Below are 114,292 nucleotides of genomic sequence, written 5' to 3'. Positions count from 1 at the left end.
AGCGTAGCCTGCTAATTTGCTGCATGGCCTATGAGGGTGCTGGCGATAGCCTGACAAACCTAACCATCAAAAAAATTCCCCGTGTGGTGCTTGATCGTTGCGAGTGGGGTAAAGACGATTACTCCTTAAAAATCGCAGAATTGCCTATGCATGACGAAGAGTCTGAAGCAGTCGAAATCACGAGCGCCAGACCTAATAAAAATAAAGCGTCGGCAGCACAGGCCAACCTGTTCGACGGTACTGAGGGAAACTGAGATGACTGAAATAAACAAGGATCGTGTAGTTGCCCAAATTAGTCAGCGTCTTTCGTTACGCAACCCTCAGACAGAAGCGCTGCGGCGCCTCGATACAATCGTAGGGCTGATTGATCCGAAAAAGGGTACTGATGTAGAGGCCGCTCGGGAGCAGGTGCGCCAGGTATTCAGTGAGATTACTGATGCGGATTTTGCAGACTTCGAGCGTGACTTCCCATCGGTTTGTTTTTCCGTTGCCACCGGCGTCGGCAAAACTCGATTAATGGGCGCGTTCATTAGCTATTTGCACATGATCGGCAAGAGTCGGAACTTCTTCGTTCTTGCGCCAAACCTGACGATCTATGAAAAACTGTTGTTCGATTTTGATCCGCGTAGTCCTAAATATGTGTTCAAAGGAATTGAGGCTTTTGCTCATACTCCGCCTTTGATTGTTAATGCGGAAAACTATGAGGAGGGTCGAGGTGTGCGCGGTAACGACCTTTTTGGTCGTGAAAGCGTAATCATCAATATCTTCAATATTTCAAAGATAAATTCCGAAGTACGAGGTGGGGCAGCGCCGCGTATTAAACGTCTACAAGAGTACATCGGCGACAGCTATTTCTCGTACCTGTCTGAACTTGAGGACTTGGTGCTGCTGATGGATGAAGCGCACCGTTATCGCGGTAGCGCCGGATTCAAAGCCATTGCCGAATTGCAGCCCATTATGGGCCTTGAGGTCACTGCGACGCCAAAAACCACTGGCAGCAAGCCTCAGCCGTTTAGGAACGTGGTGTACCGTTACGATTTGCCGGATGCGATGGAAGACGGTTATGTGAAGGAGCCTGCCATTGGTACTCGGGCGAACTTTAATCCGAAATCAGTCGATGCCGATGCGCTGGAACGCATCATGCTTGAGGATGGAGTTAACTACCACGAGCATGTCAAGGTAGCGCTGGAAACCTACGCCAAGAACTACGATAAGCCGATCGTGCGGCCGTTTATGCTGGTGGTGACCAAGGACACCACGCATGCCTCCGAGGTAAAACAGTTTGTAGAGTCAGGCGAGTTTTTCGGCGGCCGCTACAAAGGCCGTGTGATCGAGATTCACTCAAAGACTTCTGGGGAGGAGAGTGATGAGAATGCGCAGCGCTTGCTGAATATCGAAAAAAGCGGCGATACCGATATTGTTATTCATGTTAATAAGCTCAAAGAAGGTTGGGACGTTACTAACCTGTTCACTATTGTTCCATTGCGTGCATCAGCTTCCGATATTCTGACCGAGCAAACCTTAGGGCGCGGTCTGCGATTGCCGTATGGCAAACGCACGGGGGTGGCTGAAGTCGATCAGCTCACCGTGATTGCCCACGACCGCTTCAATGAATTGATTGAACTGGCCAAAACGGAAAACGGCGTTACCAAGAAGCTCAAGCAAGTGTTTATTGGTGAGGATGGAGATGTCACTGCAACGAAACCGGAGGTCGTCACTACACCTAATGTGGTGCAGCATCTGGTGCAATCCATGATGCCGAAAGAAGAGGGTGGTGAAAAAAGCACTACCTACAAAATTCCGGAACCCTCGAATTCTGTTGGTATTGCAGAAGCACCAGCGTCTTTCGTTTTGCAAACGGCGCAAGAAGTGGAAGTGGCCGAGAAGACCCTTCAGATCGTTGTTCAGCAGACTGCTAAACAAGTAGCAAGCCTTGCGGACCTGAATAAGCCGGAAGTGCAAGCAGCTATTGTGCAGGCCATTCAAACTGAGCAAAGACCGCAAGCTGAGATCTTTCCGGTTGGAACACCGAAAATTGAAGAAATCGTGAAGACAATTTGCAGTCAGTTTGTTGAGCGGATTATTGCTATTCCGGCATTGACCATCACACCGACCCAAAATGTGTCTTTTGGCTTTAGATCGTTCGAGCTGGATCTCAAGCAATGGAACCATCAACCGCTCTCTCGCGAGTTGTTGATTCAGGTCTTGCGCACAGAGAAAACTCAGTCCATTGCCGGTGATGCCCATGATGAGCAACAAGAGCGCTTAGAAAACTATATCGTTGCCAAGCTCATGGACTTTCCAGAGATTGATTACGACTCGCACGCTGAAGTGCTTTACGAGTTGGCTGGTCAAGTGGTGGTTCACTATCAGGCCAAGTACGATAAACCCGAAGAGCTGCGTAGTGTGCTTCAGGGTCACTCTCGGCAAATGGCAGAGGCGATCTTTGCTGATATGAAGAAAAATATGTGGCGCGGAAAAACTAATTATCGCGTTACTGTGAGTGCAGCTTTCCAGGATCTACGTCCGCAGACCTTCGAAAATGCAGGCAGCCAATATTCATTGGACTTTCGCCAAGCACCGCCAAAGCTAAATGAGATTAAGCGTTATATTTTTAGTGGTTTCAGTAAGTCCTGCTATCCATTGGCCAAGTTTGATTCGGACACGGAACGTAAGCTGAGCGAGATCTTAGAAAAAGAAAGTGGCGTTAAGCTTTGGATGAAGCCTGGCCCCAACCAATTCAAACTCTACGACTCAGATGGTTCACCTTACCAACCGGACTTTGTGGTTGAAATGCAAGACCGCATTTTGATTATTGAAACAAAGCGCGCGGATGAAATAAATGATGCGGCGGTATTGCGCAAAGCAGAAACCGCAGCGCTTTGGGCGCATATCGCGACTGAGTTTCATGCGAAGAAAACGGGTGGTAAACCGTGGTCTTATTTGTTAGTGCCGCATACGGACGTGGTCTCAAACTCCACGTTGGCAGGACTTTCCGCAAAATACACACGCCAAGCAGATACTGAGCTTTTAACTCGCTATGAGCTATCTAACGAGCTGGGTGTAGCTCTGCAGGCATAGGTAGATCACGGAAAAGGGTAGCTTCGGCTACCCTTTTTGTTGGTCATAAATGAGCTGTATTGCGTACTTTTGGGCAGATCCAGAAGGCCATAGCCACGACCAGAATCAGTGGTGGAAAGCGCACCATCAGAATCACCAGCAGCAACATTGCCAGGCAATCAGCGAGGATGCCGGCAAATACGAATTCAGCGGCGAAGGTGCGTAGCAGTAGCTTCATCTCTATCTCCTTACAGGTAGCGCTGTTCCGCCAGTGATGTACAACCTTCGCGGCCCACGATTATGTGATCCAGCGTCCGTACCCCAACTAGGTTCAGCGCAGGCAATCGAGCCCAATTCGCTCGATTGGAGGAAAGCCCGGAAGTAGGGCGTCCATTTTCAGATCTGCAGGAGCTGCGTGAGTTCACGCATCGAGTTTGGTGACTCAGGTTACGTCTCGCTCTACCGATATGAGCGCGCAGACGATACTGCGTATGTCTTGGCCTTTCGCCACCAAAAAGAAGCTGGCTACTGAAGCTGAAGCTGAGGCTGAGCTGCAGCTACTGCAGCTACTGCAGCTTCGCTGAGGATCGACTCCAGCTTCTCGCCCAGCAACCGCCATGCCTCGGTCTTTTCCTTGGCGTAATCGTGGTGTAGATAATGCCGACGTACCTTGGAGCCACCCAGCAGGTGGTTCTGGCAGCGGTCGATGATCTCCAGTGTGACGCCGAGCTCCTGCATCATGGTCGCGCCTGTGCGTCGCAGGTCGTGCGGTGTCCATTCACCCTTGGTGCCCTTGCTCAGCACCAGCGAGTCGTCGTGATGGCGGCCCGCCAGAGGCTTGCTGCGGTTCTTGAAGCGACACTGTCGGTCTCCGATCAGTTTGCTGACCGTCTTGGTATCGACGTGGCTATCGCCATCTTTGCTAGGGAAGCAGAACGGTGTATGGCTGGTTTCTTTGTGCAGCCGCTTGAACTGCTCAAGGGCAAAGGCTGAAAGAAATACGTGGTGATCCTGACGCTTACCCTTATGGCCTTTGGTCGCTTCGGCTGGAATGAACCAGGTGCCTTTATCCAGATCCACATGCCGCCATTCAGATTTGAGTAGCTCGCCGATTCGGCAAAGCGTGCTCAGGCAGATCCACGCTGCGCACTGAACACGCAGGTTGACCGGGCGAATACCTGAGTATTTTTGGCCGGCGGGCAAGGCCTCGTAGTCACGCTCAAGGCGCTCGAAGATATCGCGCAGCTCGCGAATCTCATCTGGCGGAAGCAGCCGGTCGCGCTGTTCTTCATAGTCGTGGTCGAGCAGCTTGCTCACGTCGATCAGGTCGGCAGGATTGCCGTCAGCCATTAGGCTGCGCCATGGCTTGCGTTTCTCGCCCCAGCGCAGCATTTGGCCGATGTCCTTGCTGCGAATCACGACGGTACGGTTCAATCCACGCGCTTTGACCGAGCGTAGGACGGTGAGCAGATCTTTCTCTGTCAGGCTGCGCAGCGGCTTCCTGCCAATGAGGGGGAGCACGTCCTTTTTGAAGCTTCGAATCAATTCGGCATTGCCATCCTGGCGGGAGACGCCATCGCGTATCCATTCGTCAAACAGGTCAGCCACTGTTTTGTTTTCGGCGGCTTCACGCTCTGCTTCAGCAATAGTGGTGGCAATCGCAGCTTGAGCCTCGATCCGGGCTGCTTTGGCGGCAAGGGTAGGGTGCAAGCCTTTCGTGACGAGTGCCCGCGCTTCGTCGCGCTCAGATCGGATTTGCGCCAAGCTTTTCTTCGGCCAGCTGCCCAGCCTCTTTCGAGTTCTGGAGCCATCTAGTTTGAATTCATAGCTGAACTGAACCGTGACTCCGCGCACTCCAGCTCGCACCTCGGCCACCAGCCCTCCATCCTCTCGGAAGACCTTTCCATGATCTTCAGCTGTGAAAGCCTCCAGTTGCTTGATCGTCAGCTTGGCCACTCTCTACCCCTAGTAAAATTCTTTGCCTCTGAATTTTGTGCCACTTTTGTGCCACCGAAACGCTTGGCTGGTGGTGGACGATAGTGGACGCTATGGGAAGGTAAAATAGCCTGTAAGCCTCTTAATTACTAGGCTTCCTGTTGTTCGTGGATGTCTATGATGATCTATGTAAATCCACAAAATAAGAGTATGGGGTGCAAGGGGTAGAGTGTTCGAATCACTCCGTCCCGACCATATTCTTCAACGACTTAGGCCAGTTCGGAAACGACTGGCCTTTTTCGTTTCAGGGACTTTTGCGGGACTCTTCATCCTGCCTTCCTCCTCAGTATTGTCAGCACCGGCCCACGGGAGTCCGTCGCCGATATCTTGTTGGCTTCATCGATCAGTTTTCCCAGCTCTGCTGCCGAGTAGTGACTGGTGATGCTGCCGTTCTTGTGCCCTAGTAGAGCCTTCCGGTCCTCTTCCGTTACCCCGGCTGCCCGAAGCCGGCGGCCGAAGGTGTGCTTCAGGTCATGGACACGGATCGAAGCGAATCCGGCTGCCCATGGTGAGCATGTGTCAGCACGAACCATCGTGATGCAGCAGAAAACTCAGCGGCCTGTGCAGTTTGAGATTACCGAGCAAACAAGGGCTGCTCTCGAAATCTGGATACATCAAGCCCAGCTTCACAGTGAGGACTGCCTTTTTCCGAGCCGGCTGCATACCTCAGACCACCTCTCCACCCGGCAATACGCACGAATCGTCAAAGCTTGGGTGAAATCCATTGGCCTTGATCCAGCGATGTATGGCACCCACACCATGAGACGCACAAAGGCATCGCTGATCTATCGCAGGACAAAGAATCTGAGGGCAGTCCAACTCCTGCTTGGCCATACGAAGCTTGAGAGTACCGTTCGATACCTAGGAGTTGAGGTCGACGACGCCTTGGAAATGGCGGAACAGACAGAGGTTTGACCATGCATAGCGACGGTCGAAGTGAGGCCGTCGCTAACCGGCCGTTGGCTGCTATTCGAATCACCTCACCAGGCGGTCACGCAGCTCAGCTAGTTGTTCAAAACCCATCGTTCAGTTCACAGCGTCATGGTTGATTCGTGTCGCAAGGTTATCCCATACAGTCTTTTAGAACAGCCTAATCAGGCGTCGGCACGATCAAGGCAAGTGATCGCGGCTGCCGGGCTTACCAAACACCTAGAGGCGTCTTTCTTGGACTCATCGGCTAGTGTGGCTCAAATGCTACAAAAAACGGTCTATCGAGAAATTTTGTAGCCTCAGGGACACATATTCACGTGACAGCCTATTGCTAGCCCTGTGGCTCAAGGGCTACATTCTCCCGCATACTTCCTATTTTTGATGCCCAAGAGCTACAAATGTCCTCTCTATACGATGTCGCCGAAATGCTGAAGCAAGCGCGGAGTGACGCGAATCTAAGCCAAGAAGCATTGGCCAGCCGCGCAGGCGTATCGCGCTCCACAGTCGCCCGCATGGAGACACTGGCCAAGGGCGATATGAGCGTCTCGGCGCTTGTTCGCCTTCTGGAAGCAGCAGGCTTTGACTTGAAGCTGGTAAAAGCCGGCCATGAACGGACGGTTGAGGACATTCTCAACGAGCAACGCTCTGGAAGAGGTTAACCATGATTCTCGACGTCCATGTCCGCTCAAGGCTTGTGGCCAAGCTCTACCGGGAGCGAGACGAGTACGTCCTGAAATATCTCCCAGGAACAGCCCTGGAAGACTTTGTCAGCCTGGCAATGCCCGTTCGCGAAGAGCCATGGCGCTGGCCCCGCGATCTGTTTCCATTTTTCCGGCAGAACCTTCCCGAGGGGTATTTGCTGAACGTCATCCGTGAGGAGTTCGGCCCGCTGCTCGACGGTACCGATCTATCGTTGCTGGGCCTGGTAGGCGGCACCGGCATCGGCAGAGTCTCGGTTACACCTGAGGGCATTCAGCCTGGCATCGAGATGGCGCCGTTAGAGATAAGCCACCTGCTCAAGGCGGAAAACACTACCGAACGATTCGCCGCACTGGTGCGACAGTACGCTCGGGTAGCGGTATCGGGTGTCGTACCAAAATTCATTGCCACAGATGCAGCCCAGCATCGGGAGCCACTAGGAAAGCCGACCCTGCGCACTGGGTTTCACATCATCAAAGGCTCCGATGACACCACCCCATTTCTTGGGTTCAACGAGTTCTACACCATGCGTGTGCTGGAGCGGCTGAATGTCGTACCCGTCGCAGCATGCCGCATGTCTGAGGACGGCAAGATTCTGGTGGTGGATCGCTTCGACGTGGACGAACAAGGCATCCCTCGCTGCGGAGTCGAAGACGCCTGTGGGCTACTGGGCTTGCCGCCACATGAAAAATACGCCCCCACCACTGAGCGCGTTTGGAACGCCACCCGGGCTTACATCCCCGCAGATTGCCTCAATGCACAGCGAGAACACTTGGGCTGGCAGTTGCTGACCAACTACGTGGTGCGCAATGCCGACTGCCACTCGAAAAACATCGCCCTGTTTTACACCTCTCGTGCTGATGTGACCTTTACCCCGGTCTATGACCTGGTGACCACCCAAGCCTATTCACGTTTCGCCGACAACCCGCCTGGGCTATCCATTGGTGGCAGGCAAACCTGGACGCCTGGCCGCTCGCTGGAGTCGTTTTTCAAAGCCGTCCTCAGCATCCCACCACGCCAGTACGCGTCCATGGTCGAGCGGCTTTGCGAGTCTGCAGTAGAGGTTGGAAAAGAGGTCATCGAAGCCTCGAAAAACGAACCCGCCTGGCGCGATGTTGCCAAAAACATGGTGCATGCCTGGAATGTCGGCATGGAGACCTTGCGCAGCCCCAAAGCAGCCCCGCATTTTCGCGGTTTGGATGCTGCTATCGCAGAAGCCGGCTTCTCTGGACCGCGCAAACCCGAACGTAGCCGTGAGCTGATTGGCCGCTCTGAATTGCTTGCCAAAAGGTGATGCCGTGTCCTCCGTTGACGTGGGAGGGGCACCGTGCGACAGCCGGCGCGCTCGATCATGTCGGGTTAGGTCTGGGCGAATGCGAAAGTAAGAGCGGCGTGGATTGATACCCGCAAGGTCTCGGCGCCGACCGAGCACGCCCACCTATGCGTGTGCCCGTCCGCGATACACAAACACACAGAGCTCCGTGCGTGCAGCACTACGGATTGGCGGATCTACGGCTTTCTGCAAAACCGGAAAACCGCATCGGCGGATTTCCGTAAATCCGTAAAAGCGTAAATCCGCTTCCCCACACATCCGTAAATCCGTAGAAGCGGATCGGCGGATTTGTGCAAAGACGTAAGTCCGTAACGGTCTGAATCAGCAGCCCCACAGGGCGACTGCGTCAGGCGGGTCGTCTGGTGTCGGCACCCGTGCATTAGTTTCCCGGGGGGGCGCGGGTGTCCGAATCGACAGGGGCGCAAAAAACAAGGGCGCCGGGCTAGTCCTGGTGCCCCCAGCCTGCGTTATCTGTTCCAGAACACATGCACCTGCACGAAGCCCGTCTCGAGGGTGAGCAGGTCGCCGCCGATCTCCATAGGTGGCCGGCATCCAGTGGTGATCTGGATCTACTCGGCCAGGCGAAATGCCGAGGCCATTCTTTCCTGTTCTTTCGCGCTGATGCCCAGCTTTTTGGCCGCAGGCCGCCAGAGCAGTCGAACCTTCGCGCGAAAGTCTCCGATGATTTCCAGAGCTTCCTGCTGCTTGAGCCGGAAGTAGCCGGCAACAGAAATAGCCAAGTCCAGGTCGAGAGCGTTGTCGGACTCCGAGACGTTCAGCTTCAGCCCGTCGGAGTAGGGCACCGGATTCATATCGTAGGCGGCGGAGAGCTGCCATCCCTTGCCTGGGACGAGGATAAAACCATGGTTGCGCAAGTGGTCATCGGTATTGCTGACTAGCATGTTGAAAACGATGCGCTTCCACAGCTCCTGAAGATCAGCTTCTGGCGTGGCTCCGTGCCGTATCAGCACTTCGGCGATTTCCAGGTAGCTGGCGCCGGTTGAGTGGTCATCGCCATCCACATGCTCCGTCATGGTCATGGCAGAGGCGAAGTGTAATCTCTTGCCCGTGGCGGTGCGGTCGAAGCGCTTGACCATGAAGCAGTGATGGTTGCTGGCATATTTCCCTGCGGTGGCTTCCGCCACGCGCAAGCCGCAGGCGTTGGCCAGGATATTGACCACCATTTCCCAGGCGCCGACATCGTGTTCGTCGTTGTTGCTGGGGAACTTGGCGATCCACAAGCTGTTGTCCGGATCTACCACGCTGGCTTTGGGCCGGGCGCCACCCAGTGAGCCGCCCGGGGCTATCAGCATCTTCAACCAGTCTCGGCCGTCACTCATGTCCTCGCCCTGTTCGAAGCGCCTGGAGGCCTCTTCAAGCTCGCGCATACTGGTCATGGGCGGTGCCGCCATGTCGTGGTGGTCATCCAGGAACGGGCCATTCACATCCGTCTTGAAGCGTATGGCTCCTACGCGGAAGTTATCGTGGACACCCAGCAGATGGTCAGACTCGAATAGCTTCGAGCCCTCTGCGGCAGCTCCAGCTCGTACATCCCGTTCATGTCTACGCCGCATCAGCAAACGTCCCCAGCGGTCAGGCGAGGCGTCGGCGAAGATGCCGAAGGTGGCGGCGCTCTGGGCGGGGAACTGGCGCCCTGCGAAGGGCTGGAGCCGCGGATCAAGCAGTGCTTGTTGCGCCAGGCCAGCCAATGCCGAGTCGGCGAATTCGAATTCGAACCGCTCGGTACCGCGTGTGCGCTGGCAATGCAGGGTACCCAGGCTCTGCGGGCCATTGAGCCCCACCCAATCGGCGAAGACCAGGATCCGGCTAGCCATTGAGTTCCTCCATCAACTGAGCTGCCAGGTCGGCGCCGGTAACGACTTTTTTCCGGGCTGATTTGGCATGGGAGGGGGCTTGCTTAACGGTCTTGAGACGTTTCGTCGCAGGACGCTGGGGCTCACCGACTGCCGACTTGATCAGCTCTCCCGCAGCCGGTTTTGAGGCGCTTCGTTGAGAAGTGGGCTGGCGTGGCGGGGCCGGCTTGTTCTTGCTGGCAGTCGTCCTCGACGGTGACAGGGCTGCATCCTGCAGGTGGCGACCAAGTTCATCATGCAAAGCTATCTGAGCAATGTCTTTTTCCAGCCCCAGGACCTGCAGCACGGCCATGTAGGCACCAAGGGTCACGCCGGCGCTGCCTTGCTCAAGAGACCTGAGGGTCGGCAGAGACATGCCGGCCCGCTCGGCCATCTGCTTGGCAGTGATCTTGCGACGCTTGCGCGCAAGTACCAGGCGCTCGCCAAGCTCTGCGAGCAGTCGATCAGATCCGGGCAGCAGTGGGGCGGTGCGCTTTGCCATTGGGAAAATATTCTTTCAGAAAAAGTATGATGATGAAGGAATAATAGCACCTGCCCTCTCATTTTTCTCTAGGATAGTGTTTTAGGTAGAGCTATTACTTAATTTTTCAGAAAAAAATGAAGCAATATTTTCACTCTCATGAGGGGTGGGAGGTCCCGGAGCATACCGCCAGGGGCACTCATGAATGCTGCTTAGCGCCACGGCTGCTTCAGATCGAATCTTCCCGTATGCACAACGTGTCGCCGTTTTTGGATTCTGCCGACATGTTTTGTTTTCGTGTCGCTGGTGACGACATGTGGGGAAAAGGATTTACTCAAAAATCGCCGAAACCGCTCGTATCAAAATCTAGAGTTTACGGTCAGCGGCAACACAGATGGACCTCATAACGCTCGCCGTCATGGGTCGCACCATAGCCCCAATTGGCGCGAAGCGTTCCATATTGCAGTCCATACCCTTCAATGCGTGTGCTCCGGCCATTTACCATCTGAGGCAATTGAATCTCGCGAGCTGCACATGAAAAAGCGCTTACCTCCATTGAACTGGCTCCGCGCGTTTGAAGCGTCTGCCCGCCACCTTAACTTCACCCATGCAGCCCAGGAGCTGAACCTCACGCAAGCTGCGATCAGCCAGCAGCTCAAGGCTTTGGAGTCGCAGCTGGGCACAGCCCTGTTTAAGCGTTTGCCGCGCGGTCTGGAGCTCACGGAAGCAGGAATGTCTTACTTTCCCGTCGTACGTGAGTCGGTGGAACGTTTGGCAGCGGCTACCGATGAAATTTTTGGCCAGGGGCATCGACGTGTATTGGTCCTGCGAACCAGCCTGGTTTTTTTCACGCATTGGCTGGCGATGCGATTGCCGCGCTTTCGTGCTCGGCATCCTCACATCAACATCCGAATCGACAGCAATATCTGGGTGGATGACTCCGCTTCGGATTCGGATCTGGAGATTCGCTACGGGCAAGGGCGCTGGCCGGGTATGAAATCCGAGCGACTCACCTGGGATACCTTGCAACCGGTGTGTTCTCCCAGTCTCCCAACTGCCGAAAGGCCCTTGAGTCGCCCGCTGGATCTGGCCCACCACGAACTATTGCATGTGCTGGGTTACGAAGAAGGTTGGGGCTACTGGCTCAAGAAGAACCGAGCGGACAGCGTTGACTCATCCCAGGGATTGCAATTCGACACGCTGATTTCCGCGCTTGAGGTGGCGGAGTTGGGCCAAGGCGTGGCCTTGGCTCGCTCATCACTCGTGCACCATCTGCTGCAAAGTGGCCGCCTCATTGCTCCATTGGCCAGCACCGTCGCCACACAGGAGGCCTTCTATCTCGTGTACACCCAGCACAGCGTTATCAATCCTGATGTTGCTGCATTTGCCGAATGGTTGACCAGTGAGGCATTAGCCTTCCGCGCAGAAGCCGACTCCGCGAATTCTTGATACCGCCTGCAATAAGCTCTGCTCGACATCCATAAGAAAAATGGCCCCTTAGGGCCATTTTTTATTGCTTTTCCCTGGCAGACGTTTTCCCGAAAGTAGCCCCCAGATCGCAAGCCGATGGCCCTGCTAGTCAGGTCAGGTGACCGGTTAATGCAAGAAATCGACAACAACAATAAACCGTGGTCGGTCTGCCTGGCCGACTCGGCGCTAGATAGGGTTACCTCATGGGAAACGCTAAGCAACTGCCCCTGCAGGGCGTCAACGTTATCGACTTCGGCCAGTACATCGCCGGTCCCGCGGTAGCGATGATCCTCGCCGATCTCGGTGCCACCGTCATTCACATCGATCCCCCAACGGGCCCGCTTTGGGACAGTCCGGCCAACGCCACACTCAACCGCAACAAGCTGTGCATGCGCTTGGATCTGAAGAGTGCCGATGGACTGCGCCAGGCACGCGAACTGGTAGCGAAGGCGGATGTTGTGATCGAAAACTTCCGCCCGGGTGTGATGGCAGGCCTAGGCCTGAATTTCTCTGAGCTGCGGCGTAGCCGCCCGGAACTGATCACACTTTCCATCCCCGGTTTCGCCAGCAACGATGAGTTGCGTCGTGAGTGGCGCGCCACCGAGGCAGTAATCGCGTCAGCCTCTGGCGTGTTCACCGACATGGGCCAGAATCGGGTGCTGATGGGGATCAACCCAAGCTTCTCTCCGCTGCCGTTGGCCTCCGCCTACGGCACCATGCTCGCAGTGTCGGCCGTGGTATTGGCTCTGCAGGCGCGCGAAAAAAGTGGCGTAGGTGATGAGATTGAAGTGCCGCTTTCCTCGGCGGTGATGGAAGGGCTTTCGTACAACTCCATCAAGATCGACGGCTATCCGCTGCGATACAAGACCTTGCGCGAGAAGGAGAGCGAGCGGCGCAGGGCGGAGAACCTGCCGATGAACCTCAGCTATGAGGAGCTGCAGGAGTACCTGGATCCCTTCTATCGCACCTACGAATGCGCCGATGGCCGCAAGTTCTATGCGGTCTGTCCTTCGCACCGAGACCATGCCAAGCGCTGCCTGCAGGCAATGGGGCTGTACGAGGAAATGCTCGCCGCTGGCCTGCCCAAGGTGGACAACCCGTACCTGCCGATCGATCAGTGGGAAGGCGATGCTTCCCTAGGTGTCTACCCGCTGCCCGCAGATTGGGCCGCGCGTATCTCCGCACGGATGAAGGAAGTGTTCCTCACGAAGACTGCTGCCGAGTGGGAAGTGATCTTCGGCGAGGGGCGATTCCCTGGGGCTCCACACCGTTCCACTCAGGAATGGCTACACGACGAGCACTCCAACACTGCTGGTCTGGTAGTCGAGGTGACGGACCGCGAGTACGGGCTAATGAAACAACCAGGGCCGGTGGCATGGTTGGAAGGCTGTGCAGAACCGATGCTCAAGCCGGTTTCCCGGCGTGACGTTACTTTCGATGAGGCGCTGGCAACGCTGCAGGAACGTCCGACCCCGACCCTGCCGGCACCGAAATTGGACGGTCAGAGTGGTTGGCTGGACGGTGTGAAGATCCTCGACCTTACCAACGTCATCGCCGGTCCGCACTCCACCTCGTTCCTCGGCCGCTTCGGCGCAGATGTCATCAAGCTTGATCCGGCAGTGCCCAACTACGATCCGTGGAACACAGTCGTCTTCGGCCTGTCCTCCGCACGCGGCAAGGAAAGCATCCTGGTCGACCTCAACACCGTTGCCGGTCGCGAGGTGTTCAACCGCCTGGTTCGCGAAGTGGACGTAATTGTGATGAACGCCCCGGATCGTCAGTTGGCCCCGCTGGGCCTGGACGAGGCCAGCCTGCAGGCGGTCAATCCTGGTGTGATCTTCTGCCAGCTCGATTGCTTCGGTGGCCCGCGCCGTGGACCGCGTACCGACTACCTGGGCTACGACGATCTGATCCAGGCCACCACCGGCATCATGCTGCGATTTGGCGGCGGCATGCAGACCCCAGAAGAACACGCCCACGTCGGTACCATCGATGTGATGTGCGGCTTCGCTGCAGCCCTGGGTGTGGCCACTGCGCTGTATCGTAAGCATCGCTCCGGCGAAGCCCACCGTGCGCGCACCTCTCTGGCGGCACTGGGTAACCTGGTCCAGATACCGTTCTGCTACGACTACGCAGGTCGCGGCCCCTTCGATGAACCTTCTGGTCGTGACGCCGTAGGTTACAGCGAGCTGTCGCGCTTCTACCGCACGGCAGACGGCTGGATCTACCTGGATGCTGACGAGAGTGACCTGGACAAGTTCGGTGCTATTGCCGAACTGGCAGGAGTGGCTTCGGCGACCGATCGTGAGGCCTTCCTTGGCCAAGCCATCGGCCGCATGTCCAGTGCAACGCTGCAAGAGCGTCTGCAAGCGGCCAACATCGCTGCTGCGGTGCCGGACAACATTGACAATCTGCGTCAACGTTATAGCCGCGCAGCCGATGGTCAGCCGGGCACGAGCATCGGCAGCTACGCCTTCAGCGTGTATGGCGATCATCCCAGCGGTCATCGGATTACGCAGCTCGACCCTTACGCGATTCGCCCGCGCGTCTCGCGCATTCGCGCCCTTCCGCCGGCAGAGAAGTTTGGTGCCTCTACCCGCAGGGTTCTTGAACGACTGGGTTACAGCGCTGAGCAGATTCGCACGCTGCTGGATATCGGAGCGATCAGCGAAAGCTGGAGTGACGAGTACCTGCCTACCTAACCGGTAGGACCACCCAGTACGCGGTTCAGGCCTATTCCTCGTATCGGGTCTGAACCGCCCCAGGATGCCCTCACCCTCTCTAAGAACGAGCGTCGAAGCCCGCTCGCGGGCTCGCTCATGCCGCGAAAAGAGATTTCATCATGACTTACTCAAGCATTCTCCCCCGCGTTCTGCAGACCGGAGCCGGGGCCAGCCTGCAGATCCCGCAGATCCTCGCCAGCCTGGGATGCATGCGCCCGCTGATCATTACCGACCGCATGATGGTTGAACTGGGCTACGCCGGGCGCATTCAAAATGCCCTCGCCGATACCGGTCTGTATGCAGACGTCTTCTCCGATACCGTACCTGAACCCACGGTTGCCTCAATCCAGGCAGGTGTCGAAACCGCTCGGAGTGGTGGCTACGACAGCATCATCGCACTGGGCGGCGGTAGCCCGATTGATAGCGCCAAGGCCATCGGCATCCTCGCCAAGCACGGTGGCGAAATGCGCGACTACAAGTTCCCGCGCAACGTCACCGAGGCCGGTCTGCCGATCATCGCCATTCCAACCACTGCCGGCACCGGTTCGGAAGTGACTCGCTTCACCATCATCACCGACGAGAAAAGCGACGAGAAGATGCTCTGCGTCGGGGCAGGCTTCATGCCCGTGGCCGCACTGGTGGACTTCGAGCTGACCCTGAGCTTGCCTCCGAGGGTCACTGCCGATACCGGAATCGATGCGCTGACCCATGCCATCGAGGCCTATGTCAGCAAGAAGGCGAACCTGTTCAGCGATGCACAGGCGCTGGCCGCAATGCGTCTGATCGGACCGAACCTGCGTCGGGTCTATGCAAAGGGTGATGATCGCGCGGCACGTGAAGCGGTGATGCTGGGTTCGACCCTGGCGGGTTTGGCGTTCTCGGCCGCCTCGGTCGCTTTGGTGCATGGAATGAGCCGCCCGATCGGCGCGTTCTTCCATGTGCCGCATGGCCTTTCGAACGCCATGCTGCTGCCTGCTGTTACTGCGTTCTCCATCCCCTCGGCCCGGGATCGCTACGCCGACTGTGCGCGAGCGATGGGGGTAGCTACCGCCTCAGACAGCGACAACATCGCTGTTGAGAAGCTCCTCACTGAACTGGAGGCGATCAACGCTGAGTTGAACGTGCCAACACCGGCGCAGTTCGGTATCGATCGTAATCAGTTCTTTGAGCTCATGCCGACCATGGCTCGTCAGGCGCTGGCCTCCGGCTCGCCTGGCAATAACCCGCGCGTACCAAGCGAGGCCGAGATGGTCGAGCTGTACCGCAGCCTCTGGTAAGTCCTTTCGCCCTTTTCGAACCTGTCTGAACATACGAGGAATCCGCTCATGAACACTGTAGGCCACCTGATCAACGGCCAGATCACAACTGCCGCCAAGCGCACCCAGGATGTCTTCAACCCGGCTACTGGTGAAGTTTCCCGCCAGGTCGCACTGGCCACCGCCCAGACCGTGGATTGTGCGATTGCCGCGGCTGAAGCAGCCTTCCCGGCCTGGCGCGATACGCCGCCGATCAAACGTGCCCGAGTGATGTTCCGCTTCAAGGAACTGTTGGAGAAGAACGCCGACACCATCTGCCAGATGATTGGTGAGGAGCACGGCAAGATCTCCCATGACGCCGCCGGTGAGCTGCAGCGCGGCATCGAGAACGTCGAATACGCCTGTGGCATCGCCGAGCTTCTCAAGGGGGAACACAGCAAGAACGTTGGACCGAACATTGACTCCTGGAGCGAGTTCCAGCCGTTGGGCGTGGTGGCCGGCATCACCCCGTTCAACTTCCCGGTGATGGTGCCGCTGTGGATGTTCCCGATGGCGATTGCCAGCGGCAACTGCTTCATCCTCAAGCCTTCCGAGCGCGATCCGAGCTCCACCCTGTTCATTGCCCAGCTGCTGCAAGAAGCGGGTCTGCCCAATGGTGTGCTGAACGTGGTGAACGGTGACAAGGAAGCGGTGGACATCCTCCTGCGCGACCCTCGCGTTCAGGCGGTGAGTTTTGTCGGTTCGACTCCGGTGGCCGAGTACATCTATTCCACCGCGACTGCCCATGGCAAACGTTGCCAAGCGCTGGGTGGTGCCAAGAACCACGCCATCGTGATGCCCGACGCAGACATGGACAACGCTGTTAACCAACTGCTCGGGGCAGCCTTCGGCTCTTCCGGCGAGCGCTGCATGGCCTTGTCGGTCGCCGTGGCGGTGGGTGATGCAGCTGCGGATGCGCTGGTCGAGAAAATGCAGGCGGCCATGCAGAACCTGAAAGTCGGCGCCTACACCGACAGCAAGAATGATTTCGGTCCTGTTATCACCCGCCAGCATCAGCAGAAGGTGATTGGCTACATCGACAGTGCGGAAGAGCAGGGCGCCACTGTTGTGGTCGACGGTCGTCAGCCCTGTGTCGAAGGCTACGAGAACGGTTTCTTCGTGGGCGGCACTCTGATCGATCGGGTGACGCCGGAAATGGTCAGCTACAAGGAAGAGATCTTTGGCCCCGTGCTGCAGGTTGTTCGCGTCAACAGCATGCAAGAAGCCATGGCGCTGATCGACAACCACGAGTACGGCAACGGCACCTGCATCTTCACCCGCGACGGTGAAGCCGCTCGGTACTTCTCCGACAACATCAAGGTCGGCATGGTCGGTATCAACGTCCCGCTGCCGGTGCCGGTGGCCTACCACAGCTTCGGTGGCTGGAAGCGTTCGTTGTTCGGCGACCTGCACGCCTATGGCCCGGATGCAGTTCGTTTCTATACCCGCCGCAAGACCGTGACCCAGCGTTGGCCGTCGTCCGGTGTGCGTGAAGGCGTCGAGTTCTCCATGCCGACGATGAAGTAGCTACTGGATGTCCCACCGGGTGTTGGCAACGCCTGGTGGGGATCTGGCCATGTTTCGTTGGAGCGCTGCAATCACCGACGCTTAACGAGCTCCGCCGCATAAGGGTGACACCGACTTGATCAAGGCGCCCCGGGCAACCGAAGACGACTCAAGTCGAACACAACAATAAATCCCGCAATCGAGAGACGACTATGAACAACAATCACAAGAATATTTCGCTCCGCTGCCCCTGCTATCTCCTCCGCTCTGCGCGACCCCACGTCAGCTTTCCGGCCGATCTGCGGAACTAATCCGGTTTCTGGCCTTGCACTGCTGTGAAAGGCAATGAGCTATTGAGGAGACTTGCGAAATGAACAAAGTCCACACGGGCACTGCGCTTGATGGGCGCGTATTCTGGCCCTCATTGATTGTCATTCTGGGCATCACCATTCCCTTGGTTGCTTTCCCCGAGTCGGGTGAAGCGATCATCAACCAGATGTTTGCGTTTTCCACCGGGAAGTTCGGTTGGCTGTACCTGGTTTCCGGGCTGGCAGTGGTTGCGTTTTTGCTTTGGCTCGCTTTCGGCCGTTACGGAAACATCCGCTTAGGCCGGGATACGGATGTACCCGAGTTTTCCTATTTCAGTTGGGTCGCGATGATTTTCTGCGGTGGTATCGGTATTGCCATCGTCAACTGGGCCTGGGTTGAGCCGATCTACTACTTCAACGCACCGCCACTGAATGTCGCAGCGCACAGCCGAGAGGCTGCCGAGTGGGCACTGACCTACGGACAGTTCCATTGGGGCGTCACGCCTTGGGCGTTCTACTGTTTGCCCGCCTTGCCCATCGCCTATTCCATGTATGTGCGCCGACAGCCCGGTGTACGTCTATCGGTTGCTGCACGTGGGGTACTTGGAGACAAGGCCAACGGCTGGATGGGCATCCTGCTCGATACGATCGTGGTTTTCGGGATTGTCGGGGGCGTGGGAACTTCGCTCGGTCTTGCCGTACCGCTGGTCTCGACCCTGGCCAGCGATGTCTTTGGGATCAAGCCGTCGTTTGCCTTCGATATGGCGATTCTCTCCCTCTGGACACTGATGTTCGGTATGAGCGTCTGGTTCGGTCTCAGCAAGGGAATCAAGATCCTCAGCGACATAAACGTCTATCTGGCACTTCTGCTGTTGGCGTTTGTAGCCATCATCGGCCCCACCCTGATGATTATTAATGGATGGGCAAACAGCCTGGGATTGATGTTCAACAACTTCATTCACATGAGCTTGTGGACCGACCCGATCGCGAAGGGCTCCTTCCCCCAGGATTGGACGGTTTTCTACTGGGCCTGGTGGATTGCCTACGCGCCGATGATGGGTTTGTTCGTGGCTCGTATTTCACGGGGCCGCACCATCAAGGAGTTGATTCTTGCCGAGTTGGTCTGGGGCAGTCTCGGCTGCTGGGTCTTCTTCGCCGTATGGGGCGGATATTCGCTGAATCTCCAGTTGTCTGGTGCGCTGGACGTGAGCGCGATCCTTAGTCAGCAGGGTATTCCGGCAGCCGTTCTCGCCATCCTCAAGACCATTCCGTTCTCCGGTCCAATAATTGCCGCGTTCGTGCTGTTGTGCTTCGTGTTCCTGGCTACCACGCTGGATTCTGCCGCATACGTCCTGGCGTCGGTCACTTCGCGTGAACTGAACGGTTATGACGAGCCGCAACGCTGGCTACGTATTGTCTGGGCATTGCTTCTGGCGGTGATCGGTATCGGTCTGATCAAGGTCGGGGGGCTCAAGGCGGTGCAGACGTCGACAATCGTCGTGGCACTTCCACTGATACCGGTCCTCGGCGTGCTGGCCTGGTCCCTGGTTCGCATGATCAGGACAGACTTCGGCGATCAACTCGAACAGCGCGAAGTGGTTCTGGCCGCGTCGCAGGTCGCGGTTCCTGGGCATAGGGAAGAGACGATCAGGCCGGACATTTTGAGTCCGGTGGCGGCCACTATGGGCAAATGAGCGACAACAAGCTGCCAGTGAGGTGGCACGAGTTTGCTCGGTCGTCTGGTTGGTGGTGCTTTTCGTTCGTCTCGTCCAGATACAGCACCGTGGGACGCCTGATGTGCGGCTGAGATTTAGCTTGCGTGCCTCTGGCTGATTGCAGGGTGCGTGCAGCACCTGATCAGCCTTCAGGGTGGTGCGCGCGGGTGTCCGAATGGACAGGGGCGCAAAAAAGCAAGGGCACCGGGTCAATCCCGGTGCCCTCAGCCTGAGCTACCTGTTCCAGAACACATGTACCTGACCGACGATATAGTGAAGCGAGGTCAGGCGCACTTGCGCGAAAAAGGAATCGCAATTGATAAAATTGTAGGGCTGCAAAACTTGTCACGTGCGGATGCCCGTGCGGTTGAGCAAACGCTGATTGACTTTCATGGTCTTGGAAAAGATGGCGGCACACTCATCAACAAAATCAATTCCATCTCCAAGATTAAGAACCCGACCAAATACGAGCAGGGGCTGATTCGCGGCGCTGAGCTGTTGAAGAGAGCCGGGTATGAAGGATTTTAAATGGCAAAAAAGTGAAACTGGGTGATGTTCTGCAAGTTCTGACTTCGCAGGGGGTTGCATATGCGCAAGTCACGCACAAGCATCCTGAGTTTGGCTATTTGATCCGGGTGTTTTCCGGGTTTTACGACACGGAGCCAGCAGATTATTCAGCTGTAGTAAGTAGTCCTGTTCAGTTCTCTGCTTTCTTTGTGGTTCAGAGCGCAGTTAATCAAGGGCTGCTATCCGTGGTTGCAAACGTTCCTGTTCCTGAAAGCTTGCAAGCATTTCCCACGTTCCGCTCTAGGAACGGTGGTCCCGGTGGCTCTATCTGGCTGTGGAATGGCGATGAGGCAGTCCGGCTTGAGCGAGATCTCAGTTTGGAGGAGCAGAGGTGCTCTACTAGGGGAATCATCAGTGCACCTCTACTCGTTGAACGAATTGAAAACAACTACAGAGCGGAGACACATGAGGTTTGGTGAGAGCCTGCTCTGTTGACGCCAACACCGGCCTCGCGCCGGTGTTGTTTTATTCGCGGCCAGCGGCGGGCAGTTGCCGCCCGCCCACGATCCGGTCCCTGAATTCGTTCACAATGGTCTCGATGCCGAGTTCGCCGTTGAGTTGCCGGATCACCTCGGCATAAGGTCCCACCCTTTCAGACGCCGACTGGTGGTGGTTTGGCTATTGCCTGGGGTGAGTTCGGTCTTGCTCTAGGGCATACCCGGCCTGTCGGGACAGTGTCCGTAGGAGTGGAGCATAAATACGAGAAACCCGCTCGCTGTTCGCGCGGTCCTCGATGCGCAAAGCATCGCGCTCGTCTAGGTGGGTATGTTCGTGCTGCCACTTCTCAATCAGCATCTGATCAGGTTCAGACTGCTGCCGCTCTACATGGATCAGTTGCGCATAGTGACTGATCATCAAGTCCAAACACCACTCGGCTAGGTCGAAGGCCTTCCAGTTGTCTGCAGCCATTCCGTTTCTCTTGTGATAGATGACACAGCGATAGGATCGTACCCCAAGCAAGAGGCTCGCGTAGCTGTATAGCTGACGCTGGAAAACCCGTCGCACGCTCCCGGCACACTGATCATCACCGGTGCAATTGGGTGTTCAAGTCCCATGCAATTGAGTGGTCAAGTGGAATGCAATCAGGTGGTCAAGTGAATGCAATTGCGCAGTTTCTATCTCGTCTCGCCCATTGAGTATGCGGAGTCGAGCAAAATCACGGCATTCCGGACTTGGTTGATAAGGACGATCCAGCAATCGCATCTGGAGAAGCCGGAGTTTGCCAAGGCAAGCTAGCCAGAAGCGGGTGGCAGCGGGACTTACATCACCTCTGCCGGCCTGAGTGCGCCCGACGACCGCCACAGTTTCGAGTGCTGCATTTCCGAGCAGTATTGGGCTCTTCGACGTTGTCTGGTCTGTCCACTCAGCCTTGGACAGACCGCTGGCGCCCAATCGGATGGGAATATATTCATTCCATGTTTGTTTAAGCCGGGACTTGAAAGCTTCCAAATCGCTTACATATTCCCCGTCGTCAGGAGCCGGAACTTGAGGTTTCGCGTCTCCTGTTTGAAATCATGTCTGTCAGCCGGAAGGAGGTTTGTCATGTACGAGTCCCTTCTCAATCTGTCGAGCGACCCAATTGCCGAGTTCGAGAGGCTGCAGCGCGAATTGCAACAAGTCCTGGGCACAAGACTGGGGCGTCCAGGCAGCATTCGCGCGCTGGCCAGTGGCGCTTTCCCGGCGATCAATGTGGGCAGCACGCCTTCCAGCATGGAGGTCTACGCCTTCGTTCCCGGCGTCGATCCGAGCGACCTCGATCTGCAGATTCACCGAGGCTTGTTATCGATTTCCGGCGAGCGCCGGCCGGCGCGCAGCACGGAGGAAGGCAACTGCTCCGTATATGCCAACGAGCGTTATTCCGGACGCTTCAAGCGCACCGTGAGCCTCAATGATGAGGTCGATACCGACAAGGTCGAAGCTCGCTATTGCGATGGCGTTCTCCGCATCTCGCTGCCTCGGCGGGAGGCTGCGCAACCCAAGCGCATAACCATTCAGTAACAGCATCGGTTTGAAGGAGGAATCACCATGAACGACAAGCAAGCGGTCGTGCGCGGCGAGACTGAATCCCAAACACTGCTGCCGCGTGTCGATGTCTTCGAAGATGACAACGGAATCCAATTGTTCGCGGACCTTCCGGGTGTGCCCAAGGAGCGTCTCATGGTCAATGTGGAAGGTGACTCGCTTGTGCTGGAAGGAGAGATCATGCCGCTGATGTCCGAACAGCTGGAGGCCGTCTATGCCGAAGTCCAGCTATCGCGGTTCCGGCGAGCCTTCACCTTGAGCTCCGAGCTGGATACGTCACAGATCGATGCTCAGCTGCGGGACGGTGTGCTGGATTTGCGCATTCCCAAGCACGCGCACGCCCAGCCGCGGAAGATCGTCGTGAGAAGCGAGTAGGCCCCTGAGCCTGAGGAGGTCGACCCCATGGACAAACTAGTTGAACTCAAGCATGGCCTGGAGGAAACCTGGCATTCGCTGGGCGAGGGCTGGCGCCAGCTTCGCGATCGTGCGAGCGAGGCACTGACGCGCTTCACACCCGTCAACCGGAGCAGGAGCTCGTCGGAGGAGCCCTCGTTGCCACCGGCACTCGCCTCGAACTGGGGATTGCTGGCCGGCGATCTCTACGAGAATGGCGAACAGATCGTCATTCGCCTCGAGGTGCCAGGAATGGTGAAGGACGATCTGGATCTGGAGGTGCACGGAGATGCTCTGATTATCCGCGGTGAGAAGCGCATCGAGCAGGAACAGGGTAATGGGCGCTACCGTGTCCGGCAGTGCACCTTCGGTAGTTTCCGGCGCAGCTTCCAGCTTCCCGCACCGGTCATTGCCGAGAAGGCCAGAGCCAGATGCAGTAACGGCGTGCTGCGAGTCGAGCTGCCCAAGGAAGAGCGCGTGCGTGGCCGACGCATCGAGGTTCGCTCGGGCTGACCCAGTGCGCCTGGTATTCACCCCGTCAGTCGCAAACAAGGGAAATTGCCTCCTCGCCCAGGCAGCCCGTCCGCGACAAGCTCGCGGGCGGGCTGTTCTTCAAGCGAGGAAGTAGAAGGCGGCAGAATTCACCACTCCGGATTACAGCAATGTGATGAGGCAGTAGCCCGCGACAGTGGGGTGACTTCACTGAGGCGAGGATTGCCCTCGCTCAACGTGTGCTTCAACGCGGCCGTAACCTGTCGTCGAGTGAAGTGTCGACTCACTTTAGTCGTCACCTCTCCGCTCGCATTTCACCTCTTCCTTGTACTCGTCTCGCTTGGCCTCAATCTTGACCTGGCACGGGCCATCCCGGAACTCGCGTTTCCACTCGCCGTGCTTCCAGGTCCTTCCCCTGCCATCCGGACATTTGATTTCCTTCTTGTACTGGTTGCCATCGGAGACTTCCTTGACCCGGCAGGGACCATCCCGGTACTCATCTTCCCAATCTTCATCGCCATCCCAACGATGATCCGCGATGACGCTCCCGGACCCGCCGATTGCCGCGATCAGCATCAACGTCCCAATGAGTGAACCTGCCTTCATGCCATAACCTCGGCTGACATTGTCTTTGAACACCCACCACCCGTTTCATTTCAGCGGGGCTGGCCAGGTGCAGACTCAGACAACGAAGTCGCGCTTTTGCTCTCTCGCCTCCTGAAACCATCTGAGGGGTTGCAAGTCCGGGGTTTTGGTGCGCCATAAAATTGACTTTATCTTTTGGGTGGCGATAAAGCCCGTATAGGCAATTGATTTATTGCTGAATATTGCCTTATGGCACTTTGCTGGACGGACGGTCGGTTATGCGCCGGAAAAGCTGCTTGTACTGAAGGATGAGACATCATTCGCTCAACAAGAAGCGATCATGGCGTGCTGAGATTCGGCGCAGGGGAGAGGACATTCGACAAACCGTGGCTAGGGCGGTGTGAGAGGGCATGCGTTGAGAATGGGGTGATGGAACAACCAGATGCGAACCGGCAAACGGAGCAACAAGGGGAGTTTTTCGGAACGACAGATCAAAAGCGACACCAATCGGCGAACGTTTCTCCAGCTCTCGGCGGCTGTCCTGGCGGCTCCGTGGCTCCCGGCGAGCCGGTCCGGCCATGCCGTCGAATGGGTCACCACGCCGCAGCCGATCTTTCCACCCAGTCCGGTGACCCGGCCATGGATGGAAGAGCTTCCATCGGTCATCGTTCCGGTCGCACACACCGAAGCATTCGATCCCGCGCCGACCATTGACCCCAATACCGAGGCGGGGGAGGCGGGACGTGATGCACACCAGCGCTATGAAGAATTGACCGCTGTGCTGGGAGCCCCGGAGTTGTACGAGCTGCGCGTGGTGCAGAATACGGAATGGATCACCCACCCTGATTTGCCTGAGCAAAAAGTCTGGGCGTACCGGGGAAGCAATCCTGATGCGACCGTTCCGGCGACCATTTTCGCTACATACGGGCATCCGGTGCTCTGCCGTATCTATAACGACCTGCCACAGAATCACGTCGGCTTCGGCACGCCGGAGATTTCTACGCACCTGCACAATGCTCACACACCCTCGGAGAGCGATGGCTTCCCTGGGGATTACTACAGCGGCAAAAAGGCGGGGCCGACGCTGAACAGGTCAGGCCCTGGGCAGGGAAGAGGGCAGTTCAAGGATCACTTCTACCCCAACATCTACGCCGGGTACGATGAGCTGCAAAATGGCATCGGCGACTATCGGGAGGCACTGGGGACGCTCTTCTATCACGACCATACCCTGGATTACACCGCCCCCAACGTCTATCGCGGGCTGATCGGCTTCTACCTGCTGTTCGACCACATCGACTCAGGTGACGAGCGCGATCCACGCCCCAGTGCGCTGAGACTGCCCAGCCATCCCTACGACTACCCGCTTGCATTTGGTGATCGGCGCTTCACGCCGATGCCCGACGGGCAGCTGTTCTACGACCAGCTCCACGCGGAAGGTGTGCTGGGTGACAAGGTCGTGATCAATGGCAAGATCGAGCCGGTTTTGCGGGTCGCGGCTCGCAAGTACCGGCTGCGCCTGTTGAATAGCGGTCCGAGCCGATTCTATGACCTCTACCTGGTGAACTCGCGCAATGTCGTGCAGCGGTTTACCTACATAGCCAACGACGGCAACCTGCTCCCCGAAGCTCTGTTCAACTTCACTCATGTCAGGCTGGGGGTGGCCGAGCGGGCCGACATCGTCGTCGACTTCTCCAGGTACCCGATCGGCACTGAACTGTACCTGACCAATCGGCTGCGCCAGGACAGCACGCGTAAACCCAAGGACTCCAAAGCGCCGGGCACGCGTGTGATGAAGTTCATTGTTGACCGCCATCCGCCTGAGCAGGACCTGAGCCAGGTGCCCAGGTTCTTGCGTCCATTGCCGGATCTCCCGTCAGCCGAAGAACTGAAGAAGCTGCCCGTGCGGCGCTGGGAGTTCGATCGGCGCAACGGGCTGTGGCAGGTCAACCGGCAACTGGTGGACGCCAATCGGCCAAGGGCGCGGGTCCGCCAAGGGAGTGCGGAAATCTGGGAGTTCGCCAGCACGGGAGGCGGGTGGTCTCACCCGATTCACTCGCACTTCGAGGAAGGAATCATGCTCAAGAAGCTGGTCGATGGCGTCGAGGTGCCGATTCCATTGCATGAGCGAGGTCGAAAGGATGCCTTCGTGCTCGACCAGACCATGACCATGGTCGTGCTGTTTCGTTTCCGGGACTTCAAGGGCAAGTACGTTATGCATTGCCATAACGTGATCCATGAAGATCACGCCATGATGGTCCGCTGGGACCTTGAAGACGACCAGGACGACGAAGAACTCGATGCCTAGGAGTGCCTGCTGATGAACACGAGAAGAAATCTGCTGGTAGGAGCCGGCCTGCTGGGTGTGGCTGGAGTAGGGATTGCGCTCGGGCTGGGTGCTTCCGGTGGCGGGCGGACGGATCGCCCCAATCTTACCGCCAGCCGACTGCCCAACGTGCTGCTCACCAACCAGTACGGCAGGTCGGTGCGCTTCTACGATGACCTGATTCGTGGAAAGGTCGTGGCGATCAACATGATGTACACCTCCTGCGCCGGCATCTGCCCAACCGCTACCGCCAACCTGCTACAGGTGCAGCGGCTCCTGGGGGCTCGGCTGGGGCGACAGGTTCACCTGTACTCCATCACCTTGGCGCCCGAACTGGACACCCCGCACACCCTCAGGGAGTATGCCAAGCGGCACGGCGTGGGGCCCGGCTGGTGGTTCCTGACGGGGGCACCCGCGGACATTGAACAGGTGCGAGTCAGTCTTGGCTTTTACGATCCTGAGCCTGAAGTGGATCGGGACAAGAATTCGCACTCCGGCATGCTGCGAATCGGCAATGACCGTGTTGAGCGCTGGACCATGGCCCCGGCGCTGGGCTCACCCGAGCAGATCCTGGGCACCATCGATCATGTGGATGAGGCATGAAACAGGTGGAGGCGAACCTTGCGTGCAAGTACCAGGCGTGAGAGCCGCCATGAGCAAGCCATGGCCATGCTGAGGCGCGTGAGCAACGCGCCTTGGCCTGCGTAATGGTCTTGGACCTCGGTCAGGTTCGCGGCCTTGCAGGCAACGGCGCAGACCAGGCATAGACAGGGTAATGGCGCGTGTCGGCGAGGCGAACGGCAGTTCGAATCGGCAGTGGTTGAGAGACGTCTGTCGGGCGTCGCCCTCCTGCCATTTCCCGGTATCGGTCACATTCGTGGTAATGCCGGCGGGTACGAGCGGGGGCCGATCGAATACCGCAATCGTGACTGATGTACATGGGCTGGTCGGCATTCACCCGCCAAGCCATGTCGTCGAGTTCGTCAATCGATCTATTGATCACCGCGCCGGATGACCTGTCTGGCGACCTCACCTGGCGCCCGCAAACGCTCCGTCTCCTGCCGCGCTGAATAGCGAAATAAGTTGTACATATAGTGTTTTTGTACAACTATTTCGGCATGTCGCCATTTCAAGCAGGGGAGTCGCATGGTGGCACTTGGCTGGTTGCTCAAGCGCGGGGCGCGCAAGGTCAGTTCCCTGTCCTTGGTGCTCTCGCTGAGCACGGCAGCGGCGCTGGCGGACTGGCGCGAAGATCTGCCCGGTGCACGTGCTGTCGGCACTGGCCAGTTCAAATGGTTCGGCTTTTCAATCTACGAAGCGAGACTCTGGAGCCCAAACGCCAGGCCAACGCTGGACAACCCCTTCGCCCTGGAACTGACCTACCGGCGTGAGATCAAGCGTGGCGATCTGGTGGAGGTCAGCCTGGAGGAAATGCGCAGGTTAGGTGGTGAAGGGCTCCCCCGGGATCGCTTGGCGCGTTGGGCCCACGAAATGCACGAAGCCTTTGTCGATGTGGTCCCCGGCCAGAGCATCACGGGGCTGTACATGCCGGGCCAGGGGTGTCGCTTCTATGTGAATGGGCGATTGAGCCGGGAGGTGGCAGATCCGGACTTCGCCCGGGCCTTTTTTGCAATCTGGCTAGACCCGCGCACGCGCAATCCCGAACTGCGACGCCAGCTGCTGGGTCTTGAGGTCGCAGCCGAATGAGTCGCTTGCCCGATGCATGGCGAAGGCACTACCGACTGAGCATGGAACCGGGCCGCGTGACCTTGTTCGTCTGTCAACCGGCAGGAGGGCCGGGCGGATGAGAGAAACGCTGAGCCTTCATTCGATGGATCACGGATACCGCTCCCTGGTGATCGGAGCGAGTGGGGCATTGGGTAGCGCCTTCTGCGAGCTGCTGCGCGAGGACCCGCGCTGCGCCGCCGTGCGGGAGCTGGGGCGTGGAAGTTCGCCCGCGCTTGATCTGGAAGACCCCTCGAGTATCGCCCTGGCTGCCGCCGCGCTTACAGCGGAAGGGCCCTATCAGTTGATCCTTCACTCAGCCGGCCTGCTGCATCGTTCGGGCGTGCAGCCGGAAAAGTCCCTGGCCGCCCTTGAGGCGCAGACCTTGCAGGCCGTGTTCCAGGTCAATGCGCTCGGGCCTGCGCTGGTACTGCGGCATTTCCTGCCATTGCTGCACGCCCGGGGAAAGATGGCCATGCTTTCTGCGAAGGTGGGGAGCATCGGCGACAACCGCCTGGGTGGCTGGTACGCCTACCGTGCGTCAAAGGCAGCATTGAACATGCTGGTGAAGACCGCCGCCATCGAGTTGGGCCGCAGCCGGCCCCAGGCATGTCTGTTCAGCCTGCATCCGGGGACGGTTGTTTCCCGGCTGTCCGAGCCGTTTCGAGGCGCGGCGCTGGCGCGCCCTGCGCATCAGGCGGCAGTGGATCTGCTGAGCCTTGTCGACCGCCTTGGGCCCGCCGAGAGCGGCGGATTCTATGCCTACGACGGCGAGCGTCTGCCCTGGTAACGGTGGAGCACGCATGAATCTGAAAGCGCTGGAGGGTGCCGCCGGCCACCGGTTGCAGCCTGACCCCGCAGCAGGAGGCGGGGCCCGGCCTGCTCGCCGGATCGGCCTCGTGCTGGGTGACCAGCTGTCATTCGACCTGAGCCTGTTCGACACCCTGGATCCTCGGCAGGACGCAGTGCTGATGGCCGAGGTAGAAGCCGAGGCGCGTTATGTTTCTCACCATCCGCAGAAGATCGCGTTGATCTTCAGCGCCATGCGGCACTTCGCCGACGCGCTGCGCCAGCGTGGCTGGCGGGTGATCTACGTACGCCTGGACGACGCCGGCAATAGCGGCAGCCTGCCCGGCGAACTGCATCGCTGGATGGCGATTCTGGAGGCCAGGGAGGCGCACATCACCGAATGCGGTGAGTGGCGCCTGGAACAGGCGCTCAAGGATTGCGGCGTGTCGCTGACCTGGCACCCCGACCGCCGCTTCCTGTGCTCACGGGAGGCGTTCGCGCGCTGGGCGGGGGACCGTGAACATTTGCGGATGGAGCACTTCTACCGCGGGATGCGCAAGCGTACCGGACTCCTGCTGGAAGCGGACGGCAGCCCGCTGGGAGGGACCTGGAATCTTGATGCGGACAATCGCAAGACGCTGCCGCGTGGCCTGCGTGGCCCATTCCCGCCGCGTTTCGAATCCGATGCCATTACCCGGGAGGTGCTGGCGCTGGTGCGGAGCAGATTCAGCGACCACTATGGTCGCCTGGAAACCTTCGACTACCCGGTGACCCATGCTGATGCGCAGCTCCTGTGGCAACACTTCCTCGACTTCTCCCTGGCTGCCTTTGGCGATTACCAGGACGCCATGGCCAGTGGAGAGCCTTTTCTTTTCCATGCGAGGATCAGCGCTGCGCTGAACATCGGCTTGCTCGATGTGCGCCAACTGTGTGCGGATGTGGAGGCAGCCTATCGCCGAAAGCAGGTGCCGCTGAATGCCGCGGAGGGGTTCATCCGCCAACTGATCGGCTGGCGCGAGTACGTGCGTGGCATCTACTGGCTGCGAATGCCGGAATATGCCGAACTCAACGCATTCGGCAATCAACGCCGATTGCCGGAGTTCTACTGGACGGGCGCCACGGATATGCGCTGCATGGCCCAGGCGATCGGCCAGACCCTCGAGCTGGGTTACGCCCATCACATACAGCGGCTCATGGTGACCGGCAACTTCGCGCTGCTCGCCGGCATCGCCCCCAAGGCCATCTGCGAGTGGTACCTGGCGGTCTACCTGGATGCCTTCGACTGGGTAGAGCTGCCGAACACCCTGGGCATGGTCATGCATGCCGATGGAGGCTACCTGGGCTCCAAACCCTATTGCGCCAGCGGTCGCTACATCCAGCGCATGTCCAACTACTGCGCGCAATGCCGCTACCGGGTAGGGGAGGCCACGGGGCCGCTGGCCTGCCCGTTCAATGCGCTGTACTGGCACTTCCTCATGCGCCACTGCGAACGCTTGGGGGAGAACCCGCGTATGGCCCTGGTCTACCGCAACCTGCGGAACATGGATGAGGCGCACCGCCAGGCTCTCTGGTTGCGCGGAGAGGAGCTGTTGGCGCGGCTGGATGCGGGAGACGCCCTGTGAGGAGAACTGAGCTGCCGAGCAAACTGTGTCCGGTCTGCGGGCGGCCATTCCTCTGGCGGCGACGCTGGAAGCGCTGCTGGGGTGACGTTCGCTACTGCTCGGAGCGCTGCCGTCGTTCAGCGCGTACCCGCCAGGCGAAAGGCCAGGGGCATCCAGAGCGCCCATAGCGGTGCCAGCACCAGGGCCGTGCCAGCGACGCCCATCGGCAGCGACACCTCGGCCAATGGCGCGCCTGCGCAGTAGGCCAGTGGACCGCCGATCCCCCCGAGCAGCATGGCCCGCCAGGCTGGCCGCGCCGCCCAGGCGAGGCTGTGGCGCAGGCCGCAGGCAAATACCAGCCAGAGCAGTACAAGCCAGATCGGGAGGGGGGCCTGGCCGAAGTCGAATACACCGGACGCGCCAAGCGCGCTGTCCATGGCACAGCCAACCACCGCCACCCGCCACAATGCACCGGTCTCCGCCCGGGGGAGGGGGCAGAGGGCCAGATGCGCGATCAGCCCGGTGGCGACCGCGAGCAGCAACCAGGTTGACTGGGAGCCGAGCACGCAACCCCACCAGCCCAGTTGCAGCCACAGCGCGTTGCCTAGCAGCCAGGCCCGCCCCATGGCCTGGCCTACAGCCGCTCCGCCAGGGGGACGCCTCGATAGGCCGGGCCAGCCCAGAGCAATTGGGCAACGCCAATGGCGCGCTCTTCGAAGCCGCCTTCGCAGTAGCAGAGGTAGAACTCCCAGAGGCGCTGGAAGGCCTCGTCGTAGCCGAGCTCCAGCAGTGCCTGGCGCGATTGCCGCAGGTTGTCATGCCAGAGTCTCAGGGTACGTGCGTAGTGCGCGCCGAAGTCTTCCATGTGCAACAGGTTGAGCTGTGTCTCGGCGCTGGCCGTCTGCAGCAGACTGGTCAGCGAGGGCAGGGCGCCGCCAGGGAAGATGTAGCGCTGGATGAAGTCGACCGAACGGCGGGCCAGCTCGTAGCGCTGGTCACGGATGGTGATGGCTTGCAGCAGCATCAGCCCGTCTTCCTTGAGCAGCCCGGCACAACGACGGAAATACTCTGGGAGGTAGCGATGGCCGACCGCTTCGATCATCTCGATGGACACCAGCTTGTCATAGCGCCCTTCGAGATCCCGGTAGTCCTTGCGCAACACACGTATGCGCTGCTGCATGCCCTGAGCTTCGACACGCCGAACGGTGTGCTCGTACTGCTCTTGCGACAGGGTGGTGGTGGTCACCTGGCAACCATGATGGCTGGCCGCATAAAGTGCCAGGCTGCCCCAGCCGGTCCCGATCTCCAGCAAGTGGTCGCCCGGGCGCAGGTCGAGCTTGCGGCAGATGCGTGCGAGCTTGTTCAACTGAGCCTCTTCCAGGCTCTGCTCATGGCTTTCGAACATGGCCGCGGAGTACATCATGGTGGGATCGAGCAAGCGTTCGAACAGGGAGTTGCCCAGATCGTAGTGCGCCATGATGTTGCGGCGTGCACCTCTTCGGCTGTTGCGATTGAGCCAGTGCATCAGGCGCAGCATCGGACGCCCCAGTCGCACCAGGCCGCCTTCCATGGCGTCCAGCACCGCAAGGTTGGCGACGAACAGGCGGGTTACTGCTGCCAGGTCGGGGCTGCGCCAGTAACCCAGGATGTAAGCCTCGCCGGCGCCGATCGAGCCATTGCTGGCAACCAGGCCCCAGGCCGCCTCATCCAGGATCTCGACCTGGGCTTGCAGCGAGCTGGCTGGATCGCCGAAGCCCAGTTGTTCACCGCGAAGCTGTATCCGCAGGTGACCATGGCACAGACGACGCAACTGGGCGAGCACGACCTGCCTGAAAAGGCCGCCTGCGAACGGGACCAGGTTGCCGGCTTTGCTAGCGCTCAGAGTCGGATCGGACATGCGTTGAATCCTCGGTAGCGGGTTGGCCGACGCTCAGGTGGCGCTCGCTGGACTGATGAGCGTGCAAGGGAGTGCCTTTGAGCAGCAGCAGCAGGGCCTGCCAGTAGATGGCGGTCAGGGTACGCAGCGACATCCACGGGAACGCCAGCACGTAGCGGCGCAGACCTGCGGCGTCGAGTGCCTGGCGCTGCAAGCTGAGGCAGGCCTCGAACAGTTTTTCGCCATCGCGCCAGTTCTCCATGTGCACGCGAAGGTCCGGCCCCGTGACCCGGAAACGCATGCGGTAATCCATGTCTCGCGGCAGGAAGGGCGAGACGTGGAAGGCCTTCGCCACCCCGAGCGCCTGAGGCTCTCCGGGGTGAACGGGCAGCACGTAATGGTGGCGTTCGCGCCAGGGCGTATTGCTTACCTCGCAGACGATCGCCGCCAGGCGGCCGATATCGTCGTGGCAGAAGTAGAAACTCACCGGATTGAACGACAGGCCCCAGTTACGTGGCTGCGTCAGTAAATGGATGGGGCCCCGGGGAGCATCGCCCAGGGCGTCGCGCAGCAATGCCCGCACGGCCTCGGACAGGGGAACGCCAGTGCGAGTCCAGGCCGGCAGGTAGTCGCGCTCGCGCCAGCATAGCGGCGCCAGGCGCTGCGGGCGCAGAAGGCGAGATATGCTCAATACCCGCTCTTGCTCCGCAAGGTCCAGGTAAAGCATGCCAATGGGGTATCGGAAACTGTGCGGGAAGGGCGCAAAGCGCCGATGGCTGATCCAACCACGGTAGAGGCCGCTGTTCACAGCTTTTCACCGAAATGAGCGGCGACCTTCAGCGCGCTGACCACGCCATCCTCGTGGAAGCCATTGCCCCAGTAAGCGCCGCAGAAATAGCTGTGCTGGTGACCTTGCAGGCTTTGCTGGCAGGCTTGAGCGGCGATCGCGGCCTGGGTGTACTGGGGGTGCGCATACTCGAAACGAGCCAGCACCCGTGACGGGTCGACCGCAGCGCCCTGGTTGAGGCTCACACAGTAGGTCACCGGAGCGTCCAGGCCTTGCAGGATATTCATGTTGTAGGTCAGCGTCGCCGGCGAGTCAGGTGGGCCACCAAGTCGATAGTTCCAGCTGGCCCAGGCTTTGCGCCGCCGAGGCAGCAGACGCTCGTCGGTGTGCAGGAGCACCTCGTTGCTGGCGTACGTCAGGGCACCAAGTACCTTGCGCTCAGGCTGGCTCGGGGTCTCCAGTAGCGACAGGGTCTGATCGCTGTGGCAGGCGAACACCACCTTGTCGAAGCGCTCCCATCCCGTGGCACTGAGCACCCGCACACCGTCGGCGTCCCGGCAGACTCGCTGCACCGGACAACCCACTCGCAGGCCCGCGCGAAAACCGGCACACAGCGGCTCGATATAGCTGCGTGATCCGCCTTCGATCACCCTCCATTGCGGGCGGTCGCCAATGGAAAGCAAACCGTGGTTATGGAAGAAGCGCACAAAGAACTGCAGCGGGAAATCCAGCATCTGCGTCCGTGACATCGACCAGATGGCCGAGCCCATCGGAATGATGTAGTGCTCGATGAAACGCCGCCCGTAGCCACGCATGCGCAGGTACTCGCCAAGCGGGGTCTCTGGGGCGATGCGCCTTTCGTGGAAACAGCCAGGAGCCTGGTGGTTGAAGCGCAGGATGTCGTACAGCATCCCCCAGAAACCCGGTGAAATCAGATTGCGGCGTTGCACGAAGAGGCTGGACAGATCGCGTCCGTTGTACTCGATGCCACCGGCAGGGTCATGCACCGAAAAACTCATCTCGGTAGGCCGAGAGGCCACCCCCAGCTGCTCCAACAGACGAATGAAGTTCGGGTATGTCCAGTCGTTGAACACGATGAATCCGGTGTCCACCGCGTAGCTGCGGCCCTGGCATTGGACATCGACCGTGTGGGTGTGGCCGCCGATCCAGTCGCTGGCCTCGAACACCGTCACGTGATTGCGGCGCGCCAGCAAGTGCGCACAGGTAAGTCCAGATATACCGCTGCCGATGATTGCGATGCGCACGTTTCAGTCCATTCGTGGTGGTCGTGCCAGACGTCGCCCCAGGGCCAGGCGCCAGCGCGCCGGAAGGCCACCGAGCAGCCGGATGGCAAGAATGAAGGGGAGGGGAAAGGTGATCTCGAGGGGCCGTTTGCGCAGGCGATCGGCGATGCGTCTGGCTGCACGCTGCGCTGACCAGCACATGGGCATGGGAAAGTCGTTGCGTCGGGTGAGCGGGGTGTCGACGAAGCCGGGGCTGACCAGGGTCACGTCGATACCTTCTGCGGCAAGGTCGATGCGCAGGGACTCGACCAGGTAGCGCAGCGCCGCCTTGGATGCGCCATAGGCACCGGCGCGCGGTAGCGCCAACCAGGTTACCGCGCTGCAAACGACTACGAGGTGCGGGCGCTCGCCGCAACGAAGCAGAGGCAACGCCTCCTGCACGCAGTGGCTGGTGCCGAACAGGTTGGTGCGAACCACGCGCTCCACCTGTTCAGCGTCGAAGTGCCCAGGCTCCAGATACTCGCAGGTGCCGGCATTGAGGATCACCATGTCGAGGCCGCCCCAGGAGTCCTTGATGCGCCGGCCTATCTCCATCACCTGCTGCCGCTCGTTGATATCGCCAGTGACGAGCAGGACCTGGTTGGGAAAGCGCGTCGCCAGCGCCTGCAGGGGCATGATCTGGCGGGCACTCAAGGCCAGTCGGTGGCCTTCTTCCAGCAGGATTTCCGCCAGGGCCGCGCCGATGCCGCTGCTGCCGCCCGTCAGCCAGACGCGACTCATGCGAGCCTCCGCTTGAGCCAGGCAATCAGCCGCCCCAGCAATGGCAAATGTTCATAGAGCAGTGCCCCGGCGTCGAAGTAGTCCTGGTGCAGGTAAACCCGCTCCTGCCATAGCAGGTAGCTGCAGCCTTCCAGCCGGATGACTTCACCTCCGCCCAAGCGTGGGTGACGAAAGCGCAGGGTCCAGCGAAGGTAGCCTCGACCGGGGCCGACTTCGTCGAATCCGTGGAATTCGTAATGCAGGTCCTCGACGCTGGCGTACATCTGCCCGAAGTAGCGTCGCAGCGCGGGAAGACCATTCAGGCTGTGCAGCGGATCACGGAACTGCACATCCGGAGCGTACAACTCGTCGAGAGCGCCCAGGCTGCTAGCATCCAACGTGGAGAACGATTGCGCGAAGCATTGCAAGAAGTCAGGCATTCTTGGCGCCCCGAATACTTGTACAAAGTGAATTCTTGTACAACTTTTTCAGGAGCCTAACGCGAAATTTGTACAAGTCAACGGGGCTTGTAGAAGTTTTGTGTTGCCAATTTCTCTCAACAAGCGTGTTGATGAGAGAGGGCGCATGTGCTGGCAGCAGCTTGCGCACTACCCACTAGGGCACGCTTGGCCCGGTGCGTCATCGTGGTGGCGGGACTTCAACGTTGATGGCCCGCTGTACCCATCGCAGGGCGTCACGGAAATCTCCGCCCCGGAAAACAGCCTCCACCTGATTGGTGAGTCAGGCGCGTATACACCCCGCTCGAAGGGCAGGAAATCGACACCTCGCCGGGTTGAGAGCGGGCAGCGGCCCACCGGGGAACGGCGCAAGGCGTCCCCCGGCAAGTCCACCCGGATCGAGCGCCCAGGCTTCGCTGGCAACGATCTGGGCAGCCTTGCCGAGGGGCATCACTTCTGTTGCATGCCAGCTGATGCGCTGTCAGTTGGCCCCGGTTTAGCCAGTGACGGCGCGACATTCGAGCGAGCAACCAGTCCCGGCAATGACTCGTGGGCGACGACTTCGACACATCGAGAGCGGTCGTGGAGTTACCCGCGGCTTGTTAACCACGCCCGCCAGCCACCGAAGTGGCTGATGTCCTCGGCACCATCCAGTCCCCATGCATCGCAGATGAAGCCGGTCTCCCAACTGCCGTCCTCCAGCTGGACCTTGCCCAGCCCCAGCGGCGCCGGGATGCCGGTGAGGAAGGAACCCAGTTCGGCGCTGGGCAGTTCCCAGACTTCCACCTCGATGGCCACGCCGCCTTCGGCCACGCGCAGCATGCCGGGGCGAAGCGGCGGCCCGCCGGCCAGGGCGTAGAGTTTGTAGCTCGGTGCGCTGCGGGTGGCGCGCAGCAGGCGGGCCCCGCGCTGGCGCAGTTGCCAATTCAGCGCCAGGCCGTCCAGGTGCGCGCCGCAGACGACCAGGCGCGCGCGGTCGTTGCGCGCGGCGTTGGCGGAAGTGGCCGGCCAGACCGGATTGCCGCCGGCCAGCGGAAGGTCGTGCTGGCGCTGCAGGGCGTCGGCCACGCTGAGCAGGTACTGGTCGGTGAAGGTGCGGCCGAACAGCGTCACGCCCCAGGGCAGTCCGTTGTCCATGAGGGCGCTGGGCACGGCGACGGCGGCGTAGTCCAGCAGGTTCATGAAGTTGGTGTAGTAGCCCAGCTCGGCATTGCGCTTCACCGGTTCGGCGTGCAGTTCGTCCAGCGTCACCGGACGGCCGATGGTGGGCGTCAGCACGCAGTCCAGATCGGCGAGGATCGCGTCGCACTGCGCCTTGAGCTCCTGCAACCGGTATTGCGCGCGGAACGCCTGCACGGCGGATGCACCGGGTGCATTCGCCAGCACGTCGCGGATCACTGGCAGCACCGCCTGCGGGTCACGCTCGATCAGGTCGCCGGCCACGCTGTAGCGCTCGGCGACCCACGGACCTTCGTAGAGCAGGCGCGCAGCTTCGAGGAAGGGCGCGAAGTCGATTTCCCGCGCCTCGCCGCCCAGCGCCTTGAGTTGCTCCAGGGCCTTGCCGAACAGCTCCGGGCCTTCGTGGCAGCCGAAGAATTCCAGCTGATCGGCGCGCGGCACGCCGAAGCGGAACGGCCCGGGTGCACCGAAGGCGCTGGCGTCATTCCAGGCCGGGTTGGCGCGGCTATAGCCATCCTGCGGATCGAGCCGAGCAGTGAGGGCGAACAGTTCGCTGGCCTCGGCGGCGCTGGCCGTGAAGTAGGTGATGCAGTCCAGCGTGCGGCAGGCCGGCAGCAAGCCGTGGTTGGACAGCAGTCCCTTGCTCGGCTTGAGCCCCAGCAAACCGTTGAGCGCCGCCGGCACACGGCCGGAGCCGGCGGTGTCGGTGCCCAGGGCGAAGCTCGCCACGCCCAGCGCCACGGCCAGCGAGGAACCGGCGCTCGAGCCGCCCGACGGATAGTCCGGCAGCACACTGTTCCGGCATTCGCCGTAGGGCGAACGGGTGCCGTTGAGGCCGGTGGCGAACTGGTCGAGGTTGGTCTTGCCCAGTGGGATGGCGCCCAGGTCGACCAGTTGCTGCACCAGCGTCGCGGAATTCTCCGGCGCGTAGGCGAACGCCGGGCAGGCGGCGGTGGTGGGGATGCCGGCAAGGTCGATGTTGTCCTTGATGGCGAAGGGGATGCCGAAGAGTGGCAGGCTATCCGGGGACTTGTCGTCCAGCGCGGCGAGGTAGGGTTCCAGCTCGTCCAGCGTCAGCAGGTGGATGAACAGGTGGTAGTCCGGGTTCAGCGCGGCGGCCTTGGCGCGCAGCTCGGCGATCAGCTGGCGCGGCGTGGTGCGGCCTTCGCGGTACGCAGTGCGCAGAGTGGCGAGGCGCAGGTCGAAGGTGTGGGGCATGGTCGGTATTCCTGTGCTGGGCGGATACCCTCTCCCCGGCCCTCTCCCTGAAGGGAGAGGGGGAAGAACGGTCCGGTGCGGTGTCGGTTTCAAACCACGGACAGGCCGTGGTTGCAGGATGAATCAACGCTTCAACCCCGCTCCGAACAGTCCCTTCTTCCTTTCAGGGAGAGGGTTAGGGAGAGGGGTTTTCCAGGGCTCAAGCCTCCTCCATCACCACCACCCGCTGCCCGGCACGCACCGGCGAGCCGGGCTGCACGCGCACTTCGCGCACCACGCCGTCGCGCGGGGCGGTGAGGGGGATTTCCATCTTCATGGATTCGAGGATCACCAGGATGTCGCCGGCCTTCACACTGGCGCCGGCCTCCACCTGCACCTGCCAGAGATTGCCGGCGATATGGCTTTCGATGGCGTGCTGGCCGGCGCCGAGCGGGGCGTCCTCGCTGTTGTCGACAGCGGCTTCCTCGCTCTCGAAATGCGCCTGGCCGGAGGCGATCCAGCGCTCGCGCTCGGCATCGAAGGCGGTGCGCTGGTGGCGGCGGAAGGCGGCGATGCTGTCGGCTTCCTCGGCGAGGAAGGCCTGGTAGTCCCCCAGGCGCAACTCGCTTTCCTCGATGCGCAGCGGGTAGCGGCCCAGCGGGAAGTCGCGGCGGATGTGCAGCAGTTCGTCCGCCGACACCGGGTAGAAGCGGATCTGGTCGAAAAAGCGCAGCAGCCACGGCTTGCCGTCGAATGCGGCGACCTCGCGGTAGCGGTTCCACATCTGCAGGGTACGGCCGACGAACTGGTAGCCGCCGGGACCTTCCATGCCGTAGACGCACAGGTACGCGCCGCCGATGCCCACGGAGTTCTCCGCTGTCCAGGTGCGCGCGGGGTTGTACTTGGTGGTCACCAGGCGGTGGCGTGGGTCCAGCGGCGTGGCCACCGGCGCGCCGAGGTAGACGTCGCCCAGGCCCATCACCAGGTAGCTGGCCTCGAACACGGTGCGGTACACCGCTTCCAGGTCCGGCAGTTCGTTGATGCGGCGGATGAACTCCAGGTTGCTCGGGCACCAGGGCGCTTCCTTGCGCACGGTGGTCATGTATTTCTCGATGGCCAACTGGCAGGCGGGGTCGTCCCAGGACAGCGGCAGGTGGACGATGCGCGACGGTACCTTGAGGTCTTGCGCGGCGCACACGGCATCCCACAGGCCGGAGACGATTTCCAGCAGGTTCTCCAGCGGCAGGGTTTCCGGCTGGTAGTGCACCTGCAGCGAGCGGATGCCGGGGGTGAGGTCGATCACGCCGGCGAGGTGCATCGTCTCCAGCGCCTGCATCAGGGCGTGGGCGCGGAAGCGCAGCACGAGGTCGAGCTCGGGTTGGCCGATTTCCAGCAGCAGGTGGGTGTCACCGGAGAGGCGCGCGACCAGGCGTGTGTCGTCCTGGCCGAGGTCGAGGACGATGGGGGAGGTGAATTGTGCGCGAGGGCCGCCCTCTCCCCCGCTCCCTGCGGGAGCGGGTCGGGATGAGGGGAAACCGGCGGCGCTGATGTTCGCCGCTGCTTGTGCAGGAGCAAGCCCGCTCCTGCGAAAGGCTGCCAACTTGCGGGCAGTGGCGATATCCACCGGCACGAAGCGCACCTTGTCCCCGGCCTTGAGCTGGCCGAGCTGCCAGAGGTCGGCCTCGATCACCGTCACCGGGCAGACGAAGCCGCCCAGGCTCGGGCCATCCGGGCCGAGGATGACCGGCATGTCGCCGGTGAAGTCCACCGCGCCGATGGCGTAGGGGTTGTCGTGGATGTTCGAGGGGTGCAGGCCGGCCTCGCCGCCGCTCTCGCGCACCCATTCCGGCTTCGGGCCGATCAGGCGCACGCCGGTGCGGCTGGAGTTGAAGTGCACTTCCCAGTCGGTGGCGAAGAAGGTCTCGATGTAGGCCGGGGTGAAGTATTCCGGCGCGCCGTGGGGGCCGTAGATCACGCGGATCTGCCGCATGTCTGGCAGCTCGGTGCGTAGCGGCGGCGGCAGGCTGGCGCCGTGGCTGGTGTCTTCCAGTGCGGCGAGGTGCAGCACGTCGCCCGCGCGCAGGGCGCGGCCGCCGTGGCCGCCGAATTGACCGAGGGTGAAGGTGCTCTTGCTGCCCAGATAGTCCGGCACTTGCAGGCCGCCGCGCAGGCACAGGTAGCTGCGTGCGCCGGCGCCGCCGACGGTGCCCAAGCTCAGCGTCGAGCCGGCGGCGATGAATAGCGCGGTATTCATTGGCTGTTCGATGCCATCGAGCAGGACCGGCAAAGCCGCGCCGGTGATCGCGACCACCGCGTCGGTGTTGAAGCGCAGGCTCGGACCGCTCATGGTGATTTCCAGCGCGGCGGCGCCTTCGGGGTTACCCAGCAGGACGTTGCCCAGGCGCAGCGCGCGGTCGTCCATCGGCCCGGATGGCGGCACACCCACGGCCCAGTAGCCGAGGCGGCCGGGGTAGTCCTGCACGCTGGTCTGGGTGCCGGCGCTGAGTACTTCGAAGGTGTGGGCGCGGTAGCGCAGGCCTTCCAGGCAGCGCGTCCAGGGTGAGCCGCTGGCGAACGGCGCGTCTGCGAGGATCTGCCGCAGGTAGTCGCGGTTGCATTCCACGCCGTAGAGCAGGCTGTCGGCCAGCGCGCGGTCGAGACCGGCGCTGGCTTGCTCGCGGGTCGGTGCCCAGGCGATGAGCTTGGCGATCATCGGGTCGAACCAGGGCGGAATCTCGCAGCCGGCCTCGACCCAGGTATCGATGCGTAGCGCCTTGCCATCTGCCGGCGGGAACTGCACGGCGGTGAGCAGGCCGGGGCAGGGCTGGAAGTCGCGGCCCGGGTCTTCCGCGTACAGCCGTGCCTGGATGGCGTGACCGGTGGGTTGCAGCGTAGCGGCCAGTTCGGCCAGCGGCGGCAGGTCGCCGGCGGCCAGCTCGATCATCCAGCGCACCAGGTCGACGCTCCAGACCTGCTCGGTGACGCCGTGCTCCACCTGCAGGCGGGTGTTCACTTCGAGGAAGTAGAAGCGCTGCGCCTCGCTGTCGTAGACGAATTCCACGGTGCCGGCGCTGCGGTAGCTGACGGCTTTCGTCAGTTGGATCGCCGCTGCGCAGAGCTGCTCCGCCATGCCGGCGGGCAGGTTGGGCGCCGGGGTTTCTTCCAGCACCTTCTGGTTGCGCCGCTGCACCGAGCAATCGCGCACGCCGAGAGCGATCACTTCCCCCTGACCGTCGCCGAACACCTGCACTTCCAGGTGGCGGGCGCGCTGGATGTACTTCTCGATGAATACGCCAGAGTCGCTGAAGTTGTTCTGCCCCAGGCGCTTCACTGCGTCGAAGGCGTCGCGCAGCTCGTCCGCCGAGCGGCACACGCGCATGCCGATGCCGCCACCGCCGGCGGTGCTTTTGAGCATCACCGGGTAGCCGACCTGTTCACCGGCGAGCAGGGCGGCTTCGAGGTCGGGCAGCAGGTCGGTGCCTTCGAGCATCGGCACGCCCTGTTCGCGGGCCAGGGCACGGGCGGTGTGTTTGAGGCCGAACAGGCGCAGTTGCTCCGGCGTCGGGCCGACGAAGGCGATGCCGGCGGCTTCGCAGGCTTCGGCGAAGGCGGCGTTTTCCGAGAGGAAGCCGTAGCCGGGGTGGACGGCCTGGGCGCCGCTGGCGCGGGCGGCCGCGAGGATTTTCTCGACCACCAGGTAGGTGCTGGACGCCGGGCCTTCGCCGAGGCTGATGGCCTGGTCGGCCTGCTGGAGGTGCAGGCTGGCGGCGTCGGCCTCGGAGTAGACAGCCACGCCTTTCACGTCGAGTGCGTGGAGGGTGCGCAGGATGCGGCAGGCGATGGCGCCGCGGTTGGCGATCAGGAGTTTGTCGAACATGAGGAAGTCCCCATGGAGTGGCGGGTCGTCCCGCCGTCATTCGGTGTGCGCCAGGGTCGTCCGCGGCGCCGAAACGGTTCTACAGGGCGGATTCGTCCTGGTTCGAGGGCTGGCGAAGCGTGGGGCTGCACTGGGCGCTGCGGCTCCGGCAAAGCAGCCACAGCCAGCGGCGCAGGCGCACGGTCAGTTCCATACCAGCAACTCCGCCGGCGTCGGGTTCCAGCCATTGCAGGGGTTGTTGAGCTGCGGGCAGTTGGAGATCAGGACGATGACGTCCATGTGCGCGAGCAGTTCGACGTACTTGCCTGCGCCGGAAATGCCGTCCTCGAAGGTCAGGCCGCCTTCGGCGGTGACCGGCACGTTCATGAAGAAGTTGATGTTGTGGCCGATGTCGGCCTTGGAGAGGCGTCCGTCGTGCAGGCTGGCGCGCAGGAAGTTGTCGCGGCAGCTGTGCATGTAGCGCTTGTCCAGGGCATAGCGCACGGTATTGCTTTCCTGGGCGCAGGCACCGCCCAGGGTGTCGTGGCGGCCACAGGTGTCGGCGACGATGCTCAGCATCGGGTTGCCGAGGTTGGACCAGAGCACGCTGCCGGCGCTGAGATAGACCTGACCCTGTTTGCGCAGGGTGCGCTGCACGTCGTAGCGCTCGCGCGGGTTGGCGGCGCTGAAGAACAGGGTGTCCACCGCCTGGTTGCCTTCCAGGTCGAGGATGCGCAGGGTCTGTCCGGCTTTCAGTTCGGTGAGGCTGGGCTCGCCGGCGGGTATCAGGGTGCGCGAGATGCAGGCTTCGGGGTGTTTGTCGCTGGGGACGATGGGCATGTCCGCGCTCCTCAGATGAACAGGCGTTCGGTGTTGTGGAAACCGCGGCCGTTCTCCGGGCGCGAGGTGCGGCAGAGCACGCTGATGCCGTCGGACGCGACCTGCTGCCAGGTCAGGCCGATGGGTTTGGGCGCGTATTGCGGGTTCGGATCCATGGGGTGTTGCAGGGCGGTGAGCACCACGAGGGTGTCCATCGGCGCGTAGAGCTCGACGTAGTCGCCAGCTCTGGAGTTGCCCGTCGCGAAGCGGAAGCAGCCGTCGGCGTCGACATCCACGCGACTGAACAGGTTCAGGCACATCAACAGGTCCTGCAGACGCATGTCCCATTTGCCCATTTCCACCAGCAGGTTGTCCGCGCCGTTGCGGAAGAAGCCGTTGCGCAGCTCCTGGTAGCGGCCCTGGCCGTACTTCTCCTGCACTTCGGCGGCGTTCAGCACGCCGCCAAGGCTGTCGTGCCAACCGCAGCTGTCGGCGGTGATGGCGGCGAGCACGCGTCCCATGTCCGAGTACAGGCAGTGGCCGGCGGTGAGCTTGACGGTGTGCTGGCACTTGAGGCTGTCGGGCAGGTTCAGCCGCTCGCTTTTCTCGGCGGCGTTGAATAGCAGCACGCTGGCGTTGCCGCCGCCTTCCAGGTCGGTCAGGCGCAGCAACTGGCCACGCTTGAGCACGAAGGAAGTGTGGCCGCCGCCGGGCACGATTGTTTCATAGAGGGTGGTGCGTAGTTCGTTCATATCGGGCTCCTCAGTAGGCCGGCGTGATCAGCGGCGCGGCCGTTTCCAGGCGCGCGGCGAGCGGTTCGGGCAGGGCGGCGCGGGCAGCCTTGCGGTCGGCGTTGAGCGGGATGTCATAGGTGATGCGGGCGCCGTAGGCGGTGGGCGCCTGCGGGTCGTGGCGGACCTTGTCGAAGACCAGCAGGCGGGTGCCCAGGTTGAAGCCTTCGGCCAGGTCGTGAGTGACCATGAACACGGTGAGCCGGGTTTCCTGCCAGAGCTCCAGCAGCAAGGCGTGCATGTCCTTGCGGATGCCTGGGTCGAGCGCGCCGAAGGGTTCGTCGAGCAGCAGCACGCGCGGCTTCATGACCAGCGCTTGGGCGATGGCCAGGCGTTGCTGCATGCCGCCAGAGAGGGCGCTAGGGTACTGCTTCAGCGCATGGCCAAGGCCGACGCGCTCGAGCAGGGCGGCGGCCTGTTCGCGGGCCTCGCGCCTGGCGCCGCCGAACAGCCGGCCGAGCAGCGGCGAGCGCGGCAGCTCCAGGCCGAGGGCGACGTTGTCCTGCACGGAAAGGTGCGGGAACACCGAGTAGCGCTGGAACACCACTCCACGGCTCGGGTCGGGTTCGCCCGGCAACGGCTGGCCCTTGAGCAGCAGTTCGCCGCGGCTGGGGCGCTCCTGGCCGAGCAGCAGGCGCAGGAAGGTGGACTTGCCGCAGCCGGAGGCGCCGACCAGGGTGCAGAACTCGCCTTCCTGCACTTCCAGGTTGAGGCGTTCGAGCACCACGTTGCCGGCGTACTCCTGCCAGACGTTCTTCACACTGATGAAAGAAGCGGCAGCACTCGCAACGCTGGCTGAGCTGCCTGTCTGTTTTTCGCTCATGCCTTGCCTCCTTCGTACCAGGGGAAGGCGCGGCGGGTGAGCTCGCGCAGCGCCCAGTCCATCAGCCAGGCCAGGGCAGTGATCCACACGACGTAGGGCAGGATCACGTCCATGGCCAGGTAGCGGCGCACGAGGAAGATGCGGTAGCCCAGGCCGTCAGTGGAGGCGATGGCTTCGGCGGCGATGAGGAACAGCCAGGCCGAGCCGAGCATCAGGCGCAGGGAGATGAGCAGGCGCGGCATCAGTTGCGGCAGCACCACGCGCAGGATCAGCGTCCAGGTGCTGGCGCCCAGGGTCTGCGCCTTGATCAGCAGTTCGCGGGGGATCTCCCGCGCGCGCTGTTCGATGTCGCGGGCGATGCAGGGTGCGACGCCGATGACGATCAGCACCACCTTGGACAACTCGCCCAGGCCGAAGACGATGAACAGCACCGGCAGGATCGCCAGCGGCGGGATCATCGACAGCACCGTGAGCAGCGGTGACAGGGGCGCGCCGAACAGCGGCACGCTGCCGGCGGCAATGCCCAGTACCAGGCCGAGCAGGGCGGCGATGGAGAGGCCCACGCCCAGGCGCTGCAGGCTGGCGCCGGTGTCCTGCCAGAACAGCACTTCGCCGGTGCGCTTGTCTTCGCTGAAGGCCAGGCGGTTCACCGCGTCGGCCATCTGCGCGGCGCTGGGCAACAGCTTGTCGTTGGGGTTCTCCGCAAGCCGCGATGCCGAGCCGGTGAAATAGGCGAGCAGCAGCAGGGCGAAGGGCAGCAGCACCAGGAACAGGCGGCCACTGCGGTCGGGGGTTCGGTTGATCAGGCGCATGCTTCGTACCAGTCGGTTCGTAGGGCGGATAACGCGGAGCGCGTTATCCGCCGAGGCGTCGGGACGGCGGATAACCGCCAGCGGTTTTCGCCCTACGAGGGGAAACGGTGCATAGGTCAGAGCTTCCCTTCTGCCGCCATCTGCACGTAGGTGGGGTCGAAACGCAGCTTCAGGTTCTGTGCATCCCCGGTGGAGAGGCCGCCCGCGAAACTCATGCCGACGGCTTCGGCGCTCTTGGCACCTTCACCCAGCAAGCCGTGGGCAAAGGAAAAGGCCGCGACCTTGTCCATGGTCGCCGGCAGCTTCGGGCTGGTGGCGAAGGCCAGGGCCTCCTTCGGCGTGGCGAACAGCTTGGTGGTGGCGAGCTGGCTCTGGTAGCCGGCCAGATCGGTGCCCGAGGCCTTGGCCATGTGTTCCAGCGCGGCGCGGGTCTCGGCGCTGTCGCCCTGCATCAGCGCGACGGTTTCGAACCAGGCGCCGGTCAGGGCTTTGCCCAGTGCCGGGTTGTCTTTAAGGACTGCGCTGTTGACCACCATCATGTCCATGATCTCGCCGGGGATCTGGCTGGAGTTGAACACCTCGGTGGTGCCCGGCTTGGCGCGGGCTTCGGAGAGCATCGGGTTCCAGGTGGTCACCGCCTGCACGTCGTCGGTGTTGAAGGCGGCGGCGATGTCGGCGTCGGAGGTGTTCACCGTGGTCACGTCCTTCTCGGTCAGGCGGGCGTTTTCCAGCGCGCGGGCGAGCAGGTAGTGGGAGACCGAGAGTTCCACCAGGTTGACGTTCATGCCCTTGAGGTCGGCCAGGGATTTGCCTTCGCCCTTGAGGACGATGCCGTCGTTGCCGTTGGAGAAGTCGCTGACGATCAGCGCGGTGGAGTCCACGCCGCCGGCTGCGGGGATGGTCAGGGCGTCCATGTTGGTCATGGTGCAGCCGTCGAACTGGCCTGCGGTGTACTGGTTGATCGACTCGATGTAGTCGTTGAGCTGGGTGACCTTGATCTCGATGCCGTACTTCTTCGCCCACTTGTCCACGATGCCGTGGCTGGCCGCGTATTCCCAAGGCATCCAGCCGGCATAGATGGTCCAGCAGAGGTTGAAGCTGTGCTTCGCGGCGGCGCTGGCGCCGAGGCTGAAAGTGGCGAGGCCGGCGGCGAGCAGGGCGGTCAGAAGGGGCTTGCGCATGGACAATCTCCAGGTCGGTTGTCGGGCGGCAGGAGTCGGGCGGCACTGTGGCGCTCTCGTCTCCCGGGCTTTTGTCCCGCCGTGTAACCTCGCTGGAGGTCGATGACTCTCGGACCAGTCACTCGCTGCGCGAGCCGGAACCCTAGTCATCCATTGTCAGATTGTGGTGCCGCTTTCCGGTGGTCCGGATTACTCCTGCACTCATTGGGCGAAGCGAATGCCGTGCCAACTCTTAAAGACCGCCATTTCAGTGAGGCTGCAATGCACCCAGGTCGATTACGACTGGCTTTTTCATGCGGTCTGTGCCCCTGAAAGAGGCGGCGCGCTACTTTCTGGTGCATAGCGTGCGTTGTGGCAGGGGTGAACGCGCAAACTGGGCGCGACCGAAGTGAGGCAGTGCCACTTGGAGCGCGTACGGGGAGCTCGAAGCCCTGAAGATCGCCGAACCCGAAACCGCGGGTGCCCCTCGGAAAGCCTTCTGGAAACTGCGCATGCACATGCTCCGGCGCCTGCGATCCGTCAGGAGGTCCACGGTCGTGAATGGTCCAGAGCGAAGAGCTGCCTCCTCCACTTCGGCGAAGAGGGGCCTTGAGATGAGGTTGATGGCCTCCCGGGCCCAGCCTCTGTGGATCATGCCGGTTTTCATCGAAGTCGCTGGAGTCCCCGTGGGCCCAGCGCAAGAGCTGAATGTGTCATGGCGAATGCCGGGCGGCCCGGTGTTTATGGTGATAGCGCGCGCTATCTTCCTGGCATGTCCGGCGATCTTCTGCCCGTCGTTACCCGCCCGCTTATGAGGGGTAGGGAGAAGGCGCGGATCTCGGAAAGCCGGCATCTCCTCTTCCTTCCAGCTTTTGCAGCACCCGGCTTCGTCCCTGGCATTCCTTGAATGCGCCGGTAAGGATGCGCTCGTCCGCCTGGGGCCGGTGGATCTTGCCGTCGCTCTTCTTCTTGTGCTCGGCGCGGCGGTGGATCAGGTCGGGCGATAGCCTGTCATCGCGGCGGCTCGCCAGGACGGTAGCCAGGCCGGCCTTGACCTTCAGCCAGCCGGCGTCAAAACCCGTTCCGGTCCTGCTCGCCCAGCAACTCCGGCACAGGGAAGGGGGTATCGGGCCGCAGGCATTCAATCATCCAGGCCAGAGTCAGCAGGCGGGAGCCTTGATGGGAAGTAGAGAGCGTTTCCTTTCCGGCATCGACAACTATTGAGCCGTCCAGCCGCCATCCATGTTCCAGGCAGCACCTCGGACCTGGGCGGCGGCGTCGCTGCACAGGAATAGCGCGAGTTCGCCGAGTTGCTCCGGGGTGACGAAGTCCAGCGAGGGCTGCTTTTCCGCCAGCAGGTCGTGGCGCGCCTGTTCCGGGCTGGCGCCGGCACTGATGCGCGCGTCGATCTGTTGCTGGACCAGCGGCGTCAGTACCCAGCCGGGACAGATGGCGTTGCAGGTGATGCCGGTGGTGGCGGTTTCCAGCGCTGTGGTCTTGGTCAGGCCGATGACTCCGTGCTTGGCGGCGACGTAGGCGCTTTTTCCCGCCGAGGCCACCAGTCCGTGGGTGGAGGCGATGTTGAGGATGCGCCCCCAGCCGCGCTGACGCATGCCCGGCAGCGCCAGGCGTGTGGTGTGGAACACCGCGGACAGGTTGATGGCGACGATCGCGTTCCAGCGCTCGACGGGGAAGTCTTCCAGCGCGGCGACATGCTGTATGCCGGCGTTGTTGACCAGGATGTCGAGGGCGCCGAACTCGCGCTCGACGTAGGCGATCATCTCGGCGATCTGCTCGGGTCGGGACATGTCCGCGCCATGATGGCCGATGCGAGCGCCATGGGCGGCGAGCTCGCCCACCACCGCGTCGATGTCGCCGAAGCCGTTGACCACCACGTTGGCACCCGCGGCGGCGAGGCGACGGGCGATGCCCAGGCCGATACCGCTGGTGGAACCGGTGACCAGGGCGGTCTTGCCATTGAGGTTCATGGGGTTCTCCTGTTGGTCACGGCAGCCGCCTGCGGGCGGCTGCGTGTTAGGGGACTCAGACGATGCCGGTCGCGTAGAAGGTGCCGATCACCAGGAACACGGCGAACGTCTTGATCAGGGTGATGGCGAAGATGTCCTTGTAGGCCTCGCGGTGGGTCAGGCCGGTGACCGCGAGCAGGGTGATGACGGCGCCGTTGTGCGGCAGCGTGTCCATGCCGCCGCTGGCCATGGATGCCACCCGGTGCAGCACCTCCAGCGGAATGTCGGCTGCGTGGGCGGCAGCGATGAACTGCTCGGACATGGCCGCCAGGGCGATGCTCATGCCGCCGGACGCCGAGCCGGTGATGCCGGCGAGGGTGGTCACGGTGATGGCCTCGTTGATCAGCGGGTCGGGGATGCTCTTGAGTGCGTTGGCCAGCACCAGGAAGCCCGGCAGCGAGGCGATCACCGCGCCGAAGCCGTACTCCGAAGCCGTGTTCATCGCCGCCAGCAGGGCACCGGAAACGGCGGTCTTGCTGCCTTCGGCGAGCTTGCTGCGGATCACCCGGTAACTGCTCGCCAACACCAGCAGGATGCCCAGCAGCAGCGCCGCCTGCACCGCCCAGATGCCGGTCAGCTTGGCGACGTCACTGGTCACCGGGGCGGCCATGCCGGCCAGTTGCAGGCTGTGGGTCGTGCCGTAGAGCTGTGGAATCCAGTGGGTGAACAGCAAGTTGGCACCGCCCACCAGCACCAGCGGCGAGAGCGCCAGCAACGGGTTGGGCAGTTTCAGGTCGCTGGCGGTTTCCGGCTCGTTGCGCAGGTCGTTGCCATAGCCTTCGCCGGCGGCCTGGGCCTTGTTCAGCTGGCGGCGCAGGAACAGCATGCCCATGGCGAACACGCACAGGCTGCCGATCACGCCCAGCCAGGGGGCGGCCCAGCCATTGGTGCTGAAGAAAGTGGTTGGGATGATGTTCTGGATCTGCGGGGTGCCGGGCAGCGCGTCCATGGTGAAGGTGAAGGCGCCGAGGGCGATGGTCGCCGGGATCAGCCGCTTGGGGATGTTGCTCTGGCGGAACATCTCGGCGGCGAACGGATAGACCGCGAACACCACGACGAACAGCGATACGCCGCCGTAGGTGAGCAATGCGCAGACCAGTACGATGACCAGCATCGCCTGGCGGGTGCCTAGCAGGCGGATGGCGGCGGCGACGATCGAGCGCGAGAAGCCCGACAGCTCGATCAGCTTGCCGAACACCGCGCCCAGCAGGAACACCGGGAAATAGAGTTTGACGAAGCCGACCATCTTTTCCATGAACACCCCGGTGAAGGCCGGGGCGACGGCGGAGGGATCGGTCAGCAGTACTGCGAGCAGGGCCGCGATGGGGGCGAAGAGGATCACGCTGTAGCCGCGATAGGCGGCGAGCATCAGCAGGGCGAGGGCCGCAAGGGCGATGACCACGCTCATCGAATGGATCTCCAGTTGGCGCGACGGGTGCCGCGAGTGGTTCTTGTTGTTTTGAGGACTACCAGAGCGGCAGGACGAAGCTGGTTGCGTCGATTGTTGTGATGCCGGTTATGTAGCCAGGGCCGCGGCAAGCGACATAGCCAGGATCGTGCCAGTTATGTAACTCATTGATTTATATGAATTATTTTTTAGCTTGGGCTGTCGAGGCGCTACGCTATTCTCCGAATTGAGACAAATTGCGTGCTGTTGGCTCCCGAGTGCCCGGGCATATGCGGAAGTCCTGGTTGTCTCCATATGGAGACTTGTCTCTGTTTCAGGACGAAAGACCCAGCGCAGCCAACTTCTTGTACAGCGTCGAACGGCCCAGCCCCAGGCGCCGTGCGGCCGCGTCGACATTGCCGGCCTGTTCGTCGAGCACGCTGCGGATCAACTGGCGTTCGAATTCCTCGCGCGCGGCGTAGAAATCCTGGCCGGCAGCCAGGGTGACGGAAGGCGCACTCGTCGCTGCCGGTAGCGGTTGCAACGTACCGAGGGACGAGCGCAGCGTGGCGGCGTCGAGCTGAGGGCGGTCGCCAAGCAGCACGGTGCGTTCCAGCAGATTGCGCAGCTCGCGCACATTGCCCGGCCAGGCGTGCTGGGCCAGCAGGGCAAGAGCGTCGGCGTCCAGTTCGTAGAGCATCTGGTGGTCGTCGCGCAGGCCGTCGAGTATGGCTTCGCAAAGGGCCGGCAGGTCCTCCAGGCGCTCGCGCAGCGGTGGAATCTCGATGGGCAGGACGTTGATGCGGTAGAACAGGTCGGCGCGAAAGCGCCCCTCGCGCACGGCGGCATCGAGATCGATGGAGGTGGCGGCGATCAGGCGGATGTCGCTGCGCAGCATCTCGTTGGAACCCACCGGTTCGAATTCCTTTTCCTGCAGCACACGCAGCAGCTTGCTCTGTAGCGCCAGTGGCATGTCGCCGATCTCGTCGAGAAACAGGGTTCCGCCCTGGGCGATCTGCAGCTTGCCAGGGCGGCCCTTGCGGTCGGCGCCGGTGAAGGCGCCCGGAGCGGTGCCGAAGAACTCCGCTTCCAGCAGGGATTCGGGAATCGCCGCGGCGTTGACGCTGACGAAGGGCTTGTCGGCCCGTGGCGAGGAGGCATGGATGGCATGGGCCAGCAGCTCCTTTCCGGTACCGGTTTCCCCCAGCAGCAGTACCGGGGCGTCGCTGGTCGCCCCGCGCCGGGCGCGGCGCTTGACTTCCAGGCTGGCCGGGCTGGTACCGATGAAGTGGCCGAAGCTGTATTTCGCCTGGCGCGCCTGCAGCAGGGAGCGGGTCGAGGCCAGCTCGGCCTGCATGCGCTGGTAGCGGGTCAGCAACGGTGAGAGCGAGCGCAGCTCGTCGAACAGGGCGAAGCCGATGCCCCCGATCACCGCGCCGGTGTCGTCGCGGATCGGCATGCGCATCACCACCAGCGGGTCCTTGGCCATGTCGAGAATGTCCAGCAGCATCGGCCGGCCGCTGCTGACCACCTCACGCATCAGGCTACCGGGAATCACCTGCTCGACCGGACGGCCGATGGCTTGCTCGGCGCTGTCCAGGCCGAAGCGCTGGGCGTAGCGCTGGTTGATCCAGACGATGCGTGCCTCGCGGTCGACGATCACCGTGCCTTCGCTGAACTGCTCGAAGATTTCGAACAGCGAGCGGATCGCCAGTTGGCGGACGCTTTGATAGTCCGAGAGGGCGTGGTTGTCGCTCATGGGGCTTTCGACAGTCTGATGGGGACGTCGCGCACCTTAGCGCACTGTCATTCGCTCGGCGACACCACGACGCGAACCGCCCCTCTCCCGCCTGCGGGAGAGGGGCGGGGGAGCGTGTGGCGCCTGTCTGGGGGACTTGGGCTTAGAACGGCAGGCTGCCGCCGCCTGTTTTCAGGTGTTCGAGCAGCAGGAAAATGGAAACCAGCACCGCGTTGATCGACCAGGCGACGGTGAGGAAACGGGCGATCTCGCCAAAGAGTGCGGTGCGGACGTTGCCGGCGTTGCGCCAGACGGCATTCAGCACCCAGGCCGTGTAGATAATGAAACCGAAGAACAGCAGGGCCAGCTGGGCACTGCCGAGTTGCCCGTACAGCGCCAGTATGCCGCCGAACAACACATGGCTGACCAACACGCCGTACAGCCAGAACACCTTCCACAGCGGTGTTGTGCCGGGAGTGTCGAGCCAGGCGTAAAGCTTGTGTGCATGCATGGTAGTGCTCCTGTGCTGGAAGTTCCGTCAACGCTTGAGTGTAGATAGCGCTGGTGCAGGTTGGTCCGGTCAACGGCTCGACCCGCCAGCGGCGGGTCGAGCCTGGCCAACACTCTTGCTCTGTCAGTTAACCGATAGGCGTTCTCCTTCCGCGCGCTGGGGCACGGTGCTGGTGGTGGGAGAGAAGAATCCGCTGACGACCTGCCAGGCCATGGCCAGCGCACCGACGATGAACACCACATCACCGAAGGTGCGTACCCAGCGCAGCGTCTGGAGGATTTCCTGCTGCATGAAGGCCTCGCTGCGGGCATACCACAGGCCCTCGCTGACGCTGGCGTGGAACTGGATGATGCCGATCGGCAACAGGCTGGTGGCGATCATCAGCACCAGGCCGCCGTTCAGCCACCAGAAGGCGGTCTTCATCAGACGCTCGTTGAAGCGTAGTTGCGGACGGATGTAGCGCAGCACCAGCAGGGTGAAGCCCAGGGCGAGGAAGCCATAGACTCCGAACAGCGCGGCGTGGGCGTGTACCGGCGTGGTGTTGAGGCCCTGCACGTAGTAGAGCGAAACCGGCGGGTTGATCATGAAGCCGAAGACGCCGGCGCCGAGCATGTTCCAGAACGCCACGGCGACGAAGCACATCAGCGGCCACTTGACCCGCTCCATCCAGGCCGCGCGGCTCTTCAGCCGCCAGTTTTCCCAGGCTTCGTAGCCAAGTACCACCAGCGGCACCACTTCCAGGGCGCTGAAGGTGGCACCTACCGCCATCACCGGAGTGGTGGTGCCGGCGAAGTACAGGTGGTGGAAGGTGCCGGGCACGCCGCCGAGCATGAACAGCGAAGCCGAGGCCAGGCTGGCGGTGGTGGCCATGCGCTTGGACACCAGGCCCATACTGGAGAAGATGAAGGCCAGTGCAGTGGTGGCGAATACCTCGAAGAAGCCCTCGACCCACAGGTGCACCACCCACCAGCGCCAGTACTCCATGATCGACAGGTGGGTGCGCTCGCCGTAGGCGAAGCCGGCGCCGTAGAACAGGCCGATGGCGATCACCGAGGCGGACAGCAGGGCCAGCAGGTTCTTGTCGCCGGGCTGGCGGAACGCCGGCAGGATGCCGCGCAGCATCAGCAGCAGCCAGAAGGCCACGCCGGCGAACTTGCCGATCTGCCACAGGCGGCCGAGATCGACGTACTCATAGCCCTGGTGGCCGAGCCAGAAGTTCCACTCGGCCGGCATGACCTGGGCAATCGCCAGGTAGTTGCCGACGAAGGAGCCGAGCACCACCACCACCAGCGCCCAGAACAGCGCGTCGACGCCGAGTTTCTGGAATTTCGGGTCCTTGCCGCCGTTGATGATCGGGGCGAGGAACAGGCCGGCGGCGAGGAAACCGGTGGCGATCCAGAACAGCGCGCTCTGGATGTGCCAGGTGCGCAACAGCGAGTAGGGGAACCACTGCGACAGCGGGAAGCCGTAGAAATCCTGGCCTTCCACCGTGTAGTGCGCCGTGGCGCCGCCGAGCATGACCTGGAAGCTGAACAGCCCGACCACCAGCAGCAGGTACTTGCCGAGGGCTCGCTGCGACGGGGTCAGCGCCACCAGGCTGAGCGGGTCCTGGGCGGGCGCGGCGGGTTCTTCCTCCTCGTGGCCGCGCAGGAAGGCCCAGGCCCAGATCAGGAAACCGACGCCGGCGATCAGCAGGATCACGCTGGCCACCGACCAGATCAGGTTCTCTGCGGTGGGATGGTTGTCGATCAGCGGCTCGTGCGGCCAGTTGTTGCTGTAGGTGGCTTCGTGCCCTGGCCGTTCGGTCGCGGCGACCCAGGCGGTCCAGAAGAAGAACCGGCTCAGCTGCTCGCGGCGCGCGGCATCGGGCAGGGTGTTCTCCTTCATGGCGAAGCTCTTGCGGCTGCCCTGCAGGGCTGGGTCGTTGCTGAACAGCGCGTCGTAATAGGCGGCGGTCTGGCCCATGGCGGCGACGCGGCGCTCGCTCAGGGACAGCACGCCGTCACGCACCTGGTTACCGCGATACTCGCGCTTGAGTTGCTCGCGTAGCAGGGCCTGGTGGTCCTGGTCGACCTCGGCATAGGGCTTGCCGTACTGCTGTTGCGCGGCCAGGTCGAGCCAGGCGAGCAGTTCACGGTGCAGCCAGTCGGCGGTCCAGTCCGGCGCCTGGTAGGCGCCATGGCCCCAGATGGAGCCGAGCTGCATGCCGCCGACGCTCTGCCAGGCGGTCTGGCCATCGAGGATGTCGTCGGCGCCGAACAGGTGCTGGCCGCTCGCGCTCACCACCTCCGAGGGAATCGGCGGCGCCTGGCGGTAGACCTCACGGCCGAACCAGCCGAGCAGGCAGAAGGTCACGCCGAGCACGGCGATCAACGTCCACCACAGCTTGCGGTACTCACCCATGGCGCACCTCCAGGCCCAGGGCACGGGGGAACAGCAGGTTGTTTTCCAGGTGGATGTGCTGCATCAGGTCGACGCGCAGTTCATCGAGGCCGCGATACAGCGCTCGCCAGGTGTTGCAGGCGCCTTCGGGCGGCTGCATGTCGCCGGTCAGATCCACCAGTTGCTGCAGCGCTTCGCCATGCTGGTCGTGCTCGAAACGCATGACCGAGATCGGCCCGCCGGCCATGGGGCCTGCGCCGCGTTCGATGAGCGGGAAGAGCACCTGCTCCTCCTTCTGCATGTGGCTTTCCAGTTCCTGCTGCATGGTGATCAGCAGTTCGGTCAGCCCGTGGGGGCAGTCGTCACGTTCCCCGTGGACCTGTTCGACGCGCGCCGCCAGGCGGATCAGCTCCGGCAACTGCTGGCGATGCACGGCGTGGAAACGGTCAAGCAGGTGGTCGATCAGTTGCTCGGGAGACGCCTGGCGCCAGTCGGCGCCCTCGGCGTCCTGCGGGTCGAGCCGGGACAGCTGGCGGATCACTTCGTCGGCATCCACCCCGCGCTCCAGGGAAGCCTGGCGCAAGGTCTTTTGGCCGCCGCAGCAGAAGTCCAGGTGGAACTGATGGAATACCCGTGTGGCGCCGGGGAGGGTGCATGCCAGGTCGCCCAAGGTGCTGTCGAGCAGTTGGTCAGCCATGGAGAGGCTCCTTGATGGTTGAGAGTCCTCCTGACACTGGCAAGCACCGTGCCGCTTTTGAAATTGACGGAAATCAAGGGTTTGCCGGCAGGTAAGGTCTAACCTACCCGGCACGAATCAGGTCATGGATACCCGAAATGGTAGATTTCACCCCGATCCAGAATGCCCAGCTCGCCGACCTGGTCTGCGAGCTGCCGGCGGCGGTCCGCCTGCAACGGCTGGTGGTTGGCCTGCGCGAGGCGTTTGGCTGCAGTGCGGTGGTTCTGTTGCGCCTGGACGGCGAGAGCTTGCGCCCGCAGGCGGCCGTGGGGCTGGCCCATGAAGTGCTCGGACGCAGCTTCGCGGTGGCTCGCCATCCGCGCCTGGCGCAGATCCTGGCGCAGCGCGAGCCGCTGCAGTTCGCCGCCGACAGTCTGTTGCCCGACCCCTACGACGGCCTGCTGGAAGACAGCCCGGACGAGCCGCTGCCAGTGCATGACTGCATGGGCATGAGCCTCTATCTGGATGGCCAGCTGTGGGGCGCGGTGACCCTCGATGCCTTGCGTCCCGGCAGCTTTGATCGCCATGCCGCGCAGCGCTTGCGCCAGCACGCGCTGCTGATTGAAAGCGCGCTGCGGGTGTGCCGGCTGGAGGCCGAGGTGCGCAGCCTGCGCCTGGCCGGACGCCAGGCGGAACCGGACGGGGAGGCCGGTGATGCGGCGATTCTCGGCAACAGTCCAGCGATCAGCCAACTGCTGGACGAACTGGCTGTGGTGGCCGACTCCGAGTTGCCCGTGCTGCTGCAGGGCGAGACCGGCGTGGGCAAGGAGCTGTTCGCCCGCTGGCTGCACAGCCATTCGCCGCGCGCGCGAAAGCCGCTGGTCTACGTCAACTGCGCGGCCTTGCCGGAAACCCTGGCCGAGAGCGAGCTGTTCGGCCATGCCAAGGGGGCGTTCTCCGGCGCGGGCCAGGACCGTCCCGGGCGCTTCGAAGCGGCCAACGGAGGCACCCTGTTCCTCGACGAGATCGGCGAGCTGCCGCTGGCAACCCAGGCCAAGATGCTGCGCGCGCTGCAGAACGGCGAAATCCAGCGCCTTGGCGCCGACCAGCCACGGCATGTCGATGTGCGGGTGATCGCAGCGACCAATCGCCGCCTCTGGGAAGAGGTGCGCGAGGGACGTTTCCGCGCCGATCTCTACCATCGCCTGTCGGTGTATCCGGTGCATATTCCGCCGCTGCGCGAGCGTGGCCGCGATGTGCTGTTGCTGGCCGGCCACTTTCTCGAACTCAACCGGGTGCGTCTTGGCCTGCGTTGCCTGCGCCTCTCGCCAGAGGCCGAGCGGGTGCTGCTGAACTACGACTGGCCGGGCAACGTACGCGAGCTGGAGCATGTGATCAGCCGGGCGGCGCTCAAGGTGCTCAGCCAGGCCGAGTCGCGTACTGCACTGCTCAGCATCGAGGCTCCCTGGCTAGGACTCGAGTCGCCGCCAGTCCGCCATCTCACTCCGCCACAGGCCGCCTCCGAGCCGGTGCTGGAGTCCATGCAGCAGGCACTGGAGCGCTACCAGCGCGAGCTGGTCGAAGCGGCCCTGGGCCGTCATGCCGGCAAGTGGGCGGCTGCCGCCCGCGACTTGCAGATGGACCCGAGCAATCTGCGCAAGCTGGCCCGCCGTCTTAATCTGATCTGATCCAGGAGTCCTGGCGATGTTGACCCACCTCGATACCCAAGGCCGCGCCAACATGGTCGATGTCACCGACAAGGCGGTGACTTCCCGTGAAGCGACAGCCGAATCCCGCGTGCGCATGCGCCCGGAAACCCTGCGCATGATCGTCGACGGCGCCCACCCCAAGGGCGACGTGTTCGCCGTGGCGCGTATCGCCGGCATCCAGGCGGCGAAGAAGACATCCGATCTCATTCCCCTGTGCCATCCGCTGATGCTCGCCAGCGTCAAGGTCGAACTGGAGGCGGAAGGGGAGAACTGCGTGCGCATCGTCGCCCGCTGCAAGCTGGCCGGGCAGACCGGAGTGGAAATGGAGGCGCTGACCGCCGCCAGCGTCGCCGCCCTGACCCTCTACGATATGTGCAAGGCGGTGGATCGCGGCATGACCATCGAAAACGTCCGCCTGCTGGAAAAACGCGGCGGCGCTTCGGGCCACTATGTGAGCGCGGCGGCCGAACCGCAGGGCCCCGTCCCGGCGTTGGCGGCTCCTGCGGAGGAACCCTGGATGCTGCTGCAGAGCTGGTTGCGCGAAGCGCAATGCGACAAGGGCGCGGCCATGGTGCTGGCCACGGCGGATGACTTCGGCCATCCACACTGCCGGGTCGTGTCGCTCGGCGGCCTGGATGAACAGGGGCTGCTGTTCTACAGCGACCAGTGCAGCGAAAAGGGCCAGGACCTGGTGATCAACCCCTGGGCGGCAGTGGTGTTCCATTGGCCTGCAGCGGAGCGGCAGTTGCGCATCGAGGGCCGGGTCGAATGGCTGGGCGCGCGTTCGGCGGAGGATTCGCCGCCGGTCTATCGCCAGCGTGACGAGGCACCGTCCCTCCTGCCGAATTGGGGGCATTACCGCCTGCTGCCCGGCCGCATGGAATTCTGGCAGGGCCTGCCGGGGCAGCGTTACGAGCGCCTCGATTTCCGCAAGGAGGCGAACGGCTGGCAGCCGCTGCCGACAATGCCCTGAGCCTGCGCTGCATGCCGGCGGCCTGATACCCGCTGTCACCGCCTGGTCGATTGCGACCCTTTGCCACGCCTGGCCCGGCAGCGGGCAGGCACGCGGCCTGCGGGGCGGAACCGCGAAAGTGATACCTCCATCGGGGAATGGGCGGCGCCGCGGCACTGGCGCAGGCTGCGCGCAGTCATTTCGCGGAGGTTTGCAGCATGGCCCATCTATCCAGCGTCGAATTCCAGCCGCTGCGTATCGCAGTGCTGACGGTCAGCGATACTCGCAGCCTGGCGACCGACACATCCGGGCAGACCCTGATCGAGGGACTGGAAGCGGCCGGCCATCAGCTCCATGAGCGGGCCCTGGTGATCGATGACATCTGGCAGATCCGCGCCTGGCTGTGCGCCTGGATCGCCGACCCGCTGGTGCAGGTGGTACTGATCACCGGCGGCACCGGATTCACCGCGCGGGACAATACGCCCCAGGCGGTGTCGCCGCTGCTGGACAAGGCGGTGGATGGTTTCGGCGAGCTGTTTCGCCAGGTGTCGCTGGCCGAGATCGGGACCTCCACCATCCAGTCCCGCGCGCTGGCCGGAATCAGCAACGCCACCCTGGTCTGCTGCCTGCCCGGTTCCCCCGGGGCCTGCCGGACGGCCTGGGAGAAGATCCTGCGCGAGCAGCTCGACAGCCGTACGCGGCCGTGCAATTTCGTCCCCCATCTCAAGTCGCTGCCGGAGCACCCGGCCCTCCAGTGCGGAGCCCGCTCATGAGCGCCTGCGGCTGCCATGCGGCTAAGACCGACTTGCGACCGGTGGACGAGGCGATTGCCGAACTGCTGAAGCAGGTCCCCTTGCCGCCGAAACCGGAGCGGGTACCGCTGGCGCAGGCCCTTGGTCGTACCCTGGCGCTGCCGATTCATGCGGCCAGCGCCATGCCCGCCTGGGACAACAGCGCGATGGACGGCTATGCCCTGCGTGCCGCCGACCTGCCCGCTGGCGAGGGCTGGCTGCCTCTGGCCGGACGGATCGCCGCTGGCGACGCGGCGCTGGCCGAACTGCCAGCCGGCACCGCGGTGCGGATATTCACCGGTGCGCCATTGCCGCCAGGCGCCGATACCGTGGTGCCGCAGGAGCTGGCACGGGTCAAGGATGACGGGGTCTGGCTGGCCAGCGTGCCGGCAGGGGCGAACGTGCGCCGCCAGGGCGAGGAGTTCGCCGCCGGGAGCCGCGTGCTGGACGCCGGAATCCGGCTGCGGCCTCTGGAAATCGGCCTGCTGGCGAGCCTGGGATGCGCCGAAGTGACAGTCTACCGACCGCTGCGGGTCGGCTTGCTGAGCAGCGGCAACGAGTTGCGCGAGCCCGGCCAGGCGCTGGCGCCGGGGCAGATCTACAACGCCAACCGTTACAGCCTGGAAGGCGTACTGCGCAGCCTGGGGCTGGATGTGCTTGATGGCGGCATTCTCGTCGACGAACTGGCGGCCAGCCGTGATTCCCTCAGCCTGGCGGCTTGCGAAGCGGATGTGCTGATCACCTCGGGCGGCGTCTCGGTCGGCGAGGAGGATCATCTCAAGCAGGCGGTGCGCGAGCTCGGCGAGCTGCACCTGTGGCGCCTGGCGATCCAGCCGGGAAAACCGCTGGCCTTCGGCTCGGTGTGCGGCAAGCCGTGGATCGGTCTGCCGGGCAACCCGGCGGCGGCGCTGATCACCGCGCTGGTGGTAGCGCGACCCTTTCTGCTTCGCGCGCAGGGGCGAAACGAAGTGCTGGCGCGCCCGCTGCGCCTGCCTGCCGCCTTCGACTGGACGCGGGGCAATCCGCGTCGCCAGTACCTGCGAGCCCGCCTGGAAAGCCCTGGCGGGCATTTGCAGGTGGTCCTGCATCCCGATCAGGGCTCGGCCATGCTGGCCTCGGCCTGCTGGGCCGACGGTCTGGCGCTGATCGAGTGCGAGCGCACGCTGATGCGCGGCGAGCTTGTGGACTTCCTGCCCTTCGCCGACCTGCTCGGCTAGACACCCTCGGTGGGATGCACGGTTTTTCCAAGGAGAGTTTCCAGCATGCACCTGGTATGTCCGGCGGGCAGCCTGCCCGCCCTCAAGGCGGCCTTGCGACAGGGGGCCGACGCCATCTATGTGGGCTTTCGCGATGACACCAATGCGCGGCACTTTGCCGGCCTCAACCTCGATGATCGCCAGTTGGAGACTGGCATGCAGCTGATCCGCCAGCAGCGCCGGCAGCTCTATGTGGCGGTCAATACCTATGGCCAGCCGGTGGGCTGGACACGCTGGCAGCGGGCGGTGGACCGCGCCGCGGACCTCGGGGTGGATGCGCTGATCGCCGCCGACCCCGGTGTTCTGGCCTACGCCAGTCGCCGGCATCCGGACCTTGCCCTGCACCTTTCGGTACAGGGCTCGGCCACCAACGCCGCGGCCCTGGAGTTCTACCGCACGCGCTACAACATCCGCCGTGCGGTGCTGCCCCGGGTGTTGTCGCTGGCCCAGGTACGCCAGGTGGCGGAACGGAGCCAGGTGCCGCTGGAGGTCTTCGCCTTCGGCAGCCTGTGCATCATGGCCGAAGGGCGCTGCCACCTGTCTTCCTACGTCACCGGAGAGTCGCCGAACCTGTGCGGGGTCTGCTCGCCGGCCAAGGCGGTGCGCTGGCAGGAGAATGCCGACGGGCTGAGTTCCAGGCTCGGCGGCGTGCTCATCGACCGTTACCGCAAGGACGAGCCGGCCGGCTATCCGACCCTGTGCAAGGGCCGCTTCCTGGTGGAAGGGCAGCGCTTCCATGCCCTTGAAGAGCCCACCAGCCTGAACACCCTCGACCTGATTCCGCAGCTGGCGGCGATGGGGATCGCGGCGGTGAAGATAGAGGGGCGCCAGCGCAGCCCGGCCTATGTCGAGCAGGTCACCGGAGTCTGGCGCGCGGCGCTCGACGCCCATGCGCGTGCGCCGCAGCGGTACACCGTAGAGGAGCAGTGGCGGCGTGCGCTGGAAGCGGTGTCGGAGGGCAGCCAGACCACTCTGGGTGCCTACCATCGATCCTGGCAGTGAGGTAGCCATGAAGCTGAGTCTGGGGCCGGTCCTGTTCTACTGGAGCCGGGAGAAACTGTTGGATTTCTATGCCGAGATGGCCGGGCAGCCGCTGGATGTCATCTACCTGGGTGAAACCGTCTGCTCCAAGCGCCGCGCGCTGTCGCTCGACGGCTGGCTGGGGCTGGCCCGCGAGCTGCGTGAAGAGACCCGGGCCGAGCTGGTGCTGTCCGGGCTGACCCTGGTGGAGGCGGCCTCCGAACTGGCCAGCCTCAAGCGCCTGTGCGACAACGGCGAGCTGCGGGTGGAGGCCAACGACATGGGTGCGGTGCAGTTGTTGCTGGAGCGCTGCCAACCCTTCGTCGCCGGGCCGGCGCTCAACCTGTACAACGCCCATGCGCTGGCCGAATTGCTCGACTGCGGAATGGTGCGCTGGGTGCCGCCGGTGGAGTGCTCGGCGAGTCTGCTGGCGGACTGCCTGCAGCAGCTCGACGCGCTGGGCCAGCCGCGTCCGGAGGTGGAACTCTTCGCCTACGGGCATCTGCCGCTGGCCTATTCGGCACGCTGCTTCACCGCCCGGGCGCAGAACCGGCCCAAGGATGACTGTCGATTCTGCTGCCAGGACTACCCGGAAGGCATTCCGTTGCTCAGCCAGGAGGGCCAGGCGCTGTTCACCCTCAATGGCATCCAGACGATGTCCGCCCAGGTCAGCAACCTGCTGCCCGAATACTCGCGGATGACGGCGCTGGGGATCGACCTGTTGCGCCTGAGCCCGCGAGCGGAAGGCATGGCGCAGGTTGTCCGGGCATTCGCCGAGGTGCGCGCCGGTGCGCTGCCGCCGCCGCTGGCCGTGGATGGCTGCAACGGTTACTGGCATGGCCAGGCAGGCATGCTGCGAGTCGAGGAGGCGGGGCTATGAGCCTGGCAAGCATGGCTCTGCGCCTGGGTGAACCGCTGCTGCCGCTGGGCCGGCGGGTGCCTTTCCTGATTCAGCGCCTGGTGCTGGAGCAGGCGTTGCCGCGGGTGTTCGCCACGCCGCTGGAGGAGGGCGCCTTCGAGGTGCTGGAAGGGCGCTGGCTGCGCCTGGAAATCAGCGATCTGGGACTGGCCTGGTGCCTGACCCGTGAACGCACTGGCCTGAAAGTGGCTCGGCAGGCACCGGTGGACGTGAGCATTCGCGGCAACTGGCGCGAGTTCCTGCTGTTGCTGAGCCGCCAGGAAGATCCGGACACGCTGTTCTTCCGCCGCCGGCTGGTGATCGAAGGCGACACAGACCTTGGCCTTTCCATCAAGAACCTGCTCGATGCACTGGACCCGGACGAACTGCCGCCGCTCCTGTGGCAGGCGATTCACCGGCTGGGCGAAGCCGCTCGCGAGAAGTAGGGCGGGCAAGATGCCGAGAAGCCGCCAGCGTTGCCGATGCTTCGCTGGCGTTCCTCGAGGCTATGTCTGCGTCAAGTGTTGCTGGAACCGCTGAGCCAGGCTGGAGGATGTAGGCGAGCTCTGCTCGCGATTCGCTGCGTGGGACATTCGCGAGCAGAGCTCGCTCTTACGGTGTTTGGGTCCATTAGAGATGCAGCTACCCTCTCCCTCTGGGAGAGGGTAGCGTCAGGCAAACACGGAGACCTGAAAACCCTTGGCCATCGCCTTTCTCGACACGCGACCGCTAGGACGCGCTCCGATCGGTGCGGCGCGCCTGCAGGCGATCGCTGGCGATCAACTGGACCACTTCGCTGTACAGCTGTTCGGCGGTTTCCGCGTCGCAGTCCTCGCCGTAGCGTTTTTTCAGGCCGTACTCATTGAGCAGCAGGTGCACGTCGGCGGTCACGCCGTGCTGGTCCAGGCAGCCTTGCACGCATTGCAGGCGGCAGCCGTCGATGGCGAGGATCGGCCGCCCGCTGCGGGCCTTGCTGACCAGGGCCGGTACGCGACCGCCAACTCCGGCGATGCACGACATCTCGGCCAGGCCCTCACGGTCCAGGCGAACCGCCAGGGCGTTGGCCAGTTGCGCGACGTTCGAACAGCCGGAGCAGGAATAGACCAGTGGACGGTTAGGGGTAGACATTTCAAGCCTCCTGGGGGCGTGACGCCGCCGGTTTCATTCGCAGTAGTTGGCCAGGCTCGGCGTGTCCAGCACGCGGATCTGACGCCGCTCCATGGCAATCAGCCCGGCGTCCATCAGCCGGTGCAGGATGCGCGAGAAGGTCTCCGGCTGGATGCCCAGCCGCGAAGCGATCAGGCGCTTTGGTACGTTGAAGCGGATCTCGCCGTTGCCGGCCTCCTGCTCCTGGCAGAGAAAGCGCGCCACCCGGCGGCCGGCATTGGCCAGGGTCAGGGTGTCGATTTCATCCAGGCGTTGATGCAGGCGAGTACTGAGGCTGGCCAGCAGTTCGAGGCAGATCTTCGGTTGATCTTCCAGCAGGCTCCGGTAATGGCTGCCGTCGAGGCTTACCAAGCTGCTCGGCTTGAGGGCGCAGGCCGTCACCGGGTAACGGCGGAGGCCGCTGAACAGCAGGGATTCAGCGAAGCACTGGCCGGGCACGATCACCTCGACCAGCTTCTCCTGGCCATCGGGCAGCACCCGGGTGAGCTTCATCTGGCCTGCGAGCAGCAGGTAGAAGCGCTCGGCCGTCTCGCCCTGGTGGAAGAGGATGTCGCCGCTGCCCAGCCGGCGGCTTACCGCCAGGTTGCACAGTGCGTGAAAGGGCGTCTCCGGCAGCCGGTCGAACAGGTGATGCTGGCGCAGGGCCTGTTGCGTTGCCACGTCTGTGAGCATGGTCCACCTCCCATGCCACCATGCTAGAGCGCCCGGGGGATGGCTCCCATTCCTCCCAGGTACTACCTCGAAAGAGGCAGGCCGGATGGCGCCAGGTGCCTGGAGAGCCGGCTCATGTGTCTCAGCGCAGGTTCTCCATCGCCCAGACGGCGGCTTCGACCCGTGAGCGCAGCCCCAGCTTGTGCAGCAGGTTCTTCACATGGACCTTCACCGTGCCTTCGGTGATGCCCAGCTTGTTGCCGATCATCTTGTTGCTGAGGCCCGCAGCGATCATCTTCAGGACCTGGCGCTCGCGGTCCGTCAGGTCCAGCGAGCTGGCGCCCTGTGGTGCCCGCAACGCCTGGGCGAGGACGGCGGTCAGCGCCGGGCTGACCACCAGGGCGCCGCGCAGCACTTCGCGCAGGCGGCTGATCAGGTGCTCCGGCTCCATGTCCTTGAGCAGGTAGCCGTCGGCGCCGAAGCGCATGGCGTCGCGCACGTCTTGCTCGGCATCGGACACGGTGAACAGCAGGACCTTGCCGGCGAAGCCCTGTTCGCGCAGGCGCTTGAGCGTCTCCACGCCGTTGAGCTGGGGCATGTTGTTGTCCAGCACGATAAGGTCCGGCGAGAGCCTGGCCGCCAGCGCGCAGGCTTCTATGCCATTGTTCGCTTCACCCACCACCACCAGGTCGTTTTCCAGTTCGATGAGCTGGCGCAGGCCGCGACGCATCATCGGGTGGTCGTCGACCAGCAGCAGCGTGTGAGGGAGCATTGCGTTCATGAGAGTGCCTCGGGGTCCAGTTGGCGCAGGAAGCCCGGGCAGAACTTGAGCCGAACCCGGGTGCCATGGGGCTCCCTGCGTGAAAGGGTGAGCGTGCCGCCCAGGCTGCGGGCTCGCTCCTGCATGATGTTCAGGCCGTGGTGCTGGCGGCTGTCGAAGCCTGGGGTGATGCCGATGCCGTCATCCTCGATGATCAGCTCGACGTCATCGCCACGCTGGCGCAGCTGCACCCAGGCGTGCTCGGCCTGGGCGTGCCGCGCGCAATTGGAAAGCGCCTCGCGAGTGATCTGCAGCAGGTGGATCTGCTCGGTGGCGGAGAGGGTGAAGGCCAGTCGTTCGTTGTCCAGCAGCACCTGCAGGTTGCCGCGCTCGGCGAACTCGCGGGCGGTGTCGTCCAGAGCCTGCTCGATGCCGCCTTCCTGGATCTGCAGGCGGAAGGTGGTCAGCAATTCGCGCAGTTGGCGGTACGCGCTGTTAAGGCCTTCGCGCAGCTCGTCGCTGACCTCCAGCAGATGCTCGCCGCTTTCGCCCCGGCGAATCAGGGTTTGCAGGCGGCTTACCTGCAGCTTCATGTAGGACAGGGCCTGGGCCAGCGAGTCGTGCAGCTCGCGGGCGATGGTTGTGCGCTCGTCGAGCAATACCAGGCGGTGGTCCTGTTCACGCTGGCGTTCCAGGGACAGAGCGGTGCCGATGAGGTGAGCCAGCGCTTCGATCAGCTCGCGTTCCCAGCCGAGCGGTGCGTGCCCATCGAGGTAGTGGGCGCGCAGGTCACCCAGGGATTCTCCCTGGGAGTTGATCGGCACGCTGATGCGGTTGGGCATGCGTTGCCGCTGGCAGGTCGCGCAGTCGCCCGGCGCGCAGATTTCGCGGCTTGCGTCGCTGTGCAGGGCGATCAATTGTTCGACGGGCTGCTTCTGCCCGCCATTGAGGCAGAGCGAGAGGCTGAGGCCTGGCAAGCGTTGCTGGAAACGGTCGATCAGTTCGTGCAGCTGGTCGGCGTTGGCGGGTTGGCTGGCGATGCTGCGGCTGCTCTGGTAGAGCAGTTCGAGTGCCGCGTTGCTCTGCTCCAGTTCGCGGGTCTTGCTGGCGACGCGCGACTCCAGGGTCCGATGCGATTCCTCGATGGCATCGGCCATGGCGTTGAAGCTGTCCGCCATCTGTCCGAGTTCGTCGCGGGAACGGTATTCGATGCGGGCGTTGAGGTCGCCGGAGCGGAAGCGCTCGGCGGTGCTGACCAGTTCCTGCAGGGGATTGAGGACGCTGCTTTGCAGCTCGAACATGCCGACGATCAGGATCACCACCGTCAGCAGCAAGGCTGCGCCCTGGATGCTCTGCTGCCAGCCCTGGCGCCGTTCGCTCTCTTTCTGGAGTTGCAGTACGAAGTGCTCCAGCTCGCCGATGAAGGCTTCGGACTGTTGCGCGAACGCCATGCCGTCACCCCGTTCGAGGGCTGGCAGCAAGTGTTCCCGCCATTGCCGCTGAATGTTGTCGAAGGTGATGCCGAGTGGGTCGTCTCGTTCTTCGCCGACCATCTGTTTCAGCGATTCGCTGTCCAGGCGGCGCTGCATGTCGTCACGAAGGCGGGTGATGGTTTGCGGGGCGGCATCGGCCTCCAGCTGCCAGTTCAGGCGATAAGTCGCCATGCGCAGCGAGCCGGCGGTGTTGATGGCTGCCGCATCATCCTCGCTGATCAGGGCGATGAGTACCGCGCTGAACGCGCTGGAGAAAGCCAGCATCGCGATCAGTATCACCGCGAGCCCGGCCCGGGCCGGCAGTGAGCCCTTGAACCAGTCCGGCATGACCGCTACCTCCAAAGAGTTCGAATGGCTTCCAGGCGGCGCCGAGTTTGTCTGTAAGTCGTGTAAAACATTGATTTTAAAGGACTTAGTTGGGCATCGCCTACCTACCACTTTGGTGGTAGATGGCGGAATGGTAGGGCTGTGTCCGCCGTTGGCTCCTTGATCCAGGTCAAGGGAAATCAGCCGTCGGGAAATAGCCTGCCGCCATGAAAGCCGCTTGGGAGAGCGTTCATGGCGAGCAGGAAAGTGCAACAGGGATTGGTGCTGGGGATGAGTACCGCAGCGTTCACCATCTGCTTCATGGTGTGGATGATGTTCGCGGTGCTCGGCGTGCCCATCAAGGAACTGTTGCAGCTCAACGAGACCCAGTTCGGCCTGCTGGCTTCCACACCGGTGTTGACCGGGTCGCTGGTGCGCCTGCCGCTGGGCATGCTCACCGACCGCTTCGGCGGCCGCATCGTGTTCTTCGTTCTGATGCTGGTGTGCGTGCTGCCCCTCTACCTGATCAGCCAGGCGACGGAGTACTGGCAGTTCCTGGTGCTTGGCCTGTTCGTCGGCCTGGCCGGCGGCTCCTTCTCGGTGGGCATCGCCTACGTCGCCAAGTGGTTCGACGCGTCCAACCAGGGCCTGGCCATGGGCATCTTCGGCGCGGGCAACGCCGGTTCGGCACTGACCAAGTTCGTCGCCCCGGCGATCATCGCCGCGGCCAGCTGGCAGATGGTGCCCAAGGTCTACTCGGCGATCATGTTCGTCACGGCGCTGCTGTTCTGGTTCTTCAGCTACGACAACAAGACCCATCGGGTGGCCGATGGCGTGTCACTGGCCGAGCAGCTGAAGACCCTGAAGGACCCGCGCGTGTGGCGCTACTGCCAGTACTACTCGATTGTCTTCGGCGGCTACGTGGCCCTGGCCCTGTGGATGACCAGGTACTACGTGCAGGAATACGACTTCAGCCTGCAGGGCGCGGCGCTGCTGGCTGCCTGCTTCTCCCTGCCGGGTGGCGTGCTGCGCGCCATCGGCGGCTGGATGTCGGACAGGTGGGGCGCGCACAGCGTGACCTGGTGGGTGATGTGGGTCAGCTGGATCTGCCTGTTCATCCTGTCCTATCCGCAAACCGACTTCACCGTGCACACCGTCGACGGGCCGCGCACTTTCCACATCGGCCTCAACGCCTGGATGTTCACCGCGCTGATGTTCGTCATGGGCATCTCCTGGGCCTTCGGCAAGGCCTCGGTGTTCAAGTACATCTCCGACGAGTTTCCCGATCGCATGGGCGCCGTGTCCGGCATCGTCGGGCTGGCCGGCGGCCTGGGTGGCTTCGTCCTGCCGATCCTCTTTGGCGCCCTGGTGGACCTCACCGGCGTGCGCAGCTCCTGCTTCATGCTGATGTACGGCGTGGTCTGGGTCTCCCTGATCTGGATGTACTTCAGCGAGGTTCGCAAAACCCCTGTCATGGGTACGGGTTCGTCCGCCCCCATGAGTTCCGCTTCCTGACGCTTCTAGGAGACAGAGCATGTCCGCAACCAAGAATCCGGCCATGAGGCAGCCGCCCCGGCAGGGGGCGGCGATCGAGGACTGGCGCCCGGAGGACCCGCATTTCTGGGGAACCACGGGAAAGGCCATCGCCACCCGCAACCTGTGGATTTCGATTCCCGCGCTGTTCCTGGCTTTTGCCGTGTGGATGGTATGGAGCACGGTGATCGTCCGCCTGAACGCCATCGGTTTCACCTTCAGCACCGACCAGCTGTTCTGGCTGGCAGCGTTGCCGGGGCTGTCCGGCGCGACCCTGCGCGTTTTCTACTCGTTCATGGTGCCGGTGTTCGGCGGCCGGCGCTGGACCGCGCTGAGCACCGCTTCGCTGCTGATACCGGCGGTGTGGATGGGCATTGCCGTGCAGAACCCGGCCACGCCCTACAGCGTGTTCGTGATCATCGCCCTGCTGTGCGGCTTCGGCGGCGGCAACTTCGCCTCCTCGATGTCCAACATCAGCTTCTTCTATCCCAAGTCCCAGCAGGGCACCGCCCTGGGCCTGAACGCCGGACTGGGCAACCTGGGTGTCTCGGCCATGCAGTTCCTGGTCCCGCTGGTGATCGGCTTCGGCCTGTTCGGTGCGCTTGGCGGCAAGCCGCAGGAACTGGCCGACGGTAGCCAGCTGTGGCTGCAGAACGCCGGCCTGATCTGGGTTCCGATGATCTGCGCGGTGATGGTGGCGGCCTGGTTCGGCATGAACGACCTGGCCTCGGCCCGTGCTTCCTTCTCCGAGCAGGCGGTGATCTTCAAGCGCAAGCACAACTGGCTGATGTGCTGGCTGTACCTGGCCACCTTCGGTTCCTTCATCGGTTTCGCCGCGGCTTTCCCGCTGCTGATAAAGACGTCCTTCCCGGAAGTCACCGCCTTGCGGTTCGCCTTCCTTGGCCCGTTGGTAGGCGCCCTGGCACGGCCGCTGGGTGGCTGGGTGGCGGACAGGCTGGGCGGCGCGCGGGTCACCCTGTGGAACTTCGTGGTGATGATCGCTGCGGTGTTCGGGGTCATCGCTTTCCTGCCCCATGGCGGGGAGGAGGGCAACTTCTACGGTTTCCTGGCCATGTTCATGCTGCTGTTCGTTGCCACCGGCATCGGCAACGGCTCGACCTTCAGCATGATCCCGGTGATTTTCCGCACCCTGCATGAGCACCTCAGTGCCGGCAAGGGCACGGCGGCCAGGGAGCAGGCGCTCAAGTCCGCCGGCAAGGAGTCGGCCGCGGTGCTCGGTTTCAGCTCGGCCATCGGGGCGTTCGGTGCCTTCTTCATTCCCAAGTCGTTCGGCAGCTCCATCGCCCTCACTGGAGGGCCGGAGGTCGCCCTGTACGTGTTCGTCGGCTATTACGCGAGCTGCATCCTGGTTACCTGGTGGTGGTACTCGCGCAAAGGCGCGGAAACCCCCTGTTGAGTTCGCCTTCAAGAAAGATGACGAGCGCAGGGGCAACTGCCTGCGCTCAGCCTGAGAGGAAAAGTAAATGAGCCATCTACTCGACCAGCTGCGCTTCTTCAATCGCAAGCAAGGAGAGTTCGCCGACGGTCATGGCGAGACGCGCAAGGAGTCGCGTGACTGGGAGAACGTCTACCGCTCGCGCTGGCAGTACGACAAGATCGTGCGTTCCACCCACGGGGTGAACTGCACCGGGTCCTGTTCCTGGAAGATCTACGTGAAGAACGGCCTGATCACCTGGGAGACCCAGCAGACCGACTACCCGCGCACCCGCAACGACCTGCCCAACCACGAACCGCGCGGCTGCCCGCGCGGCGCCAGCTACAGCTGGTACATCTACAGCGCCAACCGCCTGAAGTATCCCAAGGTACGCAAGCCGCTGCTCAAGCTGTGGCGCGAGGCGCGCCGCAGCCTGGCGCCGGTGGAGGCCTGGGCCAGCATCGTCGAGGATCCGGTCAAGGCCGCCAGCTACAAGAGCAAGCGCGGCATGGGCGGTTTCATCCGCTCCAGCTGGAGCGAGGTCAACGAGATCATCGCCGCCGCCAACGTCTACACGGTCAAGCGGTATGGCCCGGATCGGGTGATCGGCTTCTCGCCGATCCCGGCCATGTCGATGGTCAGCTACGCCGCCGGCAGCCGCTATCTGTCGCTGATCGGCGGGGTGTGCCTGTCGTTCTACGACTGGTACTGCGACCTGCCGCCGGCCTCGCCGCAGGTGTGGGGTGAGCAGACCGACGTGCCGGAGTCCGCCGACTGGTACAACTCCAACTACATCATCGCCTGGGGCTCCAACGTACCGCAGACCCGGACCCCGGACGCCCACTTCTTCACCGAGGTGCGCTACAAGGGCACCAAGACCGTGGCCATCACCCCGGACTATGCGGAAGTCGCCAAGCTCACCGATCTCTGGCTCAACCCCAAGCAGGGTACTGACGCGGCACTGGCCCAGGCCTTCGCCCACGTCATCTTCAAGGAATTCCATCTGGAGAAGCCCAGCGCCTACTTCCGCGACTACGCCAAGCGCTACACCGACCTGCCGATGCTGGTGCTGCTGGAGGAGAAGGACGGCAGCCACGTCGCCGACCGTTTCCTGCGCGCCTCCGACCTGACCGGCAATCTCGGCCAGGACAACAACCCCGAGTGGAAAACCATTGCCATGGATGCCAGCGGCGAGCTGGTGTCGCCGCAGGGCGCCATCGGCTACCGCTGGGGCGAGAAGGGCAAGTGGAACATCGAGGCCCGCGAGGGCAGGGAAGGTCGCGAGGTCGATCTGCAGCTTACCCAGGTCGATGACGGCGAGGCCGTGGAGGTCGCCTTCCCGTACTTCGGCGGCCTGAGCCACGAGCACTTCAGTCACGTTGCGGGCGAGGAAATCCAGCTGCGCCGCGTGCCGGTCAAGAGCCTGACCCTGGCCGATGGCCGCAGCGTGAAGGTCGCCACCGTATTCGATCTGATGGCCGCCAACCTCGGCATCGACCGGGGCCTGGGCGGCAAGCACGTCGCCAGCAGCTATGACGATGCCGGCGTTCCCGGTACACCGGCCTGGCAGGAGCAGATCACCGGGGTTTCACGCGAGAAGGTCATCCAGGTCGCTCGCGAATTCGCCGACAACGCCGACAAGACCCATGGCCGTAGCATGATCATCGTCGGGGCGGCGATGAACCACTGGTACCACATGGACATGAACTACCGTGGCCTGATCAACATGCTGATGTTGTGCGGCTGCGTGGGTCAGACCGGTGGCGGCTGGGCCCATTACGTCGGCCAGGAAAAGCTGCGTCCGCAGTGCGGCTGGCTGCCCCTGGCCTTCGGCCTCGACTGGCACCGTCCACCGCGGCAGATGAACGGCACCAGCTTCTTCTACAACCACAGCTCGCAGTGGCGCCACGAGAAGATGAGCATCCACGAGGTGCTCTCGCCGCTGGCCGACAAGTCGCGGTTCCCCGAGCACATGCTCGACTACAACATCCGCGCCGAGCGCGCCGGCTGGCTGCCCAGCGCACCGCAGTTGAACCGCAACCCGCTGCAGATCACCCGTGATGCCGCGGCGGCCGGCATGGAGCCCGCGGACTACGTGGTCAAGTCACTGGCGGACGGCAGCCTGCGCTTCGCCTGCGAGCAGCCGGACAACCCGGACAACTTCCCGCGCAACATGTTCATCTGGCGCTCCAACCTGCTGGGCTCATCCGGCAAGGGCCACGAGTACATGCTCAAGTACCTGCTGGGCACACGTAACGGGGTGATGAACGAGGACCTCGGCAAGCGCGGCGGCTTCAAGCCAGAGGAAGCCGAGTGGGTGGACGAGGGCGCCATCGGCAAGCTCGACCTGGTGACCACCCTCGACTTCCGCATGTCCTCCACCTGCGTGTATTCCGACATCGTCCTGCCGACCGCCACCTGGTACGAGAAGGACGACATGAACACCTCGGACATGCACCCCTTCATCCACCCGTTGTCGGCGGCCATCGATCCGGCCTGGGAGGCGCGCTCCGACTGGGAGATCTACAAGGGCATCGCCAAGGCTTTCTCGGCAATGGCTGAGGGGCACCTGGGCGTGGAGAAGGACCTGGTCACCGTGCCGCTGCTGCACGACACCCCCGGTGAACTGGCGCAACCATTCGGCGGCAGCGACTGGAAGACTGCCGGCGTCACCCCGCAACCGGGCAAGAACTGCCCGAACATCACGGTCATCGAGCGCGACTACCCGAACACCTACAAGAAGTTCAGCTCCCTGGGTCCGCTGCTGGACAAGCTGGGCAACGGCGGCAAGGGCATTACCTGGAACACCGAGCACGAAGTCGAGTTCCTCGGCAAGCTGAACTACAAGGTGCGCGAGGAAGGCGTCAGTCAAGGCCGGCCGAAGATCGAGACGGCCATCGACGCGGCCGAGGTGATCCTCAGCCTGGCGCCGGAAACCAATGGTCACGTCGCGGTGAAGGCCTGGGCCGCGCTATCGGAATTCACCGGCCGCGACCACACCCACCTGGCCCTGCCCAAGGAACACGAGTCGATCCGCTTCCGCGACATCCAGGCGCAGCCGCGCAAGATCATCTCCAGCCCCACCTGGTCGGGGCTGGAAGACGAGCACGTCAGCTACAACGCGGGCTACACCAACGTTCACGAGCTGATCCCGTGGCGCACCCTCACCGGCCGCCAGCAGTTCTACCAGGATCACCCCTGGATGCTGGCCTTCGGCGAAGGCCTGCAGAGCTACCGGCCGCCGATCAACACCCGTTCGACCGGTTATGTGAAGGGCAAGATGTCCAACGGCAACCCGGAGATCTGCCTGAACTGGATCACTCCGCACCAGAAGTGGGGCATCCACAGCACCTACAGCGACAACCTGATCATGCTGACCCTGAGCCGCGGCGGCCCGATCGTCTGGATGAGCGAGATCGACGCGAAGAAGGTCGGCATCGAAGACAACGACTGGATCGAGTGCTTCAACGCCAACGGCGCGCTCACCGCTCGCGCGGTGGTCAGCCAGCGGGTCAAGGAGGGCATGGTGATGATGTACCACGCCCAGGAACGCATCGTGAACGTGCCCGGCGCCGAGAGCACCAGGACCCGCGGCGGCCACCACAACTCGGTGACCCGCGTGGTCCTCAAGCCCACCCACATGATCGGCGGCTATGCCCAGCTGGCCTATGGCTTCAACTACTACGGCACCGTGGGTTGCAACCGCGACGAGTTCGTCGTGGTGCGCAAGATGAACAAAGTGGACTGGCTGGACGGGCCCGATGGCGACGCCCTGCCACAACCGCTGCCGACCGAGATTGAGTGAGGAGTGATGCCATGAAGATCCGTTCACAAGTGGGCATGGTCCTTAACCTGGACAAATGCATCGGCTGCCACACCTGCTCGATCACCTGCAAGAACGTCTGGACCAGTCGCGAAGGCATGGAGTACGCCTGGTTCAACAACGTCGAGACCAAGCCCGGTATCGGCTATCCCAAGGAATGGGAGAACCAGGAGAAATGGAAGGGCGGCTGGGTCCGCAACAAGGATGGCTCGATCAACCCGAGGATCGGCGGCAAGTTCCGCGTGCTGGCGAACATCTTCGCCAACCCGGACTTGCCGAGCATCGACGACTACTACGAGCCGTTCGACTTCGACTACCAGCACCTGCATACCGCCCCGCTGGGCGACCACCAGCCGGTGGCGCGCCCTCGCTCGGTGATTTCCGGCCAGCGCATGCAGAAGATCGAGTGGGGCCCGAACTGGGAGGAAATCCTCGGCACCGAATTCGCCAAGCGGCGCAAGGACAAGAACTTCGACCAGGTGCAGGCCGACATCTATGGCGAGTACGAAAACACTTTCATGATGTACCTGCCGCGCCTGTGCGAGCACTGCCTGAACCCGGCGTGCGCCGCGTCCTGCCCCAGCGGCGCGATCTACAAGCGCGAAGAGGACGGCATCGTCCTGATCGACCAGGAGAAATGCCGCGGCTGGCGCATGTGCATCAGCGGCTGCCCGTACAAGAAGATCTACTTCAACTGGAAGAGCGGCAAATCCGAGAAGTGCATCTTCTGCTACCCGCGCATCGAGGCGGGCATGCCGACCGTGTGTTCGGAAACCTGCGTCGGCCGGATTCGCTACCTGGGCGTGCTGCTGTATGACGCCGACCGTATCCATGAGGTGGCCAGCACCCCGAGCGAGCAGGACCTGTACCAGAAGCAGCTGGAAATCTTCCTCGATCCCCATGATCCCAAGGTCATCGAACAGGCGTTGAAGGACGGCGTGCCCAGGTCGGTCATCGAGGCCGCGCAGAAGTCGCCGGTATACAAGCTCGCTGTCGACTGGCAGCTGGCCCTCCCGCTGCACCCGGAATACCGCACCCTGCCGATGGTCTGGTACGTGCCGCCGCTGTCGCCGATCCAGAATGCCGCCGCCAAGGGCAGCGTCAGCATGGACGGCGTGTTGCCGGACGTGGACAGCCTGCGCATCCCGGTGCGCTACCTGGCCAACCTGCTCACCGCCGGCGACGAGAAGCCGGTCAAGCTGGCCCTCAAGCGTCTGCTGGCGATGCGCGCCTACAAGCGTGCCGAGCAGGTCGACGGCGTGCAGGATCTCAAGGTGCTGGAGTCGGTCGGCCTGAGCGTCGCCCAGTGCGAGGACATGTACCGCTATCTGGCCATCGCTAACTACGAAGATCGTTATGTGATTCCCACCGCGCACCGTGAAGAGGCCATGAGCGACGCCTTCGCCGAGCGCTCGGGCTGCGGTTTCAGTTTCGGCAGCGGCTGCAGCGGCAGTTCGGACACCAACATGTTCGGCGCCAGGAAGGCCAACCGCCGCGACATCCTCAAGACCGTGCAACTGTGGGAGGACTGAATATGCGCATTCTCAAGGTGATTTCCCTGTTGCTGGACTATCCCGACGAGGCCTTGCAAGGCGCCCGTACCGAGTTGCACGAGGCAATCGGCAGTGCCCGCGAGATCAGCCCTGAGCAGCGGAGTCTGCTGATCGCGCTGCTCGACGAACTGGCCGGCGACGAGCTGATGGATGTGCAGGAGCGTTACTCCGAGCTGTTCGACCGTGGCCGCGCGCTGTCGTTGCTGCTGTTCGAGCACGTGCATGGCGAGTCCCGCGATCGTGGCCAGGCCATGGTCGACCTGATGGCCCAGTACGAGGCCGCCGGCTTTGCCATCGGCGTGCGCGAGCTGCCGGACTACATCCCGCTGTACCTGGAATTCCTCGCCAGCCGCGAGGACCTGGAAGCCCGCGAGGGCCTGGCTGACGTGGCGCATCTGCTGGCCTTGCTGGCGGCGCGCCTGGAAGAGCGCCGGAGCGCCTACGCGGCCTGCTTCCGTGCACTGTTGCAAATCGCTGGCGAGCAGCCGGCAGCGGCGGTGGAGCAGGTGCGCGAGCGGGTAGCCGGCGAGCAGCGCGATGACAGCCTGGAGGCTCTGGACAAGGTGTGGGAGGAGGAGGCCGTCGATTTCCTCCAGGCCGAGCAGCAGGAACGCTGCCCGAGCCAGCCCGGCCTGCCAGGCAAGGCCCGCGAGGAAGTGCCCGTGCCGCTGCACTGGGTGGGGTTCAAGCAAGACGGGCAGGCCGCTGCGCCGGCCCGGGAGGTTCGCAATGTCTAACGTCAATCTGCTGCTGTTCGGGATTTATCCCTACGTTGCCCTGGCCATCTGCATCATCGGCAGCTGGGCGCGATTCGACCTCGCGCAGTACAGCTGGAAAGCCGGTTCCAGCCAGGTGTTCAACCGTACGCCGGCCGAGCATCGCTACATGCGCATCGCCAGCAACCTGTTCCACGTCGGCGTGCTGTTCATCCTCGCTGGCCATTTCGTTGGCCTGCTGACGCCCGAGGCGGTGTATCACACGGTCATCAGCACCGCGAACAAGCAACTGCTGGCGATGGTCTCCGGGGGCTTCTTCGGCGTTCTCTGCCTGATCGGCCTGTTGATGCTGCTGTACCGCCGTCTCAACGATCCGCGCGTGCGCGCCAGTTCCAACCTGTCCGACATCCTCGTCCTGTTGGTGTTGCTGGCGCAGTTGGTGCTCGGCCTGCTGACCATAGTTGCCTCCGCCCAGCACCTGGATGGTTCGGTCATGGTGCTGCTGGGCAACTGGGCGCAGGCGGTGGTCACCCTGCAGCCGCAGGTCGCGGCGGCGAACATCGCTCCGGTGGGGCTGGTGTACAAGCTGCACGTATTCCTCGGCTTGAGCCTGTTCGTGCTGTTCCCCTTTACCCGCCTGGTGCACATCGTCAGTGCGCCGGTGTGGTACTTGGGGCGGCGCTACCAGATCGTCCGGCAGAAAGGTTGAAACGACTCCGGTCCACCGGGCATTCCGGCGGACCGGGTTCACCAGGTTGAAGCGAAGCGGAGAACTCATCATGGGATGTGGATGCGGCGGTAACGGTAATGGTGGTGGCTGCGGCGGAGGGCTGCAGCCGCTGCCCGAGGCGCTGGCGAGCGCGCCGGTGGTGCAGGAAGTGGTGCCCGAGTCGCGTCCCGAGACGGACGAGGCACTGAAAGAGGAGGACGAGGCACCAGGTGAGCTGATCGCCAGCAGTGAGCAGGAATGGCCGCGGATCAAGGTCAATGGTGTGCGCATCGCGCCCGAAGCCATCGCCCGCGAGTTGCAGTATCACCCGGCCGGCAGCCGCCGGGAGGCGGTGTTCCTGGCCAGCCAGGCACTGGTGATCCGCGAGTTGCTGCAGCAGCGCATCGCCGAGTTGGGCCTGCGGGTGCGGGCGCAGGCGGGGGAGAGCGAGGAGGAGGCCGCGACCCGCGCGCTGATCGAGCGCGAGGTACCCCTGCCAAGCGCCGATGAGGCGGCCTGCCGGCAGTTTTTCGCCAACAACCGTGAGCGCTTTGCCAGCGCTCCGCTGCTGGCTGTACGGCATATCCTGCTGGCCTGCCCGCCGGAGGATGCCGAAGAACGTAGCCGTACCCGCGAACGTGCCGAGGCTTTGCTCGGCGAACTGACCCGCGACCCGACGCGTTTCGCCGAACTGGCCGCCGCCCATTCGGACTGCCCGTCTGGCGATCAGGGTGGCGCCCTCGGCCAGCTCAGCAAGGGGCAGACTGTGCCGGAGTTCGAGCGTCAGCTGTTCCGCCTGCCGCCGGGGCTGGCGGGGCGGCCGCTGGAGAGCCGCTACGGTTTCCATCTGGTCTGCGTCGATCAGCGCATCGAGGGCCAGCCGCTGCCTTACGAAGCCGTCGAGTGCAGCATCCGCGACGAGCTCGATCAGCGCGTCTGGCAGTCGGCGGTGAAGCAGTACCTGAAGGGGCTGGTCGGTGCAGCGGACATCCAGGGCATCGTAATCGAGGCGGCCGACTCCCCGCTGGTGCAGTGACATCCGCTTCCCCCGGAGCTCATTCGGGGGCTGATCGCAAGCATCGCCCGGAAGAGCTTCCTCTCTTCCGCTGGCGGGGGAGAAGCCGGGAAAGGTAATCCAACGATGGACACACAACTGCGGGATGGCTTCGGCCGCCGCATCGACTACCTGCGTATCTCCGTGACCGATCGTTGTGACTTCCGCTGCGTGTATTGCATGGCCGAGGACATGAAGTTCCTGCCGCGCCAGCAAGTACTCACGCTGGAAGAGCTGGAACGGTTGGCGCGCCTGTTCGTGGCCAACGGGGTGAAGAAGATCCGTCTGACCGGCGGTGAACCGCTGGTGCGTCCCGGCATCGTCGGCCTGTGCGAGCGCATCGCTGCGCTGCCTGGGCTGCGCGAGCTGGTGATGACCACCAACGGTTCGCAGCTGGGAAAACTGGCCCGGCCGCTGGCCGACGCGGGAGTCAGACGTCTCAACATCAGCCTCGATACGTTGCGTCCCGAACGCTTCAAGGCCATCACCCGTACCGGCGACCTGGCCCAGGTACTGGCCGGCATCGACGCGGCGCGTGAAGCCGGTTTCCAGCGCATCAAGCTCAACTGCGTGGTGATGCGGGGACGCAACGATGACGAAGTAGTGGAGCTGGTCGACCATGCGCTGGCGCGTGGCCTGGACATCAGCTTCATCGAGGAAATGCCATTGGGTGACGTCGGTCGTTCGCGCGGTGAGAGTTTCTGCTCCAGCGACCAGGTACGCGAACTGATCGGGCAGCGCTACAGCCTGCTCGACAGTGCCGAGCAGAGCGGCGGACCGGCACGCTATGTGCGCCTGGCGGGCTATCCGGACAGCCGCATCGGTTTCATATCGCCCCATAGTCACAACTTCTGCGCCACCTGCAACCGGGTGCGCCTGACCGTGGAGGGACGCTTGCTGCTGTGTCTCGGCCACGAGCATTCCCTCGACCTGCGTGCCTTGTTGCGCCGTTATCCGGAGTCGGACGCGCCGCTGCTTCAGGCGATTCAGGCCGGCCTGGCGCACAAGCCGTTGCGCCATGAATTCAGCGCCTCCGGCGAAGTGCAGGTGTTGCGCTTCATGAACGCCAGCGGCGGCTGATCGACAGCAGGCGTCGCTCGGCGCTTGCTGTCGGCCCGCATTTCCTCCCCGCAAGCGACTTTTTCCCAACTTGATTGCAATCAATTTTTGTTTCGTTGCTCTGGGGATAATTCGCTGCATATTGTGTTTTCAAATTTAAAAAACACCATATGTTGCGATCTGGAGGTGTGAATGAGTACCCGGAAAACGATGCCCAGGCCACGGACCCTGTTCAAGCGCGATGGCAGCGAAGTCTCTTTCGATGAATCCAAGATCCAGCGCGCCATCCTGGCGGCAGGCCTGGCCACCGGAGAGCTCGCCGCCGACCAGTCCGAGGCACTGACGATAGCCGTGCTGGCCCGTCTGCCGGGGCTGCAGAGTCTGGATGTCGAGCAGGTGCAGGACAAGGTCGAGCTGGTACTGATGGAAGGCGGATACTACGCCACCGCACGTGCCTACATCGTCTACCGCGAGCGCCACGGCCGGTTGCGCCGTGACCGCAAGCACCTGGTGGACGTGGCGGCGTCGATGAACGAATACCTCAACCGGGAGGACTGGCGGGTGCAGGCCAATGCCAACCAGGGCTATTCCCTGGGCGGGCTGATTCTCAACGTCTCCGGCAAGGTCACTGCCAATTACTGGCTGGACGAGGTGTACAGTGCGGAGATCGGAAAGGCCCACCGTGAGGCCGACCTGCACATCCACGACCTCGACATGCTGGCTGGCTACTGTGCCGGCTGGTCGCTGCGCAGCCTCTTGCACGAGGGCCTGAACGGCGTACCGGGGCGGGTCGAGGCCGGGCCGCCGAAGCACCTGTCCAGCGCCTTGGGGCAGATGGTCAATTTCCTCGGTACCCTGCAGAACGAATGGGCCGGCGCGCAGGCGTTCAGCTCGTTCGATACCTACCTGGCGCCCTATGTACGCAAGGATGGCCTGGGTTACGCCGAGGTGCGCCAGTCGTTGCAGGAGTTCATCTACAACCTCAACGTGCCGTCGCGCTGGGGCACCCAGACGCCCTTCACCAACCTGACCTTCGACTGGGTCTGTCCAGAAGACCTGCGTGAACAGGTGCCGGTGATCGGCGGCCGGGAGATGTCTTTCCGCTATGGCGAGCTGCAGGCCGAGATGGACCTGATCAACCGTGCCTACATCGAGGTGATGATGGCCGGCGACGCCCGGGGGAGGGTGTTCACTTTCCCGATCCCCACCTACAACATCACCCACGACTTCCCCTGGGACAGCGACAACGCCACGCGCCTGTTCGAGATGACTGCGCGTTATGGCCTGCCGTATTTCCAGAACTTCCTCAACTCGGACATGCAGCCCAATCAGGTGCGCTCCATGTGCTGTCGCCTGCAGCTGGACGTTCGCGAGTTGCTCAAGCGCGGCAATGGCCTTTTCGGCTCGGCCGAGCAGACCGGATCACTGGGGGTGGTGACCATCAACTGCGCGCGTCTGGGCTTCCTCTACCGGGATGATGTCGAGGGCCTGTCCAAGCGGCTGGACGAGCTGCTGCGCATGGCCTTCGAGAGCCTGGAGGTCAAGCGCAAGGTGATCCAGCATCACATGGACGCCGGTCTCTATCCCTACACCAGGCGCTACCTCGGCACGCTGCGCAACCATTTCTCCACCATTGGCGTGAACGGGCTGCACGAGATGGTGCGCAATTTCACCGCCGACCGCGAAGGCATGCATACCGAGGCGGGGCGGCAGCTGGCGCTTAGCCTGCTGGACCATGTGCGGGCACAGCTGGTGGAGTTCCAGGAGGAAAGCGGCCATCTGTACAACCTCGAGGCGACCCCGGCGGAAGGCACTACCTACCGCTTCGCCAAGGAAGATAGAAAGCGTTTCCCCGGCATCCTCCAGGCCGGTACGCCAGAGGCGCCTTACTACACCAACTCCTCGCAGCTGCCGGTGGGCTTCACCGACGACCCTTTCCAGGCCCTGGAGCTGCAGGACGCCCTGCAGTGCAAGTACACCGGCGGCACCGTGTTGCACCTGTACATGGCCGAGCGTGTGTCTTCGGCCCAGGCCTGCAAGGAACTGGTGCGCACGTCCCTGAGCCGCTTCCACCTGCCTTACCTGACAGTGACGCCGACCTTCTCCATCTGCCCGGTACATGGCTACCTGGCCGGCGAACACGAATTCTGTCCGAAGTGCGACGAGGTGCTGTTGCAGAAGCAGCAGTGCTGCGGCGCGTGCAACTGATCCACGAACCCACCCACAGCAAGGAGCAACATCATGAACGCAACCGTGCAACTCCCCGAAGACCAGCGCCAGCGCTGCGAAGTCTGGACCCGCGTCATGGGCTACCACCGTCCGGTGGCGGCCTTCAATCCGGGCAAGCAGTCGGAGCATCGCGAACGGCGCCATTTCAACGAACCCGGGGGACGAAACTGAGGGATTGAATCCGTCATACAGTCCGATCATTCCCTCTCGACGGCCTGCCCGGGATTCCGGGCGGGCCCTCGCGTTTGCGGAGACCGTCATGCACGCCGATTGCCAGAATTCCGTCCGTCCCGCCGGCAGCAAACGCTCGCTGCGGATCGGCGGGCTGTTGCCGATGACTACCCTCGACTATCCGGATCACCTGGCCTGTGTGCTGTTCTGCCAGGGCTGCGCCTGGAACTGCCGTTATTGTCACAATCCCGAACTGATCCGCCGTGGGGCGAAGCCTGCCATGAGCTGGGGGCAGGCCCTGGCCTTCCTCAAGCAGCGGCAGGGACTGTTGCAGGCAGTGGTGTTCAGTGGCGGCGAGGCCACCCTGCAGCCAGCCTTGCCGCAGGCCATGCGCGAGGTTCGTGCCCGTGGTTTCAAGGTCGGCCTGCACAGCGCCGGCATCAAGCCCGGCGCGCTGCGGCGGGTGCTGCCGCTGTGCGACTGGGTGGGGTTCGACGTCAAGGCACTCGAGGAGGACGTACCACTGATCACCGGCGTGGCCGGCAGCGGGCGGGCCAATTGGGATAGCCTGGATCTGCTGCTGGCCAGCGGAGTCGCCTACGAGTGCCGCACCACCGTGCATTGGCGCCTGTTCGACCCACTGCGCGTGCGGCGTCTGGCCGAGCGTCTTGCCGGTCTCGGCGTGGAACGGTTCGCGGTGCAGCTTGCACGGCCGGGGCAGATGCTGGACATGAGCCTCGGCGCGGCACCGACCCCGGACGAGGCCGACGAGTTGTGGGCTTACCTGGGGCAGCTGTTCAGGCGCTTCGAACTGCGCGAAGCCTGAGCCAGGGGCGCCGCCCGCAAGCAGCAGTCGGACCCCGGTGGTTGTCCGGGGTATTGCCGAAAAGCACGATTTCTTCGCGGCCGGCATGGGCGATTTTCTTGCCGTCGGCGATCACCTTGTCGTTTTCAGCAGGCGGCGTATTGTGAAAGTCACTCTCCCTTCTGGAGGTGTTGCTATGTTCCAGGTAATGCGAATTGGCGAGAACCGTATCGATGTCAACTTTGCCGGCAAGCTGGATAGCAGTGAAATGCGAACCGGAATAGAACAATTGGCGCAGCAGTCCGAAGGCATCGCTCATGGCCGGATGCTGTATCGGGTTGGTGAATTCAAGATGCCTACGCTGGGAGCAATGGCGGTTGAGGTGTCCCAGATTCCGCAGTTGTTCAAGGTGGCCAGGCGTTTCGATCGAATGGCGGTCGTGGCCGACAAGGAATGGGTGAGGAAGGTGAGCGAGGTCGAGGGAGCGCTGATTCCGGGGCTGACGATCAAGGCATTCGGTTCACAGCAAACAGCCGAAGCCGAAGCATGGCTACAGCACTAGCCCTGCCAGGTTCCGCCCGACATGCGCCGCCTTTGGGCGGCGCTTCTATTTCCGGCCTGTGCTCAGGCACAGATATAACCCGCTGCGAGTGAGGGAGGTGGCGCAGGCATGATCCGTGGCCCGAATGCCGGGGTGCTATTGGTGGGGCTGATGGTTTCAGTGGTTGTGTTCTTGGTGGCCCAGGCATTTTCCAAGAACCTGTTCCTCTTGTTTCTGCCGCTCGTGTTCGTTGGAACGGTCTGCTGGAAGTGGCCTACCCGGCGGGACTGATTTCGGCCTGCGAGGCGCTGGCATGCCGTATGGAGCTTGGGCAGATGCCCTCTATATATAGGGGAGGGCGCGGAGGCTGTTTGAACGGGATGACGAAAAGTTTTCAATTAAGTGTTGACGGCAGATTCTGCGTCCCTATAATGCGCCCCACTTCCGGCGCAGCCGCCACGCAAAACTCCTTGTAGATCAATGGGTTAAGTGTTTGGAGAGCGTGCTGGAAGGTTCCGCTTCGAAAGGTTCGCCGGTGGCGAATGAAGCTGAATCGGAGGTGTTGACAGCAAGTTGTAACGCTGTAGAATGCGCCTCCCGCTGACGAGAAGAGTGAATCGGATCGGAAGCGCAAGCGGTTGAGTAGAAACGAAAATTTCGAAAAACAGCTTGACAGCAAGAACGGCTAGCGTAGAATGCGCGGCCTCGGTTGAGACGAAAGACTTGATCGAAACGCTCTTTAACAACTGAATCAAGCAATTCGTGTGGGTGCTTGTGAGGTAAGACTGATAGTCGACTGATTATCAGCATCACAAGTAACACTCGTGAATTCGAGAGTTTATTTGCGATTGCTGAGCCAAGTTTAGGGTTTTCTCAAAACCCAAGCAGTATTGAACTGAAGAGTTTGATCATGGCTCAGATTGAACGCTGGCGGCAGGCCTAACACATGCAAGTCGAGCGGCAGCGGGTCCTTCGGGATGCCGGCGAGCGGCGGACGGGTGAGTAATGCCTAGGAATCTGCCTGGTAGTGGGGGATAACGTTCGGAAACGGACGCTAATACCGCATACGTCCTACGGGAGAAAGTGGGGGATCTTCGGACCTCACGCTATCAGATGAGCCTAGGTCGGATTAGCTAGTTGGTGGGGTAAAGGCTCACCAAGGCGACGATCCGTAACTGGTCTGAGAGGATGATCAGTCACACTGGAACTGAGACACGGTCCAGACTCCTACGGGAGGCAGCAGTGGGGAATATTGGACAATGGGCGAAAGCCTGATCCAGCCATGCCGCGTGTGTGAAGAAGGTCTTCGGATTGTAAAGCACTTTAAGTTGGGAGGAAGGGCAGCTAGTTAATACCTGGTTGTTTTGACGTTACCAACAGAATAAGCACCGGCTAACTTCGTGCCAGCAGCCGCGGTAATACGAAGGGTGCAAGCGTTAATCGGAATTACTGGGCGTAAAGCGCGCGTAGGTGGTTCAGCAAGTTGGAGGTGAAATCCCCGGGCTCAACCTGGGAACTGCCTCCAAAACTACTGAGCTAGAGTACGGTAGAGGGTGGTGGAATTTCCTGTGTAGCGGTGAAATGCGTAGATATAGGAAGGAACACCAGTGGCGAAGGCGACCACCTGGACTGATACTGACACTGAGGTGCGAAAGCGTGGGGAGCAAACAGGATTAGATACCCTGGTAGTCCACGCCGTAAACGATGTCGACTAGCCGTTGGGATCCTTGAGATCTTAGTGGCGCAGCTAACGCGATAAGTCGACCGCCTGGGGAGTACGGCCGCAAGGTTAAAACTCAAATGAATTGACGGGGGCCCGCACAAGCGGTGGAGCATGTGGTTTAATTCGAAGCAACGCGAAGAACCTTACCTGGCCTTGACATGCTGAGAACTTTCCAGAGATGGATTGGTGCCTTCGGGAACTCAGACACAGGTGCTGCATGGCTGTCGTCAGCTCGTGTCGTGAGATGTTGGGTTAAGTCCCGTAACGAGCGCAACCCTTGTCCTTAGTTACCAGCACCTCGGGTGGGCACTCTAAGGAGACTGCCGGTGACAAACCGGAGGAAGGTGGGGATGACGTCAAGTCATCATGGCCCTTACGGCCAGGGCTACACACGTGCTACAATGGTCGGTACAAAGGGTTGCCAAGCCGCGAGGTGGAGCTAATCCCATAAAACCGATCGTAGTCCGGATCGCAGTCTGCAACTCGACTGCGTGAAGTCGGAATCGCTAGTAATCGTGAATCAGAATGTCACGGTGAATACGTTCCCGGGCCTTGTACACACCGCCCGTCACACCATGGGAGTGGGTTGCTCCAGAAGTAGCTAGTCTAACCGCAAGGGGGACGGTTACCACGGAGTGATTCATGACTGGGGTGAAGTCGTAACAAGGTAGCCGTAGGGGAACCTGCGGCTGGATCACCTCCTTAATCGAAGACATCAGCTTCTTCATAAGTTCCCACACGAATTGCTTGATTCAATTGCGAAGGCGATTGGGTCTGTAGCTCAGTTGGTTAGAGCGCACCCCTGATAAGGGTGAGGTCGGCAGTTCGAATCTGCCCAGACCCACCAATTGTCGCGGGGTCGAATGACCGGTTGACATTGGGGCCATAGCTCAGCTGGGAGAGCGCCTGCTTTGCACGCAGGAGGTCAGGAGTTCGATCCTCCTTGGCTCCACCACTCTCAGTTAGGCAGACCAAGAGCTCAGAATTGAATATCCGTGGTTGGATATTGAATTCTGAACTTTGTTTCAGAATCGTTCTTTAAAAATTCGGGTATGTGATAGAAGTGACTTATTGGGTGTTTCACTGCACTCAATAATTCAAGGCAAAATTTGCGAGTTCAAGCGCGAATTTTCGGCGAATGTCGTCTTCACCCCTATGATCGCAGGCAGATTGCTTGGGGTTATATGGTCAAGTGAAGAAGCGCATACGGTGGATGCCTTGGCAGTCAGAGGCGATGAAAGACGTGGTAGCCTGCGATAAGCTTCGGGGAGTCGGCAAACAGACTTTGATCCGGAGATCTCTGAATGGGGGAACCCACCTAGGATAACCTAGGTATCTTGTACTGAATCCATAGGTGCAAGAGGCGAACCAGGGGAACTGAAACATCTAAGTACCCTGAGGAACAGAAATCAACCGAGATTCCCTTAGTAGTGGCGAGCGAACGGGGACTAGCCCTTAAGCTTCTTGGATTTTAGCGGAACGCTCTGGAAAGTGCGGCCATAGTGGGTGATAGCCCCGTACGCGAAAGGGTCCAGGAAGTGAAATCGAGTAGGACGGAGCACGTGAAACTTTGTCTGAATATGGGGGGACCATCCTCCAAGGCTAAATACTACTGACTGACCGATAGTGAACCAGTACCGTGAGGGAAAGGCGAAAAGAACCCCGGAGAGGGGAGTGAAATAGAACCTGAAACCGTATGCGTACAAGCAGTGGGAGCCTACTTTGTTAGGTGACTGCGTACCTTTTGTATAATGGGTCAGCGACTTATATTCAGTGGCGAGCTTAACCGTATAGGGGAGGCGTAGCGAAAGCGAGTCTTAATAGGGCGTTTAGTCGCTGGGTATAGACCCGAAACCGGGCGATCTATCCATGGGCAGGTTGAAGGTTAGGTAACACTGACTGGAGGACCGAACCGACTACCGTTGAAAAGTTAGCGGATGACCTGTGGATCGGAGTGAAAGGCTAATCAAGCTCGGAGATAGCTGGTTCTCCTCGAAAGCTATTTAGGTAGCGCCTCACGTATCACTCCAGGGGGTAGAGCACTGTTTCGGCTAGGGGGTCATCCCGACTTACCAAACCGATGCAAACTCCGAATACCTGGAAGTGTCAGCGTGGGAGACACACGGCGGGTGCTAACGTCCGTCGTGAAAAGGGAAACAACCCAGACCGTCAGCTAAGGTCCCAAAGTTCTAGTTAAGTGGGAAACGATGTGGGAAGGCTTAGACAGCTAGGAGGTTGGCTTAGAAGCAGCCATCCTTTAAAGAAAGCGTAATAGCTCACTAGTCGAGTCGGCCTGCGCGGAAGATGTAACGGGGCTCAAACTAGACACCGAAGCTACGGGTTCGTCGTAAGACGAGCGGTAGAGGAGCGTTCTGTAAGCCTGTGAAGGTGAGTTGAGAAGCTTGCTGGAGGTATCAGAAGTGCGAATGCTGACATGAGTAACGACAATGCGAGTGAAAAACTCGCACGCCGAAAGACCAAGGGTTCCTGCGCAACGTTAATCGACGCAGGGTGAGTCGGCCCCTAAGGCGAGGCAGAAATGCGTAGTCGATGGGAAGCGGGTTAATATTCCCGCACTTCTAGTTACTGCGATGGAGGGACGGAGAAGGCTAGGCCAGCTTGGCGTTGGTTGTCCAAGTTTAAGGTGGTAGGCCGAACACTTAGGCAAATCCGGGTGTTCAAGGCCGAGAGCTGATGACGAGTGTTCTTCTAGAACACGAAGTGGTTGATGCCATGCTTCCAGGAAAAGCTTCTAAGCTTCAGGTAACTAGGAACCGTACCCCAAACCGACACAGGTGGTTGGGTAGAGAATACCAAGGCGCTTGAGAGAACTCGGGTGAAGGAACTAGGCAAAATGGCACCGTAACTTCGGGAGAAGGTGCGCCGGTGAGGGTGAACGATTTACTCGGTAAGCCCATGCCGGTCGAAGATACCAGGCCGCTGCGACTGTTTATTAAAAACACAGCACTCTGCAAACACGAAAGTGGACGTATAGGGTGTGACGCCTGCCCGGTGCCGGAAGGTTAATTGATGGGGTTAGCGCAAGCGAAGCTCTTGATCGAAGCCCCGGTAAACGGCGGCCGTAACTATAACGGTCCTAAGGTAGCGAAATTCCTTGTCGGGTAAGTTCCGACCTGCACGAATGGCGTAACGATGGCGGCGCTGTCTCCACCCGAGACTCAGTGAAATTGAAATCGCTGTGAAGATGCAGTGTATCCGCGGCTAGACGGAAAGACCCCGTGAACCTTTACTGTAGCTTTGCACTGGACTTTGAGCCTGCTTGTGTAGGATAGGTGGGAGGCTTTGAAGCGAGGACGCCAGTTCTCGTGGAGCCATCCTTGAAATACCACCCTGGCATGCTTGAGGTTCTAACTCTGGTCCGTCATCCGGATCGAGGACAGTGTATGGTGGGCAGTTTGACTGGGGCGGTCTCCTCCTAAAGAGTAACGGAGGAGTACGAAGGTGCGCTCAGACCGGTCGGAAATCGGTCGCAGAGTATAAAGGCAAAAGCGCGCTTGACTGCGAGACAGACACGTCGAGCAGGTACGAAAGTAGGTCTTAGTGATCCGGTGGTTCTGTATGGAAGGGCCATCGCTCAACGGATAAAAGGTACTCCGGGGATAACAGGCTGATACCGCCCAAGAGTTCATATCGACGGCGGTGTTTGGCACCTCGATGTCGGCTCATCACATCCTGGGGCTGAAGCCGGTCCCAAGGGTATGGCTGTTCGCCATTTAAAGTGGTACGCGAGCTGGGTTTAGAACGTCGTGAGACAGTTCGGTCCCTATCTGCCGTGGACGTTTGAGATTTGAGAGGGGCTGCTCCTAGTACGAGAGGACCGGAGTGGACGAACCTCTGGTGTTCCGGTTGTCACGCCAGTGGCATTGCCGGGTAGCTATGTTCGGAAGAGATAACCGCTGAAAGCATCTAAGCGGGAAACTCGCCTCAAGATGAGATCTCACTGGGATCTTGAATCCCCTGAAGGGCCGTCGAAGACTACGACGTTGATAGGTTGGGTGTGTAAGCGCTGTGAGGCGTTGAGCTAACCAATACTAATTGCCCGTGAGGCTTGACCATATAACACCCAAACAATCTGGTGATTGTGGGTGCGACTGGTGAAGTCGACAGACCGAAAATTGGCCTGAACCGCAAACAGACTGTCACATACCTGATTCGGGGTAGCGTCCCAGACGATGCCCCAACCGAATTGCTTGACGACCATAGAGCGTTGGAACCACCTGATCCCATCCCGAACTCAGCAGTGAAACGACGCATCGCCGATGGTAGTGTGGAGCTTCTCCATGTGAGAGTAGGTCATCGTCAAGCTTCTATCCCAAACCCCCGATACGCCTAGGCGTGTCGGGGGTTTGTCTATTAGTGAAAGCCATAGATTTCGGGGTTGCGTCTGAGGACGAGATCCCAACCGAATTGCTTGACGACCATAGAGCGTTGGAACCACCTGATCCCATCCCGAACTCAGCAGTGAAACGATGCATCGCCGATGGTAGTGTGGAGCTTCTCCATGTGAGAGTAGGTCATCGTCAAGCTTCTATCCCAAACCCCCGATACGCCCAGGCGTGTCGGGGGTTTGTCTTTTCGCACGAGAAAATTCAGGTCAGCGCGCCGGCATAAAAAAGGCCACCCGAGGGGTGGCCTTTTTACATTCTGGAGCTGTCAGTCGCCGCGGTATTCGCAGCCACTGGTGCAGGTCTCGTGGATGCGGATGCGGGAGAGCTCCGGGAGCAGGGGCTTGAGCTGCTGCCAGATCCATTTGGCGAGGACTTCGCTGGTGGGGTTCTCCAGACCGGGGATCTCATTGAGGTAGTTGTGGTCGAGCTGCTCGTAGAGCGGCTTGAAGATGGCCTTGAGCTCGGAGAAGTCGCGGATCCAACCAGTGTAGGGATCTGGCTCGCCCTCGATATAGATGGCCACGCGGAAGGAGTGGCCGTGCAGGCGGCCGCACTTGTGGCCGGCAGGCACGTGAGGGAGCCGGTGCGCGGCTTCGAAGATGAATTCTTTGAAGATTTCCACTGAACAACGCTCTTGAAGTGACGGCCAGGTGACTGGCCAAAGCAGGAAAACCCCAATTCTACCAGCTCTCCGGCAGCCTGACCGAAAAGACAGGTACTGCCGGACGAGCTAACGCCTCACTTGATTCCCAGTCGTTTGGCCAGGCGCAGCAGGTTGGCGCGGTCCAGGCCCAGTTCACGGGCTGCTGCCGCCCAGTTCTGTTGTTGGCGCTCCAGGCTCACGGTAATGAGTTGGCGCTGATAGCGATCCACGGCTTCGCGCAGGTCGCCAACCGCATCAATGGTTGGCACATCGACCAACTCGGCGGCAGGATTCGGTCGGCTGCTGGGCAGGGCCAGATCATGGGCGGTCAGGGTTAGGATGCGTGGGCGCTCAGGGCTGGCTGCCAGGGCCTTCAGCGCGGCGCGGCCGATCAGGTGTTCCAGCTCCCGTACGTTGCCAGGCCAATCGTAACCGAGCAGGGCTGCCTGGGCGTCCTGACTGAGGCGCAGGCTGCGTAGGCCGAGCCTGGCGCGATTCTCTTCGAGGAAGAAGCCTGTCAGCAGCAGCACATCGCGGCCTCGTTCCCGGAGGGGCGGGACGCGCAGGGGATAGACGCTGAGCCGGTGATAGAGATCGGCGCGGAAGCGGCCGGCACGCACTTCCTCCGCCAGGTCCCGGTTGGTGGCGGCGATTACGCGTACGTTCACTCGATGCTCCCGGTCCGAACCCACCCGCTGCAGTTGCCCGCTCTGCAGCACCCGCAGCAGCTTGGCCTGGATCGCCAGTGGCAGCTCGCCCACTTCATCGAGGAACAACGTGCCTTCATCGGCCAGCTCGAACTTGCCCTTGCGATCGTTCATCGCGCCGGAGAAGGCACCACGCACATGACCAAACAGCTCGCTTTCCACCAGGGTATCGGGAAGGGCGGCGCAGTTGAGGCTGATCAGTGGGTGCCGGGAGCGCAGCGACCGGGCATGGATGGACTGGGCAACCAGCTCCTTGCCGACGCCGGTTTCGCCACTGATCAGCACCGTGAGGTCACTTCCGCCTACCAAGTTGATCTCTTCCACCAGTGCCTTGTGTGTGGCGCTTTGTCCGATCATCTCCTGTGGACGTACCTGCCCGGCGGCCTGGCGATAGACCTCTGCCAACTGCTGTTCGTCCTGGGCGCGACGGGTAAGGGTTTCCATGCGCTCGGCAGCTTTCACCGTTGCGGCAGCGAGGCTGGCGAAACCTTCGAGTACGTCCAGGTCCTGTCCATCGAACCGCGCTGGGTCCATGGCGTCCAGCGTCAACACACCCCAGGGGCGGTCATCCAGATAGAGGGGGCAGCCCATGCAATCGTGCACTTCCAGCTGCTCCTGATGCCCTTCGACCAGTCCGTCATAGGGGTCTGGCAGACCACAGTCAGCAGCGAAGCGGGTGACGCCGCGTTTCTCCATCAGGGCCTTCAGCCGTGGATGGTCAGAAACCTTGAAGCGCCGCCCGAGCGTGTCCTGGCTGAGGCCATCCACCGCCATGGGCACCAACTGGTCGCCATCCAGTCGGAGCAGGGCGGTCGCGTCGCATGGCAGCAGTCCACGCAGGGCCTCCAGCAGCCGGCGGTAGCGTTCGCGTTCAGGGAGCTCGCGGGACAGATCGCTGACCAGGGGAATCAGTGTCTGCAGGAAGGGCTGAGTTGTCATTATGACTCCGGCATGTCGATATGACTCGATCGCTAGTGTAGTCAAAACAACACATAAAAATATAAGATGTTGATTTAAAAGGATTAAAAAGTTGGCATGAAAGCTGGAATGGAACTGGCAGAAAGACCAACCCAGAAATTGGAGTCCTTATGCTCACTAGCCAACAACGTGCCATCGTCAAATCCACCGTCCCCCTGCTGGAGACCGGGGGCGAAGCACTGACCCGTCACTTCTACAAGATCATGCTGGGTGAATACTCCGAAGTCCGCCCGCTGTTCAACCAGGCTCACCAGGCCAGCGGCGATCAACCGCGAGCCTTGGCAAACGGTGTACTCATGTATGCCCGCCACATCGATCAGCTCGAGGCTCTCGGCCCGCTGGTTGGCAAGATCATCAACAAGCACGTTGCGCTGCAGGTGCTGCCGGAGCATTACCCGATCGTCGGTGCCTGCCTGCTGCGGGCCATCCGCGAAGTGCTGGGCGCCGAAGTCGCCACCGATGAAGTCATCGAAGCCTGGGCCGCCGCCTACCAGCAACTGGCCGACCTGTTGATTGGCGCTGAAGAGGAAATCTACGCCGCCAGCGCGTCTGCCAAGGGGGGCTGGCGTGGTGCCCGCTGGTTCCGTCTGGTGCGCAAGGACGTGGAAAGCGCGGAAATCACCTCCTTCTACTTCGCTCCGGAAGATGGCGGCGAGCTCATGGACTTCACGCCGGGACAGTACATCGGCCTGCGCCTCAACCTCGACGGCGAGGAAGTGCGTCGCAACTACTCCCTGTCGGCACTCGGCAATGGCCGCGAGTACCGCATCAGCGTCAAGCGTGAGCAGGGCGGTCGCGTATCCAACTACCTGCACGACGAGTTCCACGTAGGCGATCGCATCGAACTCTTCGCTCCGGCCGGTGACTTCGTCCTGCGCCCTGGCAGCAAGCCCCTGGTGCTGATTACTGCCGGCGTCGGCATCACTCCGGCGCTGGCCATGCTGGAAGCTGCTCAGGACAGCGGCCGGCCGATCCACTTTATCCATTGCGCGCGCAATGGTGCGGTCCACGCCTTCCGCGACTGGATCGACGAGAAAGTTGCCGCCATTCCGCACCTGAGCCGCTTCTTCTGCTACAGCGAACCGCATGCGGGCGACCAGCCCGACGCCGAAGGTCTGCTGAGTCGCGAGCAGCTGGCCCAGTGGCTGCCCACCGAGCGCGACCTGGATGCCTACTTCCTCGGGCCGAAAGGCTTCATGTCCCAGGTGAAGAAACACCTGCGAGAGTTGGGCGTGCCCGAGCGCCAGTGCCACTACGAGTTCTTTGGACCGGCCGGCGCCCTGGAGGCCTGACCACAGCCACCCGGCGCCAAGGTGGCGCCGGGTCTTCACGCGAGGAGTGCAAGATCATGACCAGTCTGTTCGGATGCCCCCAGCGTTTGCTGCAACTGTCTCACCTGTTCCTCTGGACCGGTCTGTTCCAGCTCCTGCTGGGAATTGCCGGCGGCTACTACCTCGATGCCCACCTGGGACTGCTCTCACTGATTGGTGCCCACGGCCTGGTCATCCTGGGTCCGACCCTGATCAAGCTGGGCTATGTGATGCGCCTGACCGCCCTGTGCCAGATACGCAAGGAAGAAAGGGAGCTGGCCTGTGCAATTGCTTGATGCTTCTCGCGACCTGGCCATCCGGCCGATCTGGCGCCTGGGCTTCAGGCCCTTCTTTCTCTTCGGTACGGCCTTCGCTCTGGTGGCGGTGCTGATCTGGCTGGCTGCCCTTGATGGTCATGCCGCCTGGCAACCGGCCGGCGGCTGGCTGGCCTGGCATCGTCACGAAATGGTGTTTGGCTTCGGCGGCGCCATCATTGCCGGCTTCCTCCTGACCGCCGTGCAGAACTGGACCGGCAACCCCGGCCTGCGCGGGCGATCCCTGGCGCTGCTGGCGACGTTCTGGCTGACCGCGCGAGTGGCCTGGTTGATGGGGGCGCCTCTGGCGATGGTCATACCTCTTGAGCTGGCCTTCCTGCCAGCCGTCGCTTTCGTGATGGGGCGCAGCCTCTGGCGTGTGCGCCAGCGTGGCAACTACCCGGTAGTGGTGGTGCTGAGCTTGCTGGCTGCGGCCGATGCCCTGGTGCTCTGGGGGCTGGCCGTTGGCGGCGACGCAGTGCAGCGTCAGGGCGTGCTGGCTGCGCTATGGCTGGTCGCTGCGCTGATGGGGCTGATTGGGGGGCGGGTGATTCCGTTCTTCACCCAGCGTGGGCTTGGGCGTGCTCAGCAGGTGAAGGCCTGGCCCTGGCTGGACTGGGGCATTCTGGCGGGCGGCGTGCTGCTGGCGGCGAGCTTCGCCACGGGCTTGGGGTTGCAGCCCAAATCCTGGCTGGCGGGTCTTTGCCTGCTGCTTGGCTTGGGCAATCTGCTGCGCCTGACGCGCTGGTATGACGCTGGCATCTGGCAGGTAACGCTGCTCTGGCCGCTGCACCTGGCATTCGCCTGGTTGGCTGTGGCGCCGCTCGGGCTTGCGGCCTGGCACCTGGGCTTCCTGGCCAATCCGAGTCTGGCCCAGCACGCCTTGGGCGTCGGCGCCATGGGCGGGTTGATCCTGGCGATGATCGCCCGCGTGAGCCTGGGGCACAGCGGTCGTCCGCTGGAACCGCCCCGTGCGATGAGGGGGGCGTTCGTGCTGATCAACCTGGGCGCCGCCGCGCGCGTGCTGCTACTACCGATTGCAGGAAACACTGCGCTCTGGCTGGCCGCCATTTGCTGGGCCGCCGCGTTTGCGCTGTTCCTGCGACATTACGCCGTGCTGCTCTGCACCCCGAGGGTGGATGGCAGACCGGGTTGAGCCGATTCCGCTTCGGCGGACGGGCCAGTGCAGGCGCGTAGCAGTTCGCGCAGGTGGCGGGCGAGGTAATCCTGGAAGCGCGCGTCGTTCCAGTACTCCAGGTGGCTCAGGGGGGTGTGACGGCGGAACCAGGGGCCTACGGCCATCGGCCGGTCTTCATGCACCACCCCCGCGTAGCCCTGCACCGGACGCAGCGGGTAGCCCAGCAGGTCGGCCGGTGCGTAGACGTTCAGCCAGCGTGCCGACCGGGCCAGGCGCTCATCGAGGCAATGCCCGGGAAAGCGAATCGGTTGCACCGGGTCATAGGCAAAGGTGAATAGCGGGATGTTGCAGCCGAAGGTGACCAGGCATGCCAGGGTTTCCATGGCCAGGAAGGGATCCCTCGGGCAGCTCGGTGTGGTGTTGAGCTTCTGCTGGTCCCAGATGTAGTTGGAGATGATATGTCCGCCCAGGGAGTGGGCCAGCACCACCAGCGGGGTGTTCGGCCCCACCTTGGCGCGCAGGGCGTTGAGGCCATTGCGCACGCTCTGGTGGACCTGCTCGTAGGTGGTGTCGTAGGCCTGGCTGACCTTGCGGTAACCACTGGCGTCACCGAGGAAGAGGGTGACCATGCGGCGCATCCAGCGCCAGCGCACGGGTTCCTGTTCGAGCTTCTCCAGGTAGGCCAGTTCGCGCTTGTCCAGCACGTTGGCCCAGTACAGCGACTGGAAGACGATGTCGGCCGCTTCCACATCAAGCCGTTTGCGCAGGCCGCGGATCAGCCCTTGGGCGAAGGCGTGCTGACCCTCTGCATCCTTCGCGTCCTGTTGATTGCCGATGCCATGAATGATGGCAACTGCCAACTTCATCCCTGTACTCCCTTCGCTCCATGCGTCTCAGATCAGAGGCTTCGCAGGCGCTCTTTCAGCGTGTCGCTTTCCACCAGCTCGAGGAATTCATCGCCCAGGCGTTGGCTTTCGGCCATGGCCTTGCGCCAATAGCGCTCGCGACCGGCGTCGTCGCCGAGATAGCGCTTGAAATCCTTGCGGTCTGGCAGTTTGCCATGAGGCAGCGTGGCGAGATACTCGCGCGAAGGGGAAATCAGCAGCACGTCCTGCAGTCGCTCGGCATCGCCCTTGCGCCAGGGCAGGCCCTTGTCGAACCAGCCGGGAACCACCTTGTCCGTGAAGTGCGGATAGAGCACCACGCCGCCCGGGTTGTAGGGCAGGTCCAGGTGGTAGTCGAGCAGGCCGCCATCGCGGTAGGTGCCGGGACCGGCGCCGGGGATGTCACGCACACCTTCCATCACCATGGGAATCGAGCCCGAGGCCAGCAGGGCGTGGCGCAGGTTGCCGGTATCCAGCGTGTGGTAACGCGAGGGGAAGTCTGACAGCGGCGCCAGTGGCGGCGCCTGGCGGGCATCGTGGAGGATTACACGCTCGAAATGCTTCGCCAGGTGGGGGCGGCCGAGGAGATTGCTGCCGATCACCGACGACAGCCCGAGTCCCAGGGCGCCACGACGGTCGTGGGCGAGCAGACCGTGGCTCTTCACGACCACCACGTTGAGGCGATAGTTGGGGTTGGACAGCACATGGGCGTCGTGGCCCTGGAGCAGGTCATCCAGCATGAGGCCGCACAGCCGGCTGACTTCCGCCATGCTCACGCCCTTGGGGAATCGCTGGCTGGTATAGAGCTCGCCCAGGCGGCGGATGCCGGCGGCGGCGTCCGGCAGGCAGGCGCTGGCGAAGCGCCAGGAGCCGATGGAGGCGCCGATCAAGGCGCGCTCGCGGGGCGCCCGTGAGAGCCAGTCGCCGAACAGCGCCAGGTCCAGTCCCTGGATGCCCAATGCCTTGGGGCCTCCCGCCGCACCCGGCAGGATGCCGACGTCGGCCGGCTTCAGACCCTGCCCGCGAATGTGGGCGAGGGCTCGGCGTCCGGCACGCAGGGTAAGGGCGGGGAACTTGATCTGGATGGCGCTCATGCGGGGCTCCTGAAGGCGAGGCAGCGATTATAGTGGCGACCCCGTCAAGGCCAAGCTTCTTCAGGGTATGAATGATCCTTCCCAAGTCTTAAGGCGAATTCAGCTTCAATTAAGTCGCCCCCGGTATCTTGCTCCCATCGAAAGCCGACGAGCTCCCAAGGAGATGAACCATGAAGAAACTGGCTGCCCTGTTCGCCTTTACTGCCCTCGCCACCACCGCCGGTATTGCCCAGGCCCGTGACCTTGGCCCGGACGAGGCCCTGAAGCTGCGTGATGCCGGGACCATCCAGTCGTTCGAGAAACTCAACGCCGCGGCGCTGGCCAAGCACCCTGGCGGCACCATCAACGAAACCGAACTGGAAGAGGAATACGGCCGCCACATCTACCAGGTAGAGCTGCGTGATGCCCAGGGCGTGCAGTGGGATCTGGAGCTCGATGCCACCAACGGCCAGATCCTCAAGGATCATCAGGACGACTGATGCGCTGGGTCCTTCGCTACAGTGGGATCATCGCCCTGGTCCTGGCCATTTTCGCGCTCGAAGCGATGGCCAGGGACCTGGACCAGGACGAGGCCCTGAAGCTCCGCGAAGAAGGGGTCATCATGCCGCTCGACCAGCTCTTGCGCAGTGCCCTGGGGCTCTACCCCGGGGCACGTCTGCTGGAGGCCGAGCTGGAAGAGGAAGATGACGTCTACATTTACGAGGTTGAGCTGGTCACTGCCGATGGCACAGTGCGAGAGCTGGAACTGGACGCTCGCGACGGGCGAATTCTGAAGGACGAGGAAGACGACTGATGCGGTTGTTGCTGGTAGAGGACCATGTACCCCTGGCCGATGAGCTGACCAACAGCCTCGGTCGCCAAGGCTATGCCGTGGACTGGCTGGCCGATGGCCGCGACGCATTGCACCAGGGGGCCAGCGAACCTTATGACCTGATCATCCTGGATCTGGGCCTGCCCGGTAAGCCGGGGCTCGAAGTGCTGCAGGAGTGGCGTGCGGGTGGTCTGTCGACGCCGGTGCTGATCCTGACTGCACGCGGCTCCTGGGCGGAACGCATTGAAGGCCTCAAGGCCGGCGCCGACGACTACCTGACCAAGCCCTTCCATCCCGAAGAACTGGCCCTGCGCATCCAGGCGCTGTTGCGCCGTGCCCATGGGCTGGCGAACCAGCCGCAACTGGAAGCGGCCGGCCTGCAACTGGACGAGGGGCGCCAGTGCGTCAACCGCAATGGCGAGGAAGTTCAGCTGACCGCTGCCGAGTTCCGCCTGCTGCGCTACTTCATGTTGCATCCCGGCCAGCTCCTGTCCAAGAGCCACCTTGCCGAACACCTCTACGACGGTGAGACCGAACGGGATTCCAATGTGATCGAGGTGCACGTCAACCATCTGCGCCGCAAGCTCGGTCGCGAAGTCATCGAGACGCGACGAGGGCAGGGCTACCGTTTCACCGGTGAGGGCCGATGAGGTCGATCCAGCGCCGGCTCAGCCTGGGGCTGATCGGCGTTCTGCTGCTGGTGGGGCTCGTCCTGGCTCAGACCAGCCTTTGGCTGTTCGATCTCGGTTTACGACGCTATCTGGCCGAGGGCATGCGCAGCGAAGCCGAGTTGCTGCTGGGAGCGCTGGTGCGTGGCCCCAACGGCATACAGCTGGACGAGAAACGTCTCAACCCCGCCCATCAACAGCCCTATTCGGGCCGCTATTTCATCATCGAGCTGGACGAGGAACCCTGGCGTTCCCGTTCCCTCTGGGATGCCGAACTGCCCATGCCGTCGCAGAAGGGGCTAGCCCCGCACCTGTTGCCGGGGCCGGATGGGCAGGAGCTGCTGGCCTGGCGCGGCGACTACAAGCGCTTTGGCCGCCAGGTGCGCATCGTCGTTGCGCAGGATTACACCCCGATTCTGGAAAGCTTCCGTCGCGTGCAGTGGACGGGCTTTGCCCTGGGTGCGGCGGCGCTGCTGCTGATTCTCGCCCTGCAGCGCATCACCGTGCGCCGGGCATTGCGTCCATTGGAGGACGTTCGCCAACAGATCGCCCAGCTGCAGCAGGGCCAGCGCAGCGAACTGGATAACCAGGTGCCTGAGGAGCTGGACCCGCTGGTGGCGCAGATCAACCACTTGCTCAGCTACACCGAGGACACCCTCAAGCGCTCCCGCAATGCCCTGGGCAATCTTGGCCATGCGCTGAAAACGCCCCTCGCGGTGCTGGTCAGCCTGGCCGACCGTGAAGAACTGCGTGACCAGCCCGAGCTGCGCGAAACCCTGCGTGAGCAGCTGGAGCAGATCCAGCAGCGCCTGGGGCGTGAGTTGGGGCGTGCGCGCCTGGCTGGCGAAGCGCTGCCAGGTGCCCACTTCGACTGCGCCGAGGAGCTGCCCGGCCTGTTCAACACCCTGGCGATGATCCACGACCGTGGGCTGGACCTAGACTGGGACGCACCCGAAGGGCTGCGCCTGCCCTGGGACCGGGAAGACCTGCTGGAGCTGCTCGGCAACCTGTTGGACAACGCCTGCAAGTGGGCGGAAACCCAGGTCAACCTCACCATTCGCGGCGGCGAGGGCGGCTACAGCCTGATGGTGGACGACGATGGTCCGGGCATAGCCGAAGACAAGCGCGAGGAAGTCATCGGCCGTGGTGCCCGGCTGGATGAGCAGGTGGCAGGACACGGTCTGGGGCTCGGCATCGTGCGCGATATCGTCGATTCCTGGAATGGCCGTCTGAGTCTTCAGGAAAGCCCGCTGGGGGGATTGCGGGTGCGTATCGAGCTTCCGGTCGCACAGTCCCATTAGGGTGGGCCGCAGTGCACCCTGCGGTACAGACCGCGCTGAAGAGGCCGGTTTCGTGTTCGGGGGAATCGATCTCTGCAAAATACCGCCCCCGTAACGCTCAGTAATGCAGCGTGGCTTCCCCCTTGTGCCAGTTGCAGGGACACAACTCCTCGGTCAGCAGGGCATCGAGCAGGCGCAGGGTTTCCTGCGGGTTGCGGCCCACCAGCAGGTCGTTCACCGAGACATGCCGGATGACGTTGTCCGGGTCGATGATGAAGGTCGCGCGTAGCGCAACGCCTTCGCGGCGATCGATGATGCCGAGGGCTCCGGCCAGTTCGTGCTTGATGTCTGCCAGCCAGGGAAAGCTCAACCCCTTCAGGTCCTTGTGGTCGCGGCGCCAGGCGAGGTGGACGAATTCGCTGTCGGTGGAGGCACCGATCAGCAGGGTGTCACGGTCGTTGAATTGCTCCAGCAGGTCACCGAAGGCCTTGATCTCGGTCGGGCAGACGAAGGTGAAATCCTTGGGCCAGAAGAACAGCACCTTCCACTTGCCGAGAAAACTGTCCTGGTTGACCCGCTTGAAGGCGTGCTCGGGGCTGGCGGCGTGTTCCGAGTCGTGGTCCACCGCCAGCATGTCGAATGCCGGCAGCTTGTCTCCAATGGTGAGCATGGCAGGGTTGCTCCGGGGCAGGGGAAGGCATCGGGATAGGGCAAGTATGGAAGGCTCCTGCGACCTTGGAAAATCCGGCCGGGCCATGTCTTCGATAGAGGAGGCTCCAGGACCATAGGTCAGCGGGTTATAGGTCGAATTCCAAATCGCAACATATGCATAGAACAATCGGACCCTAGGGGCCTTGCGTGCCCGGACTAGACTGTCTCATCCAGGGAAGCTGGTGCCCCCGGCGCAACCAGGTTGAACACCTCACCGCCGCAATCCGTCAAACCCGGTATCGCCGCCTAATAGGGCGAGCGGGTCAGTTCCGCTTAGCGGGCTGCACCAGTCTGGGGCGCGATGACTGTGCGTGTGCTGCAAGTTGTTGAAATACATACGGTTGTTGCGATGGCACGGGGCTTGCGATGGCGTAGAAGCCCGTGGCGACAAGGAGTTAGGCATGTCCCGCACCTTTTATGACGAGATGTACGACGCGAGTGGCGAATGCCGTCCGCACTACCGGGAATTCGCACGTTGGCTGGCGGACACGCCCCAGGAGTTGCTTGCCCAGCGGCGTCGCGAGGCCGACCTGCTGTTCCACCGCGCCGGTATCACCTTCACCCTCTATGGCGACGAACAGGGCACCGAGCGCCTGATCCCCTTCGACACCATTCCCCGCGCCATTCCCATGAGCGAGTGGCGGACGGTGGAGAAGGGCTGCATCCAGCGCGTCAAGGCGCTGAACATGTTCCTCGCCGACCTCTATCACAACCAGCGGATCATCAAGGCCGGGATCGTTCCCGCCGAACAGGTGCTGGCCAACGAGGGCTACCAGATCGCCATGCAGGGCCTCGATCTGCACCGCGATATCTACGCCCACATCGCCGGGGTGGACCTGGTGCGCGATGGCGATGGTACTTACTACGTGCTGGAAGACAACCTGCGCACGCCCAGCGGCGTCAGCTACATGCTAGAAGACCGCAAGATGATGATGCGGCTGTTCCCCGAACTCTTTGCCGCCCAGCGTGTGGCCCCCATCGACCACTATCCGAACCTGCTGCTGGACACCTTGAAAAGCTCCAGCCCGCTGGACAACCCCAGTGTGGTGGTGCTGACGCCTGGGCGCTTCAACAGTGCCTATTTCGAACACGCCTTCCTCGCTCGCGAGATGGGCGTGGAGCTGGTGGAAGGGGCCGACCTGTTCGTCCGCGACGACCGCGTGTTCATGCGTACCACCGCCGGTCCGCAACCCGTGGACGTGATCTATCGGAGGCTGGACGACGCCTTCCTCGATCCGCTGGCCTTCAACCCGGAATCCATGCTCGGCGTGCCCGGCCTGCTGGCCGCCTACCGCTCCGGCAACCTGGTGCTGGCCAACGCCATCGGTACCGGCGTGGCAGACGACAAGTCGATCTACCCCTACGTCGGCGACATGATCCGCTTCTACCTGGACGAGGAACCCATCCTGAAGAACGTGCCCACCTGGCAATGCCGCAAGCCCGAGGAGCTGTCCCACGTCCTGGCCAACCTGCCCGAGCTGGTGGTCAAGGAAACCCAGGGCTCCGGCGGCTACGGCATGCTGGTGGGGCCGGCGGCCAGCGCCAAGGAGATCGAGACCTTCCGCGAGCGCCTCAAGGCCCGCCCCGAGGCTTACATCGCCCAACCCACGCTTTGCCTGTCCACCTGCCCGACCTTCGTCGAGAAGGGCATCGCCCCGCGTCACATCGACCTGCGTCCCTTCGTGCTATCCGGCCGGGAAACCCGCCTCGTGCCCGGCGGCCTGACCCGCGTGGCGCTAAGAGAAGGCTCCCTGGTGGTGAACTCGTCCCAGGGCGGCGGCACCAAGGACACCTGGATAGTGGAGGACTGAGCATGCTGAGCAGAACTGCCTCCGAGCTTTACTGGATGTCGCGCTACCTCGAGCGTGCAGAGAACCTCGCGCGCATGCTGGAGGTCAGCTACTCGCTGTCGCTGATGCCCCAGGACGGGCGCGGCGATGGCCTGGACGAACTGGCCATGTCGCTGCTCAGCACTGGCACCCTGGAGCTTTACCAGGAGCGTCATGGCGATCTGAACGCGGCGCGCATGCTGCACTTCTTCGCGCTCGACCCCGACAACCAGGCGAGCATCTTCAGCTGCCTGCGCGCCGCGCGAATCAACGCCCATGCCGTGCGCGGGCGGATCACCGCCGATATCTGGGAGAACATCAACGCCACCTGGCTGGAGATGCTGAACATCTCCAGCGAGGGGCTCGGGCGCTATGGCATCAGCCGCTTCTGCGAATGGGTGAAAGAGCGCTCGCACCTGTTCCGTGGCGCCACCTACGGCACCATCATGCGTGGCGAGGCCTACAGCTTCATCCGCCTGGGCACCTTCATCGAGCGGGCGGACAACACCTTGCGCCTGCTGGACTCGCGCTACGAGATGTTTGGCGAAGAGTCGGAGGAGGTCAGTGACCTCTCCGCACGCGGTTACTACCAGTGGAGCGCCTTGCTCCGCGCACTGTCCTCCTTCGAGGCCTACACCGAGGTCTACAGGGGCTCCCCCGATGCCCGCCAGATATCCGAACTCCTGCTGCTGCGCGCCGATGTACCGCGCTCGCTGCGAGCCTGCATGGAGGAGTTGAACCACATCCTTTCCCACCTGCCGGGCGATAACGGCCGCCCGGCCCAGCGTCTTGCCGCCGAACTGGACGCGCGGCTGCGCTACACCGCCATCGACGAAATCCTCGACGAAGGCCTGCATACCTGGCTCACCGATTTCATCCTGTTGGTCCGGCAACTCGCCCGTGCCATCCACAGCTCGTATCTGGAGGCTGTATGAAACTGTCCATCCGCCACGACACCACCTACCGCTACGACGACCAGGTCCGCGCCAGCATCCAGTACCTGCGCCTGACGCCCCAGGAAAGCGAACGTCAGCACGTGCTCAGCTGGCAGCTCACACTGCCGCATCCGGTGCGCGCGCAGATCGACCCCTTCGGCAACATCTTCCATGTGCTGACCCTGGACGAGCCCCATGACGCCATCGTCATCAGCGCCCGTGGCCAGGTGGAAATCGACGAGCGACGCGAAGCCGAGCACGACAAGCAATCGGCCCTGCCGTTCCTGCGCTTCACCCGCCTGACCACCGCCGACGATGCCCTGCGTGAGTTCGCCGCCCTTCAGTGCGGCAGCCGCCGGGACCGCAGCGGATTGATCGGACTGATGGAAGCCCTGCATGAGCAGATGCCCTTCAAGAAGGGCGTGACCCGCCTCGACAGCACCGCCGCGGAAGCCTTCGCCGGCCGCGCCGGGGTCTGCCAGGACCATACCCACGCCTTCCTCGCCTGCGCCCGCAGCCTGGGCGTGCCGGCACGCTTCGTATCGGGCTACCTCTACCAGGGCAATGACCAGAACCTGGCCAGCCATGCCTGGGCCGAGGCCTGGCTGGGCGATGCCTGGTACAGCTTCGACGTGACCAACAATCTGTCCCGTCCCGAGCGTCACCTGAAGTTGGCGGTGGGGCTGGATTACCTCGATGCCTGTCCGGTGCGCGGCATGCGCCGGGGCGGCGGTGGCGAGCAGATGCACGCGAAGGTGGATGCGCCGCCGCTGATGCTGGTGCAGACGCAGTAAGGCGACTTTCCAGGCTTTCCCCAGCGCCGGTCGCCCCTTACTGCCAGCCCGCAAGGGCCGGTGGCCGGACTTACGACGGCGAGAGCCCCAACAAGGAGAACCGGCATGACCTATTGCGTCGCGATGCACCTGGCCGACGGCCTGGTGTTCGTATCCGACTCGCGCACCAATGCGGGCATCGACCACATCGCTACGTTCCGCAAGCTCTATTCTTTCGGCGTCACGGGGGAGCGGTTGATCGTGCTGCAGAGCGCCGGCAACCTGGCCACTTCGCAGTCGGTGGTGAACCTGCTCAAGCAGCGCCTTGATGGCCCGACGCCGAACCTGCACAACGTGCCGACCCTCTACGACGCTACCGCCCTGGTGGCCGAGACCATACGTGAGGTCATCGCCCGCGATGGTGCACCGCTGGCCGGCAATACCGACCTGACCTGCTCCTTCCTGGTGGGCGGGCAGATCGCCGGCAATCCGCCGGACCTCTACAGCATCTACCCCCAGGGCAATTTCATTCAGGCCACCGAGGACACGCCCTTCCTGCAGCTGGGGGAGAGCAAGTACGGCAAACCGATTCTCGACCGTAACCTGGAGTTCGACACCAGCCTGGAAGAGGGCCTGCGTTGTGCGCTGGTGTCGTTCGATTCGACCATCCGCAGCAACCTGTCGGTGGGCATGCCGCTGGACTTGCTGGTCTATCACCGCGACAGCCTGATCCTGCCGGCCGGCTACCGGGTGACGGAGGAAGACAAGTACTTCGCCGACATCCGCCGCCAATGGGCCGAAGGGCTGCAGGAACTGATCGGCGAACTGCCGCCGCCACCGGTGGAATACAACGTGTAATGGGCGGGGCCGATTCAGGGAACCGGCCTGTTGGATGTGGGAGCGAATTCATTCGCGATTGAAATCGCTCCCACTGGGTTGGCGTCAGGTTGAAGTTCCAGGTGGCTAAGGCGCCACTTTCCTCCCGGCCATGTGCTTCAAGTAGCCGATCAGTTGCCCCAGTTCCTCATCGCTGATGGCTTGTTTCGAGAACCCCGGCATCTTGCCCTCGGGCCAGCGGCGCAGGCTTTGCGGGTCGCGGATGTAGCGGGGGAGGAAGTTGCCGGCGAGGTATTCGGTGGGGTTGTGGGGGATGTTCAGGTCCGGCCCGAACTGGGCGTCGCCTGCGCCATTGAGTCGGTGGCAGGCCAGGCAGTTCTTCTGGAATTGGGCGAAGCCCGCCTTGACCTCGACACTGGCGTCCTTGGCCGGGAGCAGGGCCGGAAAACGCTCGGCCACCGAGGGCAGGTAGCGGATGCGTGCCACCTGGAAGGGCCATTGTTCCGGGCCGATGCGTGCTGCCTCGGGATCGGTCCAGACCAGATAGAAGGGGCCAGCGCCGGGCTTTCCGGCAGCGAGTGGCGGCCAGGGGCTGGCCGGGTCTTCGATGGCCAGCCAGGCCCGGGAGCCCTGCTTGGCCAGCAGCGGCGCAGCGGTGAGTTCGGCGGCAAAACCGTCCAGCGCCACGGCCTGCAGATGTTGCTCCGGTGTCACGCCCTCCAGCAGCGCGGCGAGCGGAACGGCGCGATAGCGCATGGTCTTCTTGTAGGAAACGTCGTCCGGGATGGTCAAATCCCTGGCCTGGGGATGGGCGAGCAGGGCGCCGGTTTCCCATGTGCGGGAGCCGCCGGGAAGGTCCAGAGTCAGCTCGGCGGCGTGGAGTGGGGGGAGGCAGAACAGCAGTGCGAACAGCACATTGCGCATCGATCAGTCCTTGTGCAGGGCGGTTTTCAGGTCCAGGTAGCCGCCGCCATTGATCACTCGACTGTAGCCCAGGCCCTGCAAGGTGTCCTGGGCGATGCTGGAGCGACGACCGCTGCGGCAGTAGACGACTATGGGGATGTTCTTGTCCGGGGCGACTTCGGCGATTCGCTGGCCGATTTCTTCAAAGCCGATATTGCGCGCATCGGGGATGGCACCCTGGGCGACTTCTTCCGGGGTGCGTACGTCGATGAGGACAGCATTGGGCTGCTGCATGGCCTGGACGGCGGCAGCCTGGTCAGTGTCGCCGGCGGCGGCGGGAAGGCTCAGGGAGAGGGCAAGAACAGCGAGGAGGTTTCGCATGATGGCGGCTCCTTCTAAGGCGTGTCCGGGCAAGCTATCACAATTGCCCGAGGGGGGCGCAGGCCGTTAGGATCGCGGCTTTCCGTCATAACCAGAGCTTTTTACGGAGCCCGTTCAGGGCACCTGCAGCTCTTAAGGAGTGGCCGTGCTGGCCGAGTTGTTCGCAGTCATGGCGCCGGTGCTCATCGCCGCCGGCCTGGGTTACGGTTGGGCCCGTTCGGGGCAGCCCTATCCCACGGAATTCATCGCGCGCCTGGTACTGAACATCGGCACGCCGAGCCTCGTGCTCTCTACCCTGAGCCGGACCGAGATCGACCGCCATGCTTTCGGCCAACTGGCCATTGCCTGCCTGCTGGTCATGCTGGCCATGGGGCTGGTCGGCATCCTCTTCAGCCGGGTATTCCGCCAGGACTGGCGCGTCCTGGTGCCGGCCTACCTGTTCCCCAACTCCGGCAACATGGGCCTGCCGATTGCCCTTTATGCCTTCGGCGAAAAGGGGTTGGCGCTGGCGGTGGCGTTCTTCCTGGTGTTGTCGGTCGGGCACTTCAGCCTGGGCCTGCTGCTTTCCGGCACCGAACGTTCGCCAAAGAAGCTCCTGGCCAACCCCATCATCATCAGCCTGGCGCTGGCATTGCCGCTGGTGATCTGGGACCTCCACCTGCCGCTCTGGCTGGCCAACACCATCAGCCTGCTGGGCGGCATGACCATTCCGCTGATGCTGCTGACCCTTGGCGTGTCCCTGGCCAGCATCCGCGTGCATCACCTGGGCAACGGCATGCTCCTGGGGGCGCTGCGGATCCTCTGCGGTGCTGCCGTCGGCTGGCTGGTGGGCCGGGCGCTCGGCCTGCCGCCCTTGGCCCAGGGCGTACTGGTGATGCAGTCGTCCATGCCGGTGGCGGTGTTCAACTACCTGTTCGCCGTGCGCGCGGGACGATCGCCGGAAGCGGTGGCGAGCCTGGTGATGTGCTCGACGCTGCTGTCCTTCGCGCTGATTCCGTTGCTGCTGGCATGGTGGTTACCCGCGCTGCGTTGACCGCAATGGCGGTACGCAGCACAGGACGACCAGTTGATGGGTGACGATCAGCTGACCAGTCGGGTCAGGTTGGGAAGGATGAGAATGACGGTGGTGGCAAAGACGATCAGGCTCGCTTGCCGCATTTTCGGCTGCTTGAACATGGCCAACTGCCTTTGTTGTTGTTGGAGGCGCGTCGGTCAGGGCTCCCTACGGCCGGCCCGGAACCTCACCTTCCCCCGTGGCTTTTGATAAACGGCCACCCCGGCATATCCCGGCAGTGGCTACTTGCATTTCAAACTCTAGGGCCGGCATCACATTGCGCTTATATCGGTTGGTAACTAGTGCGATGGTGTTAGTAATCCCCGGCTATTGAGCGCGGCTGATGGCCATTGACCAGCCCCGAAGCCAGACACTTCCCTTTCACCTTGGCCAGCAACTGGCCATCAACTGACCGTTCGTCTGAGCGCAGCGGTCAATGGGCCTGAGCATTTCCGTCATTGAGCACTTGGCCTATAGCGATAAGGTAGCCACAGCCTGCCGGGACACCGGTGGTCCACGCACAAGAACAACAGGCACCAGCGGTGCCGCCTAGCTGCCTCAAGAGGACGCCATGACCGAAGCATTCATTTTCGACGCGGTGCGCACGCCCCGCGGCAAGGGCAAGAAGGACGGCGCTCTGCACAGCGTCAAGCCGGTCAACCTGATCGCCGGGCTGCTGCGTGCCCTGGCCGAGCGCAATGACCTGGACACCAGCCAGGTGGACGACATCGTCCTCGGTTGCGTGACCCCGGTGGGCGACCAGGGCGCCGACATCGCCAAGACCGCCGCGCTGGTGGCCGATTGGGACGAGACCGTTTCCGGCCAGCAGATCAACCGGTTCTGCGCATCGGGCCTGGAAGCGGTGAATCTGGCGGCGATGAAGGTGCGCTCCGGTTTCGAGGACCTGGTGGTGGCCGGTGGCGTGGAGTCCATGTCCCGCGTGCCCATGGGCTCCGACGGTGGCGCCTGGGCCATGGACCCGGAAACCAACTTCCACACCAGCTTCGTGCCCCAGGGCATCGGTGCCGACCTGATCGCCACCCTGGAGGGCTTCAGCCGCGCGGATGTCGACGCTTTCGCCCTGCGCTCCCAGCAGAAGGCCGCCAATGCCCGTGCCAATGGCGCCTTCAAGAAGTCCCTGGTGCCGGTCACCGATCAGAACGGCATCGTCCTGCTCGACCATGACGAATTCATCCGCGCCGACTCCACCCTCGAAGGCCTGGGCGCGCTCAAGGCCAGCTTCGAGATGATGGGGCAGATGGGCTTTGACGCCACCGCCCTGCGCAAGTACAGCCAGGTCGAGCGCATCGAGCATGTGCACACCCCTGGCAACAGCTCCGGCATCGTCGACGGCGCGGCCGCCATGCTCATCGGCTCCGCCGCCAAGGGCAAGGAATTGGGCCTCAAACCCCGCGCGCGCATCGTTGCCACGGCGGTGACGAGCACCGACCCGACCATCATGCTCACCGGCCCGGCGCCGGCCACCCGCAAGGCCCTGGCCAAGGCCGGCTTGAGCGTGGCGGACATCGACTTGTTCGAGGTCAACGAAGCCTTCGCCTCGGTGGTGATGAAGTTCATGAAGGACATGGGCGTGCCGGAAGAGAAGGTCAACGTCAACGGCGGCTCCATCGCCATGGGTCACCCGCTGGGCGCCACCGGTTGCGCCATCCTCGGCACCCTGCTGGACGAGCTGGAAGCGCGCAACTTGCGCTACGGCCTGGCCACCCTGTGCGTGGGTGGCGGCATGGGTATCGCAACGATCATCGAGAAGGTTTGAGGCGGAGAAGAAAAATGACAGACGCCATCCGTTACGAAAAAGGCCAGGACAATATCGTCGTCCTGACCATGGACATGCCCGGCCAGAGCGCCAACACCATGAACGCGGTGTACCGCGAAGCCATGGGCAAGACCGTCGAACGCCTCGAAGCCGAGAAGGACAGCATCGCCGGAGTGATTATCACCTCGGCCAAGAAGACCTTCTTCGCCGGCGGTGACCTCAATGAACTGATCAAGGTCACCAAGGCCGAAGCCAACGCCTTCTACCAGATGGTGCTTGGCCTCAAGGGCCAGCTGCGCCGCCTGGAAACCCTCGGCAAACCGGTGGTGGCCGCCATCAATGGCGCCGCCCTGGGCGGTGGCTGGGAGATTTGCCTGGCCTGCCATCACCGTATCGCCCTGAATGACAGCAGCGTGCAGCTCGGCCTGCCGGAAGTGACCCTAGGCCTGCTGCCGGGCGGTGGTGGCGTGGTGCGCATGGTGCGCCTGCTGGGTATCGAGAAGGCGCTGCCGTACCTCGCCGAAGGCAGGAAGGTGCGCCCGGAGCAGGCACTCAAGGCTGGCCTGATCCACGACCTGGCGCAGACGCCGGAGGACATGCTGGCCAAGGCCCGCGCCTGGATCGCCGCCAACCCCAAGGCGGCGCAGCCCTGGGACATCCCCGGCTACAAGATTCCCGGTGGTACCCCGTCCAGCCCTGCCGTGGCGCAGATGCTGGCTATCGCGCCGAGCGTGCTGCGTGACAAGACCAAGGGCTGCTTCCCGGCACCGGAGAAGATCATGTGTGCCGTCGTCGAAGGCGCCCAGGTGGACTTCGACACCGCCCAACTGATCGAGGCGCGTTACTTCACCGAGCTGACCACCGGCCAGGTGGCGAAGAACATGATCGGCACCTTCTGGTTCCAGCTGAACGAGATCAATGCCGGCAGCTCCCGACCCAAGGGCCCCGCGCCTTACGTGACGAAGAAAGTGGGCGTGCTCGGCGCCGGCATGATGGGCGCGGGCATTGCCTACGTATCCGCCGTCGCCGGTATCGAGGTGGTGCTGAAGGATGTATCGGTCGAGGCTGCCGAGAAGGGCAGGGCTTATTCCCAGGGCCTGCTCGACCAGCTTGTCAGCCGCGGTCATATGGCTGCCGAGAAACGCGATGCCATCCTCTCCCGCATCAAGCCGACTGCCAGCGACGCCGACTTCGACGGCTGCGATCTCATCATCGAGGCCGTGTTCGAGAACCGCGAGCTGAAGGCCAAGGTCAGTGCCGCCGCCGAGGCTGCAGCGCTGCCGGATGCTGTGGTCGCTTCCAACACCTCCACCTTGCCGATCACCGGCCTGGCCCAGGCGGTGAGCCGTCCGGAGAGGTTCATCGGCCTGCACTTCTTCAGCCCGGTGGATCGCATGCCGCTGGTGGAGATCATCCGTGGCGAAAAGACCTCGGACGAAACCCTGGCCCGTGGCTTCGACTATGTGCTGCAGATCAAGAAGACTCCGATCGTGGTCAACGACAGCCGCGGATTCTTCACCTCCCGCGTGTTCGGCACCTTCACCAACGAAGGCATCGCCATGCTGGGTGAGGGCGTATCGGCGGCGATGATCGAGAACGAAACCCGCAAGGCCGGTATGCCGGTGGGACCGCTGGCGATTTCCGATGAAGTCTCCATGGGCCTGATGACCCACATCCGCAACCAGACCGCCGAAGACCTCAAGGCCGAGGGCAAGGTGATGCCGCAGCATCCGGCCTTCGCCGTGATCGACCTGATGGTCAACGAGTACAAGCGACCGGGAAAAGCGGCGGGCGGCGGCTTCTACGACTATCCGGCGGCCGGCGCTCCGGCGGCCGGCAGGAAGCGCCTCTGGCCAGAGTTGAAGGCGCGCTTCGAGAAAGCCGACCGGCAGATCCCGCAGGAAGACGTGCGCGACCGCATCCTCTTCATCCAGGCCATCGAAACCGTGCGTTGCGTGGAGGAGGGCGTGCTCCACTCCGTGGCCGACGCCAATATCGGCTCCATCTTCGGCATCGGCTTCTCCGCATGGACCGGCGGCGTGCTGCAGTTCATCAACCAGTACGGCCTGCGCGACTTCGTTGCCCGCGCCCGCTACCTGGCCGAGCAGTACGGCGAGCGCTTCGAACCGCCGGCGCTGCTGCTGGACAAGGCGGCCAGGGGCGAACGCTTCTAGCTTCCAGCGGCGCATAAAAAAACCGGCTCAATGTGAGCCGGTTTTTTTTGCGCGCGGTGCAGGTCACGCCTTGGCGAAACGGCTTTCCAGATAACGGATGATGTCGTTGGACTCGTACATCCAACGGCTTTCACCGTTTTCCTCGATGCGCAGGCAGGGCACCTTGATCTTTCCGCCACCGGCCAGCAGGGCGGCACGATGACCTTCATCATTCTTCGCGTCGCGCAGGGTGATCGGCAGATTCAGCCGGTGCAAGGCGCGGCGGGTCTTCACACAGAAGGGGCAGGCGTTGAACTGGTAGAGCGCAAGGCTGGCGGTCTCTTCCGCCACCCGGGCTTGCGCCTCGGCGGTGCGGCGCAGCTTGCGCGGACGGGTGATGAAGTCGAGGAAGATGATCAACTGGCCCAGGCCGACTCGTAATGCCTTGATGAACACTGCTGCGTTCCCTTGAGTGAAAAACGGGGCGGCAGTCTACCGGAAGTTGACGGGTATGACGGAATTTCACGCCAGATGGTTGCAGCCATTCGTGGCCCGTTTGTCGCCCAGGTGGTCGTCGCCAGGGCGGCGCGGAGCGGCTCGCCATGGCGTTTCAGTGATTGGCTCTCAACCCATCCAGACGCAGGTGCCCTTGTCCAGGCATTCCAGCATGAAAGGCTCGGGCAACTGCGGCAGGTCGCGCTGCGGCGGATTGCTGGAATGGCCGCGCAGGGACAGTTCGGTGGTGATGCCGCGGTTGATGTTGTGGTTGGCCTCGATGTTCTTGGCGACCGCGCCGACTGAGCCATGGGCGCAGCCGATCAACGAGAAGCCGTTGGTCATGACGGCCAGGGCCGTGAGGAAGTAGAGCCGGTTCCGTTGCTGTTTCATCGTCGTGATCGCCTGTGCCTGTCATCAGCCCTGGTGTCTGCCGCTGGGCTTCTTCTGGCTTGCCAGCAGTACCGGGATGCTCTGGCTCAGCTGCTGGTAGAAACTCACCGATGCGTCCGTGGGGCTGACGCCGATGCGTCCGCGCTCGTAACCGAAGCTGACCGCGAGGACCACCATCACCACGACGAAATACAGGCCGAGGCTGGCGAGGGCACCGTTGCGTGCGTACTTGATGGTGGGGTTGCTCATGACTGGACTCCGCGACCAGGGGGACTTGGGATGGGCGTAGAGTCGCGAAAATCGTTTCGATGAAAAAACGACCTTCAAGCATGGTAACTATCGATGGAACCAATAGTTTCCCGAGGCGCCGTCAATTTTACTTGACGTGCTCGGAAAGCCCCGCGGTAGAGCGGTGTGGCCTCGCGGACTCCGAGGGGGCGCAAGGAGGGCCGGAGCGGTCTATCGGACCGTTAGGCGCAGGCTATGGAGAGGGAGACCAGGCGGTATTTCAATCACATCGTCACTGTGTTAAATAAAACGCACATTTCCACCACATAGAGCCTCTCTGCATTTCAGGAACCATGAGCTAATGCCACTTCGCATCTGCATTCTCGAAACTGACATTCTCCGCCCCGAACTGATCGACCAGTACAAGGGCTACGGCCTTATGTTCGAGCAGCTGTTCGCCAAGCAACCGATTGCCGCGGAGTTCAGTGTCTATAACGTGGTGCAGGGGCATTACCCGCCTGAGGGCGAGAAGTTCGACGCGTACCTGGTTACCGGCAGCAAGGCCGACTCCTTCGGGACCGACCCCTGGATCCTGAAGCTCAAGGAGTTCCTGCTGGCGCGCTACGAAGCCGGTGACAAGCTACTGGGCGTCTGCTTCGGCCATCAGCTGCTGGCACTCTTGCTGGGCGGGCGCACTGAGCGAGCGACCCAGGGCTGGGGTGTCGGTACTCACAGCTACCAGCTGAAGCAGAAACCGGAATGGATGACCCCTGCACTGGACGACCTGACGTTGCTGATCAGCCACCAGGACCAGGTTACCCAGCTGCCCGAGAACGCCACCTTGCTGGCCTCCAGTGATTTCTGCCCGAACGCGGCTTATTCCGTTGGTGATCAGGTGCTGTGCTTCCAGGGGCATCCGGAGTTCGTCGCTGACTACTCCCGCGCCATTCTGGATCTGCGCCAGGACTTCCTCGGCGATGAGGTCTACAAGCAGGGTGTGAGCAGCCTGGATCGCGACCACCAGGGTGCCGCCGTTGCCGAATGGATGATGCGTTTCATCGCCCGCGACCGCGCCGCCTGATCCTCGCTTCCCCCATGAAAGGGCCCGCCATATGGCGGGCTTTTTTCGTTGGGCCTGATCTGGCTTGGCGACGCGTCGCGTTACAGCCATCCGTAGTGTTTGAAGCTTGCATAGAGCGCGGTGCAGCCTGTCGCTACCACCCCCAGCACCCCAAAGTACCCGTAATGCCAGGTCAGCTCCGGCATGTACTGGAAGTTCATCCCGTAGATGCCGGCGATGGCCGTGGGGAAAGCGAGGATGGCGGCCCAGGCGGCGAACTTGCGCTGTACCACGCTTTGCCGCGAAGACTCCAGCAGCAGGCCGATCTCGATGGCGTGATCGGCCATTTCACGCAGGCCGGTGAGATCCTCCAGCAGGCGCTTGACGTGAATGGATATGTCGCGGAAGTAAGGCCGCATGTGCTTGTCGATGAAGGGGAAGTCCAGGCGCTGCAGCTCCTCGCAGATTTCCCCCATGGGGCCGATGTAGCGGCGCAGGCGCAGCAGGTCGCGGCGCAGGCAATGGATGCGTTCGACGTCGGCCTGGCCGAGCGGGCGGTCCAGCACGTTCTGTTCGATTTCCTCCAGCTCCGAATGGAAGCTGTCCATCAACGGTCGATAGTTTTCCATCACGAAGCTGAGCAGCGCGTAGAGAACGAAATCCTCGCCATGCTCGAGCAGCAGCGGGCGGGCTTCGCAGCGCTGGCGAACACGGGAGTAGGGGGCGGATTCGCCATAGCGGGCACTGATGATGTAGCCCTTGCCGGCGAACAGCTGGGTCTCGATGAACTGCAGATCACCGTTCACCTCGATCGGCGAGTAGACCACCAGGAACAGGGCATCGCCGAAGGTTTCCAGCTTGGGCCGGGTGTGGCGGGTGAGGGCGTCTTCCAGAGCCAGCTCGTGCAGGTCGAACTGCCTCTGCAGGTTGCTAAGCTCCTCTGCACCGGGGTCATGCAGGCCGATCCAGACGAAGTGCCCCGGCTTGCTGGCCCATTGCAGGCCTTCATCGAGGGTTATGTCGGTGACTTTCCGGCCCTTGGCGTACACAGCGGCGGCAACGACTCGACCCATGGTTCAGCTGTTCCTTGATCCGTTGTCGGGAAATGTGACGCGGAGATTAACCCGCTTGATCCTCTGAGTCTTGCCGAAGCCCGAGGTTCTGCAATGGCGTTTCTAGAGTATTAACTCTAGATTGTTCACGCCCCTCGATTGAAACAAGGAGAACAAGGTGACCGAGGCTTTTCGTTTTTCCGCAGGTCGCTTCCATTGCCCTTATCGTGTCTATCGCTCGGCCGTTTCCGGGCCGGTACTGATTCTGCTGCCGGCGCTCGGTGTGGCGGCGCGCAAGTACGAGAACTTCGCCCTTGGCCTGGTGGCAGCCGGCAACCACGTGCTGGTGGCGGATTGGCCCGGCCAGGGAGAGAGCGGTCCGCGGCCGAGCCGGCACCTGGATTACGGTTACCGCGACCTGGTGGATGAGTTCGTGCCGAGCCTGTTGGCGATTGCCCGCGGACACTTCCCACATGGCCGCCCGGTGCTGGTGGGGCACAGCCTTGGCGGGCACGTCGCGACCCTCTACGCGGCCGCCAACCCGGATGCCGAGGTCACGGTGGTGGGCATCGCCTGCGGCAACATCCATTACCGCAACTGGAAAGGTCGGCATCGGTTGCTGACGCCCAGCGTCTCGGTGATCTTCAACCTGCTGACGGCGGTGTTCGGTTATCTGCCGGGCAAGACCATCGGTTTCGGTGGCCATGAAGCGCGCAGCCTGATGCAGGAATGGGGGCGGGTGGCCTGGAGCGGCAACTTCGACCACCTCGGGCTGGCGCTGCATCCCGCCCACGCCAACTCGACGCCATCCCATTACATCGGACTGATCGGCGACCCTTTCGCGCCCGAAGCTTCAACCCGGGGGCTGGCGGCGCTGATCCAGGAGCAGCCTTCAGTGCACATGCTGCCGTCACCAAGACCCGCGTCCGAGAATGCCCACAGCGCCTGGCTGCGCGCGCCGGCAACCGTGGTGGAGGCGGTTGTAAGCGGGCTGGCGCAGTTCTCCCGACAGCCCGCCGCCGGTCAGTCGGTCTGAAATATCTTGTTACGACCGCTAGTGTTCAGGAGATAACCCTCCACGTAAGCGGGGCCTGCCATGACGCTAAAGAAGTGCTTGTTGGCGGCGGTGATCTGCTCGGTTGTGAGCCTGTCGTTCATCGTCCTGCCGGGTGATTTCTCCAGCCCCTCGAGCGCCTACGCCAAGGATGGGGGCGGTGGAGGGGGCGGTGGAGGAGGAGGCGGCGGCCATGGCGGAGGTGGTAGCGGCGGCCACGGTGGCGACGGCGGTGGTCATGGCAGTGGTCACAGCGGTGACGGTGGTGGCCACTCCGGCAATAGCGGCCGCGGCAGTGACCATAGCGACCACGGGGCGGATGATGGAGCCGGCCACGACGTGGGTGAAGCCCATGGCGTCGGCCAGGGTGCGGACGATGGCGCGGATCACGACGTCGGCGACGATCACGGCCAGCACGTCGGTGGCGAGCCGGGCGACGACAACGGCGATTCCATGTAACCCCGGCCCCAAAGAAAAAGCCCCGCATTGCGGGGCTTTTCCGTGTCCCGGGATCAGGCCAGGTGCTGCTTGTCCAGCTCGATGGCCGCGTCCAGGGTCTCCAGGAGCGCCTTGCGCACCTTGAGCTTGGTGTTGCGGTGGGCGGTCATATTGATCTTCTTCAGTTGCAGGGCGGCGGCACGCGCAGCCTCCTGCAGATGCTCGATGGGTACCACCTTGTCGAGGAAGCCGGCATCCAGCGCGCCCTGAGGGTCGAACATCTCGCCGTTGATCACCGAGCGATGGAAGGCCGACTTGCGCAGACGATCGCGCGCCAGCTCGATGCCGACGTGGTGCATGGTCATGCCGATCTGGACTTCGTTCAAGCCGATGCTGAACGGGCCTTCCACGCCGATGCGGTAGTCCGCAGACAGCAGTAGGAAGGCGCCCTTGGCCACGGCATGGCCCGGGCAGGCGACGATGACGGGGTAGGGGTGCGCCAGCATGCGGCGAGCCAGGGTGGAACCGGCGGCGACCAGGGCGACGGCGTTCTGCGGACCGGACGTCATTACCTTCAGGTCGTAACCACCGGAAAGGATGCCCGGCTGGCCGGTGATGATCACGATGGCGCGATCCTGTTCAGCGCGATCCAGGGCAGCGTTGAAAGCAGCGATCACGTCCGGGGAGATGGCATTCACCTTGCCGTTGCTCAGGGTCAGGGTGGCGATGCCGTCTTCGAGTTGGTAGGAGATCAGCTCACTCATGGCAGGTTCCTTGTTAAGAAGTCGACCGACGTTACTCAGCGCCACCGTGGAGGTAAAGGACTGAGACTGACCGGATAGTCAGCCCGCGCGCGGCCCTCGGCGTATGCCTTCCACCAACACGCCCAACGCCCCCTGTTAGCCCCTTGACAGCACCAGGGGAAAAAGGCAGGCGAAAGAAATTTTCATAAACGCATGAAATTTATGAAAAAAGTGTTTGCATTCCGAAAAGCACTCCACTAAATTAGCGCACCTCGACGGGGCCAACGCCTCGAAGAGATTCCGGTGAGGTGTCCGAGCGGTTGAAGGAGCACGCCTGGAAAGTGTGTATACGGGAAACCGTATCGAGGGTTCGAATCCCTCCCTCACCGCCACTTTCCGTATAGATAAGCCCCTGATTTCTAACGAGATCAGGGGCTTTTTCTTTGCCTGCGAAAAAACCGGTGGCGAAAGAGTGCCGAAGCTGGTTCTCCTATGTGAGGCTCAACCTGGCAAATGGAATTGACGGCCCGCTGTTATTT

The 114,292-nt window shown here is 62.6% G+C and carries 95 protein-coding genes, 3 tRNA genes, 4 rRNA genes, 6 pseudogenes and 1 riboswitch (1 of these 109 only partly in view); of the genes and pseudogenes, 64 read left to right on the top strand and 44 right to left on the bottom strand.

Annotated elements, in window-relative coordinates; translation table 11 throughout:
* Window positions 1–254, top strand: partial view of a site-specific DNA-methyltransferase gene (locus tag FXN65_RS17565; protein ID WP_178119354.1) — the 3' end only. It extends 1,558 nt beyond the left edge of the window; only the last 254 of its 1,812 coding nucleotides appear in the window; the start codon falls outside the window, past its left edge; its stop codon occupies window positions 252–254.
* Between the two features lies 1 nt (window position 255).
* Entirely contained in the window at window positions 256–3,081 is a 2,826-nt protein-coding gene (locus FXN65_RS17560; RefSeq protein ID WP_151134776.1) for a DEAD/DEAH box helicase family protein, read from the top strand.
* A gap of 43 nt (window positions 3,082–3,124) precedes the next feature.
* Here the strand turns inward: FXN65_RS17560 and FXN65_RS27970 are convergent, their stop codons facing one another.
* The 4 genes and pseudogenes from FXN65_RS27970 to FXN65_RS17545 form a co-directional block, all read right to left on the bottom strand.
* Complete coding sequence (locus tag FXN65_RS27970) at window positions 3,125–3,298, bottom strand: hypothetical protein (protein WP_178119353.1); 174 nt, start codon at window positions 3,296–3,298, stop codon at window positions 3,125–3,127.
* Window positions 3,299–3,308: 10 nt separating this feature from the next.
* A pseudogene (locus FXN65_RS28295) lies at window positions 3,309–3,398 on the bottom strand (JAB domain-containing protein); the annotation flags it as partial.
* 187 nt (window positions 3,399–3,585) lie between these two features.
* Window positions 3,586–5,016 carry a tyrosine-type recombinase/integrase gene (locus FXN65_RS17550; protein ID WP_151134774.1) on the bottom strand — a complete coding sequence of 477 codons (1,431 nt, stop codon included), beginning with the start codon at window positions 5,014–5,016 and terminating at the stop codon, window positions 3,586–3,588.
* Window positions 5,017–5,321: 305 nt separating this feature from the next.
* Window positions 5,322–5,564, bottom strand: a pseudogene (locus tag FXN65_RS17545) (tyrosine-type recombinase/integrase); the annotation flags it as partial.
* On the opposite strand from FXN65_RS17545, the pseudogene FXN65_RS17540 reads away from it, so the two are divergent.
* The 3 genes and pseudogenes from FXN65_RS17540 to FXN65_RS17530 all read left to right on the top strand — a co-directional run.
* Window positions 5,554–5,970, top strand: a pseudogene (locus FXN65_RS17540) (tyrosine-type recombinase/integrase); the annotation flags it as partial. The pseudogenes FXN65_RS17545 and FXN65_RS17540 sit on opposite strands and share 11 nt — an antisense overlap.
* 413 nt (window positions 5,971–6,383) lie before the next feature.
* The gene (locus FXN65_RS17535) at window positions 6,384–6,644 is read left to right on the top strand and encodes a helix-turn-helix domain-containing protein (RefSeq protein ID WP_151134772.1); all 261 of its coding nucleotides are present in this window, start codon (window positions 6,384–6,386) and stop codon (window positions 6,642–6,644) included.
* Window positions 6,645–6,646: 2 nt separating this feature from the next.
* Window positions 6,647–7,978: a type II toxin-antitoxin system HipA family toxin gene (locus FXN65_RS17530; RefSeq protein WP_151134770.1), complete on the top strand. Its 1,332-nt coding sequence runs from the start codon at window positions 6,647–6,649 to the stop codon at window positions 7,976–7,978.
* 608 nt (window positions 7,979–8,586) lie between these two features.
* On the opposite strand, the gene FXN65_RS17525 is transcribed toward FXN65_RS17530, so the two are convergent.
* Entirely contained in the window at window positions 8,587–9,852 is a 1,266-nt protein-coding gene (locus FXN65_RS17525; protein WP_151134767.1) for a type II toxin-antitoxin system HipA family toxin, read from the bottom strand.
* Window positions 9,845–10,372: a helix-turn-helix domain-containing protein gene (locus FXN65_RS17520; protein WP_151134765.1), complete on the bottom strand. Its 528-nt coding sequence runs from the start codon at window positions 10,370–10,372 to the stop codon at window positions 9,845–9,847. Before FXN65_RS17520 ends, FXN65_RS17525 begins: the two co-directional genes overlap by 8 nt.
* Window positions 10,373–10,885: 513 nt before the next feature.
* On the opposite strand from FXN65_RS17520, the gene gcvA reads away from it, so the two are divergent.
* The 6 genes from gcvA (at window position 10,886) to FXN65_RS17490 (ending at window position 19,896) form a co-directional block, all read left to right on the top strand.
* Window positions 10,886–11,800: a transcriptional regulator GcvA gene (gcvA, locus tag FXN65_RS17515; RefSeq protein ID WP_151134763.1), complete on the top strand. Its 915-nt coding sequence runs from the start codon at window positions 10,886–10,888 to the stop codon at window positions 11,798–11,800.
* A 224-nt stretch (window positions 11,801–12,024) separates the two neighbouring features.
* Window positions 12,025–14,523: a CoA transferase gene (locus FXN65_RS17510; RefSeq protein ID WP_044870137.1), complete on the top strand. Its 2,499-nt coding sequence runs from the start codon at window positions 12,025–12,027 to the stop codon at window positions 14,521–14,523.
* 140 nt (window positions 14,524–14,663) lie between these two features.
* Window positions 14,664–15,821 carry an iron-containing alcohol dehydrogenase gene (locus FXN65_RS17505; protein WP_151134761.1) on the top strand — a complete coding sequence of 386 codons (1,158 nt, stop codon included), beginning with the start codon at window positions 14,664–14,666 and terminating at the stop codon, window positions 15,819–15,821.
* A gap of 48 nt (window positions 15,822–15,869) precedes the next feature.
* On the top strand, window positions 15,870–17,366 hold the full coding sequence (locus FXN65_RS17500) for a CoA-acylating methylmalonate-semialdehyde dehydrogenase (RefSeq protein WP_151134759.1): 1,497 nt from the start codon (window positions 15,870–15,872) through the stop codon (window positions 17,364–17,366).
* A 349-nt stretch (window positions 17,367–17,715) separates the two neighbouring features.
* Entirely contained in the window at window positions 17,716–19,347 is a 1,632-nt protein-coding gene (locus FXN65_RS17495; RefSeq protein ID WP_151134757.1) for a BCCT family transporter, read from the top strand.
* Between the two features lie 273 nt (window positions 19,348–19,620).
* Window positions 19,621–19,896 (top strand): hypothetical protein, encoded by a 276-nt coding sequence (locus FXN65_RS17490; RefSeq protein ID WP_151134751.1) that lies wholly within the window; start codon window positions 19,621–19,623, stop codon window positions 19,894–19,896.
* A 657-nt stretch (window positions 19,897–20,553) separates the two neighbouring features.
* Here the strand turns inward: FXN65_RS17490 and FXN65_RS17480 are convergent.
* A complete protein-coding gene (locus FXN65_RS17480) occupies window positions 20,554–20,844 on the bottom strand; it encodes a hypothetical protein (protein ID WP_151134749.1) in 291 nt (96 codons plus the stop codon).
* Between the two features lie 633 nt (window positions 20,845–21,477).
* On the opposite strand from FXN65_RS17480, the gene FXN65_RS17475 reads away from it, so the two are divergent.
* Genes FXN65_RS17475 through FXN65_RS17465 form a run of 3 tightly spaced genes read left to right on the top strand, consistent with a single transcriptional unit; the run spans window position 21,478 to window position 22,863 of the window.
* Window positions 21,478–21,933 (top strand): Hsp20/alpha crystallin family protein, encoded by a 456-nt coding sequence (locus FXN65_RS17475; protein ID WP_151134747.1) that lies wholly within the window; start codon window positions 21,478–21,480, stop codon window positions 21,931–21,933.
* A 27-nt stretch (window positions 21,934–21,960) separates the two neighbouring features.
* Window positions 21,961–22,332, top strand: coding sequence for an Hsp20/alpha crystallin family protein (locus FXN65_RS17470; RefSeq protein ID WP_151134745.1), 372 nt, complete (start codon window positions 21,961–21,963; stop codon window positions 22,330–22,332).
* Window positions 22,333–22,359: 27 nt separating this feature from the next.
* On the top strand, window positions 22,360–22,863 hold the full coding sequence (locus FXN65_RS17465; protein WP_151134743.1) for an Hsp20/alpha crystallin family protein: 504 nt from the start codon (window positions 22,360–22,362) through the stop codon (window positions 22,861–22,863).
* A 267-nt stretch (window positions 22,864–23,130) separates the two neighbouring features.
* Here the strand turns inward: FXN65_RS17465 and FXN65_RS17460 are convergent, their stop codons facing one another.
* Window positions 23,131–23,481 (bottom strand): hypothetical protein, encoded by a 351-nt coding sequence (locus FXN65_RS17460; RefSeq protein ID WP_226282204.1) that lies wholly within the window; start codon window positions 23,479–23,481, stop codon window positions 23,131–23,133.
* 388 nt (window positions 23,482–23,869) lie between these two features.
* On the opposite strand from FXN65_RS17460, the gene FXN65_RS17455 reads away from it, so the two are divergent.
* From FXN65_RS17455 to FXN65_RS17430, 6 genes are all read left to right on the top strand, one after another.
* The gene (locus FXN65_RS17455; RefSeq protein ID WP_151134741.1) at window positions 23,870–25,732 is read left to right on the top strand and encodes a multicopper oxidase family protein; all 1,863 of its coding nucleotides are present in this window, start codon (window positions 23,870–23,872) and stop codon (window positions 25,730–25,732) included.
* A 12-nt stretch (window positions 25,733–25,744) separates the two neighbouring features.
* Window positions 25,745–26,353, top strand: a complete 609-nt coding sequence (locus FXN65_RS17450; RefSeq protein ID WP_151134739.1) for an SCO family protein — start codon at window positions 25,745–25,747, stop codon at window positions 26,351–26,353.
* A 543-nt stretch (window positions 26,354–26,896) separates the two neighbouring features.
* The gene (locus FXN65_RS17445) at window positions 26,897–27,457 is read left to right on the top strand and encodes a chalcone isomerase family protein (RefSeq protein ID WP_151134737.1); all 561 of its coding nucleotides are present in this window, start codon (window positions 26,897–26,899) and stop codon (window positions 27,455–27,457) included.
* Between the two features lie 97 nt (window positions 27,458–27,554).
* Complete coding sequence (locus FXN65_RS17440; protein WP_151134735.1) at window positions 27,555–28,265, top strand: SDR family oxidoreductase; 711 nt, start codon at window positions 27,555–27,557, stop codon at window positions 28,263–28,265.
* A gap of 13 nt (window positions 28,266–28,278) precedes the next feature.
* Window positions 28,279–29,886, top strand: coding sequence for a cryptochrome/photolyase family protein (locus FXN65_RS17435; protein WP_244620681.1), 1,608 nt, complete (start codon window positions 28,279–28,281; stop codon window positions 29,884–29,886).
* Window positions 29,883–30,053: a DUF2256 domain-containing protein gene (locus tag FXN65_RS17430; RefSeq protein WP_151134733.1), complete on the top strand. Its 171-nt coding sequence runs from the start codon at window positions 29,883–29,885 to the stop codon at window positions 30,051–30,053. Before FXN65_RS17435 ends, FXN65_RS17430 begins: the two co-directional genes overlap by 4 nt.
* Here the strand turns inward: FXN65_RS17430 and FXN65_RS17425 are convergent.
* The 19 genes and pseudogenes from FXN65_RS17425 to ytfE form a co-directional block, all read right to left on the bottom strand.
* The gene (locus FXN65_RS17425; protein ID WP_151134731.1) at window positions 30,003–30,491 is read right to left on the bottom strand and encodes a DUF2878 domain-containing protein; all 489 of its coding nucleotides are present in this window, start codon (window positions 30,489–30,491) and stop codon (window positions 30,003–30,005) included. The genes FXN65_RS17430 and FXN65_RS17425 overlap by 51 nt on opposite strands.
* Window positions 30,492–30,499: 8 nt before the next feature.
* Window positions 30,500–31,762, bottom strand: a complete 1,263-nt coding sequence (locus tag FXN65_RS17420) for an SAM-dependent methyltransferase (RefSeq protein ID WP_151134729.1) — start codon at window positions 31,760–31,762, stop codon at window positions 30,500–30,502.
* A complete protein-coding gene (locus FXN65_RS17415; RefSeq protein ID WP_151134727.1) occupies window positions 31,737–32,549 on the bottom strand; it encodes a DUF1365 domain-containing protein in 813 nt (270 codons plus the stop codon). The genes FXN65_RS17420 and FXN65_RS17415 overlap by 26 nt, the downstream gene beginning before the upstream one ends.
* Window positions 32,546–33,793 (bottom strand): NAD(P)/FAD-dependent oxidoreductase, encoded by a 1,248-nt coding sequence (locus FXN65_RS17410; protein ID WP_151134725.1) that lies wholly within the window; start codon window positions 33,791–33,793, stop codon window positions 32,546–32,548. Before FXN65_RS17410 ends, FXN65_RS17415 begins: the two co-directional genes overlap by 4 nt.
* 3 nt (window positions 33,794–33,796) lie before the next feature.
* Window positions 33,797–34,552: an SDR family NAD(P)-dependent oxidoreductase gene (locus FXN65_RS17405; RefSeq protein ID WP_151134723.1), complete on the bottom strand. Its 756-nt coding sequence runs from the start codon at window positions 34,550–34,552 to the stop codon at window positions 33,797–33,799.
* Window positions 34,549–34,971 (bottom strand): nuclear transport factor 2 family protein, encoded by a 423-nt coding sequence (locus tag FXN65_RS17400; protein WP_151134721.1) that lies wholly within the window; start codon window positions 34,969–34,971, stop codon window positions 34,549–34,551. The genes FXN65_RS17405 and FXN65_RS17400 overlap by 4 nt, the downstream gene beginning before the upstream one ends.
* Window positions 34,972–35,577: 606 nt before the next feature.
* Window positions 35,578–37,386: an allophanate hydrolase gene (atzF, locus tag FXN65_RS17395; protein ID WP_151134719.1), complete on the bottom strand. Its 1,809-nt coding sequence runs from the start codon at window positions 37,384–37,386 to the stop codon at window positions 35,578–35,580.
* Between the two features lie 199 nt (window positions 37,387–37,585).
* On the bottom strand, window positions 37,586–41,242 hold the full coding sequence (uca, locus tag FXN65_RS17390) for an urea carboxylase (protein ID WP_151134717.1): 3,657 nt from the start codon (window positions 41,240–41,242) through the stop codon (window positions 37,586–37,588).
* Between the two features lie 183 nt (window positions 41,243–41,425).
* Window positions 41,426–42,061 carry an urea amidolyase associated protein UAAP2 gene (locus FXN65_RS17385; protein WP_151134715.1) on the bottom strand — a complete coding sequence of 212 codons (636 nt, stop codon included), beginning with the start codon at window positions 42,059–42,061 and terminating at the stop codon, window positions 41,426–41,428.
* 11 nt (window positions 42,062–42,072) lie between these two features.
* Entirely contained in the window at window positions 42,073–42,792 is a 720-nt protein-coding gene (locus FXN65_RS17380; RefSeq protein WP_151134713.1) for an urea amidolyase associated protein UAAP1, read from the bottom strand.
* Window positions 42,793–42,802: 10 nt separating this feature from the next.
* Window positions 42,803–43,654, bottom strand: coding sequence for an ABC transporter ATP-binding protein (locus tag FXN65_RS17375; protein WP_151134711.1), 852 nt, complete (start codon window positions 43,652–43,654; stop codon window positions 42,803–42,805).
* Window positions 43,651–44,466, bottom strand: a complete 816-nt coding sequence (locus FXN65_RS17370; protein ID WP_151134709.1) for an ABC transporter permease — start codon at window positions 44,464–44,466, stop codon at window positions 43,651–43,653. Before FXN65_RS17370 ends, FXN65_RS17375 begins: the two co-directional genes overlap by 4 nt.
* 116 nt (window positions 44,467–44,582) lie before the next feature.
* Window positions 44,583–45,647 (bottom strand): putative urea ABC transporter substrate-binding protein, encoded by a 1,065-nt coding sequence (locus FXN65_RS17365; RefSeq protein ID WP_151134707.1) that lies wholly within the window; start codon window positions 45,645–45,647, stop codon window positions 44,583–44,585.
* 58 nt (window positions 45,648–45,705) lie between these two features.
* Window positions 45,706–45,804: riboswitch (guanidine-I (ykkC/yxkD leader) on the bottom strand.
* Window positions 45,805–46,843: 1,039 nt separating this feature from the next.
* Complete coding sequence (locus FXN65_RS17360; RefSeq protein WP_151134705.1) at window positions 46,844–47,614, bottom strand: 3-hydroxybutyrate dehydrogenase; 771 nt, start codon at window positions 47,612–47,614, stop codon at window positions 46,844–46,846.
* A gap of 55 nt (window positions 47,615–47,669) precedes the next feature.
* Window positions 47,670–49,061 carry a GntP family permease gene (locus tag FXN65_RS17355; RefSeq protein WP_151134703.1) on the bottom strand — a complete coding sequence of 464 codons (1,392 nt, stop codon included), beginning with the start codon at window positions 49,059–49,061 and terminating at the stop codon, window positions 47,670–47,672.
* A 282-nt stretch (window positions 49,062–49,343) separates the two neighbouring features.
* Window positions 49,344–50,799, bottom strand: a pseudogene (locus tag FXN65_RS17350) (sigma-54 interaction domain-containing protein); the annotation flags it as partial.
* Between the two features lie 142 nt (window positions 50,800–50,941).
* Complete coding sequence (locus tag FXN65_RS17345) at window positions 50,942–51,289, bottom strand: hypothetical protein (RefSeq protein ID WP_151134699.1); 348 nt, start codon at window positions 51,287–51,289, stop codon at window positions 50,942–50,944.
* 123 nt (window positions 51,290–51,412) lie between these two features.
* The gene (locus FXN65_RS17340; protein WP_151134697.1) at window positions 51,413–53,692 is read right to left on the bottom strand and encodes a nitric-oxide reductase large subunit; all 2,280 of its coding nucleotides are present in this window, start codon (window positions 53,690–53,692) and stop codon (window positions 51,413–51,415) included.
* Window positions 53,685–54,368: an iron-sulfur cluster repair protein YtfE gene (gene ytfE, locus FXN65_RS17335; protein WP_151134695.1), complete on the bottom strand. Its 684-nt coding sequence runs from the start codon at window positions 54,366–54,368 to the stop codon at window positions 53,685–53,687. The genes FXN65_RS17340 and ytfE overlap by 8 nt, the downstream gene beginning before the upstream one ends.
* A gap of 137 nt (window positions 54,369–54,505) precedes the next feature.
* Here ytfE and norR (FXN65_RS17330) point away from each other — a divergent pair, with 137 nt between their 5' ends.
* The 8 genes and pseudogenes from norR (FXN65_RS17330) to ubiT all read left to right on the top strand — a co-directional run bounded on the left by norR (FXN65_RS17330) (window position 54,506) and on the right by ubiT (window position 61,419).
* A complete protein-coding gene (gene norR / locus FXN65_RS17330) occupies window positions 54,506–56,035 on the top strand; it encodes a nitric oxide reductase transcriptional regulator NorR (protein WP_151134693.1) in 1,530 nt (509 codons plus the stop codon).
* A 16-nt stretch (window positions 56,036–56,051) separates the two neighbouring features.
* Window positions 56,052–56,507, top strand: a pseudogene (gene moaC, locus FXN65_RS28290) (cyclic pyranopterin monophosphate synthase MoaC); the annotation flags it as partial.
* A gap of 66 nt (window positions 56,508–56,573) precedes the next feature.
* Window positions 56,574–57,029: a pyridoxamine 5'-phosphate oxidase family protein gene (locus FXN65_RS28285; protein WP_226284419.1), complete on the top strand. Its 456-nt coding sequence runs from the start codon at window positions 56,574–56,576 to the stop codon at window positions 57,027–57,029.
* A 197-nt stretch (window positions 57,030–57,226) separates the two neighbouring features.
* Entirely contained in the window at window positions 57,227–57,781 is a 555-nt protein-coding gene (gene moaB / locus FXN65_RS17320) for a molybdenum cofactor biosynthesis protein B (protein WP_151134689.1), read from the top strand.
* Window positions 57,778–59,016, top strand: coding sequence for a molybdopterin molybdotransferase MoeA (locus FXN65_RS17315; RefSeq protein WP_151134687.1), 1,239 nt, complete (start codon window positions 57,778–57,780; stop codon window positions 59,014–59,016). Before moaB ends, FXN65_RS17315 begins: the two co-directional genes overlap by 4 nt.
* Before the next feature lie 45 nt (window positions 59,017–59,061).
* Window positions 59,062–60,057: a ubiquinone anaerobic biosynthesis protein UbiU gene (gene ubiU, locus FXN65_RS17310; RefSeq protein ID WP_151134685.1), complete on the top strand. Its 996-nt coding sequence runs from the start codon at window positions 59,062–59,064 to the stop codon at window positions 60,055–60,057.
* Window positions 60,058–60,064: 7 nt separating this feature from the next.
* Window positions 60,065–60,955 (top strand): U32 family peptidase, encoded by an 891-nt coding sequence (locus FXN65_RS17305; protein WP_151134683.1) that lies wholly within the window; start codon window positions 60,065–60,067, stop codon window positions 60,953–60,955.
* The gene (gene ubiT / locus FXN65_RS17300) at window positions 60,952–61,419 is read left to right on the top strand and encodes a ubiquinone anaerobic biosynthesis accessory factor UbiT (protein WP_151134681.1); all 468 of its coding nucleotides are present in this window, start codon (window positions 60,952–60,954) and stop codon (window positions 61,417–61,419) included. The genes FXN65_RS17305 and ubiT overlap by 4 nt, the downstream gene beginning before the upstream one ends.
* A 283-nt stretch (window positions 61,420–61,702) precedes the next feature.
* Here ubiT and FXN65_RS17295 read toward each other — a convergent pair whose 3' ends face one another.
* The 4 genes from FXN65_RS17295 to FXN65_RS17280 form a co-directional block, all read right to left on the bottom strand.
* The gene (locus FXN65_RS17295) at window positions 61,703–62,101 is read right to left on the bottom strand and encodes a putative zinc-binding protein (protein ID WP_151134679.1); all 399 of its coding nucleotides are present in this window, start codon (window positions 62,099–62,101) and stop codon (window positions 61,703–61,705) included.
* Between the two features lie 33 nt (window positions 62,102–62,134).
* Window positions 62,135–62,812 carry a Crp/Fnr family transcriptional regulator gene (locus FXN65_RS17290; RefSeq protein WP_151134677.1) on the bottom strand — a complete coding sequence of 226 codons (678 nt, stop codon included), beginning with the start codon at window positions 62,810–62,812 and terminating at the stop codon, window positions 62,135–62,137.
* 121 nt (window positions 62,813–62,933) lie between these two features.
* Window positions 62,934–63,572: a two-component system response regulator NarL gene (narL, locus tag FXN65_RS17285; RefSeq protein WP_151134675.1), complete on the bottom strand. Its 639-nt coding sequence runs from the start codon at window positions 63,570–63,572 to the stop codon at window positions 62,934–62,936.
* Window positions 63,569–65,371 carry an ATP-binding protein gene (locus FXN65_RS17280; protein ID WP_151134673.1) on the bottom strand — a complete coding sequence of 601 codons (1,803 nt, stop codon included), beginning with the start codon at window positions 65,369–65,371 and terminating at the stop codon, window positions 63,569–63,571. The genes narL and FXN65_RS17280 overlap by 4 nt, the downstream gene beginning before the upstream one ends.
* A gap of 231 nt (window positions 65,372–65,602) precedes the next feature.
* On the opposite strand from FXN65_RS17280, the gene FXN65_RS17275 reads away from it, so the two are divergent.
* The 10 genes and pseudogenes from FXN65_RS17275 (at window position 65,603) to FXN65_RS17225 (ending at window position 80,458) form a co-directional block, all read left to right on the top strand.
* Complete coding sequence (locus FXN65_RS17275) at window positions 65,603–66,865, top strand: MFS transporter (RefSeq protein WP_151134671.1); 1,263 nt, start codon at window positions 65,603–65,605, stop codon at window positions 66,863–66,865.
* A gap of 43 nt (window positions 66,866–66,908) precedes the next feature.
* Window positions 66,909–68,300, top strand: coding sequence for a NarK family nitrate/nitrite MFS transporter (locus tag FXN65_RS17270; RefSeq protein WP_212632350.1), 1,392 nt, complete (start codon window positions 66,909–66,911; stop codon window positions 68,298–68,300).
* 67 nt (window positions 68,301–68,367) lie between these two features.
* Window positions 68,368–72,123: a nitrate reductase subunit alpha gene (locus tag FXN65_RS17265; protein WP_151134668.1), complete on the top strand. Its 3,756-nt coding sequence runs from the start codon at window positions 68,368–68,370 to the stop codon at window positions 72,121–72,123.
* Between the two features lie 11 nt (window positions 72,124–72,134).
* Complete coding sequence (gene narH / locus FXN65_RS17260) at window positions 72,135–73,673, top strand: nitrate reductase subunit beta (RefSeq protein WP_151134665.1); 1,539 nt, start codon at window positions 72,135–72,137, stop codon at window positions 73,671–73,673.
* A gap of 2 nt (window positions 73,674–73,675) precedes the next feature.
* A complete protein-coding gene (narJ, locus tag FXN65_RS17255) occupies window positions 73,676–74,431 on the top strand; it encodes a nitrate reductase molybdenum cofactor assembly chaperone (protein ID WP_151134663.1) in 756 nt (251 codons plus the stop codon).
* Complete coding sequence (gene narI, locus FXN65_RS17250) at window positions 74,424–75,119, top strand: respiratory nitrate reductase subunit gamma (protein WP_151134661.1); 696 nt, start codon at window positions 74,424–74,426, stop codon at window positions 75,117–75,119. Before narJ ends, narI begins: the two co-directional genes overlap by 8 nt.
* Before the next feature lie 70 nt (window positions 75,120–75,189).
* On the top strand, window positions 75,190–76,155 hold the full coding sequence (locus tag FXN65_RS17245) for a peptidylprolyl isomerase (protein WP_151134659.1): 966 nt from the start codon (window positions 75,190–75,192) through the stop codon (window positions 76,153–76,155).
* 105 nt (window positions 76,156–76,260) lie between these two features.
* A complete protein-coding gene (gene moaA, locus FXN65_RS17240; RefSeq protein ID WP_151134657.1) occupies window positions 76,261–77,253 on the top strand; it encodes a GTP 3',8-cyclase MoaA in 993 nt (330 codons plus the stop codon).
* A 171-nt stretch (window positions 77,254–77,424) separates the two neighbouring features.
* Window positions 77,425–79,632 (top strand): annotated as a pseudogene (locus FXN65_RS17235) (ribonucleoside triphosphate reductase).
* An 88-nt stretch (window positions 79,633–79,720) separates the two neighbouring features.
* Entirely contained in the window at window positions 79,721–80,458 is a 738-nt protein-coding gene (locus tag FXN65_RS17225; RefSeq protein WP_151134651.1) for an anaerobic ribonucleoside-triphosphate reductase activating protein, read from the top strand.
* Here FXN65_RS17225 and FXN65_RS28280 read toward each other — a convergent pair.
* Window positions 80,430–80,756: a hypothetical protein gene (locus FXN65_RS28280; RefSeq protein WP_244620787.1), complete on the bottom strand. Its 327-nt coding sequence runs from the start codon at window positions 80,754–80,756 to the stop codon at window positions 80,430–80,432. The two genes, FXN65_RS17225 and FXN65_RS28280, sit on opposite strands and share 29 nt — an antisense overlap.
* Between FXN65_RS28280 and FXN65_RS17220 the strand changes: the two genes are divergently transcribed.
* From FXN65_RS17220 to rrf (FXN65_RS17185), 8 genes are all read left to right on the top strand, one after another.
* Window positions 80,646–80,999: a SpoIIAA family protein gene (locus FXN65_RS17220; protein WP_226284418.1), complete on the top strand. Its 354-nt coding sequence runs from the start codon at window positions 80,646–80,648 to the stop codon at window positions 80,997–80,999. The two genes, FXN65_RS28280 and FXN65_RS17220, sit on opposite strands and share 111 nt — an antisense overlap.
* A 108-nt stretch (window positions 81,000–81,107) precedes the next feature.
* Window positions 81,108–81,269: a hypothetical protein gene (locus FXN65_RS27965; RefSeq protein ID WP_178119352.1), complete on the top strand. Its 162-nt coding sequence runs from the start codon at window positions 81,108–81,110 to the stop codon at window positions 81,267–81,269.
* Between the two features lie 601 nt (window positions 81,270–81,870).
* Window positions 81,871–83,406 (top strand): 16S ribosomal RNA (locus tag FXN65_RS17210).
* A gap of 65 nt (window positions 83,407–83,471) precedes the next feature.
* Window positions 83,472–83,548, top strand: a tRNA-Ile gene (locus FXN65_RS17205).
* Window positions 83,549–83,580: 32 nt separating this feature from the next.
* A tRNA-Ala gene (locus FXN65_RS17200) sits at window positions 83,581–83,656 on the top strand.
* 231 nt (window positions 83,657–83,887) lie between these two features.
* Window positions 83,888–86,778, top strand: a 23S ribosomal RNA gene (locus FXN65_RS17195).
* 133 nt (window positions 86,779–86,911) lie between these two features.
* Window positions 86,912–87,027 (top strand): 5S ribosomal RNA (gene rrf, locus FXN65_RS17190).
* Between the two features lie 105 nt (window positions 87,028–87,132).
* A 5S ribosomal RNA gene (gene rrf / locus FXN65_RS17185) occupies window positions 87,133–87,248 on the top strand.
* Together the 16S, 23S and 5S rRNA genes with 2 tRNA genes alongside form the textbook arrangement of a ribosomal RNA operon.
* Window positions 87,249–87,375: 127 nt before the next feature.
* On the opposite strand, the gene queD is transcribed toward rrf (FXN65_RS17185), so the two are convergent.
* Window positions 87,376–87,732 carry a 6-carboxytetrahydropterin synthase QueD gene (gene queD, locus FXN65_RS17180; RefSeq protein WP_069084299.1) on the bottom strand — a complete coding sequence of 119 codons (357 nt, stop codon included), beginning with the start codon at window positions 87,730–87,732 and terminating at the stop codon, window positions 87,376–87,378.
* Window positions 87,733–87,848: 116 nt separating this feature from the next.
* Window positions 87,849–89,399 carry a nitric oxide reductase transcriptional regulator NorR gene (norR, locus tag FXN65_RS17175; RefSeq protein ID WP_151134649.1) on the bottom strand — a complete coding sequence of 517 codons (1,551 nt, stop codon included), beginning with the start codon at window positions 89,397–89,399 and terminating at the stop codon, window positions 87,849–87,851.
* 149 nt (window positions 89,400–89,548) lie between these two features.
* Here norR (FXN65_RS17175) and hmpA point away from each other — a divergent pair, with 149 nt between their 5' ends.
* Genes hmpA through FXN65_RS17160 form a run of 3 tightly spaced genes read left to right on the top strand, consistent with a single transcriptional unit; the run spans window position 89,549 to window position 92,218 of the window.
* A complete protein-coding gene (gene hmpA / locus FXN65_RS17170) occupies window positions 89,549–90,730 on the top strand; it encodes an NO-inducible flavohemoprotein (RefSeq protein ID WP_151134647.1) in 1,182 nt (393 codons plus the stop codon).
* Between the two features lie 56 nt (window positions 90,731–90,786).
* A complete protein-coding gene (locus FXN65_RS17165; RefSeq protein ID WP_151134645.1) occupies window positions 90,787–91,044 on the top strand; it encodes a transmembrane sensor/regulator PpyR in 258 nt (85 codons plus the stop codon).
* Entirely contained in the window at window positions 91,031–92,218 is a 1,188-nt protein-coding gene (locus FXN65_RS17160; protein ID WP_151134643.1) for an NnrS family protein, read from the top strand. The genes FXN65_RS17165 and FXN65_RS17160 overlap by 14 nt, the downstream gene beginning before the upstream one ends.
* Here FXN65_RS17160 and FXN65_RS17155 read toward each other — a convergent pair.
* Both FXN65_RS17155 and FXN65_RS17150 read right to left on the bottom strand, forming a co-directional pair.
* Window positions 92,170–93,066, bottom strand: coding sequence for a hypothetical protein (locus tag FXN65_RS17155; RefSeq protein ID WP_151134641.1), 897 nt, complete (start codon window positions 93,064–93,066; stop codon window positions 92,170–92,172). The genes FXN65_RS17160 and FXN65_RS17155 overlap by 49 nt on opposite strands.
* 32 nt (window positions 93,067–93,098) lie before the next feature.
* Window positions 93,099–94,178 carry a patatin-like phospholipase domain-containing protein gene (locus FXN65_RS17150; RefSeq protein ID WP_151134639.1) on the bottom strand — a complete coding sequence of 360 codons (1,080 nt, stop codon included), beginning with the start codon at window positions 94,176–94,178 and terminating at the stop codon, window positions 93,099–93,101.
* 170 nt (window positions 94,179–94,348) lie between these two features.
* Between FXN65_RS17150 and FXN65_RS17145 the strand changes: the two genes are divergently transcribed.
* Genes FXN65_RS17145 through FXN65_RS17130 form a run of 4 tightly spaced genes read left to right on the top strand, consistent with a single transcriptional unit; the run spans window position 94,349 to window position 96,958 of the window.
* Window positions 94,349–94,657: a PepSY domain-containing protein gene (locus FXN65_RS17145; protein ID WP_151134637.1), complete on the top strand. Its 309-nt coding sequence runs from the start codon at window positions 94,349–94,351 to the stop codon at window positions 94,655–94,657.
* On the top strand, window positions 94,657–94,971 hold the full coding sequence (locus tag FXN65_RS17140; protein ID WP_151134635.1) for a PepSY domain-containing protein: 315 nt from the start codon (window positions 94,657–94,659) through the stop codon (window positions 94,969–94,971). Before FXN65_RS17145 ends, FXN65_RS17140 begins: the two co-directional genes overlap by 1 nt.
* Window positions 94,971–95,639, top strand: a complete 669-nt coding sequence (locus FXN65_RS17135) for a response regulator transcription factor (protein ID WP_151134633.1) — start codon at window positions 94,971–94,973, stop codon at window positions 95,637–95,639. Before FXN65_RS17140 ends, FXN65_RS17135 begins: the two co-directional genes overlap by 1 nt.
* A complete protein-coding gene (locus tag FXN65_RS17130) occupies window positions 95,636–96,958 on the top strand; it encodes a sensor histidine kinase (protein ID WP_151134631.1) in 1,323 nt (440 codons plus the stop codon). Before FXN65_RS17135 ends, FXN65_RS17130 begins: the two co-directional genes overlap by 4 nt.
* A gap of 97 nt (window positions 96,959–97,055) precedes the next feature.
* On the opposite strand, the gene FXN65_RS17125 is transcribed toward FXN65_RS17130, so the two are convergent.
* A complete protein-coding gene (locus FXN65_RS17125; RefSeq protein WP_151134629.1) occupies window positions 97,056–97,607 on the bottom strand; it encodes a peroxiredoxin in 552 nt (183 codons plus the stop codon).
* Between the two features lie 442 nt (window positions 97,608–98,049).
* On the opposite strand from FXN65_RS17125, the gene FXN65_RS17120 reads away from it, so the two are divergent.
* From FXN65_RS17120 to FXN65_RS17105, 4 genes are all read left to right on the top strand, one after another.
* Window positions 98,050–99,459: a circularly permuted type 2 ATP-grasp protein gene (locus tag FXN65_RS17120; RefSeq protein ID WP_151134627.1), complete on the top strand. Its 1,410-nt coding sequence runs from the start codon at window positions 98,050–98,052 to the stop codon at window positions 99,457–99,459.
* A gap of 2 nt (window positions 99,460–99,461) precedes the next feature.
* Window positions 99,462–100,412 carry an alpha-E domain-containing protein gene (locus tag FXN65_RS17115; protein WP_151134625.1) on the top strand — a complete coding sequence of 317 codons (951 nt, stop codon included), beginning with the start codon at window positions 99,462–99,464 and terminating at the stop codon, window positions 100,410–100,412.
* Window positions 100,409–101,206 (top strand): transglutaminase family protein, encoded by a 798-nt coding sequence (locus FXN65_RS17110; RefSeq protein ID WP_151134623.1) that lies wholly within the window; start codon window positions 100,409–100,411, stop codon window positions 101,204–101,206. The genes FXN65_RS17115 and FXN65_RS17110 overlap by 4 nt, the downstream gene beginning before the upstream one ends.
* A 105-nt stretch (window positions 101,207–101,311) precedes the next feature.
* Entirely contained in the window at window positions 101,312–102,043 is a 732-nt protein-coding gene (locus tag FXN65_RS17105) for a proteasome-type protease (protein ID WP_151134621.1), read from the top strand.
* Window positions 102,044–102,148: 105 nt separating this feature from the next.
* Here FXN65_RS17105 and FXN65_RS17100 read toward each other — a convergent pair whose 3' ends face one another.
* Both FXN65_RS17100 and FXN65_RS17095 read right to left on the bottom strand, forming a co-directional pair.
* Entirely contained in the window at window positions 102,149–102,946 is a 798-nt protein-coding gene (locus FXN65_RS17100; protein ID WP_151134619.1) for a cytochrome c, read from the bottom strand.
* A gap of 3 nt (window positions 102,947–102,949) precedes the next feature.
* The gene (locus tag FXN65_RS17095) at window positions 102,950–103,306 is read right to left on the bottom strand and encodes a rhodanese-like domain-containing protein (protein WP_151134617.1); all 357 of its coding nucleotides are present in this window, start codon (window positions 103,304–103,306) and stop codon (window positions 102,950–102,952) included.
* A gap of 145 nt (window positions 103,307–103,451) precedes the next feature.
* On the opposite strand from FXN65_RS17095, the gene FXN65_RS17090 reads away from it, so the two are divergent.
* The 3 genes from FXN65_RS17090 (at window position 103,452) to FXN65_RS17080 (ending at window position 108,311) form a co-directional block, all read left to right on the top strand.
* Window positions 103,452–104,339, top strand: coding sequence for an AEC family transporter (locus FXN65_RS17090; RefSeq protein WP_151134615.1), 888 nt, complete (start codon window positions 103,452–103,454; stop codon window positions 104,337–104,339).
* 592 nt (window positions 104,340–104,931) lie between these two features.
* The gene (locus FXN65_RS17085; RefSeq protein ID WP_151134613.1) at window positions 104,932–106,137 is read left to right on the top strand and encodes an acetyl-CoA C-acetyltransferase; all 1,206 of its coding nucleotides are present in this window, start codon (window positions 104,932–104,934) and stop codon (window positions 106,135–106,137) included.
* 14 nt (window positions 106,138–106,151) lie between these two features.
* A complete protein-coding gene (locus tag FXN65_RS17080) occupies window positions 106,152–108,311 on the top strand; it encodes a 3-hydroxyacyl-CoA dehydrogenase NAD-binding domain-containing protein (protein WP_151134611.1) in 2,160 nt (719 codons plus the stop codon).
* Window positions 108,312–108,374: 63 nt separating this feature from the next.
* Here FXN65_RS17080 and FXN65_RS17075 read toward each other — a convergent pair whose 3' ends face one another.
* From FXN65_RS17075 to FXN65_RS17065, 3 genes are all read right to left on the bottom strand, one after another.
* Window positions 108,375–108,746 (bottom strand): glutaredoxin family protein, encoded by a 372-nt coding sequence (locus tag FXN65_RS17075; RefSeq protein WP_151134609.1) that lies wholly within the window; start codon window positions 108,744–108,746, stop codon window positions 108,375–108,377.
* Between the two features lie 168 nt (window positions 108,747–108,914).
* Window positions 108,915–109,178 carry a hypothetical protein gene (locus FXN65_RS17070; protein ID WP_226282173.1) on the bottom strand — a complete coding sequence of 88 codons (264 nt, stop codon included), beginning with the start codon at window positions 109,176–109,178 and terminating at the stop codon, window positions 108,915–108,917.
* 24 nt (window positions 109,179–109,202) lie between these two features.
* Window positions 109,203–109,427 carry a hypothetical protein gene (locus FXN65_RS17065; protein ID WP_151134607.1) on the bottom strand — a complete coding sequence of 75 codons (225 nt, stop codon included), beginning with the start codon at window positions 109,425–109,427 and terminating at the stop codon, window positions 109,203–109,205.
* A gap of 340 nt (window positions 109,428–109,767) precedes the next feature.
* Between FXN65_RS17065 and FXN65_RS17060 the strand changes: the two genes are divergently transcribed.
* Window positions 109,768–110,487: an amidotransferase gene (locus FXN65_RS17060; RefSeq protein WP_151134605.1), complete on the top strand. Its 720-nt coding sequence runs from the start codon at window positions 109,768–109,770 to the stop codon at window positions 110,485–110,487.
* 80 nt (window positions 110,488–110,567) lie between these two features.
* On the opposite strand, the gene FXN65_RS17055 is transcribed toward FXN65_RS17060, so the two are convergent.
* Window positions 110,568–111,539 (bottom strand): magnesium and cobalt transport protein CorA, encoded by a 972-nt coding sequence (locus FXN65_RS17055; RefSeq protein ID WP_151134603.1) that lies wholly within the window; start codon window positions 111,537–111,539, stop codon window positions 110,568–110,570.
* A gap of 157 nt (window positions 111,540–111,696) precedes the next feature.
* Between FXN65_RS17055 and FXN65_RS17050 the strand changes: the two genes are divergently transcribed.
* Window positions 111,697–112,554 carry an alpha/beta fold hydrolase gene (locus FXN65_RS17050; protein ID WP_151134601.1) on the top strand — a complete coding sequence of 286 codons (858 nt, stop codon included), beginning with the start codon at window positions 111,697–111,699 and terminating at the stop codon, window positions 112,552–112,554.
* A 60-nt stretch (window positions 112,555–112,614) separates the two neighbouring features.
* Entirely contained in the window at window positions 112,615–113,031 is a 417-nt protein-coding gene (locus tag FXN65_RS27960; RefSeq protein ID WP_178119351.1) for a hypothetical protein, read from the top strand.
* Window positions 113,032–113,084: 53 nt separating this feature from the next.
* Here the strand turns inward: FXN65_RS27960 and FXN65_RS17040 are convergent, their stop codons facing one another.
* Window positions 113,085–113,774, bottom strand: coding sequence for a crotonase/enoyl-CoA hydratase family protein (locus FXN65_RS17040; protein WP_151134599.1), 690 nt, complete (start codon window positions 113,772–113,774; stop codon window positions 113,085–113,087).
* Window positions 113,775–114,055: 281 nt separating this feature from the next.
* On the opposite strand from FXN65_RS17040, the gene FXN65_RS17035 reads away from it, so the two are divergent.
* Window positions 114,056–114,145, top strand: a tRNA-Ser gene (locus FXN65_RS17035).
* Window positions 114,146–114,292 lie beyond the last annotated feature (147 nt).

This window comes from Pseudomonas lalkuanensis, from assembly GCF_008807375.1.
Lineage (GTDB): Bacteria > Pseudomonadota > Gammaproteobacteria > Pseudomonadales > Pseudomonadaceae > Metapseudomonas > Metapseudomonas lalkuanensis.
This window is presented reverse-complemented; position numbering and strand designations above follow the sequence as displayed.

Bases quoted from the DNA above. Each gene is read 5' to 3' on its own strand.
- FXN65_RS17560 (WP_151134776.1), top strand. From the start codon at position 256: ATGACTGAAATAAACAAGGATCGTGTAGTTGCCCAAATTAGTCAGCGT.
- FXN65_RS27970 (WP_178119353.1), bottom strand. From the start codon at position 3,298: ATGAAGCTACTGCTACGCACCTTCGCCGCTGAATTCGTATTTGCCGGC.
- FXN65_RS17535 (WP_151134772.1), top strand. From the start codon at position 6,384: ATGTCCTCTCTATACGATGTCGCCGAAATGCTGAAGCAAGCGCGGAGT.
- FXN65_RS17530 (WP_151134770.1), top strand. From the start codon at position 6,647: ATGATTCTCGACGTCCATGTCCGCTCAAGGCTTGTGGCCAAGCTCTAC.
- FXN65_RS17525 (WP_151134767.1), bottom strand. From the start codon at position 9,852: ATGGCTAGCCGGATCCTGGTCTTCGCCGATTGGGTGGGGCTCAATGGC.
- FXN65_RS17520 (WP_151134765.1), bottom strand. From the start codon at position 10,372: ATGGCAAAGCGCACCGCCCCACTGCTGCCCGGATCTGATCGACTGCTC.
- gcvA (WP_151134763.1), top strand. From the start codon at position 10,886: ATGAAAAAGCGCTTACCTCCATTGAACTGGCTCCGCGCGTTTGAAGCG.
- FXN65_RS17510 (WP_044870137.1), top strand. From the start codon at position 12,025: ATGGGAAACGCTAAGCAACTGCCCCTGCAGGGCGTCAACGTTATCGAC.
- FXN65_RS17505 (WP_151134761.1), top strand. From the start codon at position 14,664: ATGACTTACTCAAGCATTCTCCCCCGCGTTCTGCAGACCGGAGCCGGG.
- FXN65_RS17500 (WP_151134759.1), top strand. From the start codon at position 15,870: ATGAACACTGTAGGCCACCTGATCAACGGCCAGATCACAACTGCCGCC.
- FXN65_RS17495 (WP_151134757.1), top strand. From the start codon at position 17,716: ATGAACAAAGTCCACACGGGCACTGCGCTTGATGGGCGCGTATTCTGG.
- FXN65_RS17490 (WP_151134751.1), top strand. From the start codon at position 19,621: ATGTACCTGACCGACGATATAGTGAAGCGAGGTCAGGCGCACTTGCGC.
- FXN65_RS17480 (WP_151134749.1), bottom strand. From the start codon at position 20,844: ATGGCTGCAGACAACTGGAAGGCCTTCGACCTAGCCGAGTGGTGTTTG.
- FXN65_RS17475 (WP_151134747.1), top strand. From the start codon at position 21,478: ATGTACGAGTCCCTTCTCAATCTGTCGAGCGACCCAATTGCCGAGTTC.
- FXN65_RS17470 (WP_151134745.1), top strand. From the start codon at position 21,961: ATGAACGACAAGCAAGCGGTCGTGCGCGGCGAGACTGAATCCCAAACA.
- FXN65_RS17465 (WP_151134743.1), top strand. From the start codon at position 22,360: ATGGACAAACTAGTTGAACTCAAGCATGGCCTGGAGGAAACCTGGCAT.
- FXN65_RS17455 (WP_151134741.1), top strand. From the start codon at position 23,870: ATGCGAACCGGCAAACGGAGCAACAAGGGGAGTTTTTCGGAACGACAG.
- FXN65_RS17450 (WP_151134739.1), top strand. From the start codon at position 25,745: ATGAACACGAGAAGAAATCTGCTGGTAGGAGCCGGCCTGCTGGGTGTG.
- FXN65_RS17445 (WP_151134737.1), top strand. From the start codon at position 26,897: ATGGTGGCACTTGGCTGGTTGCTCAAGCGCGGGGCGCGCAAGGTCAGT.
- FXN65_RS17440 (WP_151134735.1), top strand. From the start codon at position 27,555: ATGAGAGAAACGCTGAGCCTTCATTCGATGGATCACGGATACCGCTCC.
- FXN65_RS17435 (WP_244620681.1), top strand. From the start codon at position 28,279: ATGAATCTGAAAGCGCTGGAGGGTGCCGCCGGCCACCGGTTGCAGCCT.
- FXN65_RS17425 (WP_151134731.1), bottom strand. From the start codon at position 30,491: ATGGGGCGGGCCTGGCTGCTAGGCAACGCGCTGTGGCTGCAACTGGGC.
- FXN65_RS17420 (WP_151134729.1), bottom strand. From the start codon at position 31,762: ATGTCCGATCCGACTCTGAGCGCTAGCAAAGCCGGCAACCTGGTCCCG.
- FXN65_RS17405 (WP_151134723.1), bottom strand. From the start codon at position 34,552: ATGAGTCGCGTCTGGCTGACGGGCGGCAGCAGCGGCATCGGCGCGGCC.
- FXN65_RS17400 (WP_151134721.1), bottom strand. From the start codon at position 34,971: ATGCCTGACTTCTTGCAATGCTTCGCGCAATCGTTCTCCACGTTGGAT.
- atzF (WP_151134719.1), bottom strand. From the start codon at position 37,386: ATGCCCCACACCTTCGACCTGCGCCTCGCCACTCTGCGCACTGCGTAC.
- uca (WP_151134717.1), bottom strand. From the start codon at position 41,242: ATGTTCGACAAACTCCTGATCGCCAACCGCGGCGCCATCGCCTGCCGC.
- FXN65_RS17385 (WP_151134715.1), bottom strand. From the start codon at position 42,061: ATGCCCATCGTCCCCAGCGACAAACACCCCGAAGCCTGCATCTCGCGC.
- FXN65_RS17380 (WP_151134713.1), bottom strand. From the start codon at position 42,792: ATGAACGAACTACGCACCACCCTCTATGAAACAATCGTGCCCGGCGGC.
- FXN65_RS17375 (WP_151134711.1), bottom strand. From the start codon at position 43,654: ATGAGCGAAAAACAGACAGGCAGCTCAGCCAGCGTTGCGAGTGCTGCC.
- FXN65_RS17370 (WP_151134709.1), bottom strand. From the start codon at position 44,466: ATGCGCCTGATCAACCGAACCCCCGACCGCAGTGGCCGCCTGTTCCTG.
- FXN65_RS17365 (WP_151134707.1), bottom strand. From the start codon at position 45,647: ATGCGCAAGCCCCTTCTGACCGCCCTGCTCGCCGCCGGCCTCGCCACT.
- FXN65_RS17360 (WP_151134705.1), bottom strand. From the start codon at position 47,614: ATGAACCTCAATGGCAAGACCGCCCTGGTCACCGGTTCCACCAGCGGT.
- FXN65_RS17355 (WP_151134703.1), bottom strand. From the start codon at position 49,061: ATGAGCGTGGTCATCGCCCTTGCGGCCCTCGCCCTGCTGATGCTCGCC.
- FXN65_RS17345 (WP_151134699.1), bottom strand. From the start codon at position 51,289: ATGCATGCACACAAGCTTTACGCCTGGCTCGACACTCCCGGCACAACA.
- FXN65_RS17340 (WP_151134697.1), bottom strand. From the start codon at position 53,692: ATGGGTGAGTACCGCAAGCTGTGGTGGACGTTGATCGCCGTGCTCGGC.
- ytfE (WP_151134695.1), bottom strand. From the start codon at position 54,368: ATGGCTGACCAACTGCTCGACAGCACCTTGGGCGACCTGGCATGCACC.
- norR (WP_151134693.1), top strand. From the start codon at position 54,506: ATGGTAGATTTCACCCCGATCCAGAATGCCCAGCTCGCCGACCTGGTC.
- FXN65_RS28285 (WP_226284419.1), top strand. From the start codon at position 56,574: ATGCTGCTGCAGAGCTGGTTGCGCGAAGCGCAATGCGACAAGGGCGCG.
- moaB (WP_151134689.1), top strand. From the start codon at position 57,227: ATGGCCCATCTATCCAGCGTCGAATTCCAGCCGCTGCGTATCGCAGTG.
- FXN65_RS17315 (WP_151134687.1), top strand. From the start codon at position 57,778: ATGAGCGCCTGCGGCTGCCATGCGGCTAAGACCGACTTGCGACCGGTG.
- ubiU (WP_151134685.1), top strand. From the start codon at position 59,062: ATGCACCTGGTATGTCCGGCGGGCAGCCTGCCCGCCCTCAAGGCGGCC.
- FXN65_RS17305 (WP_151134683.1), top strand. From the start codon at position 60,065: ATGAAGCTGAGTCTGGGGCCGGTCCTGTTCTACTGGAGCCGGGAGAAA.
- ubiT (WP_151134681.1), top strand. From the start codon at position 60,952: ATGAGCCTGGCAAGCATGGCTCTGCGCCTGGGTGAACCGCTGCTGCCG.
- FXN65_RS17295 (WP_151134679.1), bottom strand. From the start codon at position 62,101: ATGTCTACCCCTAACCGTCCACTGGTCTATTCCTGCTCCGGCTGTTCG.
- FXN65_RS17290 (WP_151134677.1), bottom strand. From the start codon at position 62,812: ATGCTCACAGACGTGGCAACGCAACAGGCCCTGCGCCAGCATCACCTG.
- narL (WP_151134675.1), bottom strand. From the start codon at position 63,572: ATGAACGCAATGCTCCCTCACACGCTGCTGCTGGTCGACGACCACCCG.
- FXN65_RS17280 (WP_151134673.1), bottom strand. From the start codon at position 65,371: ATGCCGGACTGGTTCAAGGGCTCACTGCCGGCCCGGGCCGGGCTCGCG.
- FXN65_RS17275 (WP_151134671.1), top strand. From the start codon at position 65,603: ATGGCGAGCAGGAAAGTGCAACAGGGATTGGTGCTGGGGATGAGTACC.
- FXN65_RS17270 (WP_212632350.1), top strand. From the start codon at position 66,909: ATGAGGCAGCCGCCCCGGCAGGGGGCGGCGATCGAGGACTGGCGCCCG.
- FXN65_RS17265 (WP_151134668.1), top strand. From the start codon at position 68,368: ATGAGCCATCTACTCGACCAGCTGCGCTTCTTCAATCGCAAGCAAGGA.
- narH (WP_151134665.1), top strand. From the start codon at position 72,135: ATGAAGATCCGTTCACAAGTGGGCATGGTCCTTAACCTGGACAAATGC.
- narJ (WP_151134663.1), top strand. From the start codon at position 73,676: ATGCGCATTCTCAAGGTGATTTCCCTGTTGCTGGACTATCCCGACGAG.
- narI (WP_151134661.1), top strand. From the start codon at position 74,424: ATGTCTAACGTCAATCTGCTGCTGTTCGGGATTTATCCCTACGTTGCC.
- FXN65_RS17245 (WP_151134659.1), top strand. From the start codon at position 75,190: ATGGGATGTGGATGCGGCGGTAACGGTAATGGTGGTGGCTGCGGCGGA.
- moaA (WP_151134657.1), top strand. From the start codon at position 76,261: ATGGACACACAACTGCGGGATGGCTTCGGCCGCCGCATCGACTACCTG.
- FXN65_RS17225 (WP_151134651.1), top strand. From the start codon at position 79,721: ATGCACGCCGATTGCCAGAATTCCGTCCGTCCCGCCGGCAGCAAACGC.
- FXN65_RS17220 (WP_226284418.1), top strand. From the start codon at position 80,646: ATGCGAATTGGCGAGAACCGTATCGATGTCAACTTTGCCGGCAAGCTG.
- FXN65_RS28280 (WP_244620787.1), bottom strand. From the start codon at position 80,756: ATGAGCGATGCCTTCGGACTGCTGCGCCAATTGTTCTATTCCGGTTCG.
- FXN65_RS27965 (WP_178119352.1), top strand. From the start codon at position 81,108: ATGATCCGTGGCCCGAATGCCGGGGTGCTATTGGTGGGGCTGATGGTT.
- norR (WP_151134649.1), bottom strand. From the start codon at position 89,399: ATGACAACTCAGCCCTTCCTGCAGACACTGATTCCCCTGGTCAGCGAT.
- hmpA (WP_151134647.1), top strand. From the start codon at position 89,549: ATGCTCACTAGCCAACAACGTGCCATCGTCAAATCCACCGTCCCCCTG.
- FXN65_RS17165 (WP_151134645.1), top strand. From the start codon at position 90,787: ATGACCAGTCTGTTCGGATGCCCCCAGCGTTTGCTGCAACTGTCTCAC.
- FXN65_RS17155 (WP_151134641.1), bottom strand. From the start codon at position 93,066: ATGAAGTTGGCAGTTGCCATCATTCATGGCATCGGCAATCAACAGGAC.
- FXN65_RS17150 (WP_151134639.1), bottom strand. From the start codon at position 94,178: ATGAGCGCCATCCAGATCAAGTTCCCCGCCCTTACCCTGCGTGCCGGA.
- FXN65_RS17145 (WP_151134637.1), top strand. From the start codon at position 94,349: ATGAAGAAACTGGCTGCCCTGTTCGCCTTTACTGCCCTCGCCACCACC.
- FXN65_RS17140 (WP_151134635.1), top strand. From the start codon at position 94,657: ATGCGCTGGGTCCTTCGCTACAGTGGGATCATCGCCCTGGTCCTGGCC.
- FXN65_RS17135 (WP_151134633.1), top strand. From the start codon at position 94,971: ATGCGGTTGTTGCTGGTAGAGGACCATGTACCCCTGGCCGATGAGCTG.
- FXN65_RS17130 (WP_151134631.1), top strand. From the start codon at position 95,636: ATGAGGTCGATCCAGCGCCGGCTCAGCCTGGGGCTGATCGGCGTTCTG.
- FXN65_RS17125 (WP_151134629.1), bottom strand. From the start codon at position 97,607: ATGCTCACCATTGGAGACAAGCTGCCGGCATTCGACATGCTGGCGGTG.
- FXN65_RS17120 (WP_151134627.1), top strand. From the start codon at position 98,050: ATGTCCCGCACCTTTTATGACGAGATGTACGACGCGAGTGGCGAATGC.
- FXN65_RS17115 (WP_151134625.1), top strand. From the start codon at position 99,462: ATGCTGAGCAGAACTGCCTCCGAGCTTTACTGGATGTCGCGCTACCTC.
- FXN65_RS17110 (WP_151134623.1), top strand. From the start codon at position 100,409: ATGAAACTGTCCATCCGCCACGACACCACCTACCGCTACGACGACCAG.
- FXN65_RS17105 (WP_151134621.1), top strand. From the start codon at position 101,312: ATGACCTATTGCGTCGCGATGCACCTGGCCGACGGCCTGGTGTTCGTA.
- FXN65_RS17100 (WP_151134619.1), bottom strand. From the start codon at position 102,946: ATGCGCAATGTGCTGTTCGCACTGCTGTTCTGCCTCCCCCCACTCCAC.
- FXN65_RS17095 (WP_151134617.1), bottom strand. From the start codon at position 103,306: ATGCGAAACCTCCTCGCTGTTCTTGCCCTCTCCCTGAGCCTTCCCGCC.
- FXN65_RS17085 (WP_151134613.1), top strand. From the start codon at position 104,932: ATGACCGAAGCATTCATTTTCGACGCGGTGCGCACGCCCCGCGGCAAG.
- FXN65_RS17080 (WP_151134611.1), top strand. From the start codon at position 106,152: ATGACAGACGCCATCCGTTACGAAAAAGGCCAGGACAATATCGTCGTC.
- FXN65_RS17070 (WP_226282173.1), bottom strand. From the start codon at position 109,178: ATGAAACAGCAACGGAACCGGCTCTACTTCCTCACGGCCCTGGCCGTC.
- FXN65_RS17065 (WP_151134607.1), bottom strand. From the start codon at position 109,427: ATGAGCAACCCCACCATCAAGTACGCACGCAACGGTGCCCTCGCCAGC.
- FXN65_RS17060 (WP_151134605.1), top strand. From the start codon at position 109,768: ATGCCACTTCGCATCTGCATTCTCGAAACTGACATTCTCCGCCCCGAA.
- FXN65_RS17055 (WP_151134603.1), bottom strand. From the start codon at position 111,539: ATGGGTCGAGTCGTTGCCGCCGCTGTGTACGCCAAGGGCCGGAAAGTC.
- FXN65_RS27960 (WP_178119351.1), top strand. From the start codon at position 112,615: ATGACGCTAAAGAAGTGCTTGTTGGCGGCGGTGATCTGCTCGGTTGTG.
- FXN65_RS17040 (WP_151134599.1), bottom strand. From the start codon at position 113,774: ATGAGTGAGCTGATCTCCTACCAACTCGAAGACGGCATCGCCACCCTG.